Genomic DNA, 115343 nt, shown 5'->3' on the forward strand with positions numbered 1-115343 from the left:
ACGCCGGGAAGGGTCGGGCCGAGCAGCTCTCCATCCGCGGAAGGCGCGAATCCCCCGCTCGCTTCAAGCATAGGCAACGGGGTCACGACCCGGCGTCGACCGGATGGGGGAACGGGGTCGGCGCGCCTCATCCGTTTAATGGGCCGAAATTGCCTGCCGCCGGTCGCCCCCCGCCTCCCCTATGATGGATGTAGCCACCGCCCCTTGGCGGTGCGCTTTAGGGCGACCCGCCACCTGGAAATGGTTGCGGGTCTTTTTCTGTCCCTGCGGGCGGTGACGTCACCGGCGACGTCATCGCCCCCGCCTCCAGCCGGGACCATGCACGTCCGCCTGTTGCGTAGCGGCGACCGCGCGCTGTTCCTGTACGCGGGCGCGAGCCTGAACAGTTGCCCAGCCCCGTGCAGGCGTGGCTGGTCCCGGTGTCCACCGAGACCGTGGCCGACCTTACGCTGCCCCCCTGCTCGGTCTCGACCGGTCGATGGTGCTCGAGGCGCTGCGGGACACCGGGTATTGAGCCGTCGATCTGAACGGCATCGTGACGGGGTTCGGCACGGCGGCGGTGGAGGTCGCCGCGCGCAGGAACGCGGCCGGCAGAGCTACGGAATTGCTACGCGACAAGGGGAAACTACCCGGTAACCCGCGGCGTGAAGCCAAAATGAGGCTTCGCACCAGTCCCTCATTGACCAGATTACGCCCTACTTCAGTCATTCGGTTTAACGAATTGAACGGCTCCGATGGGTCGGCTACGGAAGTCCGGGCCGCCAGCGAGGCCTGGTGGTCGGCTGACTTCCGGATTCGGCCAGACTCGGACATTGCTATATCTCTCACGAGCGTCCGTAGTGCACCTACGAACTGACGCTACCCGAACAGGAAATGGCTCTGCTAAAGCGGTTCGATCTGGAGGGAGCCAACAAGCAGGTCCGACCTTTAGCCTCGCGAAATTAGGTGAACGTCCTCTTCAACTTCGTCTTCATAGTGGATCAAGCCGTAGAGGGGAAAATCAATCATCACGCCCTTCTTGAGATACCCCCATTGGGCCTCCGGGATGCTCCAGCGTAAATATGCCGGATCCAATATCACATACAACGACGCCTCCCTTGTCGTCGCCCATGCCAACGATGTCGCCCACCCGAACATCTTATCCATCGAAATACTTCATCGAATTCCCCTTAATATCAGTCCACGAATTGCTCAATAAGCATCGCACCTACAGGCAATTCGGCAGGCCTGACCGCCCCTATCGGTTTCCAAAAACACTTACACGGACGTGGAGTGCCTCTAGGAGCCTGACGAGCCTGAGTTGGCGCCACTCGACGCACCAGCTCCATAATTCTGTACTGCATCACAGGCCGGCTCCGCCTACTGCTATCAAGACGGTGGAGACCCGGCGCTTACACTAAACCTACCTTGGTTCGAAAGGAGATGCTGCGTTACGCAATCTCGACGTACACCTGGTCGGCAAAGGCGGCAAGCCCCATAGAGTCACATTGACCCCTTGGCGCTTGCGGCGCGGGAACTCAATTTGTTGGAGCGCGGGCTTCGTGCCATCCACGCTCGGTGGAATCCCGCTACGCCCTATATTCGGTAGCCTGGACGGCGGCGAAACCGGTATCACGCGACTGCGCCTATGGGAAGTCATGCGCTCCGACTCTTCAGGCTCGCAGCGGACATCATTGAAGGCGTTCGTCCTGGGTTGGCGGAGAAGCTCCGACGGGCAACACCACACTGGATGCGGCACACCGACGCGACCCACGCGCCGGCGAAGGGCGTTGGACTGAGCGCCGTGCGCGACAACCTGCGCCACGCCTCAATATCGACCACGTCCATCTACTTGCTGCCACCATCGCCCTGGGAATTCACAGACGGCATCATGCCTCTCGCGAAGCTCGCAGGTATCCCTTCTCTTGTATTTCTGTACTGGTAGCGCCGAACGTGGTGAGCACTCGCTCGGAGGAACGTCCGAGAAAGCTACACGTCCTGCATGTGCCGCCAAATGGGGCAAACGTGGGACACTTTTGAACTAACTTGTAAGTGTACCTGTGACGCAGAGCCACGGCCACCTACAATTCGAGGATATGCAGCCCCGTGGCATCTAGACTCTGACTGCCGGCTTTGTGGGCCGGCAGTAGTTCAATGTCTTTCTCTCCGCCGGGTTCCAGGCTGTGCGATCACGACTCATACGGTTCCCCTGAGCCATGGAGTTTGAACGCTTACGCCAGCGGCAAATCTCTGCCACGCTGTACCCGTTCCAGCAGCCGTCTTCGACAAGCCGTGAGACGGTCGGATCCGATAGAACGACCGAATCATGCGACCTCGTCACTGAGAATCGGCGCACCCACCATAAAGGACTTACGATGCCCAGCCGTGCCACTTTTTTCAATTATCAACGCGTAACATCTGTGCCACTGGTGCGACACGGCCTAGGCCGCCTGTCGTTTAAGAAGCCTGCAGGAAATGGATTGACCCTCATCCGTCTTGCGGCAACTTACCTTCACAGTGCTGTGACTACGCTCTTCGACTCGCATAGCGCCGTCAATGTGGACTGGCCTGAGCTTCAGTCGCCATCCATTCCAATGGCCAATCAATTTCGGCGATCAAAGGGAAGGCGGCGTGCCGGATTTCCGCGCCTTCAACGGGTGCCTGCCTGATGCAACCATCGTTAGTCTTTCTGCGGACTAAAAAATTTAGTCGGTCCCACGCGGTGCAAGAGAGCCGTTCACTTAACCGTTGTTTGCACTCGGGACAATAGAAATAAAAAACCCCGTCATTGCTGACGGGGTTTCTTCATCAAGCTAGGAAACCTGATTAGACTGGCTCGATCTTCGTTGCTGCGGGACCCTTCTGGCCCTTGCCTGCTACGAAACGAACCTTCTGTCCTTCCTGGAGGCTCTTGAAACCACCGCCCTGAATTTCAGAAAAATGCGCGAAGAGATCTTCGCCCCCTGCATCGGGGGAAATAAAGCCGAAGCCTTTCGAATCGTTGAACCACTTTACAGTACCGGTTTCCATGTGAGGACTCCTTAGAGATTCTCGCCAACGAAGGATGCTGACGAGGCACGACGATCAAGGAAGATACATGGAGAGAAAGTGGCCCTAACGGGGTGCAACTGACGCTGCGAGACTAGCTTGAAGATCCTGCCAGGTCGGTTATACAGGTGCAGTCGTACGCGGTCAATCAAAAGCTTCAGGGGTATCTCTCGTTCCGGCTGCCCCTCGGTGCTTGCAGTGGGGCGCTAGTCTCGATCATGCCGTCGTCCAAAGCTCGACATGCTCTCACATCGGAAGGCATCGATCGCCGCCGCAGCGGATTTCGATCAAAGGTGTTAGGATGTGACCGTTGTCGACAGAATTCGATAGCCGCGCGCCGAAGCGACATCATGACTAGAAGAGCGTTATCGGCCACTCCGGGGTACACCGGATTCTGTGGGTAGCCTCTTGCCCTAACCTATTCGACCAGCGGCAGAGCCGCACCGCAGCCAGCGTATGTACAGAAAGCGCTGACTTGCGAAAGTACGGTCTCGATTGCGTCTTCGTCCCTCTTTGCTTCCACGAAAACGAAGCTTCGGCGGCGCCATCCGTTTTTTTCACTACCAGCACCACGGCACCAGTGGCGGTCAACATGACTCGACACTTTTAGTACACGTTCGCCGTGTTGCAAAACTGAGAACAATTTGAGTTACGAATACACGCCCTTCACCGTTTCCGTCTTCCCAATTCAGCAAGAACCCGGTCTGTGGTTCGCGAACTACATGATTTCCGAGTATCGAGACGGCGCTGAACGCGTCGTCGCAAACGCTTCGATGCGCCATACCACCTATGGCTCGGAGTCAAAGGCCAAGCAGGCGGCTCGCTACGCAGGCAACCGCGCGGTGGCGCATTTGCAACCGCAATCTTATGGGCTGCGTCGCGCGTACCTCTCTACACCACTCGCGTGAAAAAACGTAGCATTTATCGAGGCGTACATGGCTAAAGAAGAACTGGTGGAGTTTGGTGGTAGGGTCTCGGACGTGCTTCCGGACAACCGCTTTCGCGTCATACTGGAAAACGGCTTCACGGTCTGGGCCTACTCCTCAGGCCGGCTAAAAAAGAACCGCATACGCGTACTCGCGGGAGATCGTGTCACACGCCATATGACCTGACAAAGGGTCGCATCAACTATCGCCACAAGTCTTAATTAATAAGACAGACATAAGATGCCTATCGACGACGAGTGGGAAGAGACGCATCTCACACCCGCCAGTTGGACTACGGGCAGCTACCACCACGCCATGGCCTGCAGTCGACGTGCCATTACCTGATGTTGTCGTCATGACCGTGCGACGAGCTGTCACTGCAATGTACGGACGTCCTTCGCGAGTTGTAGAGGAACGCAATCCGCTAGCCTCTGCTGATAAAGCATGGCGATCCGGATTTCGGAATCTAACCGCACGCACGGTGGTCACTTGCTACCGGCACCGATTTCCAATGCGACTAGGCATCGCGCACGGGCATGTAACGCATGAGTGTACATATTGAGTGTGAGGAGCGCTGCCAACGAGTAGCCCGCACAGTTATGCCAACCCATACACTATATCGATAGCGAGTCTTCCGTAATGAAGCGCCGCTTGTGATGCTGCGGCTTCCGTGAAATAGTCGTCTTCATCCGCAGCACAGTCACAATACATCCGTTCGTCGACTACCGAGTTGTAACGGATCGCCATCATATACTGCCATTTCGGACCAGGGACGTTGCTGCTTGCCGCTGCCGTAGAAACCTCAAACACCGCAGTGTGCACGAACATCCCACGGTATGCGTCGCACGTCTTATTTACTCTTGCTTTCAAGTAGATTTCTCCCGGCTACAGGAATCGAAGTCGAGTGGCTGAATCTGCTCCACCACAATAGCCGCACAACCCCGCCGTCTCCTCTGCTAATTTGTCGATCAAGTATTAATGAGATCACGAACAAAAAACTCGCAGAAAGCAACAATGAGATTGAGATAGCCCTGGATCGCGTTGGAGGGAGACCCGGGGCTGCCGCAGGTGAGCGAGCGGCCGACACTGGGTTTCTATGAGACAACGACAGTCTGCATCGTAGCCATCGTATGCACTTCGGAGAACGTTCGACGAGGTCAGATACCGGCAAGCGATGCGTCAGGTACGAGGCCCGCGATGATGTCTTCGCCTCGGCGCACTGCAGCGCGCTTGGCGGCCCCCATTTCTGTCCAGTTCTCGTCGGGCACACGGAACACTCTGCTAACGAGGTCAGTCGGCTTCTCCCCCTCTCGACAAATCACTACGGAAGCGCCGTAGGCGCGATCGGGTCGACGTTGATGCCACACGCGACGGTGCTGCATGTTGTAGACCAAGGGGTAAATGTCGAAGCCCCTACTGCTTGCCGCCGGATTGTCGTCCACTTCCTACTCCCACGAGTTAGCTTCCCACTCTACGCTTGTTGGACACTAAATAGTCAGTTATTTCCAGTGCCCGGTCCACATCCGACGCGGCGGCTCGCTTTGGGGCATCCAGGGCATGCTGCATATGCAGCGTGTTCCAAGCCATCATGGCATCGGTCAGCAGCGTCAACGAGTACGAGACCGCTGCCAGCGAGGCATCGTGTCGAACCAACTCCAAGGGAATCTTTCCATAATGGATGATGGCCCGCTGCACGGTGTGCACAGCCTCACCGCGATTCATGGCATGCTGCTTTGTGAAGCAGCGGCCCAACGACGAGAGGAAACGATCGATGGAACACAGCAAGGAGTACTCGCAGGCATTCCGCGAGGTGGTGGAGGCCATGGACGGTGTCCGGGAGGAGTTGCGCCGTATGCGGAACGGCGTGGTGGACGATGCGTGTGTGGCGGCGGTGGAACGCGCGCTCCACGCGCGTGAGCGTCTGCGACGTCAGGTTCACACACGTCAGGCCTTTGAGGCCAGTTCGCCGCATGGACATGGAGAGGGGGTTGGCTCCTTCTCATCGAACAGAGCTATGGCCTGGCCTGCGGGACTACCTCCTCTTGACGAAGGTGGATATTCCGTCGATTGCGTCCCGCGCCGATGACAAGGCCAGCGCTATAGCAGCATGCGGCCCGCTGGCGAAATGCTGGACCATGGAGGGAAGCAGTCGGCGGGAGCCCAGGCCTGTACTGACTGGTGTTATGGTTACGGTCGCGAGAAAGCGAGGTTGAACCAGGTCACCGCCGGGGACTGCACCGGGTGCGTGACCCACCTTCGCCGATACCCTGAATCCCTTGTAGATTGCGTTGTTCTGATACATGTCTGTTCCTTTGATGACCAAGCATACGTAGATATTCCGGGATGTGTCTGATTTGCTTCTTGCGACAAGATAGCAACGTCATTGCGAGCGTTTGCCTCTCCGTAGACAAGCGCCGCATCGAAAGTAGTGGGTGCCGCCCATGAGATCGCAGGATTGCACGCTAAAAAATCGTCTTGATGGGTCCTGCATTAGGACGAGTCATCGAGTACGTACTACATAGCTAAACGCTCCGGCCAAGTGAGTGAAACCAAATGCGCGCCCCTGGTCATTCATCCGGCCCAAGAATAAGGTCCACGGCGGCCCGCCCCGCTAGTTCCGCCACGAGGTAAGCCCAACGCCTAGAGTACGGCCCGCCAAAGACTTTGATTCTCTTGCCAATCGCTGCAACACCCGGTGGCCTCATTGGCCCCTCAACTTGGAACCAGACGTCGAACATGTCCTTGGACGCCAGACTGAGATCGACATGGATATCGAACCCCCGGTACTCTGCGACGCGATCCATCACAGAACTCCTCTGCAAAGGTGGCAACGAACGTAGAAACCACTTTGGGGTTGGAAGAAGTGTCTCTCCCACCGATCTTCGACTCTATCGGTCCTGGAGAAGAATTGGCTTGTTTCGGCGCGGGATTGAGCGAACGAAAATCGTCGCGGGGCGTCGAGCATGAATTTTTCCAGGAATCCCTACGAGTGACTTCAGGAATCATCGGTCCTAAGACGAATCGAGGGGGAAAGTCCCGAAAAACGAGTGATAGACGAGCCAGAAAGGGGAGCAGCGCGAAGCGATACCGCTACCAGTATAGGGAGGTGACGCGTATTGTCCTACTCACCTTACAAATTGGCCCCTGCCCCACAGATTACAGCGCCGCTTACGTGGCACGCGACCACCACCTCTCGCGGTACACTGAATTCAATTGGTAGAGCCCCTTACCACCATCCCACGTCGACGCAAGGTGCGAAATGAACCGCCTTCGGTACTCCGTGAATCTGTCCTATGAGGTCCTGGACGCCACGGCAGACTTTCTCTTGATCGTCGAAGCCGCAAAGACTGCAAGACAGTCCATCGTCTCCGAGCATCTGGCACTCACGCCAACGGTTGATGCCGCTCACCACACGCATTCACTCTGTAACCGCCTGCTCAGGATACACGCGTGCAAGGGCCCATTAGCCGTCCGCTATGAGGCTGTCGTGGACATCGACCACCGTTTTGAGGACGTTACGTCGTTGACCGAGGTGCCGGTCGCCCGACTTCCTGTCGATGTACTTTCGTACCTGGCGCCTAGCCGGTATTGCGAGTCCGACCGCACGATGGAGTTCGCCATGCGGGAGTTTGGCGGCATGCGCCCCGGTTATTCGCGCGTGTATGCGATTCGGGAGTGGGTGCGCAACCATGTGCGCTTTCTTTCGCGATCCACTAATGAGCGGACCTCAGCAATCGATACGCTCGTGGAGCGCACCGGCGTATGCAGGGACTTTTCCCACCTGATGATCGCAGTTTGCCGTGCACTGAGTATTCCCGCCCGTATGTCCAGCAGCGTGGACTATGGCGCTGATCCTGCGTTGGGCGCGCCAGACTTTCACGCAGTGGTCGAAGTGTTCCTGTCAGGTGGATGGTACCTGCTCGATCCTTCGGGGGTGTCCATTCCCGCTGGCCTGCTGCGCATTGGCACCGGCCGGGATGCTGCGGACATTCCGTTTGCCGCCATATTCGGCAAGGTCGAGTCGATGCGGCCCTTTATCGAAATCCAGCCAATATCCGACCCGGCTGCCGGGATCGACTTGCCGCTCGCAACAACGAGCGCCATCTCCACCTGGTAACCGGCATTAGCGCCCTCCGCCTTTCATCCCCTCGATTTCCATGGCGGCATTCCAATCCTCGTATGCTGCAATCGGCTCCATGGCGTCGCCAACGAACGATGCCGCACGTTCCGCGGCAGCTGCTGGCCCCAGAAGAACATCTTCCGTGCCGCCGTCCTCGGTCGTCGGAGGCACCAGCATGTCTTCGAGCATCCCGCGTAGTTCCGGGGTATCCCATGGCTTGCCAAGCCTCGTTTTTCTGTTCTGATAATGGCGAACCTCCGAGTCCTGCTCGGCGGTAAGTGGTAGGCCTCGAAATGTAGGGCCTGTGTCAGGATGGATCATGGTGTGCCTCCCGCATCGGTCGGCTTCGTTGAGTTAAGAGGCATCGCCCTGCGCCTTGCCGGGCAATTTCCTCGGCTTACGACTTCCTCTTGGCAAGACCGTCGCTCCGAACCCGCGACTGAACCGTGCTAAGTGGGGTTGCCGGGATGGAAGGTTTCTTCGGTTGCTTGGGCTTTTTTGCTTCACGGTTACCGCGTAGTTGGCTTTTTGCCATGGGAACTCCTATTGCATTGCTTGCCGGCTGGGCAACCCCAGCATACGCGCTTAATCTTCGGCATAGGGAATTAATCCGTCCTATCCATGACTTCGTATGGCACCAGCGGTGAGAGTCCCGGTCGCTGGCATTGCGACTGAGCTATTCCGCCTCGCAACCGAACGCCTCAGCGCGGACGCGCTGGCGTTCGCCGAACTTCCGCGCTCGGCTTTTGCTGTCGCTCGACATCCAGTTTCTGCAATCGGCACTATTGCGTTCATCAGCCATTCATGGCTTCGACCGGCTTGCGGAGCGTAGGACAGCGTCGGACATCAGCTTTGAGTTGCAGCGCGCACGATGTCATGAAAGGGAGCGATCTGCGCTGCTACAAGTGTGTCGGAGGGCGTGCCTCCTAAGGACATTTGCTATCGGGGGCCTTCATCATGGACACGCTCAACATACGAAGAGTAGAGCAGTATCGGGGTCTAATACTGCATATGGCGGTGTTTCAGATTGATGTCGATGATGAGCTGCCCGGGCACCATAGTTGGGGGTACTGCGTGGCAGTCGGAGAGCCGGCGAATTCAGAGAGTCCGTCTTTATGTGGGCCGTACTATCACTCATCTCCATACCCGTCCTCCGCGGAGGCCGATACAGCTTGCATGCAGCGAGGACACCTTGCCGTTGACCTGCTACTTGGCACTATCTGAGCCTCTCATGTCGCAGGCGACGGAGTTCTCCATAGCCCAGGCGTAGACACCGCAGGGTTCGCATGGCCAGCTTGACGTCGCCGCCATCGCTGAGCATCGCCCGGACTCTGCCAATCTGGGCACAGACGCGCTCCCGCGCCCGCCACACTTCATCATCCAGCTCACTAGTGCTCCGCCCATATCTCGCTCGGTATCTTGCCTCGTACATGATCCGTGCCAATCCGTGCCTATCCCATCGCCACCTTACGGAAAGTCCGGCTGTCGGGCGCTGTCCACAATGCTTAGCTTATAGACATCGCACCCTGTATAGGGCCTGCCGGCCGGTGACCTCGGCGGCGGGACCGCTACGCCGTCAGAGCTTGCGATGCAAATGGGCGATGAGATCCTCCATCCCACGCCTATTACTAAGTTTCGCTCAGATAATGTGAACCCAACGGCAGAGAAGCGAACGTCCGTTTCTGGAATGCGCTCGGTCATTCAGCGGCCCAGGTACCGTAGGCCGCTATGGGTCGGGTACGGCCTTCCGCCCAAGCTAAGCCTTTCGCTCGATGCGGAAATGCTCGATCGACTGCCCGGCATTGACGGCGCGCTGCAGCCAATCCGGCAGATCGCCAACGCCATTCCAGACGTGGTCATCGGCGTCCCGGAACCGGACCACGCCCGAGGCGGAGTCTCCGGCCACGCCGGGAGCCTCGAAGCAGCCTGCCGCCAGGAGGTGCTCGTACGTCAGCCCGAGGCGGCCATCTGGGACTTGATCCACAGGACCGCGTCAGCGCGCTCGCGCAAGGACTGGGCCCCGGCGATTTCGTAATAAGCAGTTGGCATGGAGGGTGAAGAAAACACGGGCGAGAGAGTCCGTGGCAGCCGATTCTAGCCCATGCCCACCGCCCTGCCGGATTGCCAGATTGCCCGCCTTGCGCAGCCGCAGGGAGGTGTGAATCGGCAACGTTCCGTAATGGTACAGAGATAACACATATTCTCTCTGTACCGTCATCCGGGTACCAAACTCGCTTTCGCCAAAATGCCCCAACCGGCGGCGCCAGCTTCGGGGTTGCGAGTCGATGCGCACCTCGCGGGAAAGTAAGGGCGATCGGCCGCGTGGCTGGCAGAGTGTCGAGTTCTCAATGAGATCAACGACTTACGAGCGCAATCCGAAGTGTGCGAGGCGAATTTCTGTGGTTAGAACTCCATTGCCGAAAAGAATCTTGGACTGTGATTCACAATATTCCTCGCTTTGTGCGCCTGCCAATATTGGAAATAGAATCGAAGCCATTACAACGAGAGAAACAGGCGATGCGCTAATTTTGTTCGCATAGTGATTCCCCGGAGTAGTTATCATAGATGTGGCCAGCGGCAATCTTCCTGGTTTCAATGTAGGACTGAAATCTGACCGGGGCGTTTAAGAGTTGAGCCTGTATTTCATTTGCCTCTCGGGCCCAATTGGCGCCAAACATTTGATTCAGGCATGCTGCAGCTTTTGAATATGAGTTCCAGTTTAGTTTTGCATCTGACGCGGATTTTGTTTCTAAGAGGTACGATTCGGCTGCGCGAGTGTACTGGTACATGGCAAAGCGTTGTCTACGATCCCTGTAGTTCGTATCAATGTATCTTTGGACGTCATCGCGGATGCCATTGTTGTCGCTGTCGATTCCGTGGGTTGTCGCAGTAAAGTCGGTGGACTTAACACCAGGTCTGCTACTTTGATCTTCCACTTTCACGAAAGCGCCTTGCGAAAGGAAATTTCGTTGGGCCAATCGGGAAGGGTCATTCTTCTCGCGGTGCTGAACCTCTGATTGGCTTGAATTTGGCGGCGACAAAAATTTTATAGAAAAATATATCGTTAGAAGTGCCGCCGTTGAATATACGGCCAATGTCGTCTTCTTCATGATGCCCCTGATGTATTCGTCGCGTTATATGCTAGAACTGATGAGGTTTTGTTTGCCACCCCCCACGAGGTCTGGTGCGCGATTACATTTTTATAAATCTGTTATAAGAATGATGAAATCGCTCCGATACGGCGCTGCCCTCATTTGCGTCGTCGCTGGCGTGGTTTTCGCTGTGTTACATATGCACCTTGTCTATTACGGCACCGATTCACGGCGCGCGTTTTTACTGACCGAAGGGACAAGCTACGCCATTCAATCTGTGCAGCATCATTTAGAATTCACGCTGGGAATGACGTACTCGTTGAACCCTACCGGCAAACCTCAACATTTCGCTCTTTGAGACCCGGGCCATTAGGCACAGCGCCCAACTAGCGGTTCGAATGGCTGGTTCGGAGCTATCCGACAGACTGCTAAGTGTCGTCACCGGCCGTTGCCCGGGAACCTGCAAGGGACTGCAATGGGTAGGTCACCGCCCACTCATCAAGACCCCGCTCTGTCCCGGACAGAAGCTCGGCGATTGAATCTCGGCAATCAATGAATCGGCAAGATCCGAAACTGCCCCCGCACGAAAATGTTGGTCCTATGCTTGCGCTCTTCGGAGCCTGCTGTGGCCTCGCGCGCATCCTGAAAAAGATTGGCAACTCGCTGATCCATGGAGATCTCCGGCCGTCACATGCTGTAATCCCCTTTTCTGCCATGGAGATACGCGATGGATGACCATACCCAAATTCTCGTCTGCAAATGCGGCGTCACCGTCCGGATCCGCGAACTGCACTTTGAGATTGGAGGCAACCAGGCCGTGGACTGGGCGCCATGTCCACTGTGCTATCGGAAGCTCTACCAGATGAGCGTCGAAGGCGTCGTGTCAGCGGAGTTGGTTTCGGAAGCGGAGTGGGACTAGCGCCCGCCACGTGAGAGGTTCCGGCACAGGTGCAGAATGGGCTCCCATCCACTCCAGGAGTGAGTCATGACTACCTCCCAACCATCTGTAAGCCGCCGTGCCCCGTGGAACAAGGGAAGACTGACGGGGCAGAAGCCCCTCTGAAACTGTCCGAGATTTGGGCAATCCGTACGCGCCTTCAGCTCACCGCTAGCACGAGAGACTTGGCGTTGTTCAACCTCGCCATCGACAGCAAGCTGCGCGCTTGCGATTTGATTCGTCTCCGCGTACAAGATGTCAGCGTAGGAAACCAAGTTGGCATGCGTGCGACGGTCATGCAACAGAAGACGCATCGACCTGTGCAATTTGAGATTACTGGACAGACTCGGGAATGCCTCCAGGCCTAGATACGCGCACGGGGATTGAGCTGCGGCGACTTCTTGTTCCCCAGTCGTTTGCGCTCGTCGCCCCATCTATCGACCCGACAATATGCCCGGTTGGTCCATCGCTGGATAGCGTCAATCGGCCTTGACACTTCCGCTTATGGGACGCATTCAATCCGCGAACCAAGGTCTCGCTAATCTATAGACGGACCAGAAACCTGAGAGCTGTCCAACTACTCCTCGGGCATACAAAGCTCGAGAGTACCGTCCGGTATCTGGGAATTGAGGTAGATGACGCCTTGGAGATTGCTGAGCAAACTGAAGTCTAACCATACTTCTGGCCGACAGGCGGGCGCTTGCCGGCCACGAAGAGCCGTTCGCCGATCTATCGAAGCCGACATTCAAAAAAACGGCTGGTGCACTTCGGAACCTGCCGATCCCGACACAGGCAAACGGGCTTACGCTATGGCAGGTGTTCATCGATCGAGTACCGGTCCCTGTTGGGTGAGGACATAGCCCAAAGCTGCCCGGTAGATGGCTGTCACACGGATGTGCCACCGCAACCGGAGTTGTCACCCCGGTTGACCGGGGAACGCTCCTGACAGTCCGCGCGCAAGATCGCAGGCGTCATCCCAAAGACGGCGCGTCAACACCCCAGCGTCTTCCTCGCGGGCAAGAGCTGCCGCTTCTCCCGACCAGAGCAGCGAGAGATCGTCCTTTCCCGCCTTCTCGAAGATGGCGCGTACCGGATCGATCGCACCGGTCGCGCGTGGGAACGCGGGGGCCTCGGGGTTCATCGGTCCATGCTCACGCATGAACCGCGTCATCTGCCCGCGTGCCGGTCGGCCTGTGTAAAGATTGGTGAGACGCGTCATGTCGTCGCGCCCAGCGCGTATCGCCGCGCGGTGCAGTTCGGAACGGCCAGCCTGAGGGGTCAGCAAGTAGGCAGTACCCAGTTGGACCGCGGTGGCGCCGAGCGCAAATGCCGCCGCGATGCCTCGACCATCGGCAATGGCGCCGGCGGCGACGACCGGCACCTTAACCGCGTCCACCACTTGCGGCAACAGCGCAAAGAGGCCCGGTTGAGCGCCAATGTCATCGGTCAGGAACATCCCCCGATGGCCGCCGGCTTCCGCGCCTTGGGCAATGACAGCGTCGACGCCACGCGCCTCCAGCCAACGCGCCTCCTCGACCGTGGTGGCGGACGACAGGATCGTGGCGCCCGTGGCACGCACGCGCGACAGCAGGCTCTCCTCCGGCAGACCGAAATGAAAGCTCACAACCGCCGGTCGCATCTCTTCCAGCACCTCGCACATCGCCGCATCGAACGGCGCCCGCCCGGCTGCGCGCTGTGCGGCAGACAAGCTCAGGCCAGCTTCCTCGTAGTACGGTGCCAACCGCGCCACCCACCGTGCCTCGGCTTCATCGTCCGCTTCGGGCGGCGTGTGGCAGAAGAAATTGACGTTGAAGGGGGCCGATGTGGCCGCGCGGATGGCCTGCATCTGTTCTTTAAGGTGCTCCGCCCCAAGCGCGGCGCAGGCAAGCGAGCCGAGCCCGCCCGCTTCGCTGACGGCAATCACCAGTGGGCTCAGGGAGCCCACCATCGGGGCCTGAATGATCGGGAGGCGGGACGGAAGCATGCGCATAGTTTTTTATCGGACAAGTCACTCGCGTATGACATTGTGCCCGATGCGGCAGATCCAGCCATTCCCCCCGCTCCCTTAATGGTTCTCGGCCGGCTCAGCCCTTCGCTCTGGTGTCAAATGCCTAAGCTCGGTCTGGGACGGCCGAAGTCCCTCGGACCGCGGGTAGCAAGGCGCCACCGTGAACGCCCGCGCAAGACACTAAACTTAGTCACACCGGCTGAACGACTCCATCAAGCAATGCTGGGCGCAAGCCTGACGCAATCACGTGTCAGTCGAGTCCTTCGACAGATATTTCCGAGAAACCTCTAAACAGTTCCGGTCTAGAGCCTCAAGCTGTTGGAGGTGCCAGGTGTCCTAGGATTCAAAGGGCCGCTCCACTATCAGCCCCGGTGTAACGCCTTCAATCTCCTGAGCGTCCACTACGCAATACCCATGAACGGTGAGGTCGTACAGAATCGCAGACGGACTCAACCCCAGCATCGGGGTTCTCGCATCAAGCTCCGAGTCGACGGAGGTCTCGATGGTACCGAGCCAGATCAGAGCTTCGCGGGGGACTTGGGCGAGAGTGGTGCCAGCGCGCACAAATAATGCACGGGGACCATTGCGATGGAGGGTGATGAACATGGCGACCTCAGCACAGAAAACGTCTAGCAGCTTTGCCGGTGAGCTCGTCTGAGCGTCACAAATATAGACCATCTAACCGTAACTGCGGAAGTTTCCATCACAGCGTGATTGACCGACTTCCGGAAAAGCGCCCGCTTCGAACGATCGTACGATTCCGCGCTATCGCCGCAGCACAATGCTCTTGGGCGACCCACAGTATCGGCGAGGCGTGCACCGAGCATTTGATATTTGGGGACTTATGTTTGGCGCTTCGGGACACCGCGGGAAGACCCTATTGAGCAGTGCAGCGGGATTGCAAGGCGCCAAGAGCGGGGGCGCTCGGAAACCACCGGCACGCTCGGAGCATCCACGTGCGGATAAAGCCCTGCCTTCGTAAAGTCAGTTGCACGGCGAGTATGTGATGCAAAAGCTACCAACACTCCGTAAGATCTCCATAGAGCGGCTCCAACCTGCCGGCACCACCGAAGGGGTTCTGAGTTTTCTCCTCCTTGGGGGACGCGACACGGGTTGTCATGCTGCTGCGAGCAAATAGTCGCCCCCATGAGCCTGCCGTGGACGCAAGGCGGCTTCAATAGAAACGAAATGCGTCTGCGGTGGCCGTGAGGCGCGGTGCATAGCAGCCCGGTCCCGAATGCGGCCGCCTGTCGCTGCCGTTTGCCCGCACCGAGACTATGATGGAGAAGGCGGAATCCCGCCGGCCCACGCTTTTGCGGACGGTCCCATGCCTTGACGCTCATTCCTCCGATGCGCAATCCGCGCGTCTGGCAGATGAGCGAGCCACCTGCCTGGTCGTGCTACGTGTAGACGGCAGGCAGCAACAACAATATGACATGACGTTTCGCGGCGAGGGTTCGACCATGCGCACGGATCTGCCGGGGCTGCCCGGCCTGACTGTTGAAGAGCTGATCCAAGTCTTGCAGAGATTGGCCGATGAAGGAAGTGGCAGCCTGCCGGCACACGCGTTGATGGGCGACTTGACCGGTCCGATCCGGGGCGCCGGTGCTGTGCCGTCATGGGGCGCGGAAAATCGGACCGTGGTGCTCATCATGGCCGACGAGGATGATGTCACCGCAACAACTGGGAAATGATGCCGTGGCGCTCGTTTCGCCAGGCGATACGTTTCGCTAGATCATTGGGCTTGCCATGCTGGACGAGGACGAATGGAAGGCACGCGTGATGGCCACCCGGACCCTACTGTGCCCTCGCTGTGAGTCGACACGCGTTACTTACGGCGCGTGCGCGGTGGGCCCCACCGCGATCCACCAGGAATATACGTGTGAAGGCTGCCAGCATGCGTTCTCTGGCCTGTTTGCCTTGGTGACCTATTACGACGACTTTCCGTGCCAGCGCTAGCTAGCCGCGCTGTGTCGCGTGACCTGAAAGACGGCCAGGCAGACACTGCGCGAACCATCTCATCCTCCGAAAGATGGAAGGACTCATCGCCGAAATGATTGTTCTGCCACTTGTACGTCTGCTGTACTCCTATCAGACAACCGATCTTTTCGACGAATCGTTCCAATATAGTGAAGGCCTCAAACCCATCCCGAACGGAAATCCCTCAGTACTGGTGTCAGTTCCAGAACGGGCATTTCTCGAACTCGTGAGCGACGTGGGCAAGGGCCAAACGCTCGAAGAGGTCCAGAACATCCTCGTCACCATGCGCAGCCTCCGTGCGCCTGTCCTCCACATGTTCATGCAGCACTGCACACGCATCAAAGTGCTCAAACTGGCGAGAACGCTGGGGGAGGATAGCGGATTTGACTGGGGCAAAGACCTTCAACAGTACGTCGATCAGCGTAGTCAGGGGAAGCGGTGGTCCAACAAGATGAATGACGTGCGTATCACACTAAAGCCATGAACGATAGCAGTGGCAATTGCTTGATGGCTTCCCACGTAGATGACCGAGCCTATTCCGTGATTGAGATTAGGAGGCCTTGTTTCGTGCATGATGCCGCTTCCGGGCAGACACCACCATTGGATGCGCCTCAAAGTTGGCCAGCAAGTTCGCCTTGGACTTTTCTGTCAGCAGCGAAGCCTCAATCATCTCCGGCCACGTCTTGACCGCTGCGTTGACGGTCTCCTGGATAGCTGCCGAAGCGGGCTTTTCGACAATATCCAGGGTCCGGCAGAAGCTGCGCACAATGCTTGGACCGAGGCGTTGCTTCGTCTGTCGCCGATCTTCATCATTGCCCGAATTTTCGAGCATATCTGGCGGAACAATATAGAGGGCATGACCGCTTCGCTTTGAGTACGCGCTGTACCCGACAATGTCGTATGCCGGCGAAAGCTCGGGAGTCTTACCGTCCCTATAGATCACCCCAATGTTCTTCAGATGCATATCGGGATTCCCCAGAAGTTCGTTCACTGTGATGCGCCGCAAGAGTTCGTGAATCGCCGGCTCCCCTAGAGACGGCTCGCCCATCATCACGGCGGCGATCTCGAGATAGCTCCCTTCGTACTTTCGTTCTGGTTGCACGCCGAGAATCTGGCCAAAATCCTCAACATGGAAACGGCCATTTGGTGAGCGGTCAAAGCGGGTGACCACCAAAAAATTCGTCTTCTTCGTCGCCTCATCCCCGAGGTCATAGCCGTGCTCCACCGCCAGTAGCTCAAGGGGAGCCAGTTTTGCCTCGCAGACGCTCACCCCCGCCGCCTGAGCGAGACGCAGCGACAGATCTTCCAGCTCCGGAAGCTGAGGATTTCCCACGACAGGGAGCTTTGCAATGATGTGGGTGTCTTGATTCTTTGTTCGGCCAACATATCGACCGTTCTGTTCCAGGACACCGACTTTGGGCTGCACGCCACTGACCGAGACACCTTCGACCATCGGTTCTTCGATGACGGACATTTCCAAACTGTCGTTGTCTTGCGTAACCAAATGGGTCACCTCGTCCTTCGACAGTTCGACAGGTGCCGCATAGACGTTGCCAGGCAAGTCGCGCCCCGTGGCCGCGAGCATTTCGAAATGGTCGGTCGGTTCGCAACCGCGAATCTCCGCGATTCGATCCCTGAAAACACCTTCCGGCAGCAATCCTTGAAAGAAGGCTGGGAGTAACCAGCTCTGCGACTTGACGGAGTAGGCTCCGTTGAAGACTTCGTCGGTGACACTGGCCCAGACTGCTTTTTGCTCTTCGGGCGTCTCGGCTTCCATCGACAGGGAGAGGGTCGGGGCAGAAGGTCCCAGATTGGCAAACGCGTCATCGGCGACGAAGCGGATGATCGGTTGGGTGTCCCCATATTTGAAAAGCAGGCCGACACGTTGTGTACCCAAGAAAATACCAAGGGTTCTAAGTCTCATCGTTGGGTCTTCTTTTGTGCAGTGGTGACATTGGCGGTACTGCGTTCACGCTCTTGGCCTTCACGCAGCCGGCGCAACGCTCCGCTGACTCGTGTCGGAGTACGGGCAGGCTCCGACAGGGTGTCAGCGAAGAGCGATGATGCTTCTTTCGGTACGAGCTTTACCTCGAGCCCGAGGCGGTCGGCGACGGCAAGCAGGGTAGAAACCTTGTAGTCTTGTGCGCCGGTAAGGACGTGATTCAGAGTACGGTACGTGATTCCAGAATCACTCGCCAGCTTAAGCTTCCCATACTGGCGCTGGGCCTCTCGCTGGTGAAGCAGATTGGAGATCTCTTTGAGTGACTTCATAGGTTACTAAAGTAGTATTCTGTCCGTTTATATTACTTTAGTAGCAGTACCCAAAGAGATCAAGAATGGATGATAGCGAAGTATCTTTTTGCCGAAAGATACTACTTTAGTATCATGCTGGAGGCGGGGCGGGCACGCTATCTTCTAGCGCACTCTACCTCCACTCGCCGGTGTGAGACCTTCGAGCGGGATACCCAGCCGCGCACGAATGGCGGTTGTTCGTGCAAGTCCATTGCAAAAGTAGTCTCCTGAGATTCGCCATTGGGATTGGCCGGCTAGGACTGCCGTTCGCCAATCGACTTCCTTCTCTGTGGTGATCGAGTCGCCCTGGAGCTGATCCAGTTCGGCCACGGAACTCCTCACCCACTGGCGAAAATCCGCAACGAGAGCCATGGCGCTCTTGAACTCGTCGCCGCTCTCTTCGGTCGGCGAAAGGCAACTGAGCACAACTGCCCAACTGCCGCTAACGTGCTCGTAGTTCTCCAGGATCTGTCGGCGGTTTCGCATCATGTGAACCTTGAAGTCATCCCGCATGGGCATCCTCAGGTCCACAGTCTGCTTCCACATCTCGATCATTTCGGCCAGAGCGGCCGGATCAAAGTCGACTTTCACGTGCCTTAGCTCCTCGCCTCGCGCCAGGTTTCCCTATTGAAATGTCCATTCAAGGCGGTGGGACAATTTTGGAACCACCAAGGAAGTCCCTGCTTTGTTCCCTCAAATGTCAACACGCCCCACAGCGCTTGAGAAAAGCGACTTGGCTGCCGTTTCGGTACGGACGAATCGCTCATTGTAGAGGTACCTCAGGCAAGAGCTAGACAGATGTCGGAGCTTTAACAAGCTTGCTCCCGGCGTTGACAGTCCTAAATTATAGGTAGGCTGAAAGAGCGATAGTCGCTTCACAGCCTCCATGCTCATACATCAACCTGCCCGATTCCCTAGCAACATTGCAATTGAGTTTGACCCGTCGGCGCCTGCACTTCTCGTCCTTGCTTGTTCCGGGAAAAAGGCCGCCGTTCGCGCGCCCGCCCTGCAGCTCTACCAAGGCGTGATGTACCAGACCTACCGCGCTCACGTTCGATGCGGCGCTGCGCCGGCCGTCGTGATCTTGTCCGCCAAGCATGGGTTCGTCGCCCCCGACGAGGCGCTGGACCCTTACGACCAGCTGATGACATCTGCACGGGCTGACGAGATTCTGGGGCGGCTGCATCAGTGCGTGGACCAAGTGGCTTGGCCCAGCCGAGCCAGTATGGTGTTTCTGGCGGGCGGACAGCACTACCGGCGTGTGATGCGCGCCGCAATTGGCGTGGTTGGCACGCCCGGGCTTCCCATCGGCGAAGTCAGTGGAGGGATCGGCTATCAACGCTCCCAGCTTGCCGATTTTCTTGACCACCAGGGGCCCCCTGCCCTTGCCGAACCAATTGGTGCCCTCCCAAATGGCGCACCGATCTTCCGCCGACATGGCTGGATCGAGGTCGGCGCCACGACGCGCCTGGTCTACCGTGCCGCACCGCAGTTACCTGCCTGCAAGGCGCGGGTGATGTCTCTCTTCGCGGGGCCAACCGGACCTACAGCCGAAGTGGAGGTCGAGTGCGAGACGCGCGGCCGCCCGAGACTGAGCAGGCGATGGGTGAGCGTCGCAGATCTGCGGGAGCCGTTATGAGCGATGCTGACAATCAGCGTGCGCTGCTTGAAGAAGCCCGGCGTCTTGCTGAAAATGTGGACGGCACCGCCGACCAATTGCTTGCCCTCGCACATGCGGGCTACCGGACTTGGACGCGAAACCGACGACTGCACTTTCCCGAGCCACGCCGCCACGCACTGCTGCTCGAAATCCTTCGCTACTGCGCTGCATCGCACATACTGGAGTGCCCACCGTTCGAGCAAAGCCGCGTAGCCGTGGTTGAGGATGCAATGGATGCCAGCTATCCGCGCTATGCTCGCCTGCACCGGGCGCGCTCAGGCGGGAGGGTACCCCCGCATCTGCAAGCAGCAGGCGGCGCAAAGCGCCGATAGTTGTATGGTGGAAGCGAAATTCAGTATATAAATTTCTATGGATAAACTCTGGCTCTCCGACCCTGCCAGGGCCTACGCCGACTGGCAGATCCGCGAAGCGGCCGGCGCAGACCGGCGGCCTTTCTCACAGCAATCGATCGTCCAGCACCGCGCGATGTTCGATCGGTTCCACCGACACCTGGTCGGGCACGGTGCAACGCTGGCCAGCTTCGGTGCAGACCAGATCGACGCGTTTTGGCTCAGCCCAGAGGCGGCCACGTACACGCCGGCCACTCGCATGCGCTACCTGAAGCTGCTCGACCGGCTGTGCAGGCATCTGGTCGAGGCCGGCGTACGGAAATCGAATCCAGCTTCCGAGCTAGTCCTAGCGGGCCGCTGGCCGGTAGACGATCCCGAAGTCCATTTCCTTCCCGACGAGGTCGACCTGCGCCTGCAGAACTTCGTAAGGCCGCATAGTGGGGACTTGCCCGAAATGTTGCAGAGGCGCGCGATCGTGGCGTTCTTTCTCGGCACCGGCGTCACGGCCAGCGAAGGGCGTGCCGCGCGCATTCCGGACCTGCACCCGAAAGCAAGCCCGCCATATTTTCACGTACGAGCACGCCCGCCCAAGATCTCCCGCACCGTGCACCTTGAGCCCTTTGCCATCGCCCCTTTGGCCGCTTGGCATGCTGTACGACAGGACTTGCCCGTAGATGGCGACCTGCTGTTCACGCTCAAGCGCACTGGCACACCCATCACGGACATGAGCCTTGGCAAGATTGTGCGCGAGGCCCTCGCCGCCATCGGCCAGGACGTCGAAAACATGAGCCCGAGGATCTTGCGGAACACGTACTGCCGGCGCCTGCTGATCCGTGGCGTTGCGCCTGACGCCGTCACAGAGCGGCTTGGCCTGGCCAGCAATCGGACGGTGGTACGCATTGCCGCCACTATCGACGAGAATTAACCCCTCTTTCGCTCAGCCCCGGCCGCACAGTGAATCAAGACAGTCCTCAGTCGCCCCGCGCGCTCGCAGCCCTCGCCCGTCTACATGACGCCGCCAGGTTACAAGGCCTTGTCTGCCACGCGACGGCATGGCACGGCGTTAGCGCCACGATTCTGCTTGAATGCGCTAGAGGGCATCGCTTTGAGCGCAGGGCCTACGGTGTCCTATACAAGGCGCCCGGTTGTCCCGAATGCAGCCGAGCCAGCATCGCTGCGAAGTTCGACAAGATCGTGGCGGATCGCGGCGGCCACTGTTTGAACAACGGTGGATTTCTCGGTGGCGCGGCGATCCATAGAATCCGCTGCCAGCGTGGGCATGAATGGCATCCAGAAGGGCGAAGCGTGCTGGCGGGCTACTGGTGTCCCCGTTGCGCCGGCAAGCCAACGAAGCCAACGCCACACCGACAAGCCTCAAAGTACGGCTTGGACGACTTGCACGCCAAGGCGGCCGAGCACGGGGGAAAGTGTCTCGTGGCCGCCTGGAAGACCGGCCGCGACCATTACCCATTCGAATGCGCGGCTGGCCACCGTTGGGAAGCGATGGGCTACAAAGTTCTCAAGCAAGGGAACTGGTGCCGGGTGTGCACCGACGCCCGACTAGGCGCACAACGGTCCGATGCAGACGGCCTGGCGCGCATTCACGAAGCAGCCAAAGCACGCGCAGGCCAATGTCTGAGTACCGCTTACCATGGAACCAACGCCTCATACCGTTTCCGATGCGCGGTTGGGCACGAATGGGATGCGCTCGGTAACAACATCCTCCAGGGTGGCTGGTGCCGCCTTTGCCGCAACGAGGGACAAAAGCTGGGCATCGAGGCGATGCGTGCATTGGCACGGGAGCGCGGCGGCATTTGCCTATCCGACGTCTATCTTCACGGGAAATCCAAACTCAGATGGGAATGCCATCGGGGCCACGTTTGGGACGCGACGCCCTCCGGCGTGAAGGCGGGCCACTGGTGCCCGTCCTGCGCGATCCTGAACACGATCGCGGCAAAGGGCCAACGCAAGCGAAAGCGCTATGAGGCCGTGGGAAAAGCGCCAGCCTAGCGATTTCCCCGTTGCAAAATGCGTGTCTTCTTCGCTAAGCTCTGCCGATCCGGCACGGTGCCGGCATTCTCGAAACAGGAGCTCCATGGCAACGAAGAAGACGGCCGCCCCGAAGACTGCGGCAAAGAAACCGGCAGCGCCGGCGAAGAAGGCTGCGCCCGCAGCGAAGAAGGCGGCCGCCGCACCCGTGGCAAAGCCGCTGAAGGACACGTTCAATAAGTCGAGCCTGCTCGCGCACCTGGTTGCGCAGACCGAACTGGACAAGAAGACGGTGCAGACCGTACTCGCCCACCTCGAAAGCACGATTGCCAGCGCCATCCACAAGAAAGGGGCAGGCGAATTCACGTTCCCGGGCCTGTTCAAGGTGTCGGCCATCCAGGTGCCGGCAACCAAGAAACGCTTTGGGCGGAACCCTTTCACTGGCCAGGACCAGTGGTTTGCGGCAAAGCCCGCTTCTGTAAAGGTGAAGGTTCGTCCGCTGAAGAAGTTGAAGGACGCGGCGCTGTAAGCGTACGGCGGCGAAGCAATAGAGAGCGCCGCTCCCTATTGCTTAGTCAGATTCTATCGGTACCAGTAGTCATGACCAAAACATAGACTTATAGCGAGTAGCAGCCTCGGGCCTCGGCAGGCAGCTCTCGGCAGCCATACGCGGACATTGAAAAGCTGTTGGGTCAAGGTCTGTTTCTCACTCGAAAGCCGACGTGCACAGCAATGACCAAGTTTGGTCGTGTCAGCCCCCCAACGCGGATTGCAACCTACGTTATACCCTTCACTTATCTAACGATTTGCAATCGCATGGATCTGATCTCCTGCTAGCACCCCGGCGCTTGCCATCAAGCGCAATCGTGTCGACCGCCACTCAGAAAGGCATCTAACCCTCTCCTGCAGTGCATCGGACAAAGCCGATTGCGTCGAAAGTAGCTCAAGGACATCGGCAGCGCCTTTCGCGTAACGGTTTTCCGAAGACCTTACGGCCGAACGTGCGGAATTTAGTAGTCTCTCCGACGCCGTCAAGTTAGCAAGCGCAGAAGTCGCATCAGCATGCGTCTTTACTACGTCTGTCAGCACCTGATGTTCAGTATCCTCAAATTGGGCGGCACGTTGATCCACTTCTGCGTTTGCTCCCACCACCTTGTAGGTTCGCGCAAAGCCCTCGAACAGCGGGATTGTCAGCGAAATTCCCACAGTGGTGACAGTGCTACGCGTTCGCTGAAGTCCCTGGTTTGGATAGCCGTTCTGATAAATATTGCCGGTCAAATCAACGGTTGGTCTTCCTTCGCCCCGAACCTGTCTGACCTTTGCTTGGGCGGCTTCCAATTGCGCGCGAGCTGCAGCGATAGCTGGATGTCGCGCCATCGCTTCGTCTAGCCAACCTTTGAGATCACCGACAGCATTGCCTGGCTCATCTTCCGGCATGTCGGCCAGCTCCACGAATGCTCCACCAGACAGGCCAATAGCATACGCGAGCATTGCAAGCGACTTGTTATAGTCTGCGGCGGCGCGCTGCTCGGCAAGTTGCGCCTTGGCTGTGGCAGTACTAGCCTGCAACGTATCGCTTTGTCCTGCCGCACCTCTACGCTCACGCCGCACCGTCGCCGCGAGTGCATCGTCTGCTAGCTGCCTCGATTCCGTGCGCGCTCCGAATGCTGCCCGAGCTGAAGTTGCTTCAAAATATGCACTTACCACGTTGGAAAGTGTCTTCTGTAGGGCGGCGTCATGTGCGAGCATCGCGGCAACCAATAGCAATCTCGCCGCCTCGTTATTACCTTCGCGGGCGCCGAAGTCAAAGATCCTCCAAGTCAGGCCACCATAGATCGTGTGTCCATTGACAGAACTATTGGCTTCCGGGACCCCGGGAAACTCTGTGCGAGTATGCAACTGCGACAGCGTTGCTGTCGCAGTTGGCAGGTAAGCTGCGCGAGCCTCTCCTACAGCACCAGCCTGCACTTTAATTGCGGCCCATGCTGCGTGGACCTGGGGATTCCGACACAGGGCCAAATCGACAGCGTCACTCAGAGTAAGCGGATGATTAAGCGGCTCGTTCCCCGAGCAGACAACCACTTGGTGGTCACCCGGCAAAATCGCACCTCGATCAAGGACGGGCGGCCTTGTGAATAGCGGATCTTCCATACGTTGCGGAAGATCCCAAGCGGTGGCCAGGTTAGAACCGAAGCTTAGAAGCAACGTCGACAATCCGTAAGCAACCCAAAAGTACCGTTTCCCGGTTTTACCGCTCATGCAAACTTTCCCGTCCATGCTGAATCAGAGGCGATAACACGTACTCGATCACGCGTCTCGTTCCTGTCTTGATGTCCACCATAGCGCTCATTCCCGGTGTCAGGACGACTTGTTTGCCGTCAATATCAAGCGTATTCCTGTCCAGGGCAACCTTGACGGAATAGATCAGCCCCTTCTTCTCATCCTCGATAGCATCTCTAGACACGTGAGTAACGTGCGCTGGCACGGTGCCGTACTTGGTGTACTCAAAGGCATCGATCTTGACCTGGCCTTCTTGACCTTCCTGAACGAACCCCACATCCTTGTTCTCCAAGAACGCCTCGACTTCGACCACGCTCTGTTCGGGGACGATCTGCATGAGCGGCTGCGCTGCCGGTACAACACCACCCACGGTGTGGACGGTCAGTTGCTGCACCGTGCCGTCCACCGGCGCTACCAACTTGAGGAGCTCGCTGTGGACACTGGCCCGCTTTGCGTCCTGCGAGGACTGTCCGAGCATCTTCTTGGCGTCGTTCAAGCTGTCCTGCGCGACCCGTCGTGTCTCCGCAGTAAGGGCAACTTTCTGGTTTCGAGCGCCGACAAGCTGCCCTTCGAGGTCGACCCGTGCCTGTTCCTTCTCTAGATAGGCGTGCCGCGACACGTCGTGACTGCTCGCCAATTCGGCATAGTCCCGCGCACGCTGTGCCGCCATTGGAAGTGCCTCGGCGTATCGACTAATCTCCCCATCCAAGCGCGTCAGCTTGGCCGTATAGTCTCGCCACTGATCCCGCAAGTACTGCTGCGCCTCGCGCCAGCGATCAACGGGCACTTCGTCGAGGGGTGGTAATACTGGCGGCCTTCCATTGTCGATGGCATCGAGCAATGCGCGTGAACGCGCAGCCTGCAACAGTGCCAACTGCGCATCACCAACCGCCTTGTCGTGCTCTGTATCACTCGTGCGTGCGTCCAATTCAACCAGGAGATCGCCAGTCTTGACGGTCTGTCCCTCTTGAACGTGAAGCGCGCGAACGCTGGCGACCTCGACCGAGGCAATCGTCTTCGTACGCCCCGACGGCACGATTTTTCCCTGCGCATTTACTATGATGTCGATTTTTCCCAGTATCGACCACGCCAACAGCGCAATGATCAGCAGCATAAGGATCCGCGCGACCCAGCGTCCGACCGGCGAAACCGGTTGCGCCTGCAGGGACAGTGCCGCCGGCAGAAACTCGGCTTCCTGCGGCAGGAACTTTGGCATGGTGATCGCCATGCGATGCTGCCAAGCATGAGAGAATGCGACGCCATATCGGCGCCATAGGTCTCCCCAAGCCTGAATTCGATGACGCAAACTCATACCGCGCCTCCCTGCTGAAGGGAGTAGAGGTGGGTATAAATGCCCTGCGGACTGTTCAGCAATTCCTCATGGCTGCCCATTTCGGCAATCTGGCCGCGTTCCATGACAATGATGCGATTCGCCTGCCGTACCGCCGACAGCCGGTGGGCAATAATCAAAACAGTCCGCCCTTGGCAGATCCGCCGCATATTGTTCTGAATGATCTTTTCGGACTCATAGTCCAACGCACTTGTCGCCTCATCGAATATCAGGATCCGTGGGTTCGTGATCAGCGCCCGAGCGATTGCAATGCGCTGCCGCTGTCCACCAGACAGGCCTGTCCCATGCTCACCGATGACGGTGTCGTAGCCCTCTGGCAGTTCGCAGATGAAATCATGTGCACCGGCCAGCTTTGCCGCCTCGATGACAGCCTCAAGCGCCACAGCGGGATTGGATAGCGCGATGTTGTCGCGGATAGAACGAGTGAAGAGAGTATTCTCCTGCAGTACTACACCGATTTGTTGTCGTAGCGAAGCTGTGTCGATGATGGAAATGTCCTGCCCATCAATTAACACGCGGCCTCGCTCTGGCACGTATAGTCGTTGCACAAGTTTGGTGAGCGTACTTTTTCCCGACCCTGATCGACCCACGATTCCAACCACTTCTCCCGGTGCGATGGCCAGCGAGATGCCGCGGATGACATCGGGCGCGTCGGGCCGATAGCGAAAGGCGACTTGGTCGAACCCGATGGCGCCGGCCAGCTTGGGTAGACGTGACTTTTGGCCACTGACCTCCGTACGCGCGTTCAGAATGTCTCCGAGTCGGCTCATCGAAATTCCGACTTGCTGAAAGTCGTTCCACAATTGCGCGAGACGCAAGATCGGTGACGATACTTGACCCGCTAGCATGTTGAAGGCGACCAGTTCGCCAACGGTCATCTTGTGGTCGATAACAAGGCTTGCCCCCCACCACATGATTGCTGCGGTCACTAGCTTGCTGATCAACGTCACACCGCCGTTCGCAAGCGTTGCGACGTTTGTCACGGCAAGCCCGGCCGTCACATACCCTGCAAGCTGCTGGTCCCATTTTTGGGTCCATCGCGGCTCTACTGCCATCGCCTTGACAGTATCGATACCGCTGATCGTCTCGACGAGAAAAGACTGATTCTCTGCGTTACGACTGAACTTCACATCCAAACGGGCGCGAATAATTGGTGTGACGACAGCGGACAGCGCAATGTAAAGAGGGATTGAAATTGCCACGATCATTGTTAGCCAGGCGCTGTACCAGAGCATCATCGCCAGGAAAATGAAGGAGAACAAAAGGTCCAACACCACTGTCATGGCATTGCCGGTCAGGAAAATGCGGATGTTCTCCAGTTCCCGCACGCGGGCAACCGAGTCCCCTACGCGGCGTGCCTGGAAGTAAGCCAGCGGGAGGCCGAGCAGGTGGCGGAACAGACGCGCCCCCAACTCGACGTCAATCTTGCTGCTAGTATGAGCGAATACCCACGTACGGATACTCGTGAGCGTGACCTCGAAGAAGATTGAACAGATCAACCCTATGGCAATCACGTTCAGCGTCTTCATGGCGTGATTGACGAGCACTTTGTCCATCACCACCTGGAAGAACATCGGTGTGATGAGTCCAATGATTTGAAGGGTAAGTGAAATCAAGAGGACCTCGCCCAGCAACCCACGATATTTGACTAGGGCGGGAATAAACCACGTGAAATCGAAGCGTGCGGTCTCGCCAGAAAAATTGGACTTTGAGGTTAGGAATATAAGCTCGCCAGACCATATTTCCAGAAACTGCAGTAGCGTCAGTATTTTCGGCGAGGCTCCTGGGCGCTGAATCAGAATTCGCGCGGGTTCGGATTTGGCGTCGTACCTACCCACAACGAAGTACTCCCCATCCTTATCGATACCTATGGCTGGAAGCGGTGTTTGTGCGAGGCGTGTCTCTTGCTGCTTGACGAGCTTTGCACCCATACCGAGATGATGGGCGGCGCGCAGAATTCGGTCGGTGTTGAAGGCGTCGTCGAATCCAAACTGATGCCGAAGCTGAGCTTCATCTGCCACGATGCTGTGTAGGCCGGCAATCATCAATAAGGAAAGCAGACCAGAATCGACTGGAGTCTGTGGGGATGAATGCTGCCCATTGGCTTGATCAGCCATATGGTTGGCTGTTACGACGGACATTGTAATAAACAGACGGAGGATGAAATGGACGCGAGCCGAGTGGAAACCCGGCTCGATTGTCAACGCGGTTGGCTAACCAATGATCGTCGTTAGTGCGCTGCGCCCAATAGCGGCGCCTGACTTACTGGCTGCGGTAGAAGCATCGCACTGGATTGCGCGCTCGTATCGGGCGCAAAGCTACCGAGTGCTGCGACAAGCTGATGCAAACTCGTCTGAACGGCAACGTTGACGTCCCCGCCCTGACCATCAGCAGGATCGATTACGGTCGTGTCGGATGCTACGTTGCCGTCTTCGTCGTACGTAATGGTCTCGGTGGTAACGGAGCCGTCCTCTCCAAGCGTAATGCCAACGATCTGCTGGATTTCGTCATTCGCGCCAACGGCGATATGGCTCACGTCCGCACCTGAAATCGTCGGGACAAGCATGCCACCCAGGTAGACCGAGTTGCCGCCCCCGATGATATCGACGGAAACGCCAGACCCGAGCGAAATGTTCGCACCTTGCGCATAGACGGTATTCGCTGTACCAAAAACGCCGATCGTATCCAGCGCACTGGTGGAGTGGATCGTGTTTCCGGCCCCATAAACATTCGCGTCAGACCCGCCAGTCAATGTTAAATCCGCATGGGTTGCGCTCACCGCATTGTCCTGCCCCGCGAGTACCGCCGAGCTGCCGTCACTCAGCGAGACACTATTGTGGGAGCCATTGACGATAACACTGTCTCCCAAGCTTGAGATGAAATTGTTGTCGCCCGATACTTTGTTATCCGCCAAGCCATTGACCGAAATTTCAGCGGAAGATCCCACAATATTGTTTCCCGAACCCATTACGGTTGCGCGCGAACCATCCCCGACTAGAATTTCGTTACCGCTGCCGTTCACTTGGATGCTACTGTTTTCTCCCATCGACACGGCATTGCCGCTTCCGGACACGCTACCCGATGCCCCCGCGTCAAAATTCACACCATTACCGGCACCGGCAATGGTGATGTTTCCATCATGAACGGTAATATTGTTGTCCGTTGAGACAATCTGCGCCGTACCTGTCACCTCCAGGCTCACGGACGAACCCGCCACTACCGTCGCATTACTCCCCGTGATGGAGGCGCTAGCGCCATCGCCAAGGGTGACATGCTCACCGCTGCCTGTGATAGCCGCATGCGCACCCAAAATCGACAAGTCCCCACCAGACGCATTCACGGTGACGTTGTCGCCAGAAATGCTCGCGGCCATACCGTCACCCAAGGAAACCGTATTGTTGTCGCCATGAAGGGAGACTTGTGTGCCTTGGTTGCGCAGGGTCACCGCGGCTCCGTTTGCGTCCACCTCATGCCCCGTCCCGCTCATTTCGAGCGTAGCGCCTTGCCCGGCGGACACGATGTCACCGACGCCATTGATTGAAGCCGCCGCACCGGCTTCGACAACCACAGCAGCACCCGAAGCATTGACGTTACCACCTTGGTGGACTTCTACAGTGTTGCCACCGCCCTCGAGGTTGACGCCTGCAGACTGTAGGATGACCGTACCATTGCCAACCTTGACCGTCGCCTCTCCGCCATCAAGGGTCAAAGTCGCTCCAGCACCGGCGGTGATTGTGGAGAGCGCCATGTGATCAAGGGTCGCTGAAGCTCCAGCACCGAGTTTTACGTCCAAGTCACTCCCGCCGATATGCGCATTATTACCCTCCACGGCGACCTGTCCATAGTTGGCGTAGACCGTCGAGTTATCTCCATGGACATCGATAGTATTTCCCCCAGAGAAAGCTGTAACCGTATTTCCACTACCATTGATCACCGCTGACGTATTGGAACCGATATCGATGGCATTTTCGCTACCATTTACTGTAAGCGCACCGCCAGCAAACACGCTATTGCCGTTGCCATTCAGCGTCATAGATGTGTCGCTGGAAGCCTGGAGCTTGCCGTTGTCGACGTTAATCGTGGCGCTACCGCTAACCAGATCAATGGCGATGCCTCCCGAATCCCCTGGAACACCAATGTCCACCCTGCTGCCTGGCGCCTCCGAAACGCTGCCAATCGCCGCACCGTTGGGACTAGCAATCGCGACGTTCGTTTCACCACCCGCACTGGTAACTGCGGTCACTACGGCTTGCAGCGATCCGCTCTGATCGAAGTGGTCCGTGACCACATCTCCTCGGCCGTCGTTCACATACGTTTGCGATCTGCCATCGGAGAACTTAACCTGTCCGGAGCTAGAACCGTCATTGTTAAAGACGTCCGAACCCGAAGAGTTAGTGCTGTGATCGACCCACTTGTCGGCAGTGAGGTTACCCTCCGTGTTGTAGTAGTTGGTGCGCTCATCGCCGGTGTAGCTACTCGCATATGTACCAATCACGTGGCCACTCGGATCGTATGTGGTCACTTGCGCCGACCCATTAGGGTCGTCTACTCGAAGGGTATATGAAGTCAAGGCACCGTTTTGGTCGTAATACTGAGTTGCCGTCTGCGATGCCCCGTCAACAACGGCGACTGTGTAAGCTGCTGTCGATCCGTTTGCAAAAGTCGTATTCCCCGTGGTTAATTGGCCTGCAGGATCCGTGTACTCAGTAGTACGACTCCCGTCCTCTCGAACATAGATCGAAGATTGACTTCCATCTGCATTGAACTTGGTAATAGTTTCGTTACCTCGACCATCGCGATCTGTGTAAGCAATCTCTTGTCCGCCATCGACAGTAGCAGTCTGTCTGGAAGAGTAGTTGTAGGAGCCATCTGTGCCCCAGATTTCGGACGTGTAGTCACCATTCGTTGCATTTACCGTCGACTTCTCGGTGACAATTCCGTTGCCGTCAAAATAGGTCGTACTCCGTACGCCATTCCCGTCGTCTCGATAGGCACTTGAGGTTCCGTCAGCACTAGTCGTCGTTCCGCTACTCGATCCATCCGCATTATAGATATTCGAACCCGACGAGCCGTCGGCACGCGTCCAAGTGTCCGCAGTCGGAGTTCCTGTAAGGGAGTCATAATGCGTAACCGTTGTGTTGTACCCTTGCGTCACGTTGTCATACAACGTGACCGTCTCCGTCAATTTCTCGCCGTTTGATCCGTACCCATAAGAAACGGAGGATTCCATGCGTCCGTCTGTCCCGTAGCTTTCTTCATGCGCTACCCGTCCGGCGCTATCCCGCCACGTCAGATCGGTCAGCTCACCGCTGCTGTCGTACGTCATATACAGGCCGCCGGACTCACCCTGAATCGACGTTGTGGTCGATCCATTGGCATTAGTCACATGAGCAACTTCGTCCGATCCGCCATCGCCGCCCTCATGACCGTCTTGAGCGATCTGATCCAAAGCGCGCTGCAAATCAGAGGCACGTCGAGAAATGTCGCCTGGGTAAGAGACAGCCTGCTGGGTATTAGCGATATAGTTGACAATGTCTTGGACAGACAAACCTGCCCCCGCCGTTAACTGCAGGGTCTCGCGCGTCGCCGCCGTAATAGCATTGCCCTCTAGATAGCTCAGCATGCCGTTCGGTGTTGCCTGATCGCCACGCAGCCCGGAAATATTGAACTGATTGTCGAAATCCATAAGCCGAAGCTGAAGTTCGCGATCTCCCAAAATGGCGTCAAAGACGCTCGGATTTGTCTCTCGGAGGATCGAAAGCAGTCGATCGAGACTATCGAGTCGGCGATCGAGAATGGCCGTCGTATAGGTGTTGACATCATTACGGTGCGCATCAAGCAGTGCATTTAGTGAAGCAAGTTCGCTTTGAGGAATTGGTCCGCCACTTCGTAGTTTATTGATCTGCTCTGTCGTAAAACCGATAGATGCAAGAAATCCCTGCGTGGGCGCCTGCCCAACGTCGGCTTGCACCACACCAAATGACCAAGCACTTAGACCACCAGCATTACTGAAACGATAGACGTTGTTCGAATTTCCAGATAACTCTGTATTGAAGAACATCGTACGCATGTCGGCGATCAGCACCGCGCGGTCATTTCGATCGAAGTTCGTGGGCATGGACGCATTTCCTTTTAGTAAATTTTTTCAAAAAATTTAAAACACCAACTCGTCTTCTGGGATGCGTCCACCCTATCCGCCGGCCGGACAGTTCTGTTTCACAAAGCGCTCAACACTTTCGTCACTGATAACGAACCCAGAGAACCTCGTGGTCATTCTTCCCACGAGTCGATCGTCGCAGATGAGTATCTTGGCAGTCTTACTCACAGTGCTCATCTCACAGATGGCGCCATAGCTCAGATCCTTTCCCGCTCGAAGAGCCTTCACGTGTGAACATTCATGGAGGGTTGCGGATATTCCATACTGTCGCAAATGTCGTTCGAGCAGTGAAGTTACCTGGCGGATTGTGGAAATATCGGTCACACTCTCGGTTTCCACGCCCTGCGCAAATACGGACGAACTACAAGCTGTCGCGATCGCAATGGCGAGAGCCATCGATATTCGATAACCAACAAGCCTACTACCGCGAAAGACATGACTATGTGTGTCTCTTGGTTGCGGATACTGAAATACGTCTCTCGCCATACAATCTCCATATAGTTGCCGAAATAAAAATATCTCATCGATATAATTCGTGATTTTGCAACGATAAGCTCTAACACCGAGCGTTCACGGATCGATTGTCCTGTAGTTCTGGTCTGTTGACAGATTTCTGACCCCGGCGCCCAGAGTCTCCAATCCTTTTAATTGGGCATGCAACTAGTAGACGTGGCCGCCCTTCACAGACTTCATTTTTTAGTTCTCGCCCCGGCGTGAGTTGCTACGGCATTTGGCAGCAGTCGATAGTCCCCTCCCGGCGTTGAGCAAATCCTAAGCAGCCTATCTTGTAATGCGCCGTACTTTGGGACGGATATGTATCATCCTAGGCTTGGTCGATACGAGCGTAGTCAATCGTGTGGGGCCGCTTCGACATTTTTCCCGATCTATTCGCTACTTTTCTCTTGAGAATTTTGATGCCGTCAGATCCTAGCAGGCATTACGTACACTTAAGGATCCCACGAAGTGGGGTGTGTGCTTTCGAAACAACACGCTTAGCTTTCCCGGTTCAGCTGTGCTTATACTTGCCTTCAAAACAATACATTTTCGATGTGGAACTTCGTTAGCTCAACTACACCGGTTTCTTTCGCCATCCATTGGTGCAGCGTAGAAGAAGCGCGGATATTGTATTGAATGAAAGATATCCATCTGGTATCGAGGATGTTTTCTGATTAGCTTTTTTATCTCAATCCCTGCCTACAGACGGAAGGAAATCGGACACGTGCCTTGTGGTTATGTCGGAATTCTGCTGCGCGAGTCTCGCGGGTATCGTTGCTCGATGAAGCCGCTCAATGGCGTACCCCGTGCCCGACGGGTTCGATCCAGATTCTTTTCAGCTATCGATCATGCATCGCTTATATGGACAAGCCTGGCGCGCCAAGGGCGCTTTCGCGTCTGGCTGTTGCGTTTGAGCATTACAACGAGCGTCACCTGCACAAAGCCCTGAAATACCGCTCGCCTCGCGACTTCAGACGGGCTGCTGCGTCATCAACCTAACGGTGTCCGAATGTCATGAGTTACAGGGGCAACTCCAGTCCGCCACCCATTTCTGGTTCGGACTGTCTGCCTGGAACTGGCGGTTCAGCATGTTGCCGGCGATCGCGCTGCGTGCACCGGCATGCCGCCGCAGCCCACGGCGTCGGGGTCGGGCTCGCAGACCCTGAATCTGCATGAGCCGTTCGATGCGATGCTGGCCGCAGCGATAGCCCAGCGCCAGCACGTCCCGCCAGACACGGCGAGCGCAATAGGTCCTGTCGCTGGCCATGAAGCTTTGCCGAACCCGCTCGCCAAGAACCTCGTCGTCTTGACTGCGCTGGCTGCGTGGCCGGTCTAACCACGCGTAGAAGCCATTACGCGAGACACCGAGCGCATCGCACATCAGATTCACGGGCCAGATACCTCGGTGTTTCGCCACGAAGCCGATCTTCACATCGACTCCCTGGCGAAGAAGGCTGCGGCTTTTTTAGAATGTCGCGCTCCATCCGGAGCTTCGCCACTTCTTTCTTCAACCGTTCAATTTCGGCCAGTTCCGACTTCATCACGCCGTTGCCAGGAAACGCCTGCTGTGGATCCGCCGACAGGATGTTCCTACCAACTGAGCGGTCGCGCTCAACACCAATGCGGGAAATTTCCGGCGAACTAAAATGGCATACCACGCGGCAAAGAGAATAGGATTGGCCAGCCATATCCAGCTTTCAGCCCTCCCTGAAACCAAACCGAGTGGCCCAAGAAATAACACCTCCCAACTTGGCCACGCCGCGCACTCTCCGTTGACGCAAAAACTCCCTAGCGGCAGGCATGCCACATACGGGCCGACGCACAAGTTCTCCCTGTTCGCCAGAGAAGAACTGACCTGCTGCATCACCATGCTCGATGCCCAATTTGTACTGGACAATCGCGCAAGCAGCGTTCATAGCTAGTCCACTTCGCTTACGAGTAGCGCGCTACGTTCGATACTGATGGACATCCATTCGCCAAGCGCACGTCGCACAACTTCCGCTGCCTGGTTGAACGTTGCAGTGCTCGACTCCGAGTTGCGCGGAAACAGTTGCAAGAATTCTCCATCTTTGTTGCAAAGACCACCGAGACACCGCGTATGGAGGTGAGATTCCAGCTCAGCAAACGTCGTTGTCGTGGGCGGGACTTGCCCAGCCGCGACGCACACCTTAATTTCGTTTTTATCCAGCTCAACTGCGCGGGCAATACCGGCCTCCTGCGCCGGCGTGAACGATGCACATGAGATTGTCATGATGAGGTTCCCAAAAAAGGAAAGCCCGCCAACACCTTTGGAGGTGGGCGGGCTCAATGAATAGTCGGGTCCAAGACCCGGTGAACGAAGTTAGGCAGCTTTGCGTGCCGGCGGCAACAGGCCGAACTTGGCCAGCGCCTTCAGATTGGTTTCGATGTAGGTCACCATGCCGTCGATCTTTACCGCGAGGTAATGATCGAAGCACGCAGCGTCCTGCGAAACCTCCACGTTCTTCGCAGCCTGGAACACCTCCAGCAGCGCAGCACGTTCCACGTTGTCACCCTGCCATCCGAAGATGCGGATGAACGTGTGGATCTTCCGGCGCCGCGGCAGCAACTTCTCGGCCTCGTCGGCCGTGACAAATATCTTCGACATACTTCAGAGCCTAAAAACAGGGCTACGCCTGTGTGGATAACGGTTGCGGGTTGCCCAAAGGCACCCCTTCGGAAGGGGGGATATGAACCTCATGACGCCGGATTGGACGGAAACGGCGAGAAGACATTCCCAGACATTTGAAACAAAAAGAAATGCCCGCTCCCTTTCGGGAAACGGGCATATAGTTAGTGGATGGCGCGGGGCGCTACTGCACCGCCAGCGCAACGACATCGATAACGCCGTCGGCATCGTCTACCAGGTCGGGCGTCTGCGAGATAAAAAACTCCCGCTGATACCCACCAACTCGCAGCACTTCGCGCTTCATCTTCATGAAGGCGCGCTTGCGCTCCGGATCGAGCGGACCGTCAGCTTCATCGGTGAACAGCGTCTGGAAAGGCTGCTGCGCGTCCTGCGCCCGATACAGGGCGATTCCGCGCGTCAGGCACTCATTGATCCAGACCTTCTGGCCACCTGACATCACACCGAACTCCTTCGTGGTGTCGTTGTCGGCGTCGATCACGTTGATGGAGAAGCCCTCGCGCAGCTCACCACTGGCCAGTGCCGTCTGCGTTTGAATCGCGATGGTGAATCGCGGTCCATAGCAAGCCAGCAGCAAGTCATTGACGATCTGCGTGATGGCCGGACCCGCGTCATCGATGGACAACGCGATGACGCCATCGTTGCCGAGTCCTTTGGCAAGCAGCTTCCATTGCGCGATCTGGTCAGAGATCGCCTGCGCCTTCGCCTCTAGCGCCGGCATGCCAGCAAGCTCAGAGTCCAGACGCTCACGCTCCGCCACCAACATGCTCTCCTGCCGAATCAGTGTTTCGATCCGGCCGGCAAACGCCGCGACAGCCTCCCGGCTGTCTGCGATCTGGCGGTCCAGCTGGGCCAGCATGCCGGTCACGTCCTCTGTGGCCAGCGATGCCAACTCCCGACGCACCGCTTCGAGCTGGGATTGCACATCCGCGATATCGCGCTTGTGACGCTCGATTCGGGACGCATTCTCCTGGCTCAATGCTGTCAGATCGCGTTCGGCCTGCGCCAGCCCTCCCCGCGCAGCCTCCAGCAACGGCTTCTTTGCAGCCGTCGCCGTGAGGCGCTGCAACAGCTGCTGGTCACGCACGAGATGCGCCTCCAAGGCGGAAAGTGCAGCACGCGCCGTGACTCGCTCCGAGAGCGTGCTTTGCATCGCTTGCATCTGCTCCTGCTTCTTCCGATAGCTCTCGCGCAGTGCCTTGACTGATACAACCTGATCACCGAGCTTGGCCTTGGCACTGCGAGCCTGCGCCAGCAGTGGACAGGCGGCGTGCATGGGATCGTCCCGGCATGGCACGGTATCAATGACATCAGCTTGCAGCTTCAACGAATCGGCTAGCTTCGCGCCGGCGATGCCTTGCTGTTCCAGCCCCTTGAGCTCTGTACTGAGCGCAGCATGCTCGACCTGGACGGCATCGAGCTTCTCCACGATCGCGCGCTGGCGGGCAACTTCATCCTGCCTCCGGCCAATGGCCAGTTGCACGATATCCCTCTCGCCCGCAGCCGCCTCAATGTCCGCCGCCTCTGCCAGAACCAACCGATGGCTTGCGGCTTGCCGATCCAGATCGCGTCGGCGCGCCAAGGCACGTCCAGCCGCATCCTGTTCATCGTTGATCAGCGATGCGCCACGCTTGTCCAACTCGCCCTTGCGCTGGTTCAGTTCCCGCAACCGCGCTTCGGTACCGGCATTGGCGGCCTGTTTTGCCGCCAGCGTCGCGCGCTCCTGTAAGAGCTTCGCGCCATTGGACGTTTCCGCATCACGCGTATTGCGCTCGGCGTCCAAGGTCTCGCCCACCTGCCAGATCTCGCGGGCCACCACAACCGCACGATCGCGCTTCCCCGTAAGGATCAGCACGTCGCGCTGCAGGGTTTCCAGTGAGCGGGTAAGCAGCTTGGCGACCTCGCCGGCCTTCACCGACAAGTCACGCAAGTGATCGATCCCGAGCAACTCGGCGAGTAGCTTCTTGATTTCCCCTGGCTGATAGCTGGCCAGCGGTCGCCGGTTCTGGGCAGAGAACACACTGGTGAAGAAGGCCTCGGGAGACCCCAAGACGGCTTCCAGACACCGGTTGTAGGTGTCCGCCTTGCCGTCCGACAGCGTGCCGTCGGCCATTTGGAACGGCTTCCAGTCGCCATCGGCTTCCTTCTCAAACAGGTAGTACTCGGCCTTGCGGCCCTTGCCAGGGTTGCGAAACGCGAACGCGGAGCGGTATGTCCTTCCGCCGTGCTCCCATTCCAGATCCTTCTCCGCGCGCGGGGCGCAGAGATGGTCCCAGTACGAGAAAGCGTCGGCCGACATCTTGCTCGCGTGGCTCGGCATGATCGGAAACGGATGCAGGTTGTCCATGATCGTTGTCTTGCCCGCCCCGTTGGGACCGACAAGGGCGATCAGGCCTTCGGGCAGCGTCGACAGGTCGACCGTGATGCTATCCCGATGCATGCCGTCGCGGATCCCGTGGAACCCCGAAAGCGTCAGCTTCAGTGGGCGCATTCGGACACCTCCGAGCCGTCGAAGGAATGGAGATAGTCCGACGGCACTTCCATGGCATCCTCATCCCAGGTCGGAACGTCAGGAAGCGCTGGCGCGTCCTGCTCAGGCTTATCGGCGATAGCTCGCTCAACTGAGCGTCGCGCTGCCGAAAACTGTTTGGCTGCAAGCTTCATGACAGCGTCCCAGTCCTGCTCGCCCGTAAGAGCGCGCAGCTCCAGCTCGCTCCACTGCGATGCCAAGCCATTGGAGAACGACCAGATCAAGTCCTGAAGTTCCTTGGACGGCGCCACGGCGAAGAAGGTGTTACCACCCGCCTCGCCCAAGGCCATCACCAGCATGTGGTCGCGCTTGGCGATCACAGCGCCTCGGCCGGGGCCGAACGGCTCATACATCATGCACTGCGTAAAGCCATGTTGCTCGCAAAGGCGTTTGGCCATGTCCGAGCGGTTGATAAAGGTTTCCTCGACAAAGAGCCACTCAGGCCCCGCGTGGTAGAGAATCATCTTGCACTCCAAAGAAATGACGGAGTGCGCCCCGGACGGGATGCACCCGCCTGGGTAGTAGATAAGAAATGGGTACTGCTGGGTCGATGCGTCAGGGACGCGGGTAAAACCAGTTTTCGACAACCTCGAAGGCTGTCGGAACATGGCTTTCGCAATGTTCTAGGGATTGGCGTATTGCTACGCGAAAAGATCGTCGGTCAGCCAGTTCATCGGCGTGACCGCGGTCGAGATGGGTGGTGCAGGTTCCGTTACCGAGACAGCAGGTGTCGCATCTGGCGCGGAAACAGCTTCATCCAGTTCCAACTCCCGCAGTTTCGCAATGAAGGGCAGCGCAGCAGCTTTCACAGCGTTCACCTCCTGGGTAGCCGGGACGGGCATCTCAGCAAGGCCAGCAAGCACTTGATCGGCAATCACCTGTGCATCGAGGTTCTGCAGCATCGACAGACTGTCCAGCAACGGATTTGCATCGGTGCCGGTCAACTCGCACCATCGCCCCAGCTTCTCGGACAATGTTGCGGCCCGGCTGATGCCTTCGGCGCGGCTGCGAACCGCAGGCAGCACGCGCGCTTCGAGCTTGACCTCCGCACTGGCGCCAAAGAGCGCCTCGATGGCGTCGCGATCCACTAACTGGCGATGCTCCTCGTTGACCGTCCAGCGCACGCGCACGTACTTGTGCGCAGCGTCGGTGGCCATCTCCGCGAGCTTTGCCATGTCAGGCGGCCCGTCGAAGTCGATGCATACGGTCTCGCTTGCCGGCGTCTTCACTTGGGTAGCTACCGCCTGCCCCGGTGAAACCTGCCACTGCAGATAACCTTTCGCGCCGATCTCGCCATAGTGGAACCGTCCGATTGAGCCCGGATAGGCAACCACCCTGCCCTCACGTTCCCACTGCTGGGCACGATGAATGTGCCCGAGCATGAAGCCATCGCAGTTAGCATCGAACAGCGCGCCGATGGTGAACTCTTGGTCGAGTCCAGCCATCGGCACGCCGTGCTCCGTCTGGCAACCGTTGACGGTACCGTGCGAAACACCGATCGTACGAATGCCCTGTGACCGCCATTGACGATTCACAGCGCCCGCAGCTGCCAGATAGTTAGCCAGGTGGTCGCCAACCGCCGTCGCAGCGTTCGCCACGCCGGCAGCGGCCGCCAAGACGGCCTTGTTGACCGTCGGCACGCAGGTGAAGACGACTTCCGGCAAACCGTGCAGCGTCAGCAGGCGGTCCATTTCCGCATGGCTGAAAATCGCGCCATCGCTCGGAAAGAACGCCTCGCCAATGAGTGCGACCTGGTGAATCCGATCCGCGACGTACACGGGGCGACTTGCACCGATCAGTCGAAACAGATCCAGCGTGCCGGGCGGTTCGTGGCTAAAAGTGCCCTGCAACATTAGGACAGGCATGTGGGCAGACAACTGGTGGACCCGCCGTGCCAGCGCAGAGAGCGCCGGCGTGTGCGCATCAAGCCTGTGATCCGTCGAGTCACCCGATACGACGGCTACATGGCAGCGACTTGCGATCGCGTCCTCTACCGCAAAGCCAAAACAACGATCCGCCTCCGCCAAGTGGCCGGGTGAATAGTGCAAATCAGAGAAATGCGCTGCAAGCAGGCTTTCGCCTTCGTTGAGCATCATGGAACCTCCAAGGGAATGTGCCGGCATGCAGCAAGAAGGAAAAAGGGAAGCCCATAGGCTTCCCTCAACTGCCGGCACAAGGCTGGCGATGTTACGTAGCGACGTCAGCAGCGATGGCCGCCACCTGCTCGCGGAAAGCCATCGGATTACCCAGGGCGGTGCGCAGTTCATCCAAGAACCGTTGCACATCCTGATCGCGCTTGGACCAACCGCGCCCAAAGGTCGCCGTTGCGAAGGCCTTCAGTTGTCGGGTGCCATCCTCGCTATTGAGCCCAAGACGCTGCACAAGATCGAGATACTCGCTCTCCAGGTCCTGGTTACCCGATTCCGTACCGGATGCGAGCGCCGGCCCAGCGGGCTGATCGACACCAACCTCCGACGATCCGACGTGCGGGTCATCAGTGGCACCGGCATCGACGTGCAGAGGAACTTCACCGTCTCCTTCGAGCATAGCGACCGCCTGTTCCGCCAACTCTAGAGCCGGCGGGCGCCGGTCCGAGCCATCGAGCAACGCCGCAATATCGATTTCGGCATCCAGGGTGATGAGCCATTGCATCTGGCGCACCGGCATGCCGGTGTCGTCAATACGACTGATCTCGATCTCCTGCTTGGACATCCAGAACTTGACGCCGACGAGCCTGCCGCCGCGGGCCATCGCTACGGTTTGCATGGCGGCATGCGCCTTCTGCAAAACGTAAATGGACGTGGTTGGCATTTCGATGAGGCCGAGGCCAGAGATATGCGGGATCGCGAAGAAGAAGCTGGCCGAGAGGCTGCAATGACCAGTCTGATACTGCGGACATTCTTGAGGGTCGCAGATGCCGTCCGGAATCGCTTCGTCCTGGCGCAGGATGATCTTGCGTCCGCCCCAAGCGCGCTTCGCCCGGTTGGCCCGCTCATCACGAACTGCCGGCGCGTACATCTTGCAGTAGCGCATGCCGTCGGGACCGTACTCGGAGAAGAATTGCCGACCGCTTTTAGTCCACGACACGAGTTGGTTCGGCATGTTGCTCAGCCAATCGTCAAACGCGAAGACAACGGGGAATCGCCAGAGGCGGTGTCCATTGCCATCGCCACGATCCTCACCGTAGCGCTGGACAATATTGTCGGCCACGGCAGGGTTGGCGAAGTCGGAGCCGCGGCAGGTGAACCACGGGACGTTTTTGGGAACCAAGGGTGTTTTGATGCCGGTCGCACGGGTGATCTCGGCACCAATGCGCTCGAAACTCTCGCCGCGGGCAAGAAGCGCATCGTGGATCTTTACGGCCTGTTCTCGGTCCCGGGCAGCCTTCGTCAGGACTTTCATGCCGGGCCGGATTTTGCCAATGATGGGCGGCCGCATGGGCCGCTCTTCTAGCAGGCTTCGGCGTCCGCCGGGCTCGCTGTAGCTGATGGGTGCATGCATGCGTTTCTCCTGTCCAGGAATTGAACGACTTTTGCCCGGATGGACGCAGCATGCTCCCGAAGGCGCAGGGCTGTGTCGGCCCCGCGCTGGGTCGTTACGCGATTAAGGAAGTCCGCGCGTGCGGCTTCCGGAAGACTGGCGACATATGCCGCCTCACAAAGGGAGCGCCAGGCCTGCGGCATGTCCCGGTATTCGGGACGGCGCAGATCCAGCGTGGCCGCGATCGCGGCGGAAATCTCGGCGTTCTGGTGGTGCATGAATTGCTCCTGGAATCGAGGTCTCTCATCCAGAAACAAAAAAAGCCCGCCCCGGTTTGCGCCGGCAGCGAGCTTTGATGGCAGGAACCCGAACTGCCACGCCCCTTCCGGGGGCGTGGCACTCAGGGAGCGGCGCACTAATGCGCGCGGCTCTATGTTGAGGACGTAAAGTCGCCCTCGTGCAGCATGGTCACGCTGCACAACAACCCTTTTCGCGAACCCACAGGTTCGGCCGCAGGTTCACGGATCGGCTCGACGTCTGCCGTTCTGCCTAGGAGGGGCCTTTGAGAGAGCTCCACATGGTCCCAGGCTCGAACGGTGTCCCAGCGTGCACTCATAAGGAGGCACAGCGAGGAACGCGTATTACGAGCTGATGAGGGGAAGTGTTCGGCGAAAACACTTAGCACAAGAGATATCCACACTGGTAGCCAACCAGTCGGCGCGTGCGCAAATGCACGACTTGAACAAAGAGATGGACTCGCCAGGAGTCAGAGTCGATGCGTCAGTGACGCTAGGTGTGAAAGCATTGTGGCACAGGACTTTCTTTCAAAACTGGCGAATGCTCGCCTATTTCGCGTAGCTTTCAAAGTCATGTGGTGTCCGTTCTTGTCCGACAATTTCGATTGAGAGAGCATCCAAAGACATGGACAAATGGCCGAACAAGATCCGCCCAAGAAACCCATCACTGGGCTCAGGCCCATTGAGCGCCTGAACAGCGAGGAACGCCTTAGCCGACTAACACCGGCAACGGCGTCCGCCACCCAACACGAATACTGCTCCAAGTTCGCTCGTGACTTCCTGGACGCGCATTTTTACTATTGCTCGTCCAAGTTTGTCGTCGCGCGCGGCGGGAAGGTCAAGGCGCTCGATGAGGCGTTTCGAGATGCAGAGGGATGGTACGCCAAGGCATTGGAGTGGATTGGCAGCAAGGACCAGGTCGAGATTCCACTGTTCTACGAGAGCCGGGAAGTCCAGGTCTCGCACTCTTTTGCCGGCCGCCTGCTTCGCTTGCTCATGCAGTACGACAGGCTATTTGCCGAGACCCTCTACGGCGTGAACTGCGAATCCATCCCCGCTGAGGCGCGTGAGAACACCACCGCGGTCGCCGCCAAACGAATCAAAGCCATCCAGCAACTGTGCATCCCGGACACCGACAGGTTCGCTCCGGATGGCACCCTCCTCAACTCTCCCCGGAACTAGACCCATGGACATGCGCGAGATCGAGCAATTGCATGCTCAGTACGCCCAACCCACCCTGACCATCGACATTTCGCACTCGCCGGCCCGCACGGCGCCCTCGCAGTTTCGACTGGGCAACGGGACGAGCGCCTCTGGCGCTGATGGCATCTCTGCCTCTACCGGCGGTGGCAAGTCCGTAACGCCGCGAGCCCTGTGGGCCGTCGTATTCGCGGTCGGCGCGGCCGCTATGTTCCTCATCGGTAGCTCGATGGGCAAGCGCGACGCCCGTGGCCAGAATGCGCAACCTTCGGCAGTCGTGAGCGCGCCCGAACCGACGCCCGCGGCGCCCATCGATGCGCAGTCGGGCTCCGCACCGCACGAGTGGCCAGTGCGCACTGACGCGGCCAGCGCGGCCGCCGCTGTGCCTAGATCCGCCACTGCGACGCCAGCGTCCGCTGCCGACACCGCGAAAATCACGTTACCCGCGCAGGAGCCGCCTAAGGTGTCCTCGCCCCCGCCAAAGGCCGCTGCCGCGTCGAGTTCCGCGCCGGCAAAGGCTGCTGCGCCCATTGCGCCTGCGCAGAGCCCCCGCCCTGCTGTCTCGCAGCAGCCCGCCTCCGCCCGCGATATCAAACTGTTCTAAGAGCGCCAATGACCAGTACTCCAACTTTCAGCGTCCTGCGCGCCGGCATGAGCATTCACGGCGACCTCGTATCCGAGGACGGCTTCACCTGCCTTGCCCTCGTTACCGGCAACGTCAGAGCGACCCACGGCCTTCTCCATATCGGCCGTGGAGGTGTCGTGCACGGGGACGTTGAGGGTGAGCACATCATCATCGACGGGACCGTTGAAGGCGACGTCAAGAGCCGTGCCTCCCTCAGGATCAACGGGCGGGTGATCGGTCGCATCTTCTATGCGGGCACCATCCGTCTCGGTGAAAACGTGACGCTCGAGGGCAGCTCCATTACGCGGGTACCTGCGGTGGGCTATGTGCCACCATCCCCCTCCAACGAGGGGGCCTCCTCCATCCGTATCGACGAGACAGGGACGCCCAGCCCGAGTCCTTGAGGAACATGTTCCTTTCAAAAATGGCGAAAGCGGCGGTCTGAGACCCTTCTTTCAAAAGCAAAAGGCCCGACAACACTGGTGTCGGGCCTTCTTGCTTAATGCACACGCCGCAGCGTCATCAATTCTGCTTGCGTGAAAACACCAGGGAATGTGATCCACGGAAAATCAATCGCGTTTCCGGGATCCCTGAACGATAGATAGGGAAAGTTTCCATCCAACTGTACACGGAAGATGCGGCGGAGGCGTTTGCCTCTGACTTCGTAAAGCACCCCATGTATCAGGTCAAAGACAACTGCGCCCTGACTGAAGGTCGCGGAAGTACCCTGGTTCTGCTGGAATCGCAGGTCCATCCAGGTGTCGTAGCTGAGGGTCGTCAGGCGATCGCGGGCCTCGACGAGCCACGCGGTGTAGAGGCCTGAGAACTGGTCCTTCTCCAGGCTGGAGATCTCAACGGTTTGGTGCACGAGTCGCTCCCGTACTCGCTGCACCCTGTTCCCCGCCGTGCTACGGCAAACGTATTCGCCCCGTAGCCTGGCTATCGCGGCATCGTCTCCGCGAAAAAGCCAACGCGGATATCGTGTGTAGAAGTCAATGTGGAACATGGCAACGAGCAAAAGAAAAAAGCCCCGGGCTGTGCCGGGGCTTTAAGACCTGAAACGACCACTCCAGTACCTGCCAACGGCACTGGAGGGGATCGCTTTAGGGTGAATAGAAGAATCGCTCGACGTTGATTGCCTTAAGCAATTTCCGCGAGCTCGAGGGCTGCGTCCCATGCGCGCTGCTTGAGCGTCGCGCCGGCACCGAACCATGCCGAATCGAGACGGTTACCCGAAGAGCGTGCACGCTTTTGATGGTCCACGTACTCGGTGACACTGTTCACCAAGCCCCAGGCGGTGCCCGAAGCTGATTCCAGCGCTGCGCCACGACCTGCGCCATCGAAGAGGTTGAGCACGGATTTCAAACCACGCTCGTTCATCCTCGCGGGCGCGTCCGCATCATCCTTGGCCCACGAATAGGTGAAGAGCCGCTGGAAGAACCGCTCGGACTCGGTCTGGCTGACCTTACGGTCCGCCAGACTATGCATGTTGGCCAGGAAGCCGTCCCACGACGAGATGGCAATGCCGAGCTCCTCCTTAACGGCGCGCGGGTCGAACTGGCTCCGATGCGGCACCTTCACCGCACCACGATTCCTGCCCAGGGCGATTTGCAGGGTGTTGTTGCACACCACGCGGACCGAGGTGAACTGCGCCGTGGTCGCGAGCGTGCCATCGCACGCCGTCGCGAGCAGCAGGTAACCACGGACTTCGTCGCCGCCCTTGAGCATCCCCGACTGCCCCGTGCGTGCGAGCGCCCACAGCTTGCGGCCCTCTTTCAACACGCCGGCCGTCTCCAACTGATAGCCGCCCACCTGAACAAGGTCGCGGTAGAACTCAAGGATTTCAGCGGGTTGCACAACCTGGTACCGCTGGGACACCGTCGACAGCGGCTTGCCGTTGTCGGAGCGGTACAGCACCTTCTGCTCGGGGAACGATTTGATCGGGTCGAGATCATGGGAGCCAACGCGGTACATCACGTTGGTCTCCTCGATGCGCCAGTTCATGCCGGCGGCTTCTGCCCAGACTTCGAGCGGCTGATGCTCGGCCAGATGGTTTCCCAGGCCATGCCAGGGAGTTGCGCCGGCGTAAGCCATGGTTTGAACGAGATGGGACATGAAAATGCTCCTAGTATGGAAAGCACGACCGACAGCCTGCGCTGAGGATCGGGAATGGAAAGAAGGGAAGATGAGAATGACGACCGCGCATGGGCGCGATCGAGGGAGGACGCCTTGCCATCACCGCCAGCGGCGACGAATGACAACGCGCCGTGTGGCTACTGCGAGGTGGTATGCATGGGAATCACAGAGATGCCCACGGATCCGTCCCATCAGGGAGCAGTCCCTGTGGGGCGGTTTCAAGAGATGGCCGGCATGCCGGCGTTTGGGTCGATGCGTCGAAGGACGCGGGTAAAACTCGGTTTGGACTGAACGGCTTTCAGTGCAAACAGAGCTTTGTCGGTGTCGATAAGGCTATCGCGAAAGCGGCGCACCGCAGCCGCCGAATGCTCGGCATTTGCATAGCTGTTTTAAGAAAAGCCCCCAGCCAACATGGCCGGGGGTGACGGTTAAGCAAACGCAGGTACGGCGTTCGTGAGGCGTGCCCGCGCATAATCGAGCGTGCCGTCTTTTGCTCGCAACGGCCGCGACACGCGCTTCACCGGATCGTAGATACGGTATCGCGTGACGTTACCCCGCCGCTCGTCAATGAGCTGGGAGAAGCCGGCATCGATGCAGAGGTCCACATACTCGCGCCCGTTCATGGTCTGCCCGGTCTCGAGTCGGTAGGTCGTGCCTTCTGCCAGCGACTTCGCATCGGCCATCTGACGTTCCGCACGCTTGCGTGCTTTGTCGATGGCTTCGTTCGCTTCCCACTGTGCCTGCTCTGCTTCTGAGAACCCGCAGAGCTCAAAAAGGCGCCGCCGCCGCTCAGCAGCCGCACATTGCAAGACGTCGACACCGTATTCCTCGCGCAGTGCGCGCTTGGACTCGGTGTTCCAGTCTTTAGGGCTGTCGAAGATCTGCAGCACTGCCGCGACATTGCGCTCCATGACCGCAAGCGCGACCCGGTTGGCCCATTCGTAGCCATGCGTGTCACGGTCGATCGCCGCCGCACGTGTCTGCCGGTCAAACTCGCGTTGGCTGATGTTGAACGCTTCGCGATCTGCGGTCGCCCTTTCAATGGACGCCTGATATTGCCGCTGGCAAACCAGGGTGCGGATTCGCTCCGCCAGCTTCGTTGCCGGCTGAGCGTTCTCTCCCTCCATAGGCTTGGGCGTCGGCATGGTGCGCGGCATCAGGATGCCGGCTGCAAACAGCGCATCATCGACATGCACAGCATGGCCGTCGCTTGGCACATCCCGTAGCGCGGCGATCAATTTGCCGGCGTTGTGCGTCGTGATCTCCAGCTTCTCGCCACGCATTGTCTGGCAGAGCGCTTGCAGCACGCTGGGCGACAAGGCCCCGCGCAGCGCTGGCACTTCGATCAACGGGCGCATCCAGAACTCAGAACGGACATGGTGCGGATTGTCGCGATAGGTGTTGATGATGCAGTCGCGTACCTTCTCGCCACGCATCAGCGCGTAGGCCACATGGACTTCGTGACGGCAGTTTGGACTCGCAGCGGGGTGGTACAGGGGGCCATTCGTGCCATAGCCAAACCGGCGGATGAACTCGCCGCAAACGAAGTCGGCAATGTCGAAAGGGCCCTGCTCCTCGAAGAGATCCACCGTCTGGAAGAGCGGTCCCGCATCGTCCTGGGACATGTCGATGGCTTCAGCAGGAAAGTACGCCAGGCGGCCGGCGGCCACCACGGCGCCCCACGCGGCCCGGCTCATCTCATGCGGACGCAGGATCTTGCCGCCCACACGAACGATGAAGCGATCGACCTCATCGAGGATCAGAGAAAGGATCGCCCGACGGGTGCCGGCCGGCCGCACGGCAAAATTGCCGCTGGCAAGTCGCTCGACAGGAATCACACCACGTTCCACATGGCGCACTGCGATATCTTCGACGCGCGGCACGGCCTTGCCGTCGCGATCGTCGTTCAGGTACTGCAGCACGCCGGCGAGCGTCGTGCGATGCTCGGCACGCTGGCCGATGTGAATAACATACATGGAAGGCTCCAGTACGGAGCATGCCCCTTCGGGGACATGCCCCGAGAGGGTTGGAAGGAATGGTGATGCCGGTTATGCCGGCTCTGCCGCTCTCGCGTCGTGAATCGCCTGCAACAGTTCCTTGGAAGTGATGCGCCAGACGGCACCGCGGGCGTTGCCTACGGCGAGCGTGCGAATCGGTTCGAAGCAATCCGAATCGAGCAGCGCCACCACGGTGGACATAGGCAGGCGCCACAAGCCGACAATCACCTCATCGCCTGCAAGCGTTTCGCCGGGAACGTTGCTAGTGAAGGTCTCGTAGAGTTCGCCGGTCCTCGATTCGATCAGCGACAGCGCAGCGCGGTCGTTCACCGCGTACAGCTCCACCGCGATGCGCAGAGGGCCAGGCGAACCGGCGAGGCCGGTTCCGTCGATGGTGATGGGCATGGATAGCTCCCCAAGACCCATCGCCTTGCGGGATGGGCCCGCAAGGGTTAAACGTGAAGGGAAAGGTCAGGCCAAGGAGGCAGTACGCCGCGCAGCTTTTGCGCGACTGGCAACGACTCGTGCCGCCGCAACCTCCGCAAGGATTTCGGCGTCGGCAATGCGCCACACGTCGCCGCGGTCAAAGCCGACCTGATTCCACCGGCCGGTCTGCACAAACTTGCCGGTCTCAAGCAATGCAGCCTTGAGATCGGTGGGCAGATTCCAATCGCCCGTAACGAGAATCTCGTCATCGGCAAGATTAGCGTCCGGCAGGTTCACCGACAGCACGCCATAGGGCATTTCGTCGTCAGCGCAGACCAGCGAGATCGCGGGGCGAAGATTGGTGGAATAGACACTGGCGCACAGAAGCACGCCAGCGGGATGACTGGCCAGGCCTGCGCCATAGACGGTACGGTTCATCGGGATACTCCTTTGGTGGGGAGACGTCCCGACGGGACGGCGCCCGTGTGGGGTGGAAAAGAAAAAACGCATCCCAAGGGATGCGTTCAAGCGGTGAGCCGACGAATCGGCTCCTGAGAAGGGATTGGCTTCAGTCCTTGTGGACACGACGACCGTTGCGGTCTGCCCAAAGCAAGAACGCGGAAATCGCGCCAGTCAGGACGAGAAGTGCGACACCGAACATGGTTAATCTCCTTTGGAAAGGACTGCGCCTACAACGAATAATACCGCAGCGCACAGGAAAAAGCAGAAGAGCTCCCATGCGGCGTGCCAGGACCAGGCTGGCATCGACTTAAGGTAGCCTGCGAAGCCGATCAGCGCCGCCGCCGAGAGGGTATGCGCGAACCGGCCATACTGCTGGCGCTGGTCCTTATGCGGCTCGGTAATGGCCCGCCAAGCCTGATGCAAGAAGCCATCCCGGCGACGGGCGGTGGTTGCAAGTGCGTAACGATCGGCATCCTGATGCACTAGCGGATACTTGTATCCATTGTCATGCGCGACGATCTCAAAGCGTTCGCCGGCACTTTTGGCGCGTTCGATCGAAATCGAAAACCGGGCGGGGAGCGTAACGATTCCCTGCGCGCGGTCGATCTGCGCTTTCCCAGAGACCTCCTCGCCGGAAGTCGCCGAAAACGTCACTTTAATCAGTGTCGACATCGGGCCTCCTAGCTGCGACGTCCGGCCACCACGCGGAGCGTAGCAACCAGATTGGCATAGCCTTGCTCGCTGGCCAGTGATTCGACGCTGACTGCATTGTCGCGGCCACCGGTGAGGTCATTGCGGCCGCGGCATGTCCGGTAGGACATGAGCACACCACCTTCTGCGCCAGCAGGATGCTGGATCTCGATCAGCAACGAGTCGGTGTGCAACGCGAACACGTCGACGTCGCGACGACGCTGGCGATGCTCGCGGATCGTGAAATCACGTGGGCGCAACGCCATGTCGCCAGCGACACGGCGCAAAACGCGGCAAGCGTCTCGACGAATCGCCTGGCATGCCGCAGTGTTGGTCGACGGATGTCGACGGGTAAAGGATTTGGGGATTTTCATGGATATCCTGGATAAGGACGGGACATCCTTCCCCAACGGGACGGTTGTCCCAGCTGGGTTGGTAGTCCGGCGATGCCGGACGGGGGTCGATGCGTCAGTGACGCGGGTGAAAACGGCTTGCCGAAGCCCGAAGGCTTGGGCAAGCCCTCTCGGGCCAGCACGCGGCGATGTCAGGTGACATCGAGCATTTTGCTGATCGCGCGAACGAGATCCCAGCCATGCTGTTGGGACAACGTTTTGCCGACCAGGAGCTTCTGCAGGGCTGTCGTGCGGCTTGGCGCCTCACCGGCATAGCCGATGTGGTCGACATAGACGATCCAGCCTTCAGAGAACCCTCGCTGCAGATAGACAGCGAGACGATCGCGTGGGCCGAGTTCGGGCCACGGTCGATCCGGTTTCGGGCCATACAGGGCTTCGTTGCCGTCCCCCGGGAAGTTGGCGGCATCGATCCATTCCGGCTCCAGCTCCGTGCTACGGAGGCGGGCGTAGATCTGTTGAACAACCTCGTCAACCGTTTTGCCTTCGGTGAGGACAGGAGAGAATTTGGAAGGTGCGTCTGCCACGGGCGGCATACATTGCTCCGATGGACGCAGGGAGCCCCGCACGGGGTCTCCGTGCGGGGAAGGTGAAGGAATCTGGGGCGCCGACTGGGGCCCGCTTAACGCGTCAGGCGGTAACCGCCACCAGACGCCACGAGATAGAGCTGCTGCCCCGTGACGAACTGCTGGTCGGCATCCTGCGTGACGGCGATCTGGCTGCCATTTTCCTTGCGGACAATGACCTCCAGGCCGTTGCGGCGGTTCATGTGGCTGGCCACCGCTTGCGCGGCAACCGCCGACACCGTGCCGGACATCGCGCCGGCAACGTAACGACCGTTACCACCGCCGATGACTCGTGCGCCGAGCAAACCGCCTACGACCGCCCCAACAACACCCGGAATGCCGCTGTTGGCCGACGTGTAGCCATCACTGTCGACGATCGTGACCTGGCGGACACGGACGACGGTGACGACTTCCACGGCGCCGGTACGCAGGGCTTCCGAGCTGCGATAGGCATTCGGAGACGTCTGCTGGACAGCGCAGCCAGTGAAGATGACCGAGCAAAGGAAAAGCGAAACGATGCGCTTGAACATGATGGCCTCGATGAAAATAGGGCCAACATGCCCACGGGCAGGAAGGCCCGTAGGTGGGAGAAGAAAAAAGCTGTCCGGCTATACAACCGGAAGTGTCGATGCGTCTCAGACGCGGTAGGTGGAGAAATATTAACAGCGACTTTGACCGCCAGCAACAGTTAGCAAAAGGTATCCAGTCGGATGGATCTCGGCGACGAGCGCAGCCCTGGCAGGGGCAACCGTTGAGGCAAAGTGTGCGGCGGGGTCGGGGGCCGCAACTACTTATGTTGACGGCACCTTTACGCTCAGCATCGCGAACGCGGTACGGCCTTGTGTGCTAAGCGTTGTTTCAGTAGCCGGGATTCCCTCCTCGCCTCGACATCGGGCGAAAGGGTTTTTTGCGTGGATAGTGGCCGAGCGGTCAAAATTGCCAACTGCTAGACTCGCTGCGGGTCATGACAACAAGAGAAAAGGGAGAAGTTATGGGTCAATTTCCCAAATTGTGCATCGCAGCACACTTGATGCTTGCCATAAGCGCCTATGCGCAGACTACAGCGAACCAGACGTGGTCGGAGTTCGAGTCCTTGTTAAGCGGTCTTACGGTGGCGCAAAGCCCGGCGGACCTGCCTAAATACTTCGAACTTCCTGAGGGCTGGGTAAGAGGGCTGCGAACGATCAAGGCGAAGGCGGCAACTCGGAAGGGCGAGTTGGCGGCGTGCCTGTCGCTTCGTGCGCAAGCGCGTACGAACGACCGTGATAAGGCGATGAAGGCCTACGCGAATCTGATGGCGACAAGGAACCAGTTGACGCCGGAGAAATTTGCCGCGATGGAGAAGGACCTCCGCCAGACCATAGAGGCGGCTGGGGCGACCGGAGTGGGCGGTCGAACGTGGGAATTTGGGGGCATTCAATACGGCGATGAGTTAAGCATCGAAGTGAGGTACAACAAGTTCACTTGCGATGGCGAGGCGCTAGCGGCGGTCCATACTCATCCGCCCCCCGCACCCGCGCTGCCATCAGACAGCGATCTAGCTCACTTCCTCTCGAAGAAGGGACAAAGGGCCAGTCTAGTTGTTGCTGAGAAGGGTATGTGCATCGCTGTCAAGACAAAGCTGGCCGACGGAGTTCCCCCCTTGCGCGCGCGAGTGCTTCACACGGTGTACACCAATGGGCTCTCTCTCAACCGAGTCCGATCTGGCAAAGACACTGACGACGACGACTTCGCACCCGCGGTAGCTGCAGCAGCGGAAGCGACTGGAATGGGTCTCTATTGCGGAGACATAGGGGCGAGGTTGACGCGAATCTCTGCGGTCGACATTAACAAGCAAGATGATCTCTTCTATCTCGCCGCGAAAGGGTTAGAGATCGCCAGGTACTGGGCCTTCGAACAAGGCCGCGCAGCCCAATCTTCTGGTTCGGGCGGAAGCTCCATTGATTATCCTTATGCGCCGACATTGGATCCGCGCTTCGTGACGTACCTCCGTGCCCGTTTTGGTAGTGACATCGAACCGGCCCTCACGCGTGGAGTCTCGCCGTTCGACTTCTATGCTTCTCTGCTCACGCTGGAAGCGGAAAAGATCTCATTTGGCGGGGGCTTGAACGGAATCACGGCTCCAGACTTTCGGGACGACATCGCAAAACCCTTTCTTTCAACAGCTTGCACAGTTGATGGTCGAGACTTTCTGTGCTCTGTGCGACGCGTTGGTTACGATACGACGACGGGTACTACGAAAACCATCGATTTTCGCGCGTTCTATAGATCCGCTGACCGATCGTGGTACCTCGTGGATGTCCGCGACGGCGAGCTGCGTCTTGTCGACGACGACCCGACGGATCGCTATGAAGGTGGCTGTGAATATTCCAACATGCGGTGCCGGCCGAATGGTCCCGGCACGCTGAAAGTCAAAGGCGAGGGGGTAACCTGGCGGGTGCAGTACTCCTCTGAGGGATACACAAAAACTGGAAAGGTCACAGAATGAAAATGATCAAGACTTTGGCGGCTGCCTCCTTCCTCACGTTGATCTCTTCGGCTCACGCGCTGGGCGTTAAGGTGGAGTTGCGCCGTCTCGAAGCCACCTATGAACTCGCCTCCCTATCGATGCCTTGGGCGACCGTCGTTCATGAGTACAAGTCAAGGACGCTTTATAGCAACTCCCTTGGGCTGGGCTGGTGCAACGCCATCCACGTCAAGGACGGCGGCAAGGACGTTCACATCGACCTTGAGACCCGAGCGGTGATCAACGGGCAGGCGATCACTATCGAGAACTGTGGGTCGCGCAAGGAGATCGGGGATGCGAATCGATTCGAGGTGGAGGCCAACTTCCGGGCTTCGGCCCAGGGACGCCCGCTGCGTGACCTGGCTAAGAACGCGATACCGGTTGAGCTCACCAGTCCTTCGACGTATGAGACCGTCCGGCTCGGCGTAAAACAGATCGAGGTCTGGCAACCGGGCATGGCTATCCCTTCCAAGACCTACGACTGGGATGGGAATCTGACCTCGGTTGCGGGCATGCCCGTTCAACTCGGCGCGGACGGCCGGGTGCAGTCGATTACCGGGCCGTCCGATGGCGCGATCACCTTCTCCTACCAGGGGGCGGCTCTTCAGAGCGTCAGCAGCAGCGGCGGTTACAAGGCTCAGTTCGAGGTGAAGGATGGCGAGTTGGCAGCGATCGACAACGCCTGGCGGAAGCGCTATGAGCTCTCGTATAGCCCCGGCCGCAATCTCCAGACTGTTCGCTATCCGGACAACACTCAGTTCACGTTCTTCTATGACGAGAAGGCGGACACCGTCACCGGCTTCCTGAATCGAAACGGCTGTATGGAGACGTATAGCCACATCGCCGGCCAGGACGTGAATCACTACAAGGTACAGGCCACCCTGATGTGCAACGGCACTCTGACGCAGGATCGGACGGCTTCCTTTGTCTTCGCGCCAGACGGGACGCTGCTTGAGGAAAAGGAATCGGTGCTCAAGGCAACGCGGAGCGAAGAGATGCGGGAGAAGGTCTATCCCAAGGACTGAGTGCCAGTCCAGGGCGGGCATGAGGGGAGGCAAGGGGCGCACGACGAACCCGGTTGAGGTGTTTCGCGATCGAGAAATGGGGCTACCCCTGCGCTGGCCCGCGGCATAGCAACGCCCACGGCCTGACCGAGGTATAGCTGGCCTGTACGTAAGCTACTTCCCACTGGGCGATCTAATCCGGCGTCATCCCTTCGTACTTGCTGACCCCATAGGCATCGAGCAGGTGCGCCCCGAGCTCTCCGATGTTGCGAAAATAGTCCGTATAGACGTAGCTCTGCCGGTTACTGCGCGAGGCGACGTCTGGGTTCCCTCCCTTAAGGAGGTATCCGCCTATTTGGTAGGTTCCCATCCGTATGCGCATCATCCCCCTACCGATGATGTGTAGCAGGCCTGCGATCTCTTTGAGGAGGGCGGCTTGGTGCATGCGTAGGCGTGTGGGTGGCAGTGGGGCTGTGCGCTCCTGGGGTGAAGAGGCACAGACCCAATGGGCTATGCCCCCGATGGGTGAAAGAACTGGTAGTACTGAGCTACCAATCAAAGAGCGGCAAGCCGACAAGGCAATCTGCATCCGCGTCGAAATGGAGCAGCGTAATGCCCAGCGCTATGACATGCCGAAGCACAGTCTCGAGATCATCAGGGATCCGCCGGGGCCCGCCGTGTGGTGCGTCAGGATCGACAACACGCACAAAGCAGCCGGCATCCGTCGCCGCGAGTACGGGATAACTAGTGAATCCGCAAGCGGTAGCCTGCGTCAGGTGAGCCGTGGAAAGAGAAACGTAGAAATCGACGGCATACCGTCACCATGAAAAGAAAACGGGACTTCCATCGCCCGGCCAGGGAAGAAAGCCCCGGTGGGAGTGGCCTGCTGTTGCAGGCAGGTCGATGCGTCAACGACGCGAGAGATTCACCATGATAGCAGCGCGCAAAAGAGAAAAGCCACTCCCTTTTGGGGAGCGGCTGTTCAAACGGATTGTCGCGGTTTGCGTTTGGCACGGGCTTTGGTCGCGCTCAGCTTATAGCCGAAGCGCTCCCAGGCAACCGGATCCAGCGGCAGCGGGCTGGTGCGCCCTGTGGCCAGACTTACGAATGCGCCGCAGTACTGCAGCTTCCCAGTGCGGAACAACGTCCACAGCAGGTTGTACGCCTGTACCGCAATCACCGGATTAATCACAAGCGATTGCTTCTGCAGCGCCTCGGCCATCGAGCAGGACGGCGCGGTGTCGGCCTTATCCCCTTTCGGATCCATCAGCTCCGGATACAGGTCTCCTACATGGGGAAGCCGTTCCGCGGCTGGGCCACCGACCTGGCCGAGGATCACCTGCCCACTGTCCGACTCGTTACCGCAGTCGAGATAGTACCCACCCTCGCCACGTTGCATCGCGTCGACGATCGCCTTGCGGGCGCTCCGCGTGTCGACACAGCCGATCACCAGGTCGCAGTCAAAGCGGTCGTCATTCCCAATCCGACGTGTCTCGGCGTCCCACCGCGTACCCATCAGGTTGTTCAGGCGATTTACAATGAGCGTCGCTTTGGGCTGCCCCACATCAACCGGGTAGAACCCCTGGCGGCCGACATTGGTCTCGCTGACGGTGTCGTCATCGTAGACCGTACAGTCGATACCGCCCGGGTGTCCTAGCTCCAGCATGGCGTGATGCAGCCGCGCGAGGTTAGGTAGCAAGGCGCTGCCGGTGCCACCAGCGCCCACAACAGCTACTTGCCATGCGCGGGTGGTCATTTCAGCGGGGATACGATGGACGAAGGTCATGCCAGCACCTCCTCTCGCACCGCGTCATGCCATTCGCTTGGAACCCTCTCGACGTTCTCGAAGATTCCCTTGGCGCAGAGCCGCAACGCGAGCGATGGCACATCGGCATCGCAATTGCCCATCACGAACGCGAACTTCACGTCGTGCTGGTCATCGGCATTGTCCGTTGGCGAAAACCCAGCTGCGTGGCGACCATGCGAATGGCAGTCCACCACCAGGACCTCGCCAGTTTCAAGCGACGGACGGTCATAATTCAGGTGACCGCCGCTGTGGTCCAGGATTCGCACGGGGACCAGTCGGAATGCCCCTGTTGCGGCATTCCAGACGATCCACGCGCCCGTTTCCTTGGGATGCCCAGCACGTGCCATCGCGGCGAACTCGCCGATCAGGTCAGCTGGAACTCGCCCGCAGCGTAGCTCGGTGGCTTCCACCACCTCGCCATAGGGGATTGCCGTGCGGTACTGGAAGGCACCGAGACGACGAACGACGCGCAGCCAGGGCCGCGCGAATTCCAGAAAGACACCGTTGGCAGCAATGAGCAGACGCTCGCCGGGGTGTTCCATGGTGGCCAGCGCACCGAAGCGCGGGACCATCACGGACGGAAAAGACTGCTGCAGAGCAGCGTCAGCAGGATGCATGGTTACAACTCCTTTCGGCCGGCGATCAGATCGGCCAGCGTGGATTTCATGGGAACGAGGACTTGCTTGGGAAAGTCGGGAAACCGACCGTCCAGCATGTCCTTCCAGAAGGCATAGGCGCCGCGCTTGTACTTGACGCGCTTACCGCCGTGATTGGGATGGGTGAACGCCGAGTTGAAGAACCCGTCTTCCCATCCGGTAATCGAGGCCACGTCGATCTGCTTTGGCACATGTGCCGAGCCAATGCAGATCTTCCCGTGGTCCCACGTGTTGAAGTACGGCGGCTCGAACAGTTCGCTTTCCGGTACCGGGCGCTCCTCCCCTTTCAGGGCGAAGACCTTGAAGCCAGATTGCGACGCCTGGAAGACCAACGCCGGGTGCGAAACAATGGCGCTACGCTCGCCCAACTCCTTGCATTTGAAAAATACGCGACGTCGGGTGGCTGGGCACCACCACGTCACGGCACTCGGACTGATCGACAGCACGTTGGGTGTCAGGAACTCGCTCTTGGGAAGGGCATGCTCTGCTACCTCGCGAACGGCGTGGATCAGAGCCATGCGGTTCAGTGGCACGCCAGCGCCAATCACCGGCCGCCCGGAGGCTTCCGCTTCGATGCGATGGGCCGTTGCATACGAAAACTGTCCCGGTGCCGTCCCATAAAGCAAAATGGCCCCCTGCAGGGCCACCTCATGCGACCGCGAAGCGGTCAGGATTGCGGCCATACGGCCTCCTTTCAAATGAAATGTTCAAGAACCCGATCCAGTAGTGCGATCAGCTTGAGGGTCTCGTGCAGAGCGCTGTACTGGGCCCGGATGGACTTGGGCTTGTCAGCGAACGGAATGAAGCATTGAAAATACGTGGCATAGCCGCCGTTGTTGGCGCACTCGAAGTGGTCGTCGAGCACTTCGCCAACGTAGTCGCTGTGCTGGTAGGCGATCGTCGCAGCGGAGTACGCCGGTTCTGCCCACTGTGCATTACGCATGAGGGATGCATCTCCCATCCGTTCCAACGCCAGATCCAGGTCCGCCAGTGCGCTACAGAATCCGCCGCGCCAGTCATCCTGGCCCCGGCGCGCGAGCTGTCGTAGCTTCCTGCGGCTCAGTAGCGTGAATGGCCAGTCAGGTCGCGCCCACTGCCACTTTGGAAGTACTTCATCAGGCGCGATCGCCGCCCGCACCACGGAAGGCAGATACCGATCAATGTCCGGATCGTCGGCGCCAAACCGTTCCTTAAGGTGCTCCCGCGCCTCTTCGTCATCGGTTAGCGTCTCGTAGTCCCAATGCCATCGACCAAACATATCCAGCAAATCATCAGGTGTGCGAACGTGCAGCGATTTGCAAGCGGCCGCCCGGATCAGATGGAACGTCATGTGCACCAGCGACGGATCGAGTTGACGCAACGCGTCGGCACGCTCTGCAGTGAGCGTGTAGACGGTTTCCTCTTCCAGCCGGATCCCGAGATACAGCGACGAGCGGTCTTGCATGTCGAAGCCGAACTCGGATATCTCAACGTCAACCGCAGCCTGATCCACCAGGGCGAAGTCGAAACTGAGCACCTTCGTCGTGGGAACGCGCGTGGCAAGCCACGCATGGAATGCCTGAGCGAAGGCATCCCCAGCGCCAGACGCGTTCGAGACGTGGCTGGCGTTGAGCACGCCTGCTTTGAACTGCTCGATGACGAGGTCCTTGACGTCCACTTCATCCCCGAAGGCCAGAAGCGCACGGCTGGGGGTTCCCTCCGGGATGGCAGGGAGCGTCAGAAAATCGTGGGCAGGTCGACGTTTGGCAACGGGATGCTGTCGCGCAGGCGTCCATGCGGGTTGTCCTGCATCGACCGCTGAAACAAACGACCGAGGGTCGAACAGCATTGTTGAGTCTCCTCAGAATGCAAAAAAACCGCCCTCTCGGGCGGCTTCGTAGTGGAAGAGAACTGGCCGGAGGCCAGTGCTTTCATCAGGTCAGACTTGCGCATATGCGCCCTTGGCGCCAGCGGCGCGGACGAACGTGTAGCGAGCGATGCCGCCCTTCACTTCCGGGCCGTCCACCGCGGCGGTGGTCAGCTCCGGGTACTGGGCAGAATAGACATCGCGCACTTGGTCGGGCGAGAACTGCGGGCCCACATCAGGCAACGTCATACCGTTGTAGGAAAACTCACGGGTGAGATGCGTAACTTCGAGTGCCATGGCAGTTCTCCTTTACAGCAGGGAAGCAAGGTCGGTACCGGTGGAAGCCGGTGTGCTCGCGTCGGCTTTCGTCTCCGGTTGCGCTCCGCCACCGCTTTCTGCTTCGTCTTTGTCACCGGCATCGCTAGTGGCGTCGGACGTCGAGGGCGACGCGGCCTTGGCCAGCGCCTTCGTCGCCTTGGACGATTGCGCGGACGTGGCAGCATCGAGAATCGACTTCGTTGCCTCGGCCTGCTCGGCAAGCGAGCGATGGGCTTCGGTTACGCTGGTGACGGCCGCCGCAAACTCGGCATCCAGTTCCGCCGGCGTAGCCGACAGGATCAGAGGCCGGGACAGTGCGGGGTCAGCAGCGTCTTTGATGACGGGCATCACAACAACGGACATCGTGTCGCCTTGCATGGTCAGCGTGAGCACGACCTTGTCGCTCGCGCGAACGAGCGGGATCAATTGGGTGAACATGGTGAATCCTTTTGGGGAATGAAATGACAGAGGGCGCCGACTGGCGCCCTCTGCAGATGGATAGGTGAACGGATCAGTAGCCCAGAACCTTGGGCACCTTGCCGGTGTAGTCGAAGCCGTCAACCGCCAGCAGGCCGGCGATGACTTCGGGCTTCGATTTGTTGAACAGCTTGGCGAACCCATCGCCCAGCACCTTGCGGATCCCCAACTCGTCGGCGAGAACCTTCATCTCCGACTTGGTGAGCATTTCCAGAAAATCCTGCGCTTGCTGGAGATTCCAGTGGTTGCGCAGATCCAGCTTGTGATACCGGCACAGTTCGCGGAGGTTACCCACCTCCACGCCATCGATAGCGGCGACGGTCAGGCCAATCGTCAGCTGCTGTCGCTTCTGTTCATCCAACGCGTGGATGGCCGTCAGGCAACCCTGCAGCGAGGACGACGACTTCTGCTCAGTCAGCTTCTCGAAGAACTTGCCCATCACGTCGCCGGCGATGTTGCGCGCCAGCCCGTTCAGTGCAATCGAGAGGAGGTACGAGTTCGCCTGGTCAGCGTTCTGCGCGACTTCCTTGCGGAGGGCCTTGCGCCAGAGGGCGGTACGGTAAGCCTTCACCTTTTCACCCTCGCTGATCGACGTCACCGGCTTCTCGGCCGCGGTAGAGGACTGGTCGCCCTTCTTCGCAGGGACCGCCTTGCCACCTGCGGCCGGCTTGGCTGCAGGCGCCTTGGTGGCATCCTTCTCTGCCTTGATACGCGCAGCAACCTTTTGCTGATTGCAGACGGTATCGAAGCACTGGCCGCTGTAGACCTTACCCATGGAATCTGGCAGGCCACTGACAGCCGCGCCGAAGTTCTGGCAAGCGTGGCAGGCTTTCGCCTGTTCATCGCCGACGCCAGTCGGGCCTTCGACCTTCAACTGGATCCGGGTATGGTTGTCACCGGGGCGGATGATGCGCACGATGGGATACTCGTCCTTCAGCCCATAGGCAATGCCTTCGAGCTTTCTGCCGAGTTTTTCGTCGTAGCATGCACGGTTCGTGCAATTGCCGGTGGCAATGGCTTCGCCGAACATCTCGGTTTGCAACGAAGAATTGTGCGGACATGCCGCGCATTCCGTCTTGTCGAAGATCGCCGATTCGAGGCTGCACGCGGCGGCCTCGATGGTCTTCTTCAGTTCCGCAACCGGCTTTTTCTCGCTCACGATGACCGGCAGAAGCTTGTCCTGCTTGTCCTTGGCGAGCGTGGCCAGCAGTTCGGCGTGACCGAGCTGGATGGTACGTGTGTTGAGCGCCTCCAGAACGGATTCGCTGCAGTTCATCAGCGCCAGGCGCTTGTCGAGCGTGGAGCGGGACCAGCCAAGCTGGCGGGCTGCTTCGTCGCGGTCGCCTTTCAGCTGACCAACGATTTCAGCTGCCGACGCCGCCTCCTCCGACGGCGCCATGTCGGCGCGCTGCACGTTTTCAATGAGCGCGTAACGACGAGCTTCGGCGTCCGTCAGGACCTTGATATTGACAGGCATGTCGTACCCGTCGCCGTGGGCGGCAAGAGCAGCGCGGTAGCGGCGTTCGCCGGCTACCACCTCGAACTCATGGCCGTGCTCTTCGTCCTCGATGGGACGAATGAGGATTGGCTGGATGACACCATCCACCCGAATGGATTCGGTCAGTTCAGCCATTTCCGCAGCGTCGAAGTACTTGCGCGGGTTGCACCCAGGACGGATCTTGCCAATAACGACAGTGGGGTTTTGCATTGTGGGTTCTCACGAGAATAGGGGAACCCGTAGCCGCACCGGGAACGTGGTTCCCGATGGGATGGAAGGATGGGCTACCAGGCGAAGCTGGCCGGCCACCGTACTGCAGAAGCTGGCACCAGAAGGTGCGGGGTCGATGCGTCTAGGACGCGGTAGGTCTGGGAAGAATACCTAAATTTCACCCGGCGGACAAGCGACACCACGCGGGAGTTCTATTTGGACGGGCTGAGAACGGCCAGACTCGGACACTAGACGGAGCCTATTGGATGGCCGCTGTTCATTCGTATCCCGCCGATCATCACGTCAGGCAACGACAGTAAAGGGCTAGGCGTTTGCTCAACGAAGATATGCGCTTCATTGGTCACATATCCTCCAGAAAGCGTTTATATCGACCTCGAAATCTTTGACTTCTCGTCGCCCGTCGCACTGTGCAGTATGGAGTGCTGACCGGAGTGTGAGACGCCGTCCGCAGTCGCTTGTCAGGGGCGCCACACCCTTTCTTTTCTCCACTGGAAGAGGATGACGATGGCGGATCTGGATAAGGTAGACACCACACGTAGGTTGCTGACGGTATTCGGCGGGGCCGCCCCGCTGACATTGGCGTCGCTGTCGGCGCTGCCCGGGGCTGCGGCGGCGGCCGAATCGAAGGGCCCCACGCAGGCGGCCTCCGGCGCGGCAGGCATGCCGGCGGCCAAGGCTGTGCAGCCACCGGCCGGCTTGCCGATGCACGCCGGCTACGCGCAGGTCATCGCGCGCATGGCCTATGTGTGGGGTTGGCCGATGGTCAACATGCTCAACCGCTTCGCCCGAATCACGCAGGCGCCGCATCCGGGCCTCTTGAACGGCGTCTTGCCGGCGGCGCCGCGCGGGCAGGTCGCCATGCTGCACGACTACATCGATCCCGCCGAGACCTTCGTGACCTGTCCGAACCAGGACGTGGTCTATGGGCTGGGCTTTTTCCACCTCGACGAGGAACCCGTGGTGGCCCAGGTGCCGAATTTCGGGGACCGTTTCTGGGTCTATGCGCTGTACGATGCGCGTACCAATCAGTTCGGACAGGTCGGCAAGCCCTACAAGACCCGGCCGGGCTTCTACTTGCTGGCGGGGCCGAACTGGAAGGGCAACAAGCCGGCCGGGATCACGTCGGTGGTACGCTGCCCGACGTCGCTGGCCAACGCCATTCCGCGCGTGTTCATGAACGACACGGCCGAGGACCGCAAGGCGATCCAGTCAGTCATCAATCAGATCGTCTTCTACCCGCTGAAGCAGTTCGACGGTCGCATGAAGACCATCGACTGGGCGCATGCGCCCGATATTCCCGGACCGAAGTCCGAGGCTGGTGCCAGCGAAGGCGAAACCAAGTGGGTCATTCCCGAAAAATTCTTCGACCAGTTCGGGGAGGTGCTGGACACCGTGCCGCCGTTGCCTGGCGAGGAAGCGCTGTACGCGCAGTTTCGCTCGCTGATGGAGGTGGCCGGCCGCGACGCGGAGATCAAGAAGCTCCTTGTGTCGACGGCGGTGGAAACGGAGCGCGACGCCATCGGGCCCTTTTTCGAATGGCGCCGCAACGGCCTGCCCGCGGGCAATGGCTGGAATCGCTCGACCAACAATGCCCAGACGGGATTCGACTACTTCGACCGCACCGGCACGGCCAAGTCGAACATGTTCGACAACCGGCCCACCGAGACGCAGTACTTCTATACCGACTTCGACGCATCCGGCGCAGCGCTAACCGGCGCCAGCAGCTACGAGATCGTCTTCCCGGCCGGGCAGGAGCCTCCGGTCAATGGCTTCTGGTCGCTGACGCTCTACAACGACAAGCACCTGTTCCACCCGAACACCCTCAAGCGCTATTCGCTCGGCACCAAGAACATCACGCTGAAGCGCAACGCCGATGGATCCCTGACGCTGTATGCCGGGGCGAAATCGCCGGGCGCGGAGCGTGAATCCAACTGGCTGCCGGCGCCGAGCGGTGCCTTCTCGCTCTATATCCGCGCCTATTGGGGCAAGCAGCCGATCCTTGATGGCTCGTGGAAGCCGCCGGTGATCCGCAAGGTGGCCTAACGCTCAATGTTCGAAGAAAGCTGCGCGTTACCACCAACACGGTGGCACGTCCCAGTCCATCTCCACAATCAGGGGTTCGAGATGAAGGCACCACGCTATACGTCGATTGCAATGGCCGCGCTTGCGCTGGGCCTCAGCGGTGCCGCGCAGGCACAGGGCTCCCGCTATGATGCCCTCGCCAACGCGCCATTCGTGAAGGACTATCCCACGCCAGAAACCTCGCGCATGTTGCAGGACGAACTTCTCTTCCAGCGCGCGACGCAAGCCTATCTGTGGGCGCTGCCCGCCATCAACATCTGGGCGATGAAGGAGGGTTCGGAAAAGGTCTTTGGCAGGGGCTAAAACGTGCTGCCGGTGTGGAAGGAGCGCATCAAGGCGTCCACACTGGTGACGACGCCGAACTCCGACGTGGTCTATGCAATGGGCTACCTGGACCTCAAGAAGGACGGCCCGCTCGTCGTCGAGGCGCCAGAAGGCGTGCAGGGCATCCTCGACGATTTCTTCCAGCGTCCGCTCGTGGGCCCGACCACCGATGGCCGCACGTGGACCGGCGACGTCGGTCTGGCCGGCCCGGACAAGGGCAAGGGCGGGACCTACGTGCTGTTGCCGCCCGACTACAAGGGCGAACCGCCGAAGGGATCGCTGCCCAAGGGCGCTTTCGTCTATCGGTCCCGGACGTACAATGTCTTCTTGTTCTGGCGCACGTTCTTCACCGATCCGAAGGACCTGTCGAAGCCGAACGCGCAGATAGCGGCGACGCGCATCTATCCGCTGGGCCAAAAGGCATCGGCACGGCCGATGCAGTTTCCCGACGCCAACAGCAAGCCGGCCAACCTGCTGTTCCCGCGCGATGCCAGCTACTTCGACATGATGTCGCGCTTCATAGACAGCGAATACGTGGACCCGGCGGACCTCGATATGCGAGGGTTCCTGCATACCATCGGCATCGAGAAAGGCAAGCCGTTCTCGCCGAGCCCTGAAATGCTGAACTTGCTGGAGCGCGCCGCGCAGACCGGCTTCAAGATCAGCAAGGTCGTGATTGCCGACATGGTTGCGAAGGAGCCCGGCGGCAAGTACTACCCCGACCGGCAATGGGTCAACGTGTTTGCCGGCGAGGACACCTCGTTCCAGTCGTCGCGCACGTATACGAACTTCGAACAGCGGTCCGGTTATTTCACCAGCGCTTACTCGGCCAGCCCTGGCATGGTTAAGAACATCGTGAATGCGGGCGCGAAGTACCCGGTCACCTCGCGCGACAAGGATGGTAACTTCCTCGACGGCGGCCAATCGTATGCGCTGCACCTGCCGCCCAACATTCCGGCGAAGAACTTCTGGTCCGCCACGGTCTACGACGGCACCACGGCATCGGGACTCGACAATGGCCAGTCGCACCCGTCGCTCAACCAGATGGACAAGCCGGTGCAGAACCCCGATGGCTCGACCGACCTTTATTTCGGGCCCAACGCGCCGTCCGGCAAGGAGAAGAACTGGCTGCGGACCGTGCCCGGCAAGGGCTATTTTGTCATCCTGCGGCTGTACTCGCCGGAAAAGGCGTTCTTCGACCAGACGTGGAAGCCGGGCGACATCGAGAAGACCAAATGAAGACTCCATGACCGTCGGAAAGGCGCTCGACAACAGTCAGTCGAGTTAGCCTTTCCATCTGACCGAGAAGGGTCGGCAGCGGCCTTCCGATAGCAACCATTATCCTTCGTGTGAGCCCACCGACGGAGGGTACTTCCAATGTTAGTTGGCCGCTGATACCCAGAAAGCTGCTGTCTTTGAATCCCCGGCCACAGAGCATCTGCAAGAGTGCAGGATTTGTCATGCCGACGGCGAAACAAGCGCGACCAAGGTGCTGGTCGACGCTTGGTAGGCCGCCGCAGATTCCCGGGTTGTCCGGGGGCTTTTCTTCACTGCGCCAGGTAGCCGCCATCGACGGCCAGCGTGTGGCCAGTGATGAAGCTTGCCCGCGTCGATGATAGAAACAGGATCGCTTGCGCGACTTCGGCTGGGGTACCTGCTCGCTTCGCAGGGATCATCCCTGCGAGAACGTCCTTGGTCATACCGTAATCGGCCAGCCGATCGAACATCGGCGACTCCGTCGGTCCCGGCGCGACCGCATTGATCCGAATGCCCACAGCCGCAACCTCGAGCGCTGCCGATTTCGTCAAGCCTTCGACCGCGTGCTTGCTCGCCGCATACACCGCACTGGTGGGGAACCCAATCTGGCCGCCGATCGAAGAGAGGTTCACGATGCTTCCGAAGCCCTGGCGTTTCATGAGTTCAAGCTCGTACTTCATGCCAAGAATGACACCCAGCACGTTAGTGTCGAACACGCTCCTGTAAGTCTCGACCGAAATATGCTCGATTGGCGAGAACGTGCCCTCGATGCCCGCATTGTTGACGGCAATGTCGAGACGGCCGAAGCGTGATTCGGTCTGCCTGATGACACGCCGCATGTCGTCTTCGGACTGCGCGTCGGCGCGCACGAACGTCGCATCGGCGGCGCCCGCCGCATTGAGTTGGTCGATCAGACCGGGACCTGCCTCCTCCCGGCGGCCGGTGACGATGACGTTCGCCCCAGTCTCTGCGAATGCCAGCGCCGTCGCGCGGCCAATGCCGGACAGCCCCCCCGTTACCAGAACTACTTTCGATTGCATGATTTCTCCTGTTTTGATCGTTGAAGAGCGCCGGCCGGCGTGAGGTTAGGTCAATGTCGTCCCGGCCAAACGGAAACCTGGCCGTTGACTGCCGGCAAGGCCGGCTCAAACTAAGCGCTGGCCGCCGTCGATGTGCAACGTCTCGCCGTTCATGAAGTCGTTCTGGATCAGGAACATGACGGCGGCGGCGGCCTGTTGCATAGGAACGATCTTCTTCAGCGGCAGCCGTGCGCTGAGCTCAGTGACATAGCCGCCGAGGGCGTCGCCGAGCGTGCGGCCCAACAGCGGGGTGTCGGTGGTGCCGGGTGAAAGCGTGTTGAAGCGGCGTGGGGCAAGTTCCAGCACCAGACCGCGGGCTAGCGCTTCCATGGCGGCCGATGCCGCGGCGAGTACGGCGGTACCCCATGCATTCGGCCGCTCGGCCAGCACCCCCGAGATGAAGGTGACGGACGCCCGCTGGTCAAGACGTTGGTCCAGCGTCCGGATGACGTCGAGCGCGCCCCAAATCCGCTCATCAAACGCACGGCGCAGGTAATGGGTGTCCGTTTCCAGAATCTTACCGGCGACGAAGGAGCCGGCCATCAGGACCAGATGGTCGACATGCCCGATGTCCTTCAGTGCTGCCTCGACGGCTTCCGTGTCGGTGATATCCGCTGCACGCCATTCAAGGCCATGCTCGGTCGCGATGCGTTCGGAGCGCGCCAGATCGGACCCTATAACCACGACGCTTGCGCCAGCCGCCTTGGCCTGGATGGCGGTGGCCAGGCCGATTCCCGACGTGCCGCCGAATATTAGGACGGTCTTGCCCTCGAGCGATTGACTGGCCAGGAACATGGCCGGATCGGTAGTGAATTTCATGGTGGTGCTCCTGAGAATTGAGGATCAGCGCAAGTGCTGAAACGGATTCTAGTTAGCCGTTATTTATTCCATAAGGGAGTTAATTGGCATAACATAATGTCCATCATGGAACAGATAACTCTCGATCGCCTGACGGGCCTGATCGCGTTCGCCAAGGCAGCGGCGTTGGGCAGCTATTCCGCCGCAGCACGCGAGCTGGGCATTTCGCCGTCGGCGGTCAGCAAGAGCATCGCCCGCCTGGAACAGCAGCTCGGGATCCCGCTGTTCATCCGCACAACGAGGTCGTTGCGGCTGACCCACGAGGGCGAGGGGTTGCGCGAGCACGCGATGCGCCTGTTGCAAGAAGCCGAGGAAATACAGCAGGCCGCGATTTCCACTAGAAACGGTCCTGCCGGGATACTCCGCGTGGCGGCGCCGTATCCGATCGGCGTGCATGTGCTGGCACCGGCGCTGGTGATATTTCGCGCGCGGCATCCCGCCCTCGCGGTCGACCTGCGCATCCGCGACCAGATGGCCGACCTCGTTGCCGAGGGCATCGATATCGCCATCCGCGTGGGCGATCTCCCGAACTCCCGCCTGATCTCGCGCCATCTGGCGCCGCACCGGATCTGCGCGTTTGCCGCGCCCGCGTACCTGGCTCGGAAAGGCACGCCCACGCGCCCGGAGGAACTGGCTCGGCATGATTGCGTGAATTTTCGCTTCCAGAGTTCGGGCCAGGCGTTGCGCTGGCCGTTTTCCGTGGATGGGGAGCTGCTCGAGATTGCTCCGGATGCGGGCATCGTCGCGGATGTAAGCGACGTGGTGGCGTCGATCGTCATCGCCGGCGGCGGGATCGGCATCATGCCGACCTATCTGGCGGCGACGCATGTGATGCGAGGGGAGCTGGTCCCGGTCATGCCGAGGTTAGCGGTCACGCGCGCGAACATTACCGCGCTATGGCCCAAGAGCCGTCGCGCAAGCCCCAACGTGCGGGCATTCCTCGGCTTGCTGGATGAGGTATTTACCGCACCGCCAAGATGGGATGCGCTGATCGACGGCTTCGGGGGGGACGAGGGAAACGGCTGATGGTAACCCCGCCGGGCCACTTGAGTCTGTTGCTACTAAAGGCAGATAGCAGCGCGCCGCGCTCTTCACCAGATGCGAGGCGCACCGCATTTGCCGGATCGGCCGAGTAAAGCGACGGCGCTCTCATCGCGCCGTCTTTTGAGCTCGTTGCACGTCGATACTCGCACAACATCCGGATGGCCCAGCACTGATGGCCGCTAAGCACTGAGCTAGAATGCAGTCGTCATCCGCTCCCAGGGGCCGGCCGCTCTCCAGAAGCGTGCCCCTGAGTATCGGTCGAATCGGTCCGGCTGTTTGCTGAACGACCCGAATCGGAAGGCCACGAATCCAGCTCCCGCGTTGACACGGGCGAGTGTAGAGTCTTCGCGCGTAGGGCGCTGCGCATCAGAACCGGCCGGCGTCGCATCTGGATTCATCCTGACAACATTCCGCGCCACAACGGAAGACGACATCGTGAAAGCCTATGCACGTACTGCTGCTGACGCTCTCCCCTCTACAACTGCCCTCACAGTTGGTGTCGTCGGAGCGGTGGAGATTCTGCATGTCCACCCGTACCGCGTTCTGGAACTGATTAGCGCAGGCGCCATCCCCGCCGGCAAGGTCGGTCGTGCTTGGGTGATGATGACCCGGGACGTCCTAGCCTACGCCGAGAAGGTAATTATCGAGCAGACGGCAGAGCGCCTAGTCGCGCAACGCCGCAAGCCCACCAACGCGCCGCAGCGAAGTCTGCGTCCTTCGGACATTTTGCCCCTGCCGAACACTAGGAAGCGAAAAGCCGCAACGCGATAGCGCCGGCCGATGCAGCGGTTCCCCCTTCTGAGGCATGCGGCCCTTGCTCAGGCCATGGAATGATGCCCGGTTGGAAGGCATGCGCTGTGCAACGCGAAGTCTGTTACGCAAAAGAAGGCAGTGCCGGCGTCTACCGCCAAATGGCGCTCTCTGCTTGATGTATGCGCTATTCTTCATCGTCCAGCGATGACTCCAATTGCTGCGCTGTTGGCAAGACTCCTAGAAGGCTATCTGGAAGGGTCTCTGTCAGACGGACGATATATTCCGCAACACCTATCGGCTTTGTTGATTCTCGCAACGCGTACTCGACAATCAGCCCGTTCTTACTCTTGCAGAGGATGAGGCCGATGGTTGGACCATCCATGATGAAGGCGAGCAGGTGCGGGTCGATCACGTCGTTATGGGGTCAGTATGCCGTGCGGGGTAGCCCTCATCGGCCTCAATCGAGACGCTTTTCAGCAGCTTGACCTGAAACAGGCTGGCCTCCGCGTAAGGAACGACTTCTTCGTCGTCGCCCTGAGTGACCAGGGTTGATCTCGGCGGAGGCCGCGCCCCCACTCCCGAACTGCAGACGCTGAAGAATTACGCCTCCGCGATCCGCTCGACGGGTCCGGGCAAGCAGGCGTACCATAAGCGCCCGGCCGAGCGCACCGGGCGACTCGCTGTCGGCCCTTCCTAGCCCGACCGACCGAGACGGGCCGCAAAGGGCGACCGGCGCTCTCCCCTCACGCGACCCAAGTCGGCCATTTTCAGCCGATCCTCATCGCACTCATGCGGTCATTCAAGCGACTGCTCCGTTCCATGAACGGACCTTCATTCTCGGATTACGTTGAGTTGGTCGCCGACCATCGCTGCCGCCTACTGTGCTAAATCGCCAGAACGCAGACTGATGTCCGCCGGCAGCTTACGCACGGAGGCATGAACATGGCTCCCAGGCACTGTCGTATCTTCCTAGATGAAACGGAACACGGCTCCGTAGTCGGCGATGGAGAAGATCGGCGTCCCCGCTCAGAGTTGTTCGTCGGCGAGCGCAAGCGTGCTGTCCGCGCCGGCCACGACGATGTCGCGCAGCATCGGGGCCTGCACCAGCACATGCGTCGCATAATGCCGCGCGGTCGCGACCTTGGCCGCAAGGAACACAGCGTCGCCACTGCCGGCAGCGAGCTGCGCCACAGCGGCCTCGGCCAGGCGCGCCGACAGCCAGCCGCCTATCACCGTCCCCGCCAACCGCAGGAACGGCACCGCGCCAGCGGCACAGCGCTCCGGCCGCTCTGCGCTGTTGCCGAGCAGCCAGTCGACGCTATCGTTCAGTGTGTGGAGCGCCGCATGCAGGGCGTGGCCGATTTTCGACAGCGCCGTATCCTGCGTATCGAGTAACCGGCGCGCGTCGGCATCGATGCGGTGGAGCAACGCCTTCATCGTGCGGCCACCGTCGCGCGCGAGCTTGCGGCCAATCAGATCGCTGGCCTGGATGCCGGTCGTGCCTTCGTAGATGGTCGTGATGCGCGCGTCGCGCAGGTACTGCGCGGCGCCGGTTTCTTCGACGTAGCCCATGCCGCCATGCACCTGCACGCCGTCGGACGTGATGTCCTGCGCGCTGTCGGTGCACCACCCCTTGACCACCGGTATCAGCAGACCGACCAATGCCTGCGCCTCCGCGCGCTCCTGCGCGTCGGGGTGGCCGGCGGCGCGGTCCATCTGGCCGGCGCAGAAGTAGGCCAGCGCGCGCATGGCTTCGGTGCGCGCCTTCATGTCCATCAGCATGCGACGCACATCGGGGTGACCGGCGATGGTGGTACTGCCCGCCAGCGCCGGCTTCCCCTGCACCCGCTCGAGCGCATAGGCGCGCGCATGCTGGTAGGCACGCTCGGAAACGCCCACGCCCTCAAGTCCGACGTTCAGCCGCGCGTGGTTCATCATCGTGAACATGCACGCCAGTCCCTCGTGCGGCTCACCGACAAGGTAGCCGATCGCACCCCCACGATCACCGAAGCTCATGGACGCCGTTGGGCTGGCATGGATGCCCAGCTTGTGCTCGATCGAGGTACAGGCCAAGTCGTTGCGTTCGCCCAGGGAGCCGTCGTCGTTGACCAGGAACTTCGGGCACAGGAACAGCGAGATGCCCTTCACGCCCGGTGGCGCATCGGGCAGACGCGCCAGCACCAGGTGGACGATGTTCTCGACCATGTCGTGCTCGCCCCAGGTAATGAAGATCTTGTTGCCGGTGACGCGGTAATGGTCGCCCTCGGGCATCGCACGGGTGCGCAGCGCAGCCAGGTCCGAGCCGGCCTGCGGCTCGGTGAGATTCATCGTGCCGGTCCAGCGGCCCGCGACCATCGGCTCGAGGAAGCGGCGCTTGAGTGCGTCGCTGCCGTGGTGCGCGATCGCTTCCACGGCGCCGAGCGTGAGCATCTGGCAAAGGCTGAAGGCCAGGTTGGACGATTTCCACATCTCGAGCACGGCGGTGGAGACCAGCGTCGGCAAGCCTTGGCCACCCCATTCGGTGGAAGCCGGCATGCCGATCCAGCCGTTCTCGCAAAAGCTTGCCCAGGCGTCGCGAAAACCGTCGGCCGGCGTGACCTCGCCGTTGTGCCAGCGCGCGCCTTGCACGTCGCCGGGTCGGTTCAGCGGGTCCAACACGCCGGTGGCGTAGTTGGCGGCCTCCTGCAGGATCGCCTCGACCAGATCGGGCGTGGTCTCCTGACATCCGGGCTGGGCACAGATCGCATCCAGCCCCCCGACTTCCTTCATTGTGAACAGCATGTCGCGCAAAGGCGCGGCGTAGATGGACATTGCTATTTCTTCTCGTCGTAGTATGGATCAGGCACCCCGCAGTCGATACCATGCGACACCTTCGCCATCGAGGCTGCATTCGACAAGGCCGGAATGCATCAGGTAGTTCAGGCATGCAAGGCTCTCGCCCGTTGCCATCCCTAACAACATCGGCGTCGACTCGTCGATTGGGCGAGCGAACAGTGCGCCGAACACATCGACCACGCGTTGCGGCGTGTCCAGTGCGGCATTCAGCCGGTCGAACGCACGCTGTTGGCCAGCGCTCAATGCGTCAATCCGTGCATGCAGGCCGCGAAAGCATTCGCCGTGTGCCGGTAGCACCAGCACGTCGTCCGGCACGCTGCGCTTGAGCTTCGCGAGCGAGTCCAGCCAGTCCGCCATGGGATTGGCATCGGGCTCGACTGGAAACACTGAGACATTCGATGAGATGCGCGGTAGCACCTGATCTCCGGAGATCAGCAGCGCAAGCTCCGGACAATACAGGCAGGCATGTTCGGGAGAATGCCCAGTGCCAACCACGACATGCCACTCATGCGAGCCAATCCGCACTACATCGCCGTCGCGCATACGGCGGTAACTGTCCGGCAGTGGATGAATATGCTTCCCGAAGCCACCAAAACGAGAGCAGTAAGCTTCGATGGCGGGGGCGCTCCAGCCGGCGCGTCGATAGAAGGCGATCGCGTCGGGTGGCGCCGCCCGTCCGCTGTCGGACACCAAGACCCGGCAGTTCAGGTATTCGAGGCGGGTCATCCAGAGCCGGATGCCAAATCTGCGCGCCAACCAGCCGGCCAGGCCAACGTGGTCAGGATGCATGTGCGTGACAAACACGCGGGTCAAGGGCCGAGCTTCACTGCTGCTCCCTAGCAGGTCACACCAGATTCGCGTGGCCTCTTCGGTGCGAACGCCCGTATCGACGACGGCCCAACCCTCGCCGTCGTCGACCAGCCACAGATTGATGTGATCGAGCGAGAAAGGCATTGGCATGCGAAGCCACCGCACACCGGGCGCGACTTCGATCATCTGCCCGCTCGCCGGCGGTGCAAATGGATAGACCAATCCGGATTTCCGGGCCGTGATCTGGGTGGGGTTCTCTTGCTCGGTACTGTCCATTGAAAACGGGTCCTCACAGAGTGAGCGGCTAGCTGACCTTGCGCTGCATGTCTTGCCAGTACTTTTCCTTGACCGCACGCCGCAACACCTTGCCGACCACCGAGGTCGGCAATTGCTCGACGAACACGATCGACTTCGGGGCCTTGTAGCTGCCAAGTTTTTCCTTGGCGTGCGCGATCAGTTCGGCGGCCTCGACCGAGGCGCCGGGACGCAGCACCACTTCCGCATGCACGGCCTCACCCCACTCAGGATGCGGAATGCCGACCACAGCGGACATCATGACGGCCGGATGGGAGGCCAGCGCCGCTTCGACTTCGATCGCATAGACGTTGAAACCGCCGCTGATGATCATGTCCTTCAAACGGTCGACGATGTACAGATAGCCATCCTCGTCAATGTAGCCGAGATCGCCTGACTTCCACGCCCCGTCGGCAAACTCGGCGGCCGTCGTTTCCGCATTGTTGTAATAGCCCTTGATGATGGCTCGGCTGCGGATGCGGATTTCGCCGCATTGGCCGGTTGGCAGCGGCTTTCCGTGCGCATCGGTGACATAAACTTCGACGCCCGGTGTCGGCCGGCCAGCCGAAGACAAGTGCTGGATGCCGCCAGTCGTACGAGCGGTCTCGTGCTCGGCCTTGTCGAGCGCCGACACGAACATTGGAACTTCGGTGGCGGCGTAGCCTTGCGCGAAGATGGGGCCGAAGCACGTGATCAGGTCCTCGAGCTTGGCTGGACTCATCGGGGCGGCGCCGTAGATCACGGTGTTCAGCGAAGAAAAATCGCGTGGGTTGGCGCGCTGCAATTCGAGCAGACGGTACAGAACGGTTGGCACCAGGAAGGAATGGGTAACGCGCTGCTGTTCGACCGTTTGCCGCCATTGCTCGAGATCGAGCTGATTGAGCGTAATGTTGGCGCCGCCGGCATAGAAAGTCGGTATGAAAGCGATCAGCGTGCCATGCGAGAGCGGCGCCACGTGCAACATGCGAGTGTGGCCGTTGAAGCCGAAATCCGGGTTGCCGAAGCCGCCGTCGCGGCAAGCCATCAGATTGTCGATCGAGTACATCGCGCATTTGCCCTGGCCAGTCGTGCCGCCGGTGAAGCGCAACATGAAGATGTGCTCGTCGTCGTCAAGCTCCACGTCGGCATCGAGTTCGGAGGCAGCATCGACCAGGCTCCAGAACGCGTGCACGCCGGGGCGCGCAGCCTGGTCCGGCGTCGGATCGTCCATGACGACGATCTCGCAGCCGGCCGCGCGCAGCATGGCGTAGTAGCCATCGAGCAGGCGCGTTTCAATGAATACGACCTTCGGCCTGACCAGGTCGATCTGACGCGCATGCTCTTCCGGCGCGTCGCGCAGGTTGGTCATGACCACCGCGCCTTCCTGCTTGAGGACAGTCGGCAGCATCATCAGGCTCAGGTTATCGTTCTCCAGGATGAGCAGGAACTTGTCGCCCTTGCCGACCCCGAGCGCATTGCGCAGCGCATCGGCAATGCGGTTGGTCAACAGATGGTAATCGTGGTAGCTGTAGCTGCGGCCGCGCTCCACATTGACGATCGCTTGCCGGTCGCGAAAGCGCAGCGTCATCAGGCGCATGACGCGGGAAAAGTTCATTTTCATGGAATGGTCTCCTTTGTTCTTTTGCCCTCCCTCTTCGTTGGAGGAAGGGCACCCTGTCACCGGCGAAGCGCGTTTAGCGCGCGCGCAGGCGAGATGCAGCGTCCAGGCGAATGGTGTGCGCGTTGAGGTAGGCGTTCTCGATGATGAAGGCGCAGCAGTGCGCGAACTCGCGCATGTCCCCGAGGCGCCTCGGGGCCTCGATCTGCGACTTCAACGCAGCGACGATCTTTTCGTCGAGCGTCTGCACCATCGGAGTCAGGAACAGACCAGGTGCAATGGCGTTGACACGGATGCCGACGTCGCCGAGTTCGCGCGCCGCCGGCATGTTCATGCCGAGCAGCGCCGCCTTGGAGGAAGCGTAGGCGACTTGACCGATCTGCGCCTCGTAGGCGGCACCCGACGAGATGTTGATGACCACGCCGCGCTCCTCGCCAGCTTCCGGTTCGTTCCTGACCATCTGCTCGGCGCATTTGGACATGACATTGAACACGCCGTTGACGTTGACCGAGGTCACCTGCGCGAACTTGGCCAGCGGCGTGGCCTTGCCTTCCTTGCCTAGCACCTTGCACGGCGTGGGCAGCGCGGCGCAATTGATGCAGACGTGAATCGCGCCGAAGCGGGCAGTCACGGCAGCCACCGCGATCTGCACCGATTCCTCGCTGCTAACATCGGTTTGTACGAACATCGCGTGTTCGGCGCCGATATCCTTGACCGCCTTGTCGCCGGCCTCCGCATTCAGATCGAAGATGGCGACACGCGCGCCTTTCTCCTGTACCAGGTAGCGCGCCGCGGCCAGGCCGAGGCCCGATGCGCCACCGGTAATGACGATGACTTTCCCTTCAATACGCATGATGTCTCCTGCGACTATGGTTCTTAGAATGCCGGCACGCCGGTCAAGGCGCGGCCGATAATGAGTTGCTGAATCTGAGTCGTGCCTTCTGGAATCGGCGCGATGATCGCTTCGCGCGCGAGCTTCTCGACGAGGAATTCTGTCGTGACGCCGTTACCCCCGTGGATCTGCACGGCCTGGCGGGCGATCTTCACGGCTGCTTCGCAGGCGAAATACTTGGCCATCGCTGCTTCCATCTCGGCCGGCACGCCGGCTTCGATCATCGATGCTGCGCGGTAGGTCAACAGGCGCGCAGCGTCCACGTTGGTCGCCATTTCGGCCAACATCGCCGCGATCAACTGGTGACCCGCGATGACCTTGCCGTGCTGGCGGCGCTCCTTTGCATAACGCACCGCTTCTTCGAGCGCGCGGCGAGCGATGCCCAATCCCTGGGCGGCGACGAATACGCGCGACCGTTCGAACAGCGTGAGCGTATTGCGCAGTCCCTCGCCTTCGTTGCCGATCATGTTGGAGGCCGGCACGCGCACATCGCTCAGGAAGATCTGTGCGGTGGACTGGCTGTTGAAGCCAATCTTGTGGATGCCGCGTACTTCGTAGGGATGTTCCTTGCGGTCTAGCAGGAAATGGGTCAGCCCCTTGCGCGGGTCATCGCTGGTTCGGCACGTGCAGATCAGGAAGTCCGAGTACTCGCCATTGCTGATCCAGGTCTTTTCGCCGTTGATGATGAAATGGTCGCCATCGCGGCGCGCACGCGTTTTGATCTCCAACACGTTGGAGCCGACGTCGGGTTCGGAAATGCCCATCGAGACGAAACTGTCTCCGCTCAACAGGCCAGGCAGGTAGCGTTCACGCAAATGCGGAGGCGCGACCTTCTCAAGCAGCACGACGCCAAACGAGTTGATCAGCACCGGCACCGACAGGTCGGCCGAGGTGGTAGCCACCTCCTCGAACAGCATCAGCGAAGTCAGCCAATCCAGGCCCATGCCGCCGTTGGCTTCGCTCGCGATGCCCGACACCAGCCCGAACTCCGTCAGCCGGCGCATGATTTCGGCCATCTTGTCGCGCGGCACGAACTTGTCGCGGTATTGCTTGCTGAAGATCGGATCGATCTCGGCGTCGAGAAAGCGTTTCAGCCCATCGACAGCAGCCTGCTGCTCTTCAGTGCGGAATACGTGTCCCATGCTGCCTCCTTATTGTCTTGCCAGAATGTTGACGCCGACCACAGCTTCTTCGATGCCATACAGGCCGCCGCCGTTTTCCTGGATTGCGATGCGTGCGCCCTGGACCTGGCGCTGTCCGGCTTCGCAGCGCAACTGCGTCACCAGTTCGTGAATCTGGCCGAGACCGGTAGCACCGATTGGATGGCCTTTCGATTCGAGGCCGCCGGACGGGTTGATCGGGATGCGTCCGCCGATCGTAAAGTCGCCGCGCTCGGCCGCGGGACCGCCTTCGCCGAACGGCACCAGCATCAGCGATTCGGCGTTGAGGATCTCGCCGATCGCCGAGGCGTCGTGCACTTCGGCAACGTCAACGTCCTGCGGGGCGACGCCGGCTTGTTCGTAGGCTTTCTTCGCCGCGAGGTGCGCGACGATCTTTTGCGGCTCGTCGACACTGCGCGTCGTACCGGTCTGAATGACGCTGGCCAACACGCGCACTGCGCGGCCTGCCTCGCCCTGCAGGCGCTTCAGGCCGGCGGCGGTGCACAGCACCACGGCGGCAGCGCCGTCGCTGATTGGCGAGCACATGGTCGTCGTCAGCGGGTAGGTGATCGGCGGCGAAGCCAGCACCTGCTCGATCGTCATTGGTTGCTGGAATTGCGCCAGTGGGTTATGCACCGAATGCTGGTGGTTTTTGGCCGCGACTGCGGCGATCTGGCGCTGCGTGGTGCCGTAGCGCTTCATATGGTTGCGAGCAATGGCTGCATAGACATCCATGAACACGCTGTATGGGCGATCGGACATGGTGCCGGGCGGGGGCTCCACACCTTCACCCATTGCCAGCAGCGTCTTCTTGTTTTCCTCGACAGTGGCGACGTCCCAGCCGCCGTCGAACGCGGAAAACATCTTGGCCTTGTCGGCGATGTTCATCTTTTCGGCGCCGACGGCCAGCGCCACGTCGCAGGTCCCGGCCCGCAGCGCCTGCACGGCCAAGTTGAATGCCGAAGAGCCAGCGGCACAAGCGTTTTCGACGGTGAACACCGGAATGCCTTCGATGCCGAGGCGGCGCATGGCGATCGGTCCAGGGATCGCGGTCTGCCCCTGGAACTGGCCGTTGGTCAGCGTTGCATAGAATGCCGAGCCGACGTCGACGGCCTCTGCGCCGGCGTCTTTCAAAGCCAGGGTGACGGCCTCGCCGACCATGTCGTAGACGCTGCGCTCAAGCAAGCGTCCGAACGGCGTCATGCCGACACCGGCAACATAGATATCGTTCATGTGATTCACGAAAGGGGAATGAGAAAAAGCGGGATGAAGGGATCGGACGGGCTTAGCGGCCCTGGAACTGCGGCACGCGCTTTTCGGCGAATGCCTGCAAGCCTTCCTGCAGGTCGAAGCTGCGCAGATGGCGGCGCAACATGACTTGCTCATGCAGCAAGGCGTCGTCCCGGCTCTTGTCTGCGGAGGTGCGCGCGACCTCCCTCATGCGCCGCAGCACGATCGGGCTCTTTCCGGCAATCTGGCCGGCCAGCTTCATCGCGGCCTCGGCCAGTTCGCCGTCGGGATGCACTTCGGATACGAAACCGTAAGCCTTCATTTCCGCTGCCGACAGCGTCTTGCCTGTCAACAGCAGATACATGGCGACGTTCTGAGGAACGACGCGCGGCAGGACCGCTGCGCCGCCAGCGCCGGGATAGACGCCAAAGTTGGCATGGGCGTCTCCGATCACAGCGCTTTCAGCAGCGATGACGATGTCGGCGCACATGGCCATCTCCAGGCCGCCGGCCATGGTGACGCCGTTGAGTGCTGCGATCACCGGTTTGGGGAAATTGCGCAGGCGCGCAAGCGTCGCGTCGGCACGGTCGAGGAAGTCGGCTTCGCCGGGCTCCGCCTTCTGACTTGCCAGCACTTCCTTCAAGTCCGCGCCGGCGCAGAATGCGGCGCCGGTGCCGGCTACCACGAGCACGCGAATCGCATCATCAGCGGCGATCAGTGCCAGCCGGCGATCCAGCTCCGCCAGCAGCGCCATATTCATCGCGTTCATCGCCTTAGGACGATTCAGCGTCAAGCGCGCGACTGCGCCGGCTACTTCAAACAGCAATACTTCTTCGGTCATGGTGTCTCCTGGATGGCCGTGTTTTTTGTTGTGGCGGAACGGCGCAAACCTGTCCGCTATTGGAAGGCATCATAGGAAGGGGGAAACGACCGCGCGGCTCTTTGGAGCGAAAAGTACATTCCGCAAAGCAATGCGGGGCGATCATTCGGGGACCGCGCAGCGGGCGAAGAATGTGGAGGAAAGGTTGCCCTTCCGACATGGCTCAGGGCGGCCGCCTCAAGCGCGCGATGGTCGGAAAGGGCGGTGTAGAATCACCAGCGCCCCCAATTGCCAACATTGCCGCGCCTTGAAATCCGACCGCCATTCCCCCCTCGCTGCAGTGCAAGAAGCGACGACCATCGGGGGGTACTGCATGGCAATCGCCAAGACTTTGGACGCAAGCGGCGTGGACAGCGAGCGCATTTTCCGCTCCGTCGGCGTGCAATCCCACATGGCGAATGGCCCCATGGTTCGGCTGCCCGCCGCTACCCTGACCAGGCTATATCGCGCCTGTGTGGAGGCCACCAACAATCCGTATTTCGGCCTGTCGGTCGCCCGGCACATCCATATCTCCAATTTGCATGCGCTCGGCTACGCGCTCGCCGCCAGCAGCACGCTGCTCGACTTCTGTCGCCGCCTGGAGCGGCACTTCCGGCTGGTCTCGCAGGCGGCGACCATCGGTGTCATTGAGGCAGGCGACAGGATCGCCCTGCGCGCCACCGACTTCAATATCGAGGTCAGCGGCGAAACGGAAGACGCGTTCGTCTGTTTCCTGGTGCTGACGATGCGCATGTTGTACAAGCCGGGCTTTAATCCGCTGTCCGTGGAATTCCATCGCCCGATGCCGCGCGAAGGTGACGAGCCGTACCGCGCCTTCATGCGCGCACCGGTCAGTTTTTCGAATCCGGCCACGACGCTGACGTTCGACAGGCATGAGTTGATGCAGCCGCTCAGCGGAGCCTGCCCGGAACTGGCGCAAGTCAATGACAACATCGCGAATCAATATCTTGCGCGGCTGGACAAGGACGACGTGGTGACCGGCGTCACGCAGAAGATCATCGAATTGCTGCCCTCCGGTGACTGCAGCAGGGAGAAGGTCGCTGACGCGTTGTGCATGAGCGCGGCTACTTTGCAGGTGCGGCTGGCGAAGCGTGACACCAATTTCCTGCAGTTGATGGATGACACACGCAGGGAACTGGCCCGCAATTACATGCAACAGCGAACACCCTCCGTAACCGAGATCACTTTCCTGCTCGGCTTTACCAGCACCAGCAATTTTGCTCGTGCGTTCAAGCGCTGGACCGGGATGTCGCCTACGCAATTCCGCGAGGAGCGGTCGGAGTAGGAGGCTTTGTCGCAGTAACCGGATCGGTCGCCCCCACCGCGCTCACTTGTACTTGCCATATCTCACGCAATTGCTCGAGCAGGTAACGGTCTGCAACGTCCGCTCCCACCCCGAACTTGAGACACTCACCAACCTTCACCGGAAGGCCGAACCGGTTTCGCAGCGGTCATTGGGTGTGAACTCAGTGAATGACTCAGATGGGTCGGCAAGAGTCCTTGTCGACAACCAACTTCTGACCATTCCGGCGATTTCCTTTCGCATTATGAAGGTCAGCGTACTGCCCCCGGCAGCGGCTTTCCTAATGTGCCCACTTTTGCGTCAATCCCCATCCCGGCGATCCAAGTGCTCACGATTGCTTCGCCGGTCGGCAAGCTACTTGCCAAAAGCGCCCGTTCGACAGACCAAAAAATCAGCGCAATCGACTATCGGGCGGCTCCATGCCTAAACAGGCTAAGGTTGGCGGCTACCGAAGGATGCACAGGTTTCCGCTCGAGCACTTCGCTAATGACGACAGTTCTAAGACGGATAGCTGCCCTCGCGTCGTTCGGTCCCTCAGTAGCCCGCTACGCCAACCAATTGGCGATCGAGCGCCTCGCGCGCACGACGACCGTTGTCAGGTCCGACGCTCAATCAAGACCTGCGTAACCTGGCGCAACTGTGTTGCGCTCAGGCCCACATTCATGCTGATACGCATATGGGCCTGCAACTGCGGCTCGGTGCCCGCAAGGGACGACAGCATGCCGACGGTTGCCAGCTCTCGGCTCTGCCAGTCGAGATTGTCGCGCTCGGATCGTTGCCCTCTGCATCGTAAAATCCGCGCTGCTTGCGAGCATCGACAACTTTCATCAATTCGACGAGTGCGTTAAGGCTACGTGGAAATCCGGCGTAGGCGTATAGCTGCACCAGGATCTCCTTGGCGTCGCTGATCGCCAGACCAGCATCCAGCCCGTCGTTCAAGGCGCCATTAAGCCGGGCGATGTCGCCGGCCGCCGCAAACGCGGCAGTCGGGATGATGGCTTGCTGGCGGACCGTCAGGGTTTCGGACGTCGCGTGGCCGCCAGCCGCTTGATAGTGTCGTGTTCATATTCCGGGATCCCTGAGCTCGAGCAGCGTCCAACGATGCGCAGAGCGCTATCGCCAGCGCCATCACCTTGAATTGTCGAACAACATGCTTATCTCGCGGGGTACTGCGCATCGCTGACCTTCTCCATCCATGTGACGTTCCGCCCTTCGACACTTCCCGGTGACGGCTAGATTCGTCATGGGCGTGCCCGGTGATGCACCATGCCAATGCTTGACACCGGGAGGACACCAGACCACATCCCTCGCCCGAATCTCCTGGACCGCTTTGCCCCATTCCTGTGTCAGACCGACTCCGGACAACACCACCAGGCGTTGGCCTACCGGATGGGAGTGCCATGCATGCGCGCCGTCGGCTCGAAGGTGACAATGCCGCCAGAAGCGTTGATGTGTGCGTCAGCCGGCCAGACCGGCTCGACCTATACATGGCCGGTGAAGAAGTCGGACGATCCGGCAGCAGATCGCTGCGTCCCAGCCGGGATGATCTGCTGGCCTTCCGTCTGTTCGCCGCCAAGCGCCGGTTGCGTGACGGCGGCGGCAGCCACAAGCAACTGTGGGAACTGCCATGACCTTGGGGGAAAACTTCATCGTGCTTCCTCCGGTTGCATGTGAGCGGAGTGCTCATTGAAATCCCAGGCCCTATCGGCCTTCGCGGCGCGTGTCGTCATCCATGCGAGGACGGCGCCGACAAGCAGCAGGGATGCGCTGGCTTCGAGGGTGCTGCGATATCCGTATGTATCGAACAGAAGGCCTCCAACTGTAGAGCCCAGTGCGATCGATAGTTGGACGACTGCCACCATCAGGCCGCCACCTGCCTCGGCATGGTGCGGAAACGTGCGGGTGATCCAGCTCCACCATCCAACGGGCGCAGCCGTTGCCACCAACCCCCACAAGGCCAGAAGCATGACGACACTGGTGGCGTGATGGCCAAAGCCAACAAGCGCGAGCGCGATAGCGGCCATCAGCGCCGGGATCGCTATAAGCGTGGCATGGAACGCCCGCTTCAGCACCTCGCCGATCAGCATGGTTCCGACCAATCCCGCCACACCGATCACCAGCAGGATCAACGACAAGCTACGTGAATCGACATGCGTGACCGTTTCCAGAAACGGCCGGACGTAGGTGAAGAGCGTAAATTGTCCGGAGAAGAATACGCCGGCCGCGAGCATGCCCAGCGTGACGACGGGGCGCTTCAGGTGAATGAACACATTTCCGCTGCCGTTGTGCCGTGTCAGAACAGGCATTGCGGGCAGACTGAACCATTGCCAGGCAAGCGCGAGCAAGGCGATCGGAACGAGGCAATAGAAGGCGCCGCGCCAACCGATGATTGCGCCAAGGTAGCTGCCGACCGGAGCCGCTATGACGGTCGCCAATGCGTTTCCGCTATTGAGGATCGCCAATGCGCGTGGCACCTTTTTCGGCGGCACGAGGCGTAGAGTCGTCGCCGCCGACATCGACCAGAATCCGCCAACGACGATGCCGATCAATGCTCGCCCAATCAGATAGGCGGTGTAGTTCTGAGCCACGGCGATGATGGCACCGGATACCGCCATGACCACCGTCAGCCCAAGCAGCAGCGACTTGCGATTCATGTTGCCCGCGACGACGGAGATGAACAGACTCGTGAACACAGCAAAGGCACCGGAGATGGCGATCCCCTGGCCAGTCATTCCTTCGGTGACACGCAGATCTGCGGACATCGGCGTCAGCAGGCTCACGGGCATGAACTCCGAAGCAATCAGTGCGAAGACGCAAAGCGTCATGGCGAAAACGCCGCCCCAGTACGCGACCGGCTTCGAAGAATGGGAGGGCGAGGCCGGCTGCGGCGGGGAGATCCGAGGTAGTGCAGTGTTTTCCATGGGCCGTATCATCCGTAGAATGGCCGCCGGCGACTAGCCGCCTAATGCTTGTTGCCTTGATGAGCCAGCTTCATGAACACAATTGATGAACGAGCCTCATGACGGCAATGAGCCAAGGCGCGTAATCGGCATCTCCTCTATCCGATACCATTCCGCGATCCCCCGCCCTCTCATCCGTTCATGACAACGATAAACATCAACGGCCAGACTCATGAGGTCGACCTCTCCCCTGACACCCCGCTCCTGTGGACACTCCGCGATGCCTTGGGCTTCACTGGAACCAAGTTTGGCTGCGGCATGGCGCTATGCGGGTCATGCACCGTTCATGTTGATGGTCAACCCATTCGCTCCTGCGTTACCCCGATCTCGGCAATTGGTACCAAGCCCGTGCGCACGATCGAATCGATGGATTCGGATCACGTAGGCCGGGCCGTCCAGGATGCCTGGGTCGAGTTGGGCGTGGCCCAGTGCGGCTACTGCCAGGCGGGCCAGATCATGACCGCCACCGCGCTGTTGAAAGCCAATCCGAAGCCCACCGACGAGCAGATCGTCGCGGGAATGAGCGGCAATCTTTGCCGGTGTGGCACCTACACGCGCATTAATGCTGCGGTGAAGCTGGCGTCGTCACGCCTTTCGGCCAACAAGACGGGAGCCACGGCATGACATGGACCGACCTCGAAACACTCGAACAACCTGCACGCCGCCGCATCCTGCAGGCAGGTGCGGTGTTCGCGCTGTCTCACCAATTCGGCGGCCTGATCACCAACGCCGCTGCGGCCGAACCCGAGAAGAAGTACGGCGGCGCAGCGATGCCGGGCGGTGTCGTGGACGATCCGCTGGTGTTTGTCTCGATTGCCCGGGATGGCACCGTGACCATCGTGGCGCATCGTGCAGAGATGGGCACGGGCGTACGAACCAGCCTGCCGATGGTTGTCGCCGACGAGATGGAGGCAGACTGGAGCCGCGTCAAGATCGTTCAGGCCGATGCCAACGAGGCGCGCTATGGCAGCCAAAACGTGGACGGATCGCGCAGCCTGCGGCATTTCCTCGCGCCAATGCGCCGCGTGGGTGCGTCCGCGCGGCAAATGCTCGAAGCCGCCGCCGCTGCGCACTGGAAGGTGCCTGCCACCGAGGTACAGGCGCGCAATCACGAAGTCATTCATGCGGCAACCGGTCGGGGGATCGGATATGGCGATCTGGCCGAAGCCGCGATGCAGCAGCCCGTACCGAAATCTGATCAACTCCGCCTCAAGCAGCCCGACGCATTCCGCTACATCGGCAAGGGTAAGATCATGCCGGCCGACAGCCGGGATATTGCGCAAGGCAAGGCGACCTATGGTATCGACGTACGGCTGCCGGGCATGGTCTACGCCGTCATTGCCCGACCACCCGTCTACGGTGGCAAGCTGCGCAAGGTCGATAGCGCCGACACGTTAAAGGTTCCCGGTGTCCTGCGCGTCGTCGAGCTGAAGGGCTACGACGGCCCGCCGCTGTTCAATCCCGTTGGCGGGGTTGCCGTGGTGGCGACCAACACCTGGGCGGCAATGCAGGGCCGCGCGGCGCTCAAGCTGGAGTGGCACGATGGTGCCAATGCCAACTATGACTCCGCCGTGTTCCGCCGCACGCTCGAAGCTGCGGTGCGACAGCCCGGCAAGGCGTTGCGCAACGATGGCGACGTTTTGTCCGCGCTGTCGGCTGCCGGCCGCCAGCGCAAGGTGTCGGCCCAGTACTACATTCCGCATCTCGCGCATGCATCGATGGAAACGCCCGTGGCAACGGCGCGTTTCGTTGACGGGAAATGCGAGATCTGGGCCCCTTCGCAAGCGCCTCAGGGAGCCTTGGAGAGTGTGGCCAAGCACGTCGGACTCGATCCTAAGGACGTGACACTGCATCTCACGCTGCTGGGCGGCGGCTTCGGCCGCAAGTCGATGGCCGACTTCATTTCCGAGGCAGCGCTGGTGTCGAAGGCGATCGGCGGCACCCCGGTCAAGCTGCAATGGACGCGTGACGACGACATTCACCACGATTACTTCCACACGGTGTCGGTCGAGCGCATGGAATCGGTGCTGGATGCCAATGGCAAGCCTGCTGCCTGGCTTCACAGGTCCGCGGCGCCGACGATCACCTCGACGTTCAAGGTTGGCGCGGAGGGCAAGGCCGCCTTTGAGGCGGGCATGACGGCCATCAACGTGCCGTTCCAGATCCCGTCGATCCGGCTGGAGTCCGCTGACGTGCCGGCGCACACACGCATCGGCTGGTTTCGCTCGGTGTCCAATATTCCGCACGCGTTTGCGGTCCAGAGCTTCGTTGCCGAACTGGCACATCAGGCGCGTCGCGATCCGAAGGATTATCTGCTGGAACTGATCGGCCCGCCGCGCAAGATCGATCCTTCGACACTCACGGACACCTGGAACTACAACGAATCGCCGGACGTGTATCACCTCGACACGGGCCGCATGCGCGGCGTCATTGAGGAAGCCGCGCGCCGAGCCAACTGGGGCCGCAAGCTGCCCAAAGGCCATGGGCTTGGCATTGCCATGGCATATAGCTTCGTGACGTACGTGGCCACCGTTGTGGAAGTGGCCGTGGATGGCAAGGGCCAGATCACCATTCCGCGCGTGGACGTGGCCATCGATTGCGGGCCGCAGGTCAACCCCGAGCGCATCCGTTCGCAGGTCGAGGGTGGAACCGTGATGGGTATCGGCCTGGCGACGTTGGGGGAAATATCGTTCAAGGACGGCCGCGTCCAGCAAAGCAACTTCCACGACTTCGAGATCCTGCGCTCGCACATGGCGCCGCGGGCCATCCATACGTGGATGGTGGGTGGTGATTTCAGCGTGCCGCCCGGCGGTGTGGGCGAGCCGCCCGTGCCGCCCGTCGCACCGGCGCTGTGCAACGCGATATTTGCGGCAACAGGAACACGGATTCGGGCGCTGCCTATCCGTGACCAGCTTTCGCAGGCTTAGTCGCCGCGACGTCATCCGGCCGGTGCCGGATGGCGTCAATCACGATCTTGAGCGCGCGCGATGACTGCCTGCGGCTCGGATAGAACGCGTGATAGCCCGGAAACGTCGGGCACCAGTCCTCCATCACCTTGATGAGTTTCCCCTTCTCCGCGTACGACTGGATGACCGGCGTCGGCAAGAACACCAGCCCGAAGCCATCCAGGGCCGCATTGAGCATCTGGTTGACGCTATTGCAGATGACCTGCCCTTCCACACGCGCCTGCAGCTTCTTGGATCCCTTCGCCAGTTCCCACGCATAGAGGCCGCCGCTGGTGGAAAGGCGCAGGTTGATGCATCGGTGCGATAAAAGGTCGCGCGGTGTCATCGGCTTTTCACGGCCCTTGAAATATGCGGGTGACCCCGCAATGGCCATCTTCACATCGGGGCTGATGCGCACGGCAATCATGTCCTTTTCGATCTGATCGCCAAATCGTACGCCGATGTCGTAGCGATCGCCCACGATGTTGGTAAGTCCATAGTCGACCGTCAACTCGACGTTGAGGTCCGGATAGTGCGGAAGCACCTTGGCGAGGCGTGGCCAGATGATGGCATCGATCGGATGGTCGACGGACGTAATGCGAATAGTGCCGGCCGGGCGTTCGCCAAGTTCGGCCACGGCGGACAGGTCGGCTTCGATTTCCTCGAATTTGGGGCCGATGGACCGGATCAGCCATTCGCCCGCGTCGGTCGTCGACACACTTCGCGTGGTCCGCGTCAGCAGCCGCACACCCAGTCTCGCCTCCAGATTGCGGATGGTGTGGCTCAGCGCGGATTGCGTGACATCGAGGCGCGCTGCTGCGCGCGTGAAGCTCCGCTCCCGGGCGACGGTGACCAATGCAAGCAGATCGTTAAGATTGTGGCGGGGCATGGCAGCTCTATGTGAAAAATGCAGCCTGGCGTCGCGAAGGGCGCTATGAACGCATTTCATTAATGTTCCGGCTATTGTTCAGCTTGGTGCGCGCGACGCGCAAGCATTTTGTTGATAAGCCCCATGCAACCTTCGCCTGTTCCAAGTCCTCCGCTCAACGTCTTACCTGATGAGGAACCAATGGCCATGACACCTGAGATACGGTCCCGAATGGTCACGATCACCCCACCTGGCTCTCAGCCGTCGATTGACGGCAGTGCCGCCCACTTCACGGGCAGCGTGCGCATCGACGGACATTTCCAAGCGCCCCGGCCCGCGCGCGTGGGAGGCGCCACAGTTACATTCGCACCGGGTGCCCGAACGGCCTGGCACAAGCACCCGCTCGGGCAGACCCTTCTTGTCGTCGCCGGGATGGGCTTTGTCCAGCAATGGGGCGAGGCGGTCCAGATCATGCGGCCGGGGGATCTCGTCTGGATCCCACCCAATACCAAACACTGGCATGGTGCGACAGCCTCTTCCACCATGGCGCACATCGCGATTACCGAGGCAATGGAGGGAAAGGCAGTGGATTGGATGGAGCGTGTGAGCGCCATGCAATACGACGAAGCCTTGGAGCAATAGACGCGGGGAGCAACCTGCCGATCCTGGCTCCGCGTCCGCTGCGGAGAATCGCAAGGGACGGCTATGTTTGGACTTCCAGCCACTCCGCAACAATGGCACGGTCGTCTCAATTGGGTCGGAGGACTAAACCGCTGCGCGGTAACCCTTCGGCAAACGTGCGAAGTGACTGAAGCGCCTGCGCTGTTTTCTAAGTTGAGAACCGAGGTAACTCGCCTCGATTCTCGACAGGAGCACAGCCATGTCAGTCGCGACACCTACCGTCAGCCCGCTACGCCAGCGCATGATCGAGGACATGCGCATGCGCAAGCTTCGGACAAGACCCAAAGCCAATACGTCCACGCCGTGTGCCAGTTCACGGCCTTTCTCGGCCATGCGCCCGACACCGCCAGCACCGAGAACCTGCGGCGCTACAAAGTCCATCTGGTCGACCACGGTATTTCCCCGGTATCGCTCAATGCGGCGATCACGGGACTGAAGTTCTTCTTCGAAGTGACCCTCGGCGATGCCCAACGCATGGCCAAGATGCGTCCGGTACGAGTACCCCGCACCCTGCCCGTGGTACTCAGTCCCGACGAAGTCGGCCGGCTGCTGGCGGCCGCTGGGAACCTGAAGCACCAGACCGCGCTCGCGGTCGCCTATGGCGCCGGCTTGCGCGCCAGCGAAGTGGTGGCATTGAAGGTGACCGATATCGATAGTGAACGCATGACTCTGCGCATCGAACAGGGCAAGGGTTGCAAGGACCGCTACGCGATGCTCTCGCCCGTGCTGATTCACGCTGGCGGAAACGCCATTATTGAATTTCTCTCACAACTGCATGCATCCAGAGGACCTTAACAAGGTCCCGTTCGTTGAGTTAACTTTGCATGCTTGGGGGCCAAAGGTGCCCAGGATTGCCAGAGCCAACTGCGGCATGGAGCCGGTGACGAGATCTGCCCAATTGGCAAGCTAAGGTTACCTGTCGAGATCTGGCCCTGGTTCCACAGCGAAGGAGTAAGGCGGTATGGACGAATCCGACCAAATCAAAGTGACCCGACGCGACGTTCTGGTCATTGGAACTGCATCCGTTGTGGCCCCGCTTCTCCCTATGAGGTCGGCTGACGCAAAGGAAAGTACGCCGATGAATGACACTCAGCAACCTTCCGTCGAAGGCTCAACCACGTATCCGATCACTTTCCGGGTAAATGGGATCAGTCGAAACATTGATATCGATCCTCGAACGAGCCTGCTCGACGCCTTGCGAGAACACCTTAAGTTGACTGGAACGAAGAAGGGCTGTGACCACGGTCAGTGTGGTGCTTGCACCGTGCTCGTCAACAGCGTGCGCATCAACTCCTGCCTTAGTCTCGCCGTCATGCACCGAGGCGATGATGTAAGGACGATCGAGGGACTCGGAACTCCCGAGACGCTTCATCCAATGCAGGCGGCCTTCATCAAACATGACAGCTATCAATGCGGATACTGCACTCCTGGTCAAATCTGCTCGGCGGTTGCGGTACTGAATGAGATCAAGGCGGGGGTGCCAAGCCATGTCACAGCGGACCTGGCCGTGCCACCCGAAGCGACCAACCTGGAGATCCGCGAGCGGATGAGCGGCAACATTTGCCGCTGCGGCGCCTACTCAAACATTGCTGAAGCGATCAGGGATGTAACGGGGAGCAACGGATGAAGGAATTCACCTATGAACGCGCGACAACCGCCGCGGACGCGGCGAGGACTGTGGCCTCGCGTACAGGCGCAAAGTTCATCGCGGGCGGTACCAACTTGCTTGATCTCATGAAACTCGAGATTGAGACACCGACGCACCTCGTTGACGTACAGGATCTTGGCCTGAATACCATCGATGGCACCGCCGAGGGCGGTCTGAGAATAGGCACGCTAGTCACCAACACCGAACTGGCTAGCCATCCAAAGGTTCGTCGTGACTATGGCCTGCTTTCGCGCGCTATCGTAGCCGGCGCGTCGGGTCAGCTGCGCAACAAGGCCACCACAGGCGGCAACTTACTGCAGCGCACTCGCTGCCCATACTTCTACGACACCAACATGCCTTGCAACAAGCGGATCCCAGGGTCTGGTTGCAGCGGAATCAGCGGATTTAGTCGACACCTTGCTGTCATCGGTGGGACCTCTAGCTGCATCGCGACAAACCCCGGCGATATGGCGGTTGCATTGCGAGCCTTGGATGCATCGGTCGAAACGGTTCGCGCGGACGGCCGGTACAGAACTATACCGATCGCCGACTTTCACCGTCTCCCGGGTACCACCCCACACATAGATTCAAACCTTGAGCCTGGCGAGCTGATTACTGCCGTCACCCTTCCTCCGCCCGTTGGCGGCAAGCATCTCTATCACAAAGTGAGGGATCGAGCTTCGTATGCATTTGCGCTCGTTTCAGTAGCAGCAATCATTCACGAAGACGGAAGAGGTCGGGTAGCGGTCGGTGGCATCGCTCCGAAGCCCTGGCGCCTCGAATCAGCGGAGCAACTCCTGGCCCACGGGCCCAAGGCCGTCACGCAACAACTCTTGGCCGGTGCCCAGCCAACCCAAGAAAATGGGTTCAAGTTGCCCCTAGTAGAACGCACTCTAGCCTACGTGATGGCAAACGCGAGAGGTTAAACCATGAAGTTTGATACTCCGGCAGGGAAAAATCCGACAGATCGGATGGCGATCATCGGTCAGTCACACGACCGATACGAGGCAAGGCTCAAGACGACCGGAACGGCAACCTACGCCTATGAGTACCACCGCATTGCTACTGGGATCGCCTATGGATACATTCTCGGCGCCAGCATCGCAAAAGGTCGCATTCGCTCCATTGACACCCATCGGGCGAAGTCTGCACCGGGAGTAATAGCAGTTGTAACCTATCAAAACGCCGGTCCCCTTGGCGTGGGACAATTCTACGTTCAGCGGATGATGGCTGCGCCGAATGTGGACCACTATCATCAACCGGTTGCGGTTGTGGTGGCAGAGACCTTCGAGCAAGCTAGGGCGGCCTCCTCCCTGATCCATGTTGAATACATCGAAGAACGCGGTCAGTTCGATCTCGCCACGCAATTGAAGAGTGCCCCCGTCGCACGTCAAATGCCTTTCGGAGGCCCACCCGAAACATGGGTCGGAAATTTTGCGCAGGCCTACGCAGCATCGCCATTCAAGGTAGACGAGACCTATACCGTTCCCGACCATGCGCACGCCATGATGGAACCCCACGCCACGGTTGCCGTTTGGCAAGGCGATAAGTTGACTTGCTGGACCTCTATCCAGCAGATGAACTGGGGTACCCGTGATCTTGGTCTCATTCTCGGCATTCCCCGTGAGAGTATTCGGCTAATCTCGTCGTTCATCGGCGGGGGATTTGGTGGGAAGGGCACGGTGCAATGCGACCTTGTGCTCGCAGCCGTATGTGCGCGGATAGTGAGACGGCCAGTGAAGATAGCTCTTCAGCGCCCTCTCATGTTCAACACCACCATTCACCGACCCAGAACGATTCAACGCATTCGTTTGGGCGCAGAGCGGGATGGGAGGCTCACTGCCGTCGGCCATGAGAGCTGGTCCGGAAACCTTCCGGGTGGTCGCACTGAGCCAACAACACTCTCCACACGAGGACTGTACGCCGGTGCCAACCGCATGACACAGCTCCGTCTTGCAATACTCGATTTGGCGGAAGGAAACGCCATGCGGGCGCCGGGCGAAGCACCAGGGCTGATGGCATTAGAAATCGCCATGGACGAAATGGCCGAAAAGCTCGGCATGGACCCCGTTGAGTTTCGGATAGCGAACGACTCGCAAGTTGATCCCGAAACACCGTCGCGCCCCTTCTCATCCCGCCCTTTTGTTGAATGTCTACGCACAGGGGCGAACCGCTTCGGCTGGAAGGCACGGCAGGCCAGGCCCGGTCAGGTTCGAGAAGGCCACTGGCTCATTGGCTTGGGTATGGCCAGCGCTATTCGAGGCGCTCCCATTTCAAAGGCAGGCGCTCGCGTGAAGCTCGACCCAAACGGCATCCTCACAGTCGAAACCGACATGACGGACATCGGCACCGGAAGCTACACGATCGTGCAACAGACAGCGGCCGAAATGATGGGCTTGCCTCTCAACAAGGTCATCGTAAAGCTAGGCGATTCAAGTTTTCCTGAAACGCCGGGATCCGGTGGCCAGCAGGGAGCACCTTCCGTAACGGCCGGCGTATACGCGGCGTGTATGAAACTGCGGGGCAGTATTGCACGCCACTTAGGATTTAACCCCGAGTTGACCGAGTTTGTCGACGGTCAAGTTCGTTTCGGCAACAGAAGCATTGCGCTTCTGAAAGCTACCTCGGGGGGAGCGCTTGTTGCGGAAGACAGCATGGAATACGGCGACTTGGCAAAGCGCTTCTCCATCCAGACTTTTGGCGCGCACTTCGCTGAGGTCGCCGTTAATAGTTTCACCGGGGAAGTGCGAGTAAGGCGGATGCTCGCCGTATGCGCTGCTGGCCGAATTCTGAATCCCAAGACTGCACGCAGCCAAGTGATTGGAGGTATGACGATGGGTATTGGGGCGGCGCTTATGGAGGAGATGGTCGTTGACAAACAGCACGGATTGTTCATCAACCATGACCTCGCAGGCTACGAAGTCCCCGTCCATGCAGACGTACCTCACCTCGAAGCCTTGTTCGTTGATGAGGTCGATCTTGCGATCTCCCCGCTGAAGGCGAAGGGAATCGGCGAGTTGGGCCTAACAGGTGTTGCGCCTGCCATTGCAAACGCCATCTACAACGCCACTGGTGTACGCGTACGACAGTACCCCATCACTATAGACAAGTACCTCGATGGATTGCCAGTTGCTGCGTAGGACTCCGCGGAGTTCCTTAAACAAGCGGAGTCAAATCTCTGCTCCCCTACCCGCGCTCGAAATCTATCAACCTTGGCAACCCTTCAGAAGCTCATGGGCAGAGTAACTTACGATTTCTCGGGGAAAGTAGCGCTGGTTACCGGTGCTGCGTCAGGAATGGGCTTGGCAACTGCCCAAGCATTCGCCGCGGCCGGCGCTGCGGTGACCTTAGCCGATTCGAACTCCGAAGCACTTGCGGCGGCTGTGAGCGATCTAACAGCGGCTGGTCACAGTGTTCTGCCAGTCACCTGTGATGTATCTGATGAAGAGCAAGTCTCGGCAATGGTGCAACGGACTGTCTCGACGTTTGGTCGCTTGGATGCGGCCTTCAACAATGCCGGAATACAGGTACCTCCCTTCGATGCAGCGGACGAACCCGTCGCAAACTTCGACAACGTCAACGCGGTCAATCTACGCGGTGTGTGGGCGTGCATGAAACACGAGTTGAAGCAGATGCGAGCGCAAGGTGGAGGTGCGATCGTCAACTGCTCGTCATTAGGCGGCTTAGTCGGGCTTCCCGGCCGTGCTGCGTACCATGCATCTAAGCACGGGGTCATTGGTCTAACTCGAAGCGCGGCACTTGAGTACGCGCCGCGGGGAGTTCGCATCAACGCGATTTGCCCAGGGACATTCGACACGCCGATGGTCTCATCGATGTTGGCGGACCAGGCAGAAGCTATGAAAGAGATCCTCCGAGAGCAACCCATCGGTCGACTCGGTCGTGTAGAGGAAATTGCAGACGCGGTTCTATGGCTTTGTAGCTCCGCGTCGACCTTTGTCATCGGTCACGCCCTGGCCATCGACGGCGGATTCACAGCGCACTAGCACCAAAGCCGTAAGTGGACAAGTGCTTACTCCTTAAACGATAGAAAACGGATAGGTTGAAGAAGCACTGTACTTGGAGTTCAACAGGCACTGTGAAAAGAACGATTATGGACCTCATCTCGAAACCCGTTGCGTATGCAGCCGCATTTCTCGCCGTGTTTGCGTCTACAAACCAGGCGCACGCAAACGAGCCGGGTGAATCTCAACAGATCACGCCTTCAGGAACTCAACGCACGGTCGGGGGCTCACCCGATTTCTTTACTGGTAGCGTGCGCGTTGAACCCGTCTGGCCCGCCGACAAGAATATCAATGCCTCAGGCGGCCTTGTCACTTTCGAGCCTTACGCTCGATCGGCTTGGCACACTCATCCTGCCGGCCAGCGGCTTTGGGTCGTTTCCGGCGTCGGCCTAACGCAAGAATGGGGAAAGCCTATCCGGGAAATTCGGGCTGGCGATGTAGTGTGGTGCCCACCTGGAGTTAAGCATTGGCATGGCGCTTCCGCCAGAGCGGCGATGACCCACCTAGCGATTACGGGGAATGTCGAAGGGAAGAACGTCACTTGGATGGAGAAAGTCACAGATGACCAATACAACGCGCGCTAAGAATCGCTCCCAGTACCTTAAGCTGACAACACTAGGCGTTGTGCTGTGTGCGTCCTCCTGGATGGTTGCCGAACGAAACGCATATGCGCAGGAATCTCGAAAAATGAATCAAGGACAATCGAACACTACCACCTCCGCGATCTCTGAAACCTTGACTGCCCGCCAGCAAGCCATCATTCCGATCGCAGCCCTCGCAGCAGCCGGAGACATCGGCAGTCTCAACTCCGCGTTGAACCAAGGTCTGGATGGAGGGCTGACGATTAGCGACGCCAAGGAGATCCTTGTGCAGCTATATGCGTATGCTGGATTTCCTAGGAGTCTTAACGCTCTCGCCGAGTTGATGAAGGTCGTGGAGGCACGAAAACAGCGCGGAGTTCAGGACTCCACGGGCGGAGAGCCAAGCGCTCCCATTCCTAAGGGCGACGAACTGCTTGCCGCGGGAACGGCGAATCAGACGAAGCTATCTGGCGCACCTGTTAAAGGTCCGCTTTTCGACTTTGCCCCGGCCATCGACGAATACCTCAAGTCGCACTTGTTCGGTGACATCTTTGAACGCAACAATCTTGATTGGCAGAGTCGCGAGCTCGCCACCGTCGGCATGTTGTCGTCCATCACTGGGGCCGAGTCGCAGTTGCAGGCGCACATGCGCATCAGCATGAATGTGGGTCTGACTGAGAAACAACTCCGTCAAGTCACCGAGGTTCTGGCTGAGCGCGTGGGCGCAGATAACTCTCGCCGTGCTCGCGAGGCCCTGGACCGACATATTGCCACCGCAACTGGCACCAAGTGATTCCGCAAAGCACTTCACAGCGTAGATGGTCAACTCTGATAGTGGCAGCTTCAGGGTTCTTCATTATCACGCTGGACGCCGTCATCGTTAACGTCGCCTTACCGACGTTGAGTCGAGAATTCCACGCTGACATGCGCGGGTTGCAATGGGTCTTGGATAGCTACACGCTGGCGTTCGCTGCTCTCTTGCTTTCGGCGGGAGCTTTGTCGGACCGCCTGGGAGCACGTTTAGGGTTCGGCGTAGGATTGGTTTTTTTCATATTCTCGTCGTTGGCCTGCGGGCTCGCTCCAACACTTCACGTCTTGATTGCGGCTCGCGTTCTTCAAGGGCTCGGTGCCGCTTTAATGATGCCGTCGTCCATGGCACTAATTCGGCAAGGCTATGAAGAGCCAACCCAGCGCGCGCATGCGATCGCCCTTTGGGCGATGGGAGGTGCAGTTGCCTCCACGTCCGGGCCAGTAATTGGGGGGTTTTTGGCGGCCGTCAATTGGCGGTGGGTATTCTTTATCAACATTCCCGCTGGACTTGCCGCGCTGGGCCTGCTGAGGCATGTATGCCGATCCCCTCGTCGGCTTGCCCCTTTCGACCTTTGGGGACAAGTCACAGCAGTCGTCGCCATGGCCGCTCTCACGTTCGGCGCAATAGAGATGGGCATTGCCGACGGTGGCTGGCCATTGGCGAACCTGTCGCTTTCTATCGCCGCCGTGTCCCTGGCTGCCTTTGTTTTCCTGCAACTGCGCAGTGCCCACCCGATGGTACCGCCTAGCCTATTCCGTCCTCGCAACCCCAAAATAGCGATGATGGTCGGCTTCACTTTTATGGTCGGCTACTTCGGTTTGCCTTTCCTCATGAGCCTCTACCTCCAGCAGCAGCGAGGTCTATCCCCTGTTGCGACCGGTATGACCTTCCTGCCGATGATGCTCATTGGGCTCCTCCTCACTCCCTTTAGCACACGCCTGGCATCGCGGTTCGGTTCACGCCGAGTCATCGCCACAGGTCTCGCATTGATGGCTGCCGGATTGAGTCTTGTTGCCCTTCTACCACCATCGACGCCTGCCTCATTGATCGGAGCGGTAATGGCTTTGGTGGGGTTATCAGGGCCGTTAGTCGCTCCACCGATGGCTTCAGTTTTGCTTGGCAGCGTACCCGGCTCGCTTGCCGGCACTGCTAGCGGCGTTTTCAATACGAGTCGCCAAGTCGGTGGCGCCTTGTCTGTAGCCACATTCGGCTCCCTGCTCTCGCGAACGCCAAACTTCCAGGAAGGCTTTCGTACGAGCCTCCTGTTAGCAGGCGGACTGGCCCTCGCCACAGCTATCGTCAGCTTGGGCATTGAACCAACAGATACTTGAACTTTCACAACCGGAGATCGACCGTGAAACTTCTTGGTTTGCTTTCCTGCGTACCTCTGCTTTCTGTCGTAGCGCCCGAGAGCGCTATCGCACAAGGCAACCCGTCCGCGACGGTGGTACGTATTGCCCAACTGGAAATTGATCCTGCGCGCTTGGAGCAGTACACACGGATCGTCAAGGAAGAAATCGAAATTTCGGCGCGCGATGAGCCGGGCGTTATCGCAATCTACTCCGTAGCGGAGAAGGATCATCCGCATCGCCTGCACTTCTTCGAGATCTACGCGAGCGAAAACGCCTACCTTTCGCACATCGCGTCCCCTCATTTCAAGAAATATGTCGAGGAGACCAAGTCGATGATTCGATCGCGCCGACTGATTGAGACGACGCCGGTCCAACTTAGCGCGAAGTAGGACCTAGATCGTCGCTCTTCGCGAAGAGAAAAATCCATGAAACTGAGAAAAATCCGATTGTTCTTTCCTGCCGGCCTCGCGCTCCTAAGTGCGTTACCGGTCGCCGTCACGCATGCACAGACACCCGAACAGCACCAATCGATGGCCTACTACATTGCGGAGTTCGAGCCGACCGTTCCGGGGGCGATTCAACCCTATAGTGCGCGTGTCGAAGCTACGTTCAAGCCGTTCGGCGGCCGATTTATCGTGCGGGGGGGCAACTTGGAACCACTCGAAGGCACGCCGCCCAATGGTCGACTGATTATTATTGCATTCGACAGTGTCGACCAGGCTCGGGCTTGGTACAACTCCCCGGCGTACGAAGCAATCAAACCAATACGTCACCAGGCAGGCACGTCCAACGTCTATATCGTTCCAGGAGTAATCCCGATCCCATGAAGTGCTGCGCGGAGGTGATTCTCGGCGGCGCACATCGATGGCATTAGGGTGGTTGTTGACTCCAACCTACAGCCCTAACGGTGCCAGCTCTTTCACTAGATCTATGAGCAGTCGCAGCCCTGTTGGCATCTGACGCCGACTTGAATAGTAGATGTGAAATCCCGACTCGGTGGGCGCCCAATCGTCGAGGACAATCCGAAGCCGTCCATCTTCCACATACTTCCTTGTAAACGGTTCAGGGAGATACATAAGGCCCATGCCGCCGAGAACGCCGACAAGCCCGGTCTCCGCGTGGTCGACGATTACCATGCGTGGTACGGTGATGGCCAATTTCTCATCACCCTTCTCGAATTCCCAGCGGTATATTCGATCGTCGCCAAGGCGGATGTTCACGCAGCGATGTTCGACCAAGTCACTGGGATGATCCGGGATGCCGAATCGCTCCAAGTAGCTTGGAGCTCCTGCGACGATCCAGCGGATATTCGCTGAAAGGCGTTGCGCAATCATGTCCTCTGGGACCGTTCCGCCATAGCGAATACCAGCGTCGAAGCCGCCCTGCGTGACATCAACCATTCGGTTACTGGCTACGATATCAAGCTCGACGTCAGGATAGCGGTCCACGAAAGTTGGCAAGACTGGCCCGATAAGCAGGGTTGCTGCCTCTACAGCTGCATTGATTCGAATACGACCGGTGGGCGCGTCTCGGAATCTGTTTAAGGTCTCGAGCGCTTCGTCAATTGCTACGATTGGCATGCTCGTCGAGGTAGCCAGAGCGTCACCAGCAGCCGTCAAAGTCACGCTTTTTGTGGTGCGATTCAGTAAACGAACTCCGAGTCGGGATTCGAAGCCCTTCAATGCATGGCTCAACGCCGACGCACTCACGCCGAGTTCAACAGCTGCTCGGCTGAAGCTCCTATGCCTTGCAATCGCCAGAAAGTATATGAGATCGGCTACGTCTGACCGGCTCGTATGCATGCTTGAAGTTTCTCCATCGCCCCCCTACAAGGCGCCACATTCCAAACTTCAGCATCATAGCGGATGCAACAAATTGTCGGCCACGTTAGCGCCGTCGCCGCCACACCGGGGACTGACACACGTGGGAAGCAGTCTTCCAGATCGGATCCCACGCATCAGATGAGCTCTAAATCCGCTGCGGCGAGCGACACTCACACTTCCTAACGCGGCTTGTTGGCCAAGAACTCGTCGTAAGCTTCCTCCGTCCAAGTCAGCGCACGAGCCGCATCACACATGATGACGGTGAGACCAAGCCCAACAAGTACAACAGACTGGAGATACTCTTTAGGCAAGCCGAGGGCAAATAAACGGATCGCGTGGATCTTGAATTGCACCTCCTTGCCTAACAACGCGAACTGGACCGCGATTACTGTCTCGTAAGTCTTCTTGTCAAGTCCTTCCGCCTTGGCCAATTCTTCACGCATATGCTTGTAATATTCATGGGCACGTGGGTTCCCAGCTGCCATGATTTCACTGCTGCTTTTGGCGTCCGTTGTGTTCATAGGTAGAGTTACACATGAGTGCCGTGCATTTGTAGGCCTACGGTTGCCCGTCAAACTCCACCACATCGTCAATGCAAGGCATCCAGGCAAATCGGCGTTTGGTCCAAATTTGCCTGTAAGGCCTGCCAAGCTCCTAGCGTTGCTTCAGAGCGCCCAAACGAAGCGAGTAGCTTTGTGGATCAACTTCGGCGGATGCATACACGGGGCCACCGCAGTTGTCGCAGAACGCATGGATCCGTCTGGCACCGCTGTCAGCGACTTTGAGGTACTTCTTTGGGGCACCCTTCGTAATACGAAAAGTGGCTGAAGAAGCAGGGATGTTTGCACGGAAGGCTGAACCGGACTGCATCTGACAGTCCGCACAGTTACAAATAGAGATCGTTCCGGGATCGACCTCTGCCTCGTACTGAATGGCACCGCAATGACACTGTCCTTCTACTTTCATGTCCACCCCCAAGTAGTTTGGAACGGAAAAAGTATAGGCCCATACGCAACGTCCGGCACCGGGTTTACCTCACAATCCGTACGCCCTTCCAAGCTCATCAATGTTCGATTCAGGGCCAATCTCCTTGATTAGCGCCTCAACCCGGTTTCTAACCGCATTGGCAATAAACATGGGGACACCGACTGATGCTGCCAACTCCGAGACGAGGCGGAGATCCTTATAGAACAACTCGGCCGTGATGATTGCAGTGGGAGTACCAGTTCGCTTAGCATCAGCGATCCGCTGAATCGCTGCCGTCCAAGCGTCCGTGCCCTTTGTCTGTTCAAGAAGAGATTGCAGGTCGATGCCTATACGCTGCGCCAGCGCAATGCTCTCGTAGCAAATAAATCGGTTGCAGGCACCCGTCGCGTTCTTCACAAGCTTCGCGATTTGTCCGCTACCCGTCTGGCCGAAGTAGATGCTTCGACCCATGGTTTGCAGAAGCCCGTACACCTTTGAGTAGTCATCCACGGAGCCGCCACAGAGCGCAAGAAGCGTTCCCTTGTCAGCGCTACTTGGTCCTCCTGCGACAGGCGCATCAACGAAGCCGACACCCATCCGGTTAAGCGTTTGACACAATGCACGTGCGTCGGATGGGCTCCCCGTCGTTTGGTCGATAACTACTTTCCCAGGAGATAGGCCCTTTTGCATCCCGCCCTCTCCAAGCAAGATCTGCTTGACGTGCGCCGAAGTGGGAACACAGAGCATGATGACGTCGCTCTCACGCGCGAGCGATGCCATGTCTGCCGCCGCTGTCGCACCTCCCTGCACTTGCTCGTCCATCCGCTCTTGGACTACATCGAAGACGAAGAGCTGCTCTGCGGCCGTACGCGCGCGCCGAGCCAATGCGGACCCCATTGCGCCGAGGCCAACATAACCAATTCTCGGCTTTCGAGCGTTCGCGTTGCTCTCGGGTCCCGCCACTCGCGGAGAACGGTCATAAGCCTCCCTGCTTACGCCCGCCATAGACGCGGTGAGCGCCAACAAACTGTCCAGACGTCCGTCAACGCCGAAAGCATTGATGCCAATCGATAGCAGTCCGCTCGCCGTGGATGCGAGTGGGAGAGCAGTCCCATGCCGTTCGGAGAATTGAATCGCACGACGAACACCATCAAACATTTCCGACAGCAGCGGCGTTTCGCACACCGGACGTCGGCTCGCGAGGCCCGCTAGCCGATGCTCCGTAAAATGACTTCTTCCACTACTTCCGTTAATGGCGTCAAGCATCGGTGGTAGCGCGAGCCCGGCCTTGAGTCCCATTGCGATGACCTCAAGAGTCATGAGGCTGCAAAGCGAGAACATGGTGGTCGCAATCGCCTTGCTCTCTCCGGCATCAACTGAGCTCAAATTCTGACTTGATCCGTGAAACACGTCACTGCTCCTTATTGTCCGATACTCGTCCCTGGCTGCTTTCTGCAGGCCGCGGTCAGCGGCGTCTTTTACTGCTTCTGAATCTTCAGTTTCTCGATCAGAGCCGTCGTATCTGCGACATCTTTCCGAACGAACGCTGAAAACTCAGCGGGAGTGTTGAAGTATGGCTCGGTGCCGTCCGCCTGAAGCCGTTCAACCAGCTGAGGATCCTTCATAGTCTTGGCAAGGGCCGAGGATATCTTCTCGACTACCTCTCGGGGCGTGCCGGCAGGTGCGAAAAGTCCTAACCAGTAGTAGTAGCTAAACCCTGGCAAGCCTTGTTCAGCTGCCGTTGGCACATTTGGCAGTAGTTTCAGACGATCCTGCGAAGTGACGGCCAGCGCTCTCAGCTTTCCGCCCCCCAGATTGGACGAGCTGCTGCCATAGGCATCGACCATGAAGCTCACGCGCCCCGCAATCACGTCCGGCATCGCGGCGCCGTTCCCCTTGTACGGGATGTGAAGCATTTGAACGCCCGCCTGCTTCAGCATCATTTCGGCGGCGATATGCGTGGTGGTTCCGACGCCGGCCGATGCATAGCTGATGGAGCCCTTACTGGCCTTTGCGCCCTTGAACACGTCACCCAACGTCTTGTATTCGGTACTGGTGCCCGTTACGACCACGGCTGGCGATCGGACCATCGAGCCGACAGAGGCAAAGTCCTTGATCGCGTCAATTCCAGTCTCTCGCGAAAGTGCATGCTGGATCGAAAGCGTACTTCCCGTGGACATCAACGTGTATCCGTCCGCGGCCTCCGCCTTTGTATAGCGAATGCCAACCAAGCCGCCACCCCCCGGCCTGTTTTCAACCACGACGGGCTGGCCGAGCTCCTGGCCGAGTCGCATCGCAACGATTCGCGTGGTAATGTCGCCCCACCCGCCTGCGGATACGGGAACAACAACCTTAATCGGGCGTGATGGGTACGGGTCGTTCGCGTGCGCGAGAGGAAGCGCGCACAGCGTTGCGGCGAACAACAAAGCTGCGTGCAGTTTGTTAGCGTTAGTCATTTTGTCTCCTGTAATTATTTTGCAGCGGGTTCGCCCGCTATGCCCTGCTTGGCCAAAGGGTGTCGATAAGTCTCCGAATGTCCGAGAGTTTTTCCAACTCGCGGATGGCTTCGAGCGACTCTGATACTTGCTGTGGATCCACTCCGCCGTGCGGCATGAGGGATCCATACTTGCTTTCGATCTCAAGCCAGGTGACTCCGCGCAACGCGGCACCCTTTGGGTATCTGACGTGCTGTTCGATTGTCCTTCCGTCTACGGTTTCGATACGGACGATTGCTCCGCTCTTATATTTGGCCTTATCCGGAACCTCAGCGTCCTCACGGAAGACTTTGTCAAACAGCGAGCGAATTCTCAGATCCTGGATTTTTTCCGGAAACGCGTGCTCCCAGTTGTAGTCCCGGTCTGCCGCGCCTGCGGCCGCGAAATAGAAGGGACTGTGTGCAATACCGATAAGGTCAGTTGGATGCTTAGGCCCAGGGAAGGGGTAGTCCGGAAGCGTGAACTCAATCTTTCGAATGTCCATCACGTCCAGATTACCTACGCGCGCTGCATTTGCAGCTGCCTCCGCGACGGCATGGAAGGGGGAACCGCCTGGAACCAGTTTGATGCCGAGCTCTGTAAGGATGCACCACTTATCACCCAGTTCATCGATAACGTCTGCGGCTTTTGGGTTCACGCCCAATGTTTCGAAGAAGCCTCGCTTCATTTCGAAAGTAGCAAGCTCTGCGGTGTACCCCAACTGCGCAGCCAGCGCACTGTTGACACCCATCATTGCCGCGTTTCCCGCGTGATACTCACGGGCGAGACTGGTTGCCGCAGCCGCATGCAAGCCACCCATCGAAGTTGCAGCTAGCGCCAAAGCGTGTGCTGCGGCTTCTTTGTCGAGTTTCAAGAGCCGAGCGGCGGCGGCGGCGGCGGCAAAGGTGGCCACCACGCACCCATGGAAGCCCTTCCTCTGCAGCCCCCCAATCATGGCGGTATTGATGTTCCCCGCAACCTCATAGCCCAGGACGACCGCTGCTACGACTTCCGCCCCTGCCGCACCGATCTTCTCGCCGATCGCGAGAGCTGCGGCACAGGCTTGCGTTCCGCTGTGAACAATGTTTCTAAGGTCACTGTCATCGGATGCCGCCGCATCGCTCATGAGGGCATTTATGCGTGCCGCAGCGACGGCCGGCATCGTTTCCCAATGTCCGAACCAGGCCGTCGACTCCGGATGACCACCGCGACCCACTTCCAGCGAGCGAATGATTCTGCTCGATTCCAGTGTGGACCCCAGAGCGGCGCTAGCCAGAGTGCTAGAGATCAGCATCTTCCCGTATTCCAAGGCCTCTGCGGGAATACGGTCGTAACGTGTCTGCGAAATAAATTCGCCGTAGCGGCGAGAAAGACGTGCGCTCGTCATCGTCATTCCATCTTGATGTTGCTTTGTTTGGCGACATCACCCCAGCGATTCGTCTCTTTTATGAGAAACTGCTTTAACGCTTCTGGAGTGCTGACTTGGGGCGTGAGGGCAATCTTGTCGAGAGCACCGACAACTTCTGGCTGCCCCATCACTTTCGCCACCTGTTTGCTTAGGTCTGCAGCTTCTTTCGCCGGTAGGCCTGCAGGTGCAACTAGTCCTTGCCAGCTCGTCATCACGAAGTCTCCGCCGATCGTTTCCTCGATAGTCGGAACATTCGACAGCTGTTCGACACGCTTTTGGCTTGTTACAGCCAACAGCCGGATCTTTCCAGCCTTCACTCCCATGAACGCACCCGGTAGCGTGAGCATGGCAACATCCACTTGCTTGCCCATCAAGGCTGTTACGAGGGCATTTGCAGAAATGAATGGGACGTGGGTCATCCTGATACCTAGTCGGGAATTCAACATCTCCATGCCCAGGTGATTTCCCTGCCCGATACCGGATGAGCCGTAGTTGAGCAAGCCAGGACGGGCCTTTGCCGTCTTCTCCAAGTCGGCAAGACTAGTGATAGTCGAATCCGAAGGGACCGCGACCACGAATGCGGATTCCGCCAACTTAGCAATCGGCGTGAAGTCCTTGATGGGGTCGTAGCCAACTTTCTTGTACACGTGGACGTTGCTGGTATGGCTTGTAGACACAACAAGCAACGTGCGACCGTCAGGCTTAGCGTGAGCAACCTGCGCGGTTGCTATGTTCCCGCCAGCTCCAGGCCGGTTCTCAACGATATACGACCGATTCTGCGTGGAACTAAGCTTCTCAGCTAGAATGCGGGCAAGAACGTCGATGTTCCCGCCCGGCGCCGACGCAACGATAATGCGCGTCGGGATGCCACCCGACTCCGCTGCCGCTCCGAATGCGGACAAGCAGAGTCCGGCAAGAAGCAGTTGTCTCCGAATTTTCTTCGCCACATCCGTCTCCTACATCTCAAAGGATTCGCACGCCATTGTTTAGCGGTGCGATCCTCGCCCTTTTTCTATGGGCGTCTAGGGGCACTTGCATGTCAACCGCGTTGTCACGCTGACATTTTCAGAACTCGTTCCCTTATCTGCGCGGCCCAAAAAAACTCCGTGCTGGGAGCCGGGGCTGAGCTTTCGGCATTAGCAATACGAGATGGAGTCCCGTGGAATCAAAGATGGTCCACCATGGTGGGGAAAAGGACGCGCAAGAGCGGCCAGGAAAGGACCGACTTCTTGCGCAAAGGAGACCACCACCTTGAATCAGATCGCTCCTGGTTTCAGGGTATGAAACCCAAGAGTGCCTTCGTTTCCAGATACTCTTCCAGGCCAAATACTCCTACTTCCCGTCCGTTGCCCGACTGACGATACCCCCCCATAGGGGCCACATAGTTGGAGGGGGCGCCGTTGTAAAAAATGCGCCCTGCTCGCATACGCGCTGCAAGCTTGCGTGCACGTCCGCTATCGGAGGAGAAAATGTACCCCCCCAATCCATACTTCGTACCATTTGCAATGGCTACGGCTTCGTCCTCAGTGCCATAGGTAATCACCGACAACACCGGTCCAAAGATCTCCTCCTGCGCGATGGTCATATCCGGCAGAACGTCAGCAAAGATGGTCGGTTGGATGAAGTAGCCGCGATCGAGGTTCTTAGGACGGCCGACGCCGCCACATACGAGTCGAGCACCCTCATCAATGCCGCGTTGAATGTAGCTTTGCACACGCTCGAACTGAGGTCGGTTCACCACGGGGCCAACCGTTGTGTCAGGACTCTTAGGGTCTCCCACGCGCACCGATTTCGCCTCACGTTGGAGCAGCTCGATGAACTGTTCGGCTTGGCTCTCGTGAACGAGAATTCGGGTGGGGGAATGGCAGGACTGCCCCGTGTTTGAGAAACCTCGGCTTACGTTGTAGCGTGCCGCCGCTTCCAGATCAGCGTCTTCGAGCACGATGTTTGCCGACTTTCCACCAAGCTCTTGACACACGCGCTTTACAGTGTCGGCGGCCGACTGCGCTACAAGGATCCCAGCACGCGTCGATCCGGTGAAAGAGACCATATCCACGTCCGGATGGCGGCTCAGTGCATCTCCAACGGTCGGACCATCGCCATTGATGATGTTCACCACGCCGGCGGGAACCTCCGCGGCGTGCAAGACCTCCGCAAGCAGCAAGGCGTCCACTGGCGTGTATTCACTCGGCTTCACCACCACCGTGCAGCCAGCGGCGATCGCAGACGCCAGCTTCCCGCACAGCAGTTGCAGCGGCCAGTTCCAGGCCGTGATCAACGCGCACACACCAATTGGCTCGCGCAAGATCACGTTGTCACCCATACGACTTTCGAAGTCGTACTCGCGTAGCGTAATGATGGCCTGCTTGAACGCCTGCAAGGCAGTACTGGTTTGACCTGTGAGAGAAAGTGGCGCCCCCATCTCTTCGGAGATGGCATTCATGAGTTCGGACTGACGCGTAGCAAACACCGCAACGATCCGCTCGAGTAAGGCGATGCGTTCGGCCTTTGAGGTCACGCTAAAGGACTCAAAAGCCCTCCTCGCGGCGGCCACAGCGCGATCCACATCCGCGACTTCGCCGAGCCGTACCTTCGCAAAGGGGGCCTCGGTGGCGGGGTTGACCAGTTCAAAGCTGCGGGTGCCTACAGGCTCGACCCACTCTCCTCCGATGTAGAACTTATCGAACGTCTTCATACATTCCTCTAGCTGAACAGACACTTTTCGAACCATTTGACGGACATCCGTGGCGAACGAAACTCTTAGTAAGTGGCATCACGTCCTCCGCTTCCTAATGCCGTCGAGCAGAGCTTGCGCATTACCTTAACCATACTCTACATTAGTTCCGTTGTACAACCTGTGTTCCACTGTTCGGAACCATCAGAAACCATGTTATGCGACTGAGGGGCTCTCAGAACCGTCCGCCCCGTCGCATGAAAGTCCTTCCACCAGGAGACGTAATGCTTTGCATCGTGTTTTGCTGCGACCGTGAGGGGTCAGCGGAGCTCAGAAAAGAGCTTCAGGCAGCGCACCGGAGCTATTTGAACGATTGGACCGACCGAATTTGCTTTTCCGGTCCGCAACAAGACGAACTTGGCAATGCCTTCGTCGGGAGCGTTTTCATCCTCAACGTCGCTGACTATCAACAAGCGGTGGACTTCATCCAGAACGAGCCTTACAACGCGTCGGGCGTTTTCGCCAGCGTGACTATTAGGCGTTTGAGCAAAGGTCGGTTCAACCCTGATCTGTTCGACACAGTCAAATAACCCTGCTCTTCGGGTATCACGCCACGCGCGGCAGAAGAAGGCTCGCTCCAACCCATTTGCGCCAGCCTTCTTCTTCCCTACCTTAGAACTTGTGTCGAATGCCCACCACTGCGCCGAACTGATTGGCGCTACCGTTCACGGTACCAAAGCTACCCAAACCCAGTGTCGAGCCATTTTTGTTCTTCGTATAGCCCACGTTCAGATATGCATCCGTACGCTTCGACAGCGCGTAGTCGCTGGAGAGCACGAAGAACCAGGGGTCAGCACTAGTGTCTGCAAAGTCCTGGTAGTACGCCGCCGCGACCAGCGTCAGCGGCGCGGTAACCTGATACCTGACACCCGTCCAGTATTGGTTTGAGCGCTGGCTCGATGCCGCCGGCGCTCCGGGAAGCGTTGCGCCATCGTAGCCTTTCGCCCAGCGGTATCCGGCGAAGATCGTCGCGTTGCCCACGACAAAGTTTCCGCCAACGACGGCGCGGCGAGTAGTAGCGTCTGGCGTTGTAGTCGTCGTACCCGTGTTGATGTCATCGTAGGCAGCTACAACTTCCCAGTTGCTACCGGTGTATGTCAGGCTACCCCCCATCTCCCGGCCAATTTTCGGACTTCCCGGAATCTCGCTTGCATTGGCACGCGTGCTGTCAGCGCCGAAGCTATACATGGCCTTGGCGGTGACACCACCGAACGTTCCGACGTACTTCACGGTGTTGTCTGCACGTGCCGAGAAATGAGCGTCCTGAACCAAAATCGAGTACTTCGACGCGATCCACATCGGATCAACAGTCCCGAAGATGTCGTAAAGAGTATTGGTTTGACGTCCCAGCGTCAGAGCACCCCAGTTGCCTTGCAGACCAACATATGCCGAGCGGCCGAATAGGCGATTGTTCTGTCCCGACCGGCCGGTGTCCGAATCGAAACCGCTTTCAAGTACAAACAGCGATTTAAGTCCGCCGCCTAGGTCTTCTGTGCCGCGCAACCCCCAACGGGAGCCGGACATATTCCCGGGCGTCATCCGCACAATGCTGTTGTTGCCGCTTGGCTGATGATTCTGATACTCGATACCCGTATCCACCACGCCATACAGCGTGACGTTGGATTGCCCATATGCGCTTCCCGCACAAACCGACGCCACACCTGCGAACCATACCAATGCCTTGCTTTTCATGTCTCCTCCTTTAGGGGTTCTTCTACTCACAGCTTCTATTCGTTCGCTTCTCGTTCTCTTTTCGTATTGTTCCGCTTATCAAAACGCGTTCCATTTTTGTAAACGACAAAAAAAGGGGGCTACCCTGAGGAGGGCGACTACGCCTCAGGGAGTATCCAAACGCTTGTTGGGATGATTGGGATCTATCTAGATGCGGTTCAGGATTCGTCCACCATCGACGAGGAGCGAAACGCCCGTAACAAAGTTCGCTTCGTCAGATGCCAAGAACAGCGCAGCATTTGCAACGTCCCAGCCCGTCCCCTGCCGGCCGAGCGGAACCTTCGCGTTTCGTTCGGCGGTAACTTGCTCTCGCGATTGCCCCCACTCTTTTACCCGCGTGTCGACGGCCATCGGCGTTGCGATGAGACCTGGCAACACACAGTTCGCCCGGATCCCGAACGGTGCGTTCTGGAGCGCCAATTGCTCGGTAAACGCCACAACACCAGCTTTTGAGGCTTTGTAGGCAACATAGGGGTACTTCCCCACCGCTGCCGACGACGAAACGTTGACGATTGCTCCACTCCCTTGCTCACGCATAATTGCCACAGCGTGCTTGCAGGCAAACACGGTTCCTCGAAGGTTGATTCGACAAATATTGTCAAAGCCTTCCTCCGTAATCTCCATGAGGTCCCTGTCGCCGCCGGCAATACTGACACCGACGTTGTTATGAAGAACGTCCAACGAACCCCAACGTAGGACGGCCTCTTTCATTACTCGCGCAAGGTCTTCCTCTCGGGTTACATCAGCAGCGGCGGCGGCGCATTCGAAGCCTTCCGCCAGGATGAGCGACGCGGTTTCTTGGGCGGACTCAAGGTTTCGATCCACAGCTACGACTCTTGCGCCTTCCCGCGCGAACCTTATCGCCGCAGCGCGCCCGTTGCCCACGCCCTCACCAGGACTCTGGCCAGCCCCGATTACGATGGCCACCTTTCCATTCAGTCGTTTTCCCGCGGTGCGGCCCTCAGTAGATGTCACTTGCGATTCCATTTTGTCTCCTAACCTTCAGCTCGCACCACTCACCAATTTGCCAAGCTGCCGCCACCGAGCGATGTCGTCTTGGACCTGCTTGCGGAATGCCTGTGGTGTGCTCGTAGCCGGCTCCGCATAGAGCTTCTCTCGCACCTGCGCAGCAACTTCAGGTGATGACGAGACTTTGTTAATTGCTGCGTTCAGCTTTCTTACGGCGTCGTCTGGCATGCCGATCGGGCCGAGTATCCCGTAATAGGTGTAGGGATCAAGGCCTTCGAACGCTTTCAATCCTGCTTCGGATACGCTCGGGACAACGGGAAGTGCCGGCACTCGCCGGGTACCCGTTACCGCCAATGCTCGCACCTTCCCGCTGGTCAGTGCCGTTACTGCGCCTTGGACAGGCGCAATGCCAACTTGCACGGAACCCGTATACATTGCTTGAACGATATCGGCGTCTGCCTTGTACGGAACGTGCGTCATCATCATTCCGGACACCTTGCTCATGTACTCACCGGCAAGATGACTGGCAGAGCCAATGCCCGAGGAGCCAAAGTTCAACTGACCAGGATGCTTAGATGCGTACGACACCAGCTCACCCAAAGATTTTGCAGCCACGTCCTTGTTCACGATGATGACACCCTGAGCCGTCCCCACCAGACCTACAAAGGTGAAGTCCTTTGACGGATCGTAGGGCAAGTCACTTCTTACACCAGGGCTCTGGGACAACGCACTTCCGGTACCCATATAGACCGTATACCCATCAGGCGCAGCCGCTTTCAACGACCGGATTGCGACAATCTGACCTGCACCTGGTTTGTTTTCCACCACCACTGGTGCCTTTAGTTCAATCGCAAGCTTCTGAGCATAGAAGCGCGCGATAGCGTCCGTGGTGCCTCCCGCTGCGAATCCGACCAATAGGCGGATCGGCCTCGACGGATAGGTGTCGGCTAGCGCAGGTATGCTGATCGAAGCCATTGCCGTAAGCAGCAGCCCTCTGCGCACGGCGAAGACAACGCTCGTTGAATGTTTTGTGGAGTTCATTGTCCTTCCTCAAGAAACGACGGCCCTACCCGCCCAGACCGATGTATAGCTTCGCCGCACAGCGACGGCATGCGCGGTTATGCAATGATTTACTGTTTCGGCAGCTTGAGGTCGGTAACAAGCTTGCGTGTCTGGCTGACTTCCTTCGCAAGGAATTCGTTGAACTCAGCTGTGCTCATATGAGGAGTTTCGATCCCCTCACCGTTGAGGCGTGCTGCCAGTTCCTTGTTGCTCATGGCACTCTTCAATGCTTCTGAGAGCCGTTGAACGATTTCCTTAGGCGTACCAGCCGGAGCAACCAGGCCCATCCATGTGTAATAGCTGTAACCGGGCACGCCTTCCTCTGCGAGCGTCGGCACGTTCGGCAACGCCGAAATACGTCCTGTGGAGGTCACAGCGAGAGCTTTAAGCTTACCCGCCGTAAGATAGCCGCGACTGCTCGAGTAGGCGTCAAAGATCATATTCACTCGCCCACTCATCACATCCGGCATTGCCGGGCCGTTGCCTTTGTACGGAACATGAAGCAGCTGCAGGCCGGCCTTCTGATTGAATAGGGCAGCCGCGAAATGCGGTGCTGTGCCGACACCGGCGGAGCCATATGACAACGTATTTGGGTGATTCTTCGCCCTGATCACGAAGTCTTTCAGAGTCTTATCCGGTTGCTCGGGTGAGACGACAACCAGAAATGGCGAACGCCCAACGAATCCGACACCCGTAAAGTCGCGAGTCAAATCATAACCAGGATCTTCTCGGATAACCTGCTGAAAAGCCATGGTTCCTGCGGAGCCTAGGAGCGTGTACCCGTCCGCCGGCGCCAACTTGGTTACGTTGATACCGATGAGACCGTCTCCACCGGCTCGGTTTTCAATGATGACTGACTGCTTGAGGTTGGCACCCATCTCCTTTGCCACAAGACGGATGGTGAAATCAAGCAAACCACCCGGTGCCGTGTTCACCACGATTCGGATCGGCCGGGAGGGGAATGGAACAGCAGCAAAGCTTGCAGACGAAATTCCAAATGCGATACCGAACACGGTCAAAGCCGTCAACATGGGGCGCTTCATAATGTCTCCAACATCTTGTTATGGCCATTCATCTTTGAATGGCTCCTTACCACCAGGTCAAGCTTCGCTAGGACTATTGTGCGAAGCGAACTCCTGAAACGACTTCAATTACACCCGCTACTTCTGACACGTCGGCTCTCTCGCCCGCATCCACCGCTGCTTGCTCGTACAGGCAACGGATCTGGTTAGCGACAAACATGGGCGCACCAACCTTGCTGCCCATCGCACATGCTTGGCTCAACTTCTCAGCCACGTCGCCCAGCGACCTAACGGGGCTGTGATCATCGGCGAGGATTGCTGGCAACAAGACGCGCGAAGCCCCACTCCAGCCAGAACTCGCATTGATGACGGTCGAAATGTCTTTGAGGCGCAGGCCGTATGCCACACCGAGGGCGGTGCATTCATAGGTGACAAGCTGTCCAAGAGCGAACATTGCGGCTTCCACCAAGGAGCTCACGGTATTAGCATCGCTCGCCAGCTTAGTCTCGGCACCGCTCGGACCAATGTTGGTGCCGGCCATTCGTCCGATGACGCCAACCATGTCCTCGAGTTGCGAACCGTTTCCCAGGGTATTGACGCCCACCTGCAGCAATCCACGAACAACGCTAGTGATTGGCATCGGCACACCGACCTCAATGCCGAGCATCATTGCTTGGGTAATGTCCTTGAGCATGAGCGGCAACCCAAAGCGTGTAGACGCCTTGCCCTCCACCAGCGCCGGCAGCATCTTCTCCGTGACCTGGCTGCGTCCAAGACGGCTTTCGTTTACATCGATCGTGATGCGCTCCAAAGGGAGGCCGGCCTTGATGCCCATCGCCACGATCTCTAGCATGCCCATACGGCACGCACCATTCATGGCGTTGTTGACCATCTTCATCGCTTGACCATCGCCAATCCGGCTGCCACAACGGTAGATCGTGCCCGCCATGGTCTCCAGCAACGGGAGCGCCCTGTCGTAGAGCTCGTCCGATCCAGCGACCATCAGCGTCGCACTGCCGTTAGCGACAATCTGAGGACTCGCGGAGACCGCCGCATCCATCATCTGGACGCCGATTTCGGAAAGAAGTGAAGCGATCTGCCGAGTTTCTGCGGGAATCCCACTAGTCTGGTCGATGACCAGCTTCCCTGCCGACAAACCCGCCGCAAGCCCATCCGGGCCGGACACCAGTTGAAGCACATCTGAGCTACGCGGCAAGCAGACAATGACAACATCACACTGCTTACCGAGGTCAGCGGCGGACGTGGCCACCTTTGCACCGAGCGCGCTGAATGTCTCAAGCGCCTGCGGGTTCAGGTCCCAGACATGCAGTTCGTGCTTACCAACAAAGCGACGTGCAAGTTCGCCACCGAGGGCGCCCAATCCAACGTATCCAACCTTCATCTGTGTCTCCAGTTATGTTTGATCTCGTTACCCGAGGGCAACCGCCCCGTCCTCGGCTGAGCGCCTCGCGCTATTCACTACCGAGCTTCAGGGTGTTTGCCTGCCGCTTTTCCAGGGCAGACTTCAGCAGCGCCGCCGTACGGAAAATGCCGTGCGCAAATTTCCCGTAGGGAAGCGTCGCAAAGAGCGCCATAACGATACCGAGGTGGACCGAAAGCAGCGTGGGCATGGATCCAGACTCACGGAAAGCAAGCAACGCCAGGCCAGAGACGCTTGTCAGTAGCAACAAAAGAATGAAAGCAATATCCATCGGCTTCTGTCTGCGGTCGGTTCGATTCGGGTCTCGGCGGACGTTCAGCCAAAGCAGCCCGATCGGTCCGACGACCAAACCCACGCCTCCCGCCGTACCAAGCAGAACCGGGGCACTCAATAATGGATAGGGTGCATGCAGGCCCAGTACATAGTGGTACAGCGTTGCGACGGCCGTGGCCGCGAAACAAAGCATGAACCCGTAGAAGGTAAAGTGGTGGAAGCGCCGGCGCCACAGCGTGAACTTATCATCGGCGTCGTTACAACCCGCCCCGTGACCACCATCGAGATACTTCAGCGTAAGTACGTTCGCCGTAGCCTCGGCAACAGCACTGGCGCCAAGGCCATTCACCGACAGCGCACGCCAGAATCGCGATACACCGATACCCAGCGCGAGCACCGAGAATCCGGCGACGGCGCCAAACATGGCAGCCAGAAGGTTATGCGGAAAAATTGCGTAGAAGTTTGCCGAAAGACCCTCCTGCGTGAGCACACCATTGGTCACCAGCATGGCCAGAGTCAAGAAGAGCGCCAATCCGGTCGACAGTGCAAACGCAACGGTCTTGCCGTTGTTTCGGTACAAACGACCGAACGCCGACGGCCACGCGTATTCGGTGTAGGTCTGCAAGCGTACACGTGCCATCGCCTGCGGCACATTCACTGCGAAGTCGTGCGGAGGAGCGTACTGACAGGCGTGATAGCAAGCGCCGCAATTGTGGCAAAGGTTCGCCAGATAGTTGACATCTGCCTTCTGAAACTCGAGACGTCGTGTCATTGCCGGGAACACGGCGCAGAAACCTTCGCAATACCTGCAGGCATTACAGATCTGCATTTGCCGAGCCACCTCAGTTTCGTCGTCCGTAAGCGGCAGCACTGCGATCTGCCGCAGTTTGTCAGAAGCAGAGTTAGAGCGCTCTGCTAGCGACTCGGCTTCTTTCACCAACAAATTCAAGTCATGCATAGCTTTCCACCCGCTCGTTCTTGGCCGCTCGTGCTGCCTGAGTTCCTGCAATTCGACCAAAGGCGGTGCCAATCGACATCCCAACGCCAGCCGTATATCCTTGTCCAAGGACATTTCCGGCCATCATCTCGCCGGCGACGAAAAGGTTATCGCTGGGGGATCCTCCAAAGTGGACTTGGGCCCGGTCGTTTACCTTAAGTCCGAGATAAGTGAACGTGATGCCAGGCCGCAGTGCGTAACCGAAGTACGGCGGTTTGTTGATAGGCAGCGCCCAATGCGTCTTGGGCGGGTTCACACCCTCCGTGTGGCAATCATCAAGGGCGGTATGATCGAACGTCCCGACCTGGCATCCTGCGTTATACGTTTCAACGGTGTCGACAAACGCCTGGACGGGCACACCCAGTTTCCGAGCCAGCTCGTCCAAGGTGTTCGCTTTCTGGCCAGGGAAAACCGGAGGCATGAATCGACCAACGGCCTTGCTGTCAATAATCGAATAGCCGATCTGATTGGGCTGTTGGGCAACCAGACGCCCCCAAATCGCATAGCGTTTCGGCCAAAAGTCCTCGCCTTCGTCGTAGAAACGTTCCGCATTCTGATTCACGACGATACCCAACGACACACAGTCGATGCGGGTGCAGATACCACCGTCGTATAGCGGTGCTCTGGCGTCGATTGCTACACAATGGGATTGCGACGGGTCGCCAATAGAATCAGCACCGGATTCGATCATGTGCTTTAGCAGGACGCCCTGATTGAAGCGCGTGCCGCGGATAAGGAAATTGTCCGCTGGCCACTCGCCTCGCTCATTCTGCCCCCAAGCTTCCCGCAACCATTCTCGGTTCGACTCAAACCCACCCGCAGCAAGGACACAGGTCTTCGCGGTGAAGCGCTCACGTTCGCCGACAGCTGCGACAAACCGTGCCCCGTCCATTTCGATAGCGTGGATCGGAGTGTTGTAGCGAATTTTCACGCCCAGCGCCTCCGCACTACGGTAGTACGCGTTGACAAGAGCCTTGCCACCACCCATGAAGAATGCATTGGTTCGGGCCACATGAAGTGCGCCCGACAGCGGCGGTTGAAAATGCACGCCATGCTTTCTCATCCAGGGTCGGCAAGTCGAAGATGCTCGAATCACAAGCCGAGCGAGCTTCTCGTCTGTCCTTCCGCCAGTCACCTTGAGCAGGTCTTGCCAATACTCTTCTTCCGGGTAGGCGTCTACTAGTACGTCCTGCGGAGCATCGTGCATGCATCGCAGGTTTCTCGTGTGCTGCGAGTTTCCGCCACGCCATTCGCGCGGCGACGCTTCCAGCAACAAAACGGAGGCACCCGCCTCGCGGGCCATCAGGGCCGCGCACAACGCTGCATTGCCTCCGCCTAGGATCAGTACGTCAACCATCTATGTCTCCTTGAGGTTCCGACTATATGGGCTACGCCGGACCTCCGCCATCCTCTGTTCGCAAACAGTCCTTCATGAAACATGAAGACTTTGCTCGGACGCGGTCTGGTTGACTGTGCTGCTCTCCGTATTCGATTGATAAATGTCCAACTCTGGACAGTGCTTCCCTGCTTCGGCAAGCGTTGCACCTGGCCAACGCCCCTCGATCACGGTGCTTCGGATGACATCAGCCAGGACAATGCGAGTTGCAAGCGCGGCTGGCGACAATTCATCTTCACTGAGACTGATGAGAGTGTTTTCCCTTTGCGCCGCATCATCATCGAACTGCACGCTGCTCAGTTCATCGTGAATTTCTGGCGCCAGGACCGACCCCGGCTGGATCGTCACCCCCAAGCCAGCTCGCACTGCGCGCATGAGTAGACTCAGTCCATCAATCTCGGCGACGACGTTTGGCTCCGCCTTGGCGTGCTCGAAACATCGTGTAAGCAGCGATCGCAGCCCGTGAGAACCACTTGGAAGAATGAGCGGAAGCGCCGCAGCCTGGCTGATGTTGGCGTTTTCCCCCAAGGGGATGCCGAGCATATCTGGCAAGCCAATCAAGAAAAGCCTCTCCTTCAGAAGCCGAAGTCTGCTCCATCGCTGCGATGGTTCCTCGCGAAACAGGACGGCCAAGTCGATCTGGCGGGCACTCAGCATAGTCGACAGATAGCCGGAGAGACTTTCAACAATGCGGACTTTCACGTCCGGGTAACGGCTTCGCATTGCCTGCATGAATCGCACGCCGATGATTCCGGCAGTGCTTTGAGCGAGGCCCACGCTTACGTATCCCGTGAGCCGAGCATGCCTAGCGGCGGAGGCTGCGGCATCGGCGTGTCGCAACGCAAGTTGGGCCTGACGCCAGAATGCCAGGCCGGCGTCAGTAGGCACCACGCCAGTCGAAGTTCTTTGCAACAGGCGAGTGCAAAGCTCACCCTCGAGGCGGCTAATCTGCTGACTGAGGGCCGATGTCACGAGGCCGAGCTCCAGGGCTGCTTTCCCCATGCTTCGGTGCTCGATCACGCTGACGAAGTAGCGCAGTTGTCTGAGTTCCATCTCTTCTCGCTATGCGACTGCCTCAGCATCCAAAAGAGCTGCTTGTACGCGGCTCGGCGCTGGAGGAAAGACTCTCCATGCTCCGTCCCCGTGTCGAAAGAACCAGATGGAATGTAGTTCTGAGGCCCTTTCGAATTGAACTTCGACACATCCCGTTCCTTGGACTGGATGACGAGCTCGAATGACGCGAGTCGCCGCGGGGTCGCCGCCTCCAATCCACTTGTCGAAGAGAGATCTCAGCGAGGTTGAAGCATCTTTCATCCTGTTGCTCCAATGGCAAGCCATGCGCGCACCTTCATCTACGCATTGCTTGCGGTACACACTTTAGATTTCCACCATCTCGAAATCGCTCTTCCCAACGGCGCACTCCGGGCATCGCCAATCATCGGGAATGTCTTTCCAACGCGTGCCGGCGGGAATGCCATCAGCGGGCATACCCTCAGCTTCGTCGTACACGAATCCACACAGCGCGCATTGCCAAATTTTGAATGCTTCTCCAGCTTCAGTCGAAACCGCCTGAACGTCTTCCACAACAACTCTCCTTGACTTCGATATCGAGACAACCCTCAACGCCAGGATGGCCGCTGCGCCTCGACAAACACTCGGTGCCGCACTGCGCACCGCATTGAAAACCCACAGCACACCCACAGTTCCGATGCTATCATGCGTTCTAGTAGCTAGCATAGATTCCACTGAATGGAACCGCAAGGCGATTTTTCGTGAAGTGTTGAGGAGGACAAAAAATGAGTGTCAGAGGTAAAGCTTGTATCGTCGGCGCATACGAGCACCCCTTGCGCAAAGCGCCGTTGCACTCGGTGGCGCAGTTGCATGCCGAGGTAGCAAAAGGCGCGATCGAAGACGCGGGGCTCACACGCGAAGACATTGATGGGTACTTTTGCGCCGGAGACGCCCCCGGTGCCAATGTCTGGTCGATGGCCAATTACCTAAACCTGAACAAGCTTCGCCATGTTGACTCGACGGATATGGGCGGTTGTTCATACTTGGCGCATGTGGCACACGCAGCAGAAGCCATTGCGGCTGGAAAGTGCAATGTCGCGCTCATCACGCTTGCGGGACGACCGAATTCGGAAGGGATTTCGGGTACGCAGGTTCGCGTACGCGGAGTCAACATGCCCGAGGCGCCATTCGAGATGCCTTACAACCCCGTGACACTTAACCTTTATGCAATGTGCGCAATGCTACATATGCATAAGTACGGCACGACGAGCGAGCAACTA

The 115343-nt window shown here is 59.1% G+C and carries 105 protein-coding genes and 9 pseudogenes (1 of these 114 running past the window's edge); 40 read left to right on the forward strand and 74 right to left on the reverse strand.

Features of this window, described 5'->3' with window-relative positions; all coding sequences use genetic code 11:
* Positions 1–927: 927 nt before the first annotated feature.
* The gene (locus tag A9J21_RS05630) at positions 928–1146 is read right to left on the reverse strand and encodes a hypothetical protein (RefSeq protein ID WP_066732786.1); all 219 of its coding nucleotides are present in this window, start codon (positions 1144–1146) and stop codon (positions 928–930) included.
* 299 nt (positions 1147–1445) lie between these two features.
* On the opposite strand from A9J21_RS05630, the pseudogene A9J21_RS30670 reads away from it, so the two are divergent.
* Positions 1446–1924: pseudogene (locus A9J21_RS30670) on the forward strand (tyrosine-type recombinase/integrase); the annotation flags it as partial.
* 881 nt (positions 1925–2805) lie between these two features.
* Here A9J21_RS30670 and A9J21_RS05635 read toward each other — a convergent pair.
* The gene (locus A9J21_RS05635) at positions 2806–3009 is read right to left on the reverse strand and encodes a cold-shock protein (RefSeq protein ID WP_027693588.1); all 204 of its coding nucleotides are present in this window, start codon (positions 3007–3009) and stop codon (positions 2806–2808) included.
* A 662-nt stretch (positions 3010–3671) separates the two neighbouring features.
* Between A9J21_RS05635 and A9J21_RS30680 the strand changes: the two genes are divergently transcribed.
* Together A9J21_RS30680 and infA are read left to right on the forward strand one after the other, a co-directional pair.
* Positions 3672–3935 (forward strand): isochorismatase, encoded by a 264-nt coding sequence (locus tag A9J21_RS30680; RefSeq protein ID WP_082926243.1) that lies wholly within the window; start codon positions 3672–3674, stop codon positions 3933–3935.
* 27 nt (positions 3936–3962) lie between these two features.
* Positions 3963–4174: pseudogene (infA, locus tag A9J21_RS30685) on the forward strand (translation initiation factor IF-1).
* A gap of 936 nt (positions 4175–5110) precedes the next feature.
* Here infA and A9J21_RS30700 read toward each other — a convergent pair.
* From A9J21_RS30700 to A9J21_RS05645, 3 genes and pseudogenes are all read right to left on the reverse strand, one after another.
* Complete coding sequence (locus A9J21_RS30700) at positions 5111–5395, reverse strand: hypothetical protein (protein ID WP_029051580.1); 285 nt, start codon at positions 5393–5395, stop codon at positions 5111–5113.
* A gap of 73 nt (positions 5396–5468) precedes the next feature.
* Positions 5469–5684, reverse strand: a pseudogene (locus A9J21_RS30705) (Tn3 family transposase); the annotation flags it as partial.
* 836 nt (positions 5685–6520) lie between these two features.
* A complete protein-coding gene (locus A9J21_RS05645) occupies positions 6521–6757 on the reverse strand; it encodes a hypothetical protein (protein ID WP_029051576.1) in 237 nt (78 codons plus the stop codon).
* 455 nt (positions 6758–7212) lie between these two features.
* Between A9J21_RS05645 and A9J21_RS05650 the strand changes: the two genes are divergently transcribed.
* Positions 7213–8070 carry a transglutaminase family protein gene (locus A9J21_RS05650; RefSeq protein ID WP_066732790.1) on the forward strand — a complete coding sequence of 286 codons (858 nt, stop codon included), beginning with the start codon at positions 7213–7215 and terminating at the stop codon, positions 8068–8070.
* Between the two features lie 6 nt (positions 8071–8076).
* Here A9J21_RS05650 and A9J21_RS05655 read toward each other — a convergent pair whose 3' ends face one another.
* From A9J21_RS05655 to A9J21_RS32475, 4 genes are all read right to left on the reverse strand, one after another.
* Positions 8077–8394, reverse strand: coding sequence for a hypothetical protein (locus tag A9J21_RS05655; protein ID WP_029051574.1), 318 nt, complete (start codon positions 8392–8394; stop codon positions 8077–8079).
* A gap of 1435 nt (positions 8395–9829) precedes the next feature.
* Entirely contained in the window at positions 9830–10057 is a 228-nt protein-coding gene (locus tag A9J21_RS30715; RefSeq protein ID WP_231906816.1) for a DNA-binding protein, read from the reverse strand.
* Between the two features lie 538 nt (positions 10058–10595).
* Positions 10596–11183 (reverse strand): hypothetical protein, encoded by a 588-nt coding sequence (locus tag A9J21_RS31385; RefSeq protein WP_156545683.1) that lies wholly within the window; start codon positions 11181–11183, stop codon positions 10596–10598.
* 531 nt (positions 11184–11714) lie between these two features.
* Positions 11715–11837 carry a hypothetical protein gene (locus A9J21_RS32475; protein ID WP_255366002.1) on the reverse strand — a complete coding sequence of 41 codons (123 nt, stop codon included), beginning with the start codon at positions 11835–11837 and terminating at the stop codon, positions 11715–11717.
* Positions 11838–11892: 55 nt separating this feature from the next.
* Between A9J21_RS32475 and A9J21_RS05665 the strand changes: the two genes are divergently transcribed.
* Positions 11893–12084, forward strand: a complete 192-nt coding sequence (locus tag A9J21_RS05665; protein WP_066732794.1) for a hypothetical protein — start codon at positions 11893–11895, stop codon at positions 12082–12084.
* A 66-nt stretch (positions 12085–12150) separates the two neighbouring features.
* Positions 12151–12775: pseudogene (locus tag A9J21_RS32220) on the forward strand (tyrosine-type recombinase/integrase).
* A 243-nt stretch (positions 12776–13018) separates the two neighbouring features.
* On the opposite strand, the gene A9J21_RS05675 reads toward A9J21_RS32220, so the two are convergent.
* On the reverse strand, positions 13019–14092 hold the full coding sequence (locus A9J21_RS05675; protein WP_066732796.1) for a nitronate monooxygenase family protein: 1074 nt from the start codon (positions 14090–14092) through the stop codon (positions 13019–13021).
* Positions 14093–14446: 354 nt separating this feature from the next.
* Positions 14447–14716: a hypothetical protein gene (locus A9J21_RS05680; protein WP_156545685.1), complete on the reverse strand. Its 270-nt coding sequence runs from the start codon at positions 14714–14716 to the stop codon at positions 14447–14449.
* Positions 14717–15390: 674 nt separating this feature from the next.
* Here A9J21_RS05680 and A9J21_RS05685 point away from each other — a divergent pair.
* Together A9J21_RS05685 and A9J21_RS05695 are read left to right on the forward strand one after the other, a co-directional pair.
* Positions 15391–15804: a hypothetical protein gene (locus A9J21_RS05685; protein ID WP_197497461.1), complete on the forward strand. Its 414-nt coding sequence runs from the start codon at positions 15391–15393 to the stop codon at positions 15802–15804.
* Positions 15805–16142: 338 nt separating this feature from the next.
* Positions 16143–16574: a type IV toxin-antitoxin system AbiEi family antitoxin domain-containing protein gene (locus A9J21_RS05695; RefSeq protein ID WP_082926245.1), complete on the forward strand. Its 432-nt coding sequence runs from the start codon at positions 16143–16145 to the stop codon at positions 16572–16574.
* A 66-nt stretch (positions 16575–16640) separates the two neighbouring features.
* On the opposite strand, the gene A9J21_RS05700 is transcribed toward A9J21_RS05695, so the two are convergent.
* The 3 genes from A9J21_RS05700 to A9J21_RS05705 all read right to left on the reverse strand — a co-directional run bounded on the left by A9J21_RS05700 (position 16641) and on the right by A9J21_RS05705 (position 18973).
* A complete protein-coding gene (locus A9J21_RS05700; protein WP_066732803.1) occupies positions 16641–18014 on the reverse strand; it encodes a type II toxin-antitoxin system HipA family toxin in 1374 nt (457 codons plus the stop codon).
* Positions 18011–18361: a hypothetical protein gene (locus tag A9J21_RS31390; RefSeq protein ID WP_156545687.1), complete on the reverse strand. Its 351-nt coding sequence runs from the start codon at positions 18359–18361 to the stop codon at positions 18011–18013. Before A9J21_RS31390 ends, A9J21_RS05700 begins: the two co-directional genes overlap by 4 nt.
* Before the next feature lie 144 nt (positions 18362–18505).
* Positions 18506–18973 (reverse strand): hypothetical protein, encoded by a 468-nt coding sequence (locus tag A9J21_RS05705; RefSeq protein WP_156545688.1) that lies wholly within the window; start codon positions 18971–18973, stop codon positions 18506–18508.
* Between the two features lie 295 nt (positions 18974–19268).
* Between A9J21_RS05705 and A9J21_RS05710 the strand changes: the two genes are divergently transcribed.
* From A9J21_RS05710 to A9J21_RS05715, 3 genes are read left to right on the forward strand one after another with little or no spacing between them, the layout of a single operon-like run.
* A complete protein-coding gene (locus tag A9J21_RS05710) occupies positions 19269–20021 on the forward strand; it encodes a DUF6884 domain-containing protein (protein ID WP_066732807.1) in 753 nt (250 codons plus the stop codon).
* Positions 20018–20374, forward strand: coding sequence for a hypothetical protein (locus tag A9J21_RS31395; RefSeq protein ID WP_156545690.1), 357 nt, complete (start codon positions 20018–20020; stop codon positions 20372–20374). Before A9J21_RS05710 ends, A9J21_RS31395 begins: the two co-directional genes overlap by 4 nt.
* A gap of 37 nt (positions 20375–20411) precedes the next feature.
* The gene (locus A9J21_RS05715) at positions 20412–21317 is read left to right on the forward strand and encodes a tyrosine-type recombinase/integrase (RefSeq protein ID WP_231906817.1); all 906 of its coding nucleotides are present in this window, start codon (positions 20412–20414) and stop codon (positions 21315–21317) included.
* 203 nt (positions 21318–21520) lie between these two features.
* Here the strand turns inward: A9J21_RS05715 and A9J21_RS32225 are convergent, their stop codons facing one another.
* On the reverse strand, positions 21521–21673 hold the full coding sequence (locus A9J21_RS32225; RefSeq protein ID WP_231906818.1) for a hypothetical protein: 153 nt from the start codon (positions 21671–21673) through the stop codon (positions 21521–21523).
* A gap of 153 nt (positions 21674–21826) precedes the next feature.
* On the opposite strand from A9J21_RS32225, the gene A9J21_RS32230 reads away from it, so the two are divergent.
* On the forward strand, positions 21827–22402 hold the full coding sequence (locus A9J21_RS32230; RefSeq protein ID WP_231906819.1) for a hypothetical protein: 576 nt from the start codon (positions 21827–21829) through the stop codon (positions 22400–22402).
* Positions 22403–22487: 85 nt separating this feature from the next.
* On the forward strand, positions 22488–22910 hold the full coding sequence (locus tag A9J21_RS05720) for an HU family DNA-binding protein (protein ID WP_066732809.1): 423 nt from the start codon (positions 22488–22490) through the stop codon (positions 22908–22910).
* A 269-nt stretch (positions 22911–23179) separates the two neighbouring features.
* Here A9J21_RS05720 and A9J21_RS30725 read toward each other — a convergent pair whose 3' ends face one another.
* From A9J21_RS30725 to A9J21_RS31400, 4 genes are all read right to left on the reverse strand, one after another.
* A complete protein-coding gene (locus tag A9J21_RS30725) occupies positions 23180–24640 on the reverse strand; it encodes a TolC family protein (protein WP_307188100.1) in 1461 nt (486 codons plus the stop codon).
* Positions 24630–25973 carry an HlyD family type I secretion periplasmic adaptor subunit gene (locus A9J21_RS05725; RefSeq protein WP_066732811.1) on the reverse strand — a complete coding sequence of 448 codons (1344 nt, stop codon included), beginning with the start codon at positions 25971–25973 and terminating at the stop codon, positions 24630–24632. Before A9J21_RS05725 ends, A9J21_RS30725 begins: the two co-directional genes overlap by 11 nt.
* Entirely contained in the window at positions 25970–28129 is a 2160-nt protein-coding gene (locus tag A9J21_RS05730; protein WP_066733093.1) for a type I secretion system permease/ATPase, read from the reverse strand. Before A9J21_RS05730 ends, A9J21_RS05725 begins: the two co-directional genes overlap by 4 nt.
* Before the next feature lie 113 nt (positions 28130–28242).
* Complete coding sequence (locus tag A9J21_RS31400; RefSeq protein WP_156545692.1) at positions 28243–32130, reverse strand: hypothetical protein; 3888 nt, start codon at positions 32128–32130, stop codon at positions 28243–28245.
* Positions 32131–33516: 1386 nt separating this feature from the next.
* On the opposite strand from A9J21_RS31400, the pseudogene A9J21_RS30730 reads away from it, so the two are divergent.
* Positions 33517–33663, forward strand: a pseudogene (locus tag A9J21_RS30730) (IS3 family transposase); the annotation flags it as partial.
* 31 nt (positions 33664–33694) lie between these two features.
* Here the strand turns inward: A9J21_RS30730 and A9J21_RS30735 are convergent.
* The 8 genes and pseudogenes from A9J21_RS30735 to A9J21_RS31890 all read right to left on the reverse strand — a co-directional run.
* A pseudogene (locus A9J21_RS30735) lies at positions 33695–34274 on the reverse strand (IS3 family transposase); the annotation flags it as partial.
* 308 nt (positions 34275–34582) lie between these two features.
* Positions 34583–34972 carry a hypothetical protein gene (locus tag A9J21_RS31405; RefSeq protein WP_156545694.1) on the reverse strand — a complete coding sequence of 130 codons (390 nt, stop codon included), beginning with the start codon at positions 34970–34972 and terminating at the stop codon, positions 34583–34585.
* 33 nt (positions 34973–35005) lie between these two features.
* Positions 35006–35290, reverse strand: coding sequence for a hypothetical protein (locus tag A9J21_RS05750; protein WP_066732822.1), 285 nt, complete (start codon positions 35288–35290; stop codon positions 35006–35008).
* 205 nt (positions 35291–35495) lie between these two features.
* Positions 35496–37820 carry a nuclease SbcCD subunit C gene (locus A9J21_RS05755; protein ID WP_066732824.1) on the reverse strand — a complete coding sequence of 775 codons (2325 nt, stop codon included), beginning with the start codon at positions 37818–37820 and terminating at the stop codon, positions 35496–35498.
* Positions 37808–38323, reverse strand: a complete 516-nt coding sequence (locus tag A9J21_RS05760) for a hypothetical protein (RefSeq protein WP_066733095.1) — start codon at positions 38321–38323, stop codon at positions 37808–37810. Before A9J21_RS05760 ends, A9J21_RS05755 begins: the two co-directional genes overlap by 13 nt.
* A gap of 177 nt (positions 38324–38500) precedes the next feature.
* Positions 38501–39955 (reverse strand): DNA repair exonuclease, encoded by a 1455-nt coding sequence (locus A9J21_RS05765; protein WP_066732826.1) that lies wholly within the window; start codon positions 39953–39955, stop codon positions 38501–38503.
* Between the two features lie 91 nt (positions 39956–40046).
* On the reverse strand, positions 40047–41360 hold the full coding sequence (locus A9J21_RS05770; RefSeq protein ID WP_066732828.1) for a hypothetical protein: 1314 nt from the start codon (positions 41358–41360) through the stop codon (positions 40047–40049).
* On the reverse strand, positions 41309–41617 hold the full coding sequence (locus tag A9J21_RS31890; RefSeq protein ID WP_082926272.1) for a hypothetical protein: 309 nt from the start codon (positions 41615–41617) through the stop codon (positions 41309–41311). The genes A9J21_RS05770 and A9J21_RS31890 overlap by 52 nt, the downstream gene beginning before the upstream one ends.
* Positions 41618–42268: 651 nt before the next feature.
* Between A9J21_RS31890 and A9J21_RS05780 the strand changes: the two genes are divergently transcribed.
* From A9J21_RS05780 to A9J21_RS05790, 3 genes are read left to right on the forward strand one after another with little or no spacing between them, the layout of a single operon-like run.
* The gene (locus A9J21_RS05780) at positions 42269–42817 is read left to right on the forward strand and encodes a hypothetical protein (RefSeq protein ID WP_066732830.1); all 549 of its coding nucleotides are present in this window, start codon (positions 42269–42271) and stop codon (positions 42815–42817) included.
* A gap of 4 nt (positions 42818–42821) precedes the next feature.
* Positions 42822–43439 carry a hypothetical protein gene (locus A9J21_RS05785; RefSeq protein ID WP_066732833.1) on the forward strand — a complete coding sequence of 206 codons (618 nt, stop codon included), beginning with the start codon at positions 42822–42824 and terminating at the stop codon, positions 43437–43439.
* An 8-nt stretch (positions 43440–43447) separates the two neighbouring features.
* On the forward strand, positions 43448–43864 hold the full coding sequence (locus A9J21_RS05790; protein WP_066732835.1) for a polymer-forming cytoskeletal protein: 417 nt from the start codon (positions 43448–43450) through the stop codon (positions 43862–43864).
* A 95-nt stretch (positions 43865–43959) separates the two neighbouring features.
* On the opposite strand, the gene A9J21_RS05795 is transcribed toward A9J21_RS05790, so the two are convergent.
* The 9 genes from A9J21_RS05795 to A9J21_RS05835 form a co-directional block, all read right to left on the reverse strand.
* Positions 43960–44328: a hypothetical protein gene (locus A9J21_RS05795; RefSeq protein ID WP_231906820.1), complete on the reverse strand. Its 369-nt coding sequence runs from the start codon at positions 44326–44328 to the stop codon at positions 43960–43962.
* 272 nt (positions 44329–44600) lie between these two features.
* Positions 44601–45575 carry a DUF932 domain-containing protein gene (locus tag A9J21_RS05800; protein ID WP_066732838.1) on the reverse strand — a complete coding sequence of 325 codons (975 nt, stop codon included), beginning with the start codon at positions 45573–45575 and terminating at the stop codon, positions 44601–44603.
* Between the two features lie 449 nt (positions 45576–46024).
* Positions 46025–47572: a hypothetical protein gene (locus tag A9J21_RS05805; protein ID WP_066732839.1), complete on the reverse strand. Its 1548-nt coding sequence runs from the start codon at positions 47570–47572 to the stop codon at positions 46025–46027.
* A 72-nt stretch (positions 47573–47644) separates the two neighbouring features.
* On the reverse strand, positions 47645–47998 hold the full coding sequence (locus tag A9J21_RS05810) for a hypothetical protein (protein ID WP_066732841.1): 354 nt from the start codon (positions 47996–47998) through the stop codon (positions 47645–47647).
* Between the two features lie 66 nt (positions 47999–48064).
* Complete coding sequence (locus A9J21_RS05815) at positions 48065–48457, reverse strand: hypothetical protein (RefSeq protein WP_066732843.1); 393 nt, start codon at positions 48455–48457, stop codon at positions 48065–48067.
* A gap of 225 nt (positions 48458–48682) precedes the next feature.
* Positions 48683–49153 carry a hypothetical protein gene (locus A9J21_RS05820; RefSeq protein ID WP_066732845.1) on the reverse strand — a complete coding sequence of 157 codons (471 nt, stop codon included), beginning with the start codon at positions 49151–49153 and terminating at the stop codon, positions 48683–48685.
* Positions 49154–49161: 8 nt separating this feature from the next.
* Positions 49162–49545 carry a hypothetical protein gene (locus A9J21_RS05825; RefSeq protein WP_066732847.1) on the reverse strand — a complete coding sequence of 128 codons (384 nt, stop codon included), beginning with the start codon at positions 49543–49545 and terminating at the stop codon, positions 49162–49164.
* Between the two features lie 170 nt (positions 49546–49715).
* Complete coding sequence (locus A9J21_RS30750; protein ID WP_082926252.1) at positions 49716–50117, reverse strand: hypothetical protein; 402 nt, start codon at positions 50115–50117, stop codon at positions 49716–49718.
* Positions 50118–50203: 86 nt separating this feature from the next.
* Positions 50204–50677, reverse strand: coding sequence for a glycine zipper 2TM domain-containing protein (locus tag A9J21_RS05835; RefSeq protein ID WP_066732851.1), 474 nt, complete (start codon positions 50675–50677; stop codon positions 50204–50206).
* A gap of 461 nt (positions 50678–51138) precedes the next feature.
* Between A9J21_RS05835 and A9J21_RS05840 the strand changes: the two genes are divergently transcribed.
* Positions 51139–52635, forward strand: a complete 1497-nt coding sequence (locus A9J21_RS05840; protein ID WP_156545696.1) for a hypothetical protein — start codon at positions 51139–51141, stop codon at positions 52633–52635.
* The gene (locus A9J21_RS05845; protein ID WP_156545698.1) at positions 52632–53678 is read left to right on the forward strand and encodes a hypothetical protein; all 1047 of its coding nucleotides are present in this window, start codon (positions 52632–52634) and stop codon (positions 53676–53678) included. The genes A9J21_RS05840 and A9J21_RS05845 overlap by 4 nt, the downstream gene beginning before the upstream one ends.
* A 961-nt stretch (positions 53679–54639) precedes the next feature.
* Here A9J21_RS05845 and A9J21_RS05855 read toward each other — a convergent pair.
* The 7 genes from A9J21_RS05855 to A9J21_RS05885 form a co-directional block, all read right to left on the reverse strand.
* Entirely contained in the window at positions 54640–55443 is an 804-nt protein-coding gene (locus tag A9J21_RS05855) for a PRTRC system ThiF family protein (RefSeq protein ID WP_066732859.1), read from the reverse strand.
* Positions 55440–56081 carry a PRTRC system protein A gene (locus tag A9J21_RS05860; RefSeq protein WP_066732861.1) on the reverse strand — a complete coding sequence of 214 codons (642 nt, stop codon included), beginning with the start codon at positions 56079–56081 and terminating at the stop codon, positions 55440–55442. The genes A9J21_RS05855 and A9J21_RS05860 overlap by 4 nt, the downstream gene beginning before the upstream one ends.
* 2 nt (positions 56082–56083) lie before the next feature.
* Positions 56084–56803 carry a PRTRC system protein B gene (locus A9J21_RS05865; RefSeq protein ID WP_066732863.1) on the reverse strand — a complete coding sequence of 240 codons (720 nt, stop codon included), beginning with the start codon at positions 56801–56803 and terminating at the stop codon, positions 56084–56086.
* A gap of 11 nt (positions 56804–56814) precedes the next feature.
* Positions 56815–57948, reverse strand: coding sequence for a PRTRC system protein F (locus A9J21_RS05870; protein ID WP_066732864.1), 1134 nt, complete (start codon positions 57946–57948; stop codon positions 56815–56817).
* Between the two features lie 90 nt (positions 57949–58038).
* Positions 58039–58263 (reverse strand): PRTRC system protein C, encoded by a 225-nt coding sequence (locus A9J21_RS05875; protein WP_066732866.1) that lies wholly within the window; start codon positions 58261–58263, stop codon positions 58039–58041.
* A gap of 12 nt (positions 58264–58275) precedes the next feature.
* Entirely contained in the window at positions 58276–58722 is a 447-nt protein-coding gene (locus A9J21_RS05880) for a PRTRC system protein E (protein ID WP_066732867.1), read from the reverse strand.
* Positions 58723–58795: 73 nt separating this feature from the next.
* Positions 58796–60469, reverse strand: a complete 1674-nt coding sequence (locus tag A9J21_RS05885; RefSeq protein ID WP_066732868.1) for a PRTRC system ParB family protein — start codon at positions 60467–60469, stop codon at positions 58796–58798.
* A gap of 525 nt (positions 60470–60994) precedes the next feature.
* Here A9J21_RS05885 and A9J21_RS05890 point away from each other — a divergent pair.
* From A9J21_RS05890 to A9J21_RS05895, 3 genes are all read left to right on the forward strand, one after another.
* Complete coding sequence (locus tag A9J21_RS05890) at positions 60995–62533, forward strand: DUF1254 domain-containing protein (protein WP_156545700.1); 1539 nt, start codon at positions 60995–60997, stop codon at positions 62531–62533.
* A gap of 81 nt (positions 62534–62614) precedes the next feature.
* Positions 62615–62875: a hypothetical protein gene (locus tag A9J21_RS32235; RefSeq protein ID WP_231906821.1), complete on the forward strand. Its 261-nt coding sequence runs from the start codon at positions 62615–62617 to the stop codon at positions 62873–62875.
* Positions 62876–62878: 3 nt separating this feature from the next.
* Positions 62879–64135, forward strand: a complete 1257-nt coding sequence (locus tag A9J21_RS05895; protein WP_231906822.1) for a DUF1254 domain-containing protein — start codon at positions 62879–62881, stop codon at positions 64133–64135.
* 308 nt (positions 64136–64443) lie between these two features.
* Here the strand turns inward: A9J21_RS05895 and A9J21_RS05900 are convergent, their stop codons facing one another.
* Positions 64444–65193 carry an SDR family NAD(P)-dependent oxidoreductase gene (locus tag A9J21_RS05900; RefSeq protein ID WP_066732870.1) on the reverse strand — a complete coding sequence of 250 codons (750 nt, stop codon included), beginning with the start codon at positions 65191–65193 and terminating at the stop codon, positions 64444–64446.
* Positions 65194–65298: 105 nt separating this feature from the next.
* Positions 65299–66051: an SDR family oxidoreductase gene (locus tag A9J21_RS05905; protein ID WP_231906823.1), complete on the reverse strand. Its 753-nt coding sequence runs from the start codon at positions 66049–66051 to the stop codon at positions 65299–65301.
* A 96-nt stretch (positions 66052–66147) separates the two neighbouring features.
* Between A9J21_RS05905 and A9J21_RS05910 the strand changes: the two genes are divergently transcribed.
* The gene (locus A9J21_RS05910; RefSeq protein ID WP_231906824.1) at positions 66148–67116 is read left to right on the forward strand and encodes a LysR family transcriptional regulator; all 969 of its coding nucleotides are present in this window, start codon (positions 66148–66150) and stop codon (positions 67114–67116) included.
* Positions 67117–68071: 955 nt separating this feature from the next.
* Here the strand turns inward: A9J21_RS05910 and A9J21_RS05920 are convergent.
* From A9J21_RS05920 to A9J21_RS05955, 8 genes are all read right to left on the reverse strand, one after another.
* Positions 68072–68299, reverse strand: a complete 228-nt coding sequence (locus A9J21_RS05920; RefSeq protein ID WP_066732874.1) for a PDDEXK nuclease domain-containing protein — start codon at positions 68297–68299, stop codon at positions 68072–68074.
* Positions 68300–68913: 614 nt separating this feature from the next.
* Positions 68914–70698 carry an acyl-CoA dehydrogenase gene (locus A9J21_RS05925; protein ID WP_066732875.1) on the reverse strand — a complete coding sequence of 595 codons (1785 nt, stop codon included), beginning with the start codon at positions 70696–70698 and terminating at the stop codon, positions 68914–68916.
* A 27-nt stretch (positions 70699–70725) separates the two neighbouring features.
* Positions 70726–71808, reverse strand: coding sequence for an MBL fold metallo-hydrolase (locus A9J21_RS05930; RefSeq protein ID WP_066732877.1), 1083 nt, complete (start codon positions 71806–71808; stop codon positions 70726–70728).
* Between the two features lie 28 nt (positions 71809–71836).
* On the reverse strand, positions 71837–73402 hold the full coding sequence (locus A9J21_RS05935) for a class I adenylate-forming enzyme family protein (protein ID WP_082926273.1): 1566 nt from the start codon (positions 73400–73402) through the stop codon (positions 71837–71839).
* Between the two features lie 97 nt (positions 73403–73499).
* Positions 73500–74276 (reverse strand): SDR family NAD(P)-dependent oxidoreductase, encoded by a 777-nt coding sequence (locus tag A9J21_RS05940; RefSeq protein ID WP_066732881.1) that lies wholly within the window; start codon positions 74274–74276, stop codon positions 73500–73502.
* 23 nt (positions 74277–74299) lie between these two features.
* Positions 74300–75457: an acyl-CoA dehydrogenase family protein gene (locus A9J21_RS05945; protein WP_066732883.1), complete on the reverse strand. Its 1158-nt coding sequence runs from the start codon at positions 75455–75457 to the stop codon at positions 74300–74302.
* Positions 75458–75466: 9 nt separating this feature from the next.
* Positions 75467–76708 carry a thiolase family protein gene (locus A9J21_RS05950; RefSeq protein WP_066732885.1) on the reverse strand — a complete coding sequence of 414 codons (1242 nt, stop codon included), beginning with the start codon at positions 76706–76708 and terminating at the stop codon, positions 75467–75469.
* A 52-nt stretch (positions 76709–76760) separates the two neighbouring features.
* Positions 76761–77546: an enoyl-CoA hydratase/isomerase family protein gene (locus A9J21_RS05955; protein ID WP_066732888.1), complete on the reverse strand. Its 786-nt coding sequence runs from the start codon at positions 77544–77546 to the stop codon at positions 76761–76763.
* Positions 77547–77898: 352 nt separating this feature from the next.
* On the opposite strand from A9J21_RS05955, the gene A9J21_RS05960 reads away from it, so the two are divergent.
* Positions 77899–78870 (forward strand): AraC family transcriptional regulator, encoded by a 972-nt coding sequence (locus A9J21_RS05960; RefSeq protein ID WP_231906825.1) that lies wholly within the window; start codon positions 77899–77901, stop codon positions 78868–78870.
* A 552-nt stretch (positions 78871–79422) separates the two neighbouring features.
* On the opposite strand, the pseudogene A9J21_RS05965 reads toward A9J21_RS05960, so the two are convergent.
* Both A9J21_RS05965 and A9J21_RS32605 read right to left on the reverse strand, forming a co-directional pair.
* Positions 79423–79905: pseudogene (locus A9J21_RS05965) on the reverse strand (carboxymuconolactone decarboxylase family protein).
* A 111-nt stretch (positions 79906–80016) separates the two neighbouring features.
* Positions 80017–80259 (reverse strand): hypothetical protein, encoded by a 243-nt coding sequence (locus A9J21_RS32605; RefSeq protein WP_307188101.1) that lies wholly within the window; start codon positions 80257–80259, stop codon positions 80017–80019.
* Between the two features lie 29 nt (positions 80260–80288).
* Between A9J21_RS32605 and A9J21_RS32610 the strand changes: the two genes are divergently transcribed.
* Complete coding sequence (locus A9J21_RS32610) at positions 80289–80519, forward strand: hypothetical protein (protein WP_307188102.1); 231 nt, start codon at positions 80289–80291, stop codon at positions 80517–80519.
* A gap of 15 nt (positions 80520–80534) precedes the next feature.
* Here the strand turns inward: A9J21_RS32610 and A9J21_RS05970 are convergent, their stop codons facing one another.
* Entirely contained in the window at positions 80535–81809 is a 1275-nt protein-coding gene (locus A9J21_RS05970; RefSeq protein ID WP_404851348.1) for an MFS transporter, read from the reverse strand.
* Between the two features lie 180 nt (positions 81810–81989).
* On the opposite strand from A9J21_RS05970, the gene A9J21_RS05975 reads away from it, so the two are divergent.
* Both A9J21_RS05975 and A9J21_RS05980 read left to right on the forward strand, forming a co-directional pair.
* Positions 81990–82472, forward strand: a complete 483-nt coding sequence (locus tag A9J21_RS05975; RefSeq protein ID WP_066732895.1) for a (2Fe-2S)-binding protein — start codon at positions 81990–81992, stop codon at positions 82470–82472.
* Positions 82469–84775 (forward strand): xanthine dehydrogenase family protein molybdopterin-binding subunit, encoded by a 2307-nt coding sequence (locus A9J21_RS05980; RefSeq protein ID WP_066732897.1) that lies wholly within the window; start codon positions 82469–82471, stop codon positions 84773–84775. Before A9J21_RS05975 ends, A9J21_RS05980 begins: the two co-directional genes overlap by 4 nt.
* Here the strand turns inward: A9J21_RS05980 and A9J21_RS05985 are convergent.
* Positions 84747–85682 carry a LysR family transcriptional regulator gene (locus A9J21_RS05985; RefSeq protein WP_066732899.1) on the reverse strand — a complete coding sequence of 312 codons (936 nt, stop codon included), beginning with the start codon at positions 85680–85682 and terminating at the stop codon, positions 84747–84749. The genes A9J21_RS05980 and A9J21_RS05985 overlap by 29 nt on opposite strands.
* Before the next feature lie 210 nt (positions 85683–85892).
* On the opposite strand from A9J21_RS05985, the gene A9J21_RS05990 reads away from it, so the two are divergent.
* The 11 genes and pseudogenes from A9J21_RS05990 (at position 85893) to A9J21_RS06040 (ending at position 95583) form a co-directional block, all read left to right on the forward strand.
* Positions 85893–86303, forward strand: coding sequence for a cupin domain-containing protein (locus A9J21_RS05990; RefSeq protein WP_307188103.1), 411 nt, complete (start codon positions 85893–85895; stop codon positions 86301–86303).
* A 238-nt stretch (positions 86304–86541) separates the two neighbouring features.
* Positions 86542–87074 (forward strand): annotated as a pseudogene (locus A9J21_RS05995) (tyrosine-type recombinase/integrase); the annotation flags it as partial.
* Between the two features lie 229 nt (positions 87075–87303).
* A complete protein-coding gene (paoA, locus tag A9J21_RS06000; RefSeq protein ID WP_082926255.1) occupies positions 87304–87969 on the forward strand; it encodes an aldehyde dehydrogenase iron-sulfur subunit PaoA in 666 nt (221 codons plus the stop codon).
* Positions 87966–88916, forward strand: coding sequence for a xanthine dehydrogenase family protein subunit M (locus A9J21_RS06005; protein ID WP_066732901.1), 951 nt, complete (start codon positions 87966–87968; stop codon positions 88914–88916). The genes paoA and A9J21_RS06005 overlap by 4 nt, the downstream gene beginning before the upstream one ends.
* A gap of 3 nt (positions 88917–88919) precedes the next feature.
* Positions 88920–91130: an aldehyde oxidoreductase molybdenum-binding subunit PaoC gene (gene paoC, locus A9J21_RS06010; RefSeq protein ID WP_066732903.1), complete on the forward strand. Its 2211-nt coding sequence runs from the start codon at positions 88920–88922 to the stop codon at positions 91128–91130.
* Positions 91131–91223: 93 nt separating this feature from the next.
* Entirely contained in the window at positions 91224–91994 is a 771-nt protein-coding gene (locus tag A9J21_RS06015) for a glucose 1-dehydrogenase (RefSeq protein WP_066732904.1), read from the forward strand.
* A 107-nt stretch (positions 91995–92101) separates the two neighbouring features.
* Positions 92102–92596 carry a cupin domain-containing protein gene (locus tag A9J21_RS06020; protein ID WP_066732905.1) on the forward strand — a complete coding sequence of 165 codons (495 nt, stop codon included), beginning with the start codon at positions 92102–92104 and terminating at the stop codon, positions 92594–92596.
* Between the two features lie 103 nt (positions 92597–92699).
* Positions 92700–93386, forward strand: coding sequence for a carboxymuconolactone decarboxylase family protein (locus A9J21_RS06025; RefSeq protein WP_066732906.1), 687 nt, complete (start codon positions 92700–92702; stop codon positions 93384–93386).
* Positions 93383–94735 (forward strand): MFS transporter, encoded by a 1353-nt coding sequence (locus A9J21_RS06030; RefSeq protein WP_156545702.1) that lies wholly within the window; start codon positions 93383–93385, stop codon positions 94733–94735. Before A9J21_RS06025 ends, A9J21_RS06030 begins: the two co-directional genes overlap by 4 nt.
* Positions 94736–94758: 23 nt before the next feature.
* Complete coding sequence (locus A9J21_RS06035) at positions 94759–95145, forward strand: putative quinol monooxygenase (protein WP_066733107.1); 387 nt, start codon at positions 94759–94761, stop codon at positions 95143–95145.
* 36 nt (positions 95146–95181) lie between these two features.
* Entirely contained in the window at positions 95182–95583 is a 402-nt protein-coding gene (locus tag A9J21_RS06040) for a DUF1330 domain-containing protein (RefSeq protein ID WP_066732907.1), read from the forward strand.
* Positions 95584–95649: 66 nt separating this feature from the next.
* On the opposite strand, the gene A9J21_RS06045 is transcribed toward A9J21_RS06040, so the two are convergent.
* The 8 genes and pseudogenes from A9J21_RS06045 to A9J21_RS06075 all read right to left on the reverse strand — a co-directional run bounded on the left by A9J21_RS06045 (position 95650) and on the right by A9J21_RS06075 (position 104122).
* On the reverse strand, positions 95650–96558 hold the full coding sequence (locus A9J21_RS06045) for a LysR family transcriptional regulator (RefSeq protein WP_066732909.1): 909 nt from the start codon (positions 96556–96558) through the stop codon (positions 95650–95652).
* Positions 96559–96758: 200 nt separating this feature from the next.
* Complete coding sequence (locus tag A9J21_RS06050) at positions 96759–97100, reverse strand: hypothetical protein (RefSeq protein ID WP_066732910.1); 342 nt, start codon at positions 97098–97100, stop codon at positions 96759–96761.
* Between the two features lie 37 nt (positions 97101–97137).
* A pseudogene (locus tag A9J21_RS32240) lies at positions 97138–97545 on the reverse strand (GFA family protein).
* Between the two features lie 69 nt (positions 97546–97614).
* On the reverse strand, positions 97615–98955 hold the full coding sequence (locus tag A9J21_RS30775; RefSeq protein ID WP_156545704.1) for an NAD(P)-binding domain-containing protein: 1341 nt from the start codon (positions 98953–98955) through the stop codon (positions 97615–97617).
* 68 nt (positions 98956–99023) lie between these two features.
* Complete coding sequence (locus A9J21_RS06060) at positions 99024–100001, reverse strand: tripartite tricarboxylate transporter substrate binding protein (protein WP_066732919.1); 978 nt, start codon at positions 99999–100001, stop codon at positions 99024–99026.
* 37 nt (positions 100002–100038) lie between these two features.
* Positions 100039–101406, reverse strand: a complete 1368-nt coding sequence (locus A9J21_RS06065) for an MmgE/PrpD family protein (RefSeq protein ID WP_197497463.1) — start codon at positions 101404–101406, stop codon at positions 100039–100041.
* A gap of 2 nt (positions 101407–101408) precedes the next feature.
* Positions 101409–102374 carry a tripartite tricarboxylate transporter substrate binding protein gene (locus A9J21_RS06070; protein WP_082926258.1) on the reverse strand — a complete coding sequence of 322 codons (966 nt, stop codon included), beginning with the start codon at positions 102372–102374 and terminating at the stop codon, positions 101409–101411.
* A 326-nt stretch (positions 102375–102700) separates the two neighbouring features.
* Positions 102701–104122 carry an aldehyde dehydrogenase family protein gene (locus A9J21_RS06075; RefSeq protein ID WP_066733108.1) on the reverse strand — a complete coding sequence of 474 codons (1422 nt, stop codon included), beginning with the start codon at positions 104120–104122 and terminating at the stop codon, positions 102701–102703.
* Between the two features lie 263 nt (positions 104123–104385).
* Here A9J21_RS06075 and A9J21_RS06080 point away from each other — a divergent pair, with 263 nt between their 5' ends.
* On the forward strand, positions 104386–104691 hold the full coding sequence (locus A9J21_RS06080) for a YciI family protein (protein ID WP_066732924.1): 306 nt from the start codon (positions 104386–104388) through the stop codon (positions 104689–104691).
* An 82-nt stretch (positions 104692–104773) separates the two neighbouring features.
* Here the strand turns inward: A9J21_RS06080 and A9J21_RS06085 are convergent, their stop codons facing one another.
* The 9 genes from A9J21_RS06085 to A9J21_RS32245 form a co-directional block, all read right to left on the reverse strand.
* The gene (locus A9J21_RS06085; RefSeq protein WP_066732926.1) at positions 104774–105853 is read right to left on the reverse strand and encodes a porin; all 1080 of its coding nucleotides are present in this window, start codon (positions 105851–105853) and stop codon (positions 104774–104776) included.
* Positions 105854–106039: 186 nt separating this feature from the next.
* The gene (locus tag A9J21_RS06090) at positions 106040–106879 is read right to left on the reverse strand and encodes an SDR family NAD(P)-dependent oxidoreductase (RefSeq protein ID WP_066732929.1); all 840 of its coding nucleotides are present in this window, start codon (positions 106877–106879) and stop codon (positions 106040–106042) included.
* A 15-nt stretch (positions 106880–106894) separates the two neighbouring features.
* Entirely contained in the window at positions 106895–107902 is a 1008-nt protein-coding gene (locus A9J21_RS06095) for a tripartite tricarboxylate transporter substrate binding protein (RefSeq protein WP_082926260.1), read from the reverse strand.
* Positions 107903–107991: 89 nt separating this feature from the next.
* Positions 107992–108966 carry a tripartite tricarboxylate transporter substrate binding protein gene (locus A9J21_RS06100; RefSeq protein ID WP_066732931.1) on the reverse strand — a complete coding sequence of 325 codons (975 nt, stop codon included), beginning with the start codon at positions 108964–108966 and terminating at the stop codon, positions 107992–107994.
* 73 nt (positions 108967–109039) lie between these two features.
* Positions 109040–110347, reverse strand: coding sequence for an NAD-binding protein (locus A9J21_RS06105; protein WP_066732933.1), 1308 nt, complete (start codon positions 110345–110347; stop codon positions 109040–109042).
* 70 nt (positions 110348–110417) lie between these two features.
* Positions 110418–111617 (reverse strand): tricarballylate utilization 4Fe-4S protein TcuB, encoded by a 1200-nt coding sequence (tcuB, locus tag A9J21_RS06110; RefSeq protein WP_156545706.1) that lies wholly within the window; start codon positions 111615–111617, stop codon positions 110418–110420.
* Entirely contained in the window at positions 111610–113013 is a 1404-nt protein-coding gene (tcuA, locus tag A9J21_RS06115) for an FAD-dependent tricarballylate dehydrogenase TcuA (RefSeq protein ID WP_066732936.1), read from the reverse strand. Before tcuA ends, tcuB begins: the two co-directional genes overlap by 8 nt.
* 72 nt (positions 113014–113085) lie before the next feature.
* A complete protein-coding gene (locus A9J21_RS06120; protein ID WP_082926261.1) occupies positions 113086–114105 on the reverse strand; it encodes a LysR family transcriptional regulator in 1020 nt (339 codons plus the stop codon).
* 324 nt (positions 114106–114429) lie between these two features.
* Positions 114430–114636, reverse strand: coding sequence for a rubredoxin (locus tag A9J21_RS32245; protein ID WP_061958158.1), 207 nt, complete (start codon positions 114634–114636; stop codon positions 114430–114432).
* Positions 114637–114848: 212 nt separating this feature from the next.
* Between A9J21_RS32245 and A9J21_RS06130 the strand changes: the two genes are divergently transcribed.
* Positions 114849–115343, forward strand: partial view of a thiolase domain-containing protein gene (locus tag A9J21_RS06130; protein WP_066732939.1) — the beginning only. The gene runs 675 nt beyond the window's last position; the window shows 495 of its 1170 coding nt (coding positions 1–495); it begins with the start codon at positions 114849–114851; its stop codon lies beyond the right edge, outside the window.

The sequence above is a fragment of the Cupriavidus sp. D384 genome (assembly GCF_001652915.1).
Classification (GTDB): domain Bacteria; phylum Pseudomonadota; class Gammaproteobacteria; order Burkholderiales; family Burkholderiaceae; genus Cupriavidus.

Bases quoted from the DNA above. Each gene is read 5' to 3' on its own strand.
- paoA (WP_082926255.1), top strand. From the start codon at position 87,304: ATGGACGAATCCGACCAAATCAAAGTGACCCGACGCGACGTTCTGGTC.
- A9J21_RS06045 (WP_066732909.1), bottom strand. From the start codon at position 96,558: ATGCATACGAGCCGGTCAGACGTAGCCGATCTCATATACTTTCTGGCG.
- A9J21_RS05750 (WP_066732822.1), bottom strand. From the start codon at position 35,290: ATGTCGAAGATATTTGTCACGGCCGACGAGGCCGAGAAGTTGCTGCCG.
- A9J21_RS05685 (WP_197497461.1), top strand. From the start codon at position 15,391: ATGGAGAAGGCGGAATCCCGCCGGCCCACGCTTTTGCGGACGGTCCCA.
- tcuA (WP_066732936.1), bottom strand. From the start codon at position 113,013: ATGGTTGACGTACTGATCCTAGGCGGAGGCAATGCAGCGTTGTGCGCG.
- A9J21_RS05695 (WP_082926245.1), top strand. From the start codon at position 16,143: ATGGAAGGACTCATCGCCGAAATGATTGTTCTGCCACTTGTACGTCTG.
- A9J21_RS05805 (WP_066732839.1), bottom strand. From the start codon at position 47,572: ATGTATGTTATTCACATCGGCCAGCGTGCCGAGCATCGCACGACGCTC.
- A9J21_RS06080 (WP_066732924.1), top strand. From the start codon at position 104,386: ATGCTTTGCATCGTGTTTTGCTGCGACCGTGAGGGGTCAGCGGAGCTC.
- A9J21_RS05700 (WP_066732803.1), bottom strand. From the start codon at position 18,014: ATGAGACTTAGAACCCTTGGTATTTTCTTGGGTACACAACGTGTCGGC.
- A9J21_RS05940 (WP_066732881.1), bottom strand. From the start codon at position 74,276: ATGCGTATTGAAGGGAAAGTCATCGTCATTACCGGTGGCGCATCGGGC.
- A9J21_RS06015 (WP_066732904.1), top strand. From the start codon at position 91,224: ATGGGCAGAGTAACTTACGATTTCTCGGGGAAAGTAGCGCTGGTTACC.
- A9J21_RS05765 (WP_066732826.1), bottom strand. From the start codon at position 39,955: ATGATGCTCAACGAAGGCGAAAGCCTGCTTGCAGCGCATTTCTCTGAT.
- A9J21_RS06120 (WP_082926261.1), bottom strand. From the start codon at position 114,105: ATGGAACTCAGACAACTGCGCTACTTCGTCAGCGTGATCGAGCACCGA.
- A9J21_RS05925 (WP_066732875.1), bottom strand. From the start codon at position 70,698: ATGTCCATCTACGCCGCGCCTTTGCGCGACATGCTGTTCACAATGAAG.
- A9J21_RS05865 (WP_066732863.1), bottom strand. From the start codon at position 56,803: ATGGCCGCAATCCTGACCGCTTCGCGGTCGCATGAGGTGGCCCTGCAG.
- A9J21_RS06065 (WP_197497463.1), bottom strand. From the start codon at position 101,406: ATGACGAGCGCACGTCTTTCTCGCCGCTACGGCGAATTTATTTCGCAG.
- A9J21_RS05875 (WP_066732866.1), bottom strand. From the start codon at position 58,263: ATGGCACTCGAAGTTACGCATCTCACCCGTGAGTTTTCCTACAACGGT.
- A9J21_RS05780 (WP_066732830.1), top strand. From the start codon at position 42,269: ATGGCCGAACAAGATCCGCCCAAGAAACCCATCACTGGGCTCAGGCCC.
- A9J21_RS05655 (WP_029051574.1), bottom strand. From the start codon at position 8,394: ATGATCCATCCTGACACAGGCCCTACATTTCGAGGCCTACCACTTACC.
- A9J21_RS06040 (WP_066732907.1), top strand. From the start codon at position 95,182: ATGAAACTGAGAAAAATCCGATTGTTCTTTCCTGCCGGCCTCGCGCTC.
- A9J21_RS05835 (WP_066732851.1), bottom strand. From the start codon at position 50,677: ATGTTCAAGCGCATCGTTTCGCTTTTCCTTTGCTCGGTCATCTTCACT.
- A9J21_RS05755 (WP_066732824.1), bottom strand. From the start codon at position 37,820: ATGCGCCCACTGAAGCTGACGCTTTCGGGGTTCCACGGGATCCGCGAC.
- A9J21_RS05665 (WP_066732794.1), top strand. From the start codon at position 11,893: ATGGATGACCATACCCAAATTCTCGTCTGCAAATGCGGCGTCACCGTC.
- A9J21_RS32610 (WP_307188102.1), top strand. From the start codon at position 80,289: ATGCATGCGCGCCGTCGGCTCGAAGGTGACAATGCCGCCAGAAGCGTT.
- A9J21_RS06090 (WP_066732929.1), bottom strand. From the start codon at position 106,879: ATGGAATCGCAAGTGACATCTACTGAGGGCCGCACCGCGGGAAAACGA.
- A9J21_RS05955 (WP_066732888.1), bottom strand. From the start codon at position 77,546: ATGACCGAAGAAGTATTGCTGTTTGAAGTAGCCGGCGCAGTCGCGCGC.
- A9J21_RS06050 (WP_066732910.1), bottom strand. From the start codon at position 97,100: ATGAACACAACGGACGCCAAAAGCAGCAGTGAAATCATGGCAGCTGGG.
- A9J21_RS05880 (WP_066732867.1), bottom strand. From the start codon at position 58,722: ATGTTCACCCAATTGATCCCGCTCGTTCGCGCGAGCGACAAGGTCGTG.
- A9J21_RS06025 (WP_066732906.1), top strand. From the start codon at position 92,700: ATGAATCAAGGACAATCGAACACTACCACCTCCGCGATCTCTGAAACC.
- A9J21_RS06075 (WP_066733108.1), bottom strand. From the start codon at position 104,122: ATGAAGACGTTCGATAAGTTCTACATCGGAGGAGAGTGGGTCGAGCCT.
- A9J21_RS31385 (WP_156545683.1), bottom strand. From the start codon at position 11,183: ATGAAGAAGACGACATTGGCCGTATATTCAACGGCGGCACTTCTAACG.
- A9J21_RS06020 (WP_066732905.1), top strand. From the start codon at position 92,102: ATGGACCTCATCTCGAAACCCGTTGCGTATGCAGCCGCATTTCTCGCC.
- A9J21_RS05710 (WP_066732807.1), top strand. From the start codon at position 19,269: ATGCTCATACATCAACCTGCCCGATTCCCTAGCAACATTGCAATTGAG.
- A9J21_RS05975 (WP_066732895.1), top strand. From the start codon at position 81,990: ATGACAACGATAAACATCAACGGCCAGACTCATGAGGTCGACCTCTCC.
- A9J21_RS30725 (WP_307188100.1), bottom strand. From the start codon at position 24,640: ATGAGCGGTAAAACCGGGAAACGGTACTTTTGGGTTGCTTACGGATTG.
- A9J21_RS05960 (WP_231906825.1), top strand. From the start codon at position 77,899: ATGGCAATCGCCAAGACTTTGGACGCAAGCGGCGTGGACAGCGAGCGC.
- A9J21_RS06005 (WP_066732901.1), top strand. From the start codon at position 87,966: ATGAAGGAATTCACCTATGAACGCGCGACAACCGCCGCGGACGCGGCG.
- A9J21_RS05720 (WP_066732809.1), top strand. From the start codon at position 22,488: ATGGCAACGAAGAAGACGGCCGCCCCGAAGACTGCGGCAAAGAAACCG.
- A9J21_RS31400 (WP_156545692.1), bottom strand. From the start codon at position 32,130: ATGCCCACGAACTTCGATCGAAATGACCGCGCGGTGCTGATCGCCGAC.
- A9J21_RS05680 (WP_156545685.1), bottom strand. From the start codon at position 14,716: ATGTTCATCACCCTCCATCGCAATGGTCCCCGTGCATTATTTGTGCGC.
- A9J21_RS06085 (WP_066732926.1), bottom strand. From the start codon at position 105,853: ATGAAAAGCAAGGCATTGGTATGGTTCGCAGGTGTGGCGTCGGTTTGT.
- A9J21_RS05650 (WP_066732790.1), top strand. From the start codon at position 7,213: ATGAACCGCCTTCGGTACTCCGTGAATCTGTCCTATGAGGTCCTGGAC.
- A9J21_RS05760 (WP_066733095.1), bottom strand. From the start codon at position 38,323: ATGATTCTCTACCACGCGGGGCCTGAGTGGCTCTTTGTCGAGGAAACC.
- A9J21_RS05840 (WP_156545696.1), top strand. From the start codon at position 51,139: ATGGGTCAATTTCCCAAATTGTGCATCGCAGCACACTTGATGCTTGCC.
- A9J21_RS06105 (WP_066732933.1), bottom strand. From the start codon at position 110,347: ATGAAGGTTGGATACGTTGGATTGGGCGCCCTCGGTGGCGAACTTGCA.
- A9J21_RS05730 (WP_066733093.1), bottom strand. From the start codon at position 28,129: ATGGCTGATCAAGCCAATGGGCAGCATTCATCCCCACAGACTCCAGTC.
- A9J21_RS05885 (WP_066732868.1), bottom strand. From the start codon at position 60,469: ATGCAAAACCCCACTGTCGTTATTGGCAAGATCCGTCCTGGGTGCAAC.
- A9J21_RS05860 (WP_066732861.1), bottom strand. From the start codon at position 56,081: ATGCATCCTGCTGACGCTGCTCTGCAGCAGTCTTTTCCGTCCGTGATG.
- paoC (WP_066732903.1), top strand. From the start codon at position 88,920: ATGAAGTTTGATACTCCGGCAGGGAAAAATCCGACAGATCGGATGGCG.
- A9J21_RS05675 (WP_066732796.1), bottom strand. From the start codon at position 14,092: ATGCGCATGCTTCCGTCCCGCCTCCCGATCATTCAGGCCCCGATGGTG.
- A9J21_RS05945 (WP_066732883.1), bottom strand. From the start codon at position 75,457: ATGGGACACGTATTCCGCACTGAAGAGCAGCAGGCTGCTGTCGATGGG.
- A9J21_RS05810 (WP_066732841.1), bottom strand. From the start codon at position 47,998: ATGCCCATCACCATCGACGGAACCGGCCTCGCCGGTTCGCCTGGCCCT.
- A9J21_RS06095 (WP_082926260.1), bottom strand. From the start codon at position 107,902: ATGAACTCCACAAAACATTCAACGAGCGTTGTCTTCGCCGTGCGCAGA.
- A9J21_RS05990 (WP_307188103.1), top strand. From the start codon at position 85,893: ATGGTCACGATCACCCCACCTGGCTCTCAGCCGTCGATTGACGGCAGT.
- A9J21_RS05855 (WP_066732859.1), bottom strand. From the start codon at position 55,443: ATGACCTTCGTCCATCGTATCCCCGCTGAAATGACCACCCGCGCATGG.
- A9J21_RS05910 (WP_231906824.1), top strand. From the start codon at position 66,148: ATGTCCATCATGGAACAGATAACTCTCGATCGCCTGACGGGCCTGATC.
- A9J21_RS05845 (WP_156545698.1), top strand. From the start codon at position 52,632: ATGAAAATGATCAAGACTTTGGCGGCTGCCTCCTTCCTCACGTTGATC.
- A9J21_RS31890 (WP_082926272.1), bottom strand. From the start codon at position 41,617: ATGCACCACCAGAACGCCGAGATTTCCGCCGCGATCGCGGCCACGCTG.
- A9J21_RS05825 (WP_066732847.1), bottom strand. From the start codon at position 49,545: ATGAAAATCCCCAAATCCTTTACCCGTCGACATCCGTCGACCAACACT.
- A9J21_RS05815 (WP_066732843.1), bottom strand. From the start codon at position 48,457: ATGAACCGTACCGTCTATGGCGCAGGCCTGGCCAGTCATCCCGCTGGC.
- A9J21_RS05870 (WP_066732864.1), bottom strand. From the start codon at position 57,948: ATGCTGTTCGACCCTCGGTCGTTTGTTTCAGCGGTCGATGCAGGACAA.
- A9J21_RS32235 (WP_231906821.1), top strand. From the start codon at position 62,615: ATGAAGGCACCACGCTATACGTCGATTGCAATGGCCGCGCTTGCGCTG.
- A9J21_RS31395 (WP_156545690.1), top strand. From the start codon at position 20,018: ATGAGCGATGCTGACAATCAGCGTGCGCTGCTTGAAGAAGCCCGGCGT.
- A9J21_RS05770 (WP_066732828.1), bottom strand. From the start codon at position 41,360: ATGCATGCACCCATCAGCTACAGCGAGCCCGGCGGACGCCGAAGCCTG.
- A9J21_RS05645 (WP_029051576.1), bottom strand. From the start codon at position 6,757: ATGGATCGCGTCGCAGAGTACCGGGGGTTCGATATCCATGTCGATCTC.
- A9J21_RS05930 (WP_066732877.1), bottom strand. From the start codon at position 71,808: ATGGACAGTACCGAGCAAGAGAACCCCACCCAGATCACGGCCCGGAAA.
- A9J21_RS05715 (WP_231906817.1), top strand. From the start codon at position 20,412: ATGGATAAACTCTGGCTCTCCGACCCTGCCAGGGCCTACGCCGACTGG.
- A9J21_RS05950 (WP_066732885.1), bottom strand. From the start codon at position 76,708: ATGAACGATATCTATGTTGCCGGTGTCGGCATGACGCCGTTCGGACGC.
- A9J21_RS05820 (WP_066732845.1), bottom strand. From the start codon at position 49,153: ATGTCGACACTGATTAAAGTGACGTTTTCGGCGACTTCCGGCGAGGAG.
- A9J21_RS05725 (WP_066732811.1), bottom strand. From the start codon at position 25,973: ATGAGTTTGCGTCATCGAATTCAGGCTTGGGGAGACCTATGGCGCCGA.
- A9J21_RS05635 (WP_027693588.1), bottom strand. From the start codon at position 3,009: ATGGAAACCGGTACTGTAAAGTGGTTCAACGATTCGAAAGGCTTCGGC.
- A9J21_RS32475 (WP_255366002.1), bottom strand. From the start codon at position 11,837: ATGGATCAGCGAGTTGCCAATCTTTTTCAGGATGCGCGCGAGGCCACA.
- A9J21_RS30750 (WP_082926252.1), bottom strand. From the start codon at position 50,117: ATGCCGCCCGTGGCAGACGCACCTTCCAAATTCTCTCCTGTCCTCACC.
- A9J21_RS05790 (WP_066732835.1), top strand. From the start codon at position 43,448: ATGACCAGTACTCCAACTTTCAGCGTCCTGCGCGCCGGCATGAGCATT.
- A9J21_RS05900 (WP_066732870.1), bottom strand. From the start codon at position 65,193: ATGCAATCGAAAGTAGTTCTGGTAACGGGGGGGCTGTCCGGCATTGGC.
- A9J21_RS05800 (WP_066732838.1), bottom strand. From the start codon at position 45,575: ATGTCCCATCTCGTTCAAACCATGGCTTACGCCGGCGCAACTCCCTGG.
- A9J21_RS05630 (WP_066732786.1), bottom strand. From the start codon at position 1,146: ATGGATAAGATGTTCGGGTGGGCGACATCGTTGGCATGGGCGACGACA.
- A9J21_RS05785 (WP_066732833.1), top strand. From the start codon at position 42,822: ATGGACATGCGCGAGATCGAGCAATTGCATGCTCAGTACGCCCAACCC.
- A9J21_RS06100 (WP_066732931.1), bottom strand. From the start codon at position 108,966: ATGAAGCGCCCCATGTTGACGGCTTTGACCGTGTTCGGTATCGCATTT.
- A9J21_RS32225 (WP_231906818.1), bottom strand. From the start codon at position 21,673: ATGCCCACGCTGGCAGCGGATTCTATGGATCGCCGCGCCACCGAGAAA.
- A9J21_RS06060 (WP_066732919.1), bottom strand. From the start codon at position 100,001: ATGACTAACGCTAACAAACTGCACGCAGCTTTGTTGTTCGCCGCAACG.
- A9J21_RS05985 (WP_066732899.1), bottom strand. From the start codon at position 85,682: ATGCCCCGCCACAATCTTAACGATCTGCTTGCATTGGTCACCGTCGCC.
- A9J21_RS05905 (WP_231906823.1), bottom strand. From the start codon at position 66,051: ATGAAATTCACTACCGATCCGGCCATGTTCCTGGCCAGTCAATCGCTC.
- A9J21_RS05935 (WP_082926273.1), bottom strand. From the start codon at position 73,402: ATGCGCCTGATGACGCTGCGCTTTCGCGACCGGCAAGCGATCGTCAAT.
- A9J21_RS05890 (WP_156545700.1), top strand. From the start codon at position 60,995: ATGGCGGATCTGGATAAGGTAGACACCACACGTAGGTTGCTGACGGTA.
- A9J21_RS05980 (WP_066732897.1), top strand. From the start codon at position 82,469: ATGACATGGACCGACCTCGAAACACTCGAACAACCTGCACGCCGCCGC.
- A9J21_RS31390 (WP_156545687.1), bottom strand. From the start codon at position 18,361: ATGAAGTCACTCAAAGAGATCTCCAATCTGCTTCACCAGCGAGAGGCC.
- tcuB (WP_156545706.1), bottom strand. From the start codon at position 111,617: ATGCATGACTTGAATTTGTTGGTGAAAGAAGCCGAGTCGCTAGCAGAG.
- A9J21_RS05970 (WP_404851348.1), bottom strand. From the start codon at position 81,809: ATGGAAAACACTGCACTACCTCGGATCTCCCCGCCGCAGCCGGCCTCG.